Raw genomic sequence first — 114540 nt, 5'->3', positions numbered from 1 at the left:
TCTCTGCCGGGATGAGTAACAGGTTGGCCTGGCATCCCGCTTCCAGGCCGTAGTTCGGGATGCCCAGTGCACGTGCTCCGCCCGAACTCACGATGTCAAAGGCCATGGCCAGTTCCGCATCCTTGCTCCAGCCAAAACGCAAAGCCAGCAACATGGCCCGCTCCAGCATGTCGCCGTTGCCCATCGGGCTCCAGGCGTCGCGGATTCCGTCGGAGCCCGAACACACATTGACGCCGCGGCTGCGCAGCATGGCCACCGGCGGCACCGTGACGTGTGGCGGAGCGCAGCTCATGATCGATATGCCGAGTTCGGCCAGGCGATCCGCCAGCGCCAGCAAGTCGTTGGGAGGGAAGGCGCCCAGCGAATAGGCGTGGCTGATCGTGACGCGCCCGGACAGGCCGCAGGCCTGCGTCATGTCCGCGATGCGTTCAATTTCCCAGCGGCCCAGGTCACCCGGGTCGTGCAGATGGATGTCCAGGCCGCGCTCGTAACGCGTCGCCAGTTCAAACAGGGTTTCCAGGTGCCGGATCGGGTCGCGGTCTATGGCTGCGGGGTCTATGCCCCCGACGATGTCCACGCCCAGGTCCAGTGCCGCGCGCATCAGTTCCGTGGTGCCGGGCTGGATCAGCATGCCGCCTTGCGGGAAGGCCACGAGCTGCAGGTCGATCAGCTGCCTGTACTTTTCGCGCAGGGCCAGCATGGCCTCGATGTGCCGCAAGCCCCACACGGTTTGCACATCCACATGGCTGCGGAAGTGCAGCGAGCCGCGTGCGATGCAGTGCTCGATCAGCGGGCCGGCGCGCTCGGCAATGGGCACATCAAAGGTCTTGAGCAGGCCCTGCTCGTTGCTGATTCTGTCATTGCGGGTCGGGCCGGCGGTATTCGGGCGCCAGGGCGTGGCCCACAGGGTCTTGTCGAAATGCACATGGCTCTCCACCAGAGCAGGCAGCAGCAACTGGCCTTTGCCGTCGATCAGGCAGTCCATGTCCAACGCTGCCGTGCCTGCAGGTAGCACGGCCTGGATAACGGACTGTTCGAGCACAAGATCCACGGCGGCCTCACCGAGTGGTCGTACGTTGCGGATGACCTGGGAGTTCATGGCGGCACACCTTCAATTCAAGCGGTGACGAAAAATGCGATGCGCAGCCCCTATGGGGTTGAACGGCAGGAAGGAGATGAAGCAAACGCCTATCGTCACCAACACGCCGCAACATGGGGCGCCATGCGCAATCGACGCGCGGTAGACCGCGCGTCGGAATTTCTGGACCTAGCCCTGTCAGTTCAGGGTGTTGTCACCAGCCACAGGCGCAGCTGGTTGTCGGGTGACTGCCTGAGCTCGACACCCTTTTTCGACGCCCAGGTGATGGGCTGCTGGTGCAGCGGGATGTAGGCCACGTCATTGCGTTCGATGGACAGCGCCTCGCCCATGAGTACTTTCCGTTTGGCGGGGTCGAGTTCCGTCGCGATCTTGGGCAGCATGGCGTCGAACGCCGGGTTCGAGTAACCACCGGAATTGAGTCCGCCCCGACTTGGCGACCGTGTTGCGGCCACGTCGGACAGGATCGCGTAAGCGTCTGCCATCGGCAGCCCGGCGTGACTCATCATGTACAGCGAGAGGTCCTGGGTATTGAGACGGATGTTCCACTTGGCAGTCGGCTCAAACTGCGGCGTGATCTTGATGCCCACGCGTCCGAGCATGGAAGAGATGGCCAGGCAGATCTGTTCGTCATACACGTAACGGTCGTTCGGACACTGCAGGCCGACCGTGAATCCGTCCGGATAACCGGCTTCGGCCAGCAGCTTTTTGGAAGCATCGGGGTTGAACGGCAGCAGGCGCGTGTTCAGCCCTTGCGGAGCGCCGTTGAGTGCGGGCGAAACAATCATGCCGGCGGGCCAGGAGAGGCCGCGCATCACCGAGCGCTTGATGGCCTCCACGTCTATGGCCTGGTACAGCGCCTTGCGCACGCGGATGTCCTTGAACGGGTTCTTGCCCTTGACGTCGGAGTACAGCAACTCGTCGCGGAACTGGTCCATGCCGAGGAAGATCGTGCGCAGGTCAGGGCCCTGGACCACGGTAAATGTGCCCGAGCTGTTGATGCGTTGTACATCCTGCAGCGGCACGCTGACGGACGCGTCAAGGACGCCGGACAACAGGGAGGCAGTGCGCGTTGCGTCCGCTTTGATCGGCGTGAAGTTGATTTCGGTCAGGTTGTGCCTGGGCTTGTCCCACCAGCTCGGGTTGGCCAGCAGCACGGTCTTGACGTCCACTTCACGCGACTTGAGCATGAACGGACCGGTGCCGTTGGTATTGCGGTTGGCGAAGTTTTCCTTCTTCTGCTGCAGGTCGCTGGTTTCCTTGGCGTTGTTGGCCTCGCACCATGACTTGCTCATGATGGGGAGGTTCAGCATTTCATTGAGCAACAGCGGGAACGGGGCCTTGGTCTCGACATCGACCGTGAAGGCATCGACCTTGCGCACGTCCTTGACATCGCCCAGATTCAACTTGGCAATCGAGCCAGGGGACTGCACGCGTTGCCAGCTAAATACCACGTCGTCGGCCGTCATGGCTTCGCCGTTGTGGAACTTGACATTGCGGCGCAGCTTGAAACGCCATACGGTGGGGCTCACGGTCTGCCATGACTCGGCCAGCGCGGGCTCGATTTCGACCTTCTCGTTGAAGCGCACCAGTCCCTCGTAGACATTGTTCATGAACGAGTTGGTGAAAGAGTTGTTCGTCGAATACGGGTCCATGGACATGACGTCGAGTGACGCGGCCCAGGTGAAGGTCTTCGCCTCAACCACGGCGGATCCGAGCGTCATGGATAGCGCCAGCCCGAGTGCCAGCAATTGCTTTTTCATTGAGCTAACTCCTTTGATGAAAATGAACGGGGAAACCTCTACGTGCTGTGGGTCTTGTGCTTGCGCGCACTGCGGGTTGCCGCTGCGCTTCGGGCGGGTGCATTTTCTTGTGAAGGGCTCAGGGCCTGAGCCAGATCCAGCGCGGGCGAGTCTTCTTCGTCCAGGCGCAATTGACGTTCGCAACCGAGCAGGTGCTCGTCCATCAGGCGCTCGGCGTTGGCATAGTCGCCCGCTTCGATGGCATCCAGGATTTCCAGATGCTCATGGGCCGAGCAGGTATTTGCTCCGGAAAAGCCGTACAGAGCCACCATGAGCGAGGTTTGTGACACGACGCGATTCAAATGCTGTTCGAGCGCCGTGTTGCCTGTTGCTGCGGCCAGATCGAGATGGAATTTGCCGGCAAGCCGAATGTAGCGGCCAGTGTCGCCCACACGGTTTGCCTCGCGTTCATCTGCCACCTGCAGCCGCACGTCGTTCAGCCAGGCGTGCTGCCCGCATTTGGCGAGACCACGTACCACTCCGGCCTCCAGGATGCGGCGCAGTTCGTAGACGTTACGGGTCAGCTCGACCGATGGCTGCGCAACAAACGCCCCGCGGTTGGGGAACAGATCCACCAGTTGTTCCATTGCCAACCGGTCCAAAACCTTTCGGATAACCCCGCGCGTGACACCGTAGATGCGACACAGATCGGCTTCGGGCAACTTGGTCCCCGGCCGCACGCGATGCTCGTAAATGGCGTCAGCGAGCTGCTTCTGAATACGTGTTTCGTCGCTTTCGTCGGATGCGGATGCTTGCGTTGACGGCGCTGGAGCGTCGTCTTCGGTTGACTTGGAATGAGAGAGCGTCATGATGCTGTCCAGCGATTTAAATCGCGATTGTGCACACATGAAAACTGGTGTCAACACAAAAACATCAGAGTTTTTACTTAATTGTTGGCAATATGATGGTCTATTGTGCTCAAAATAAATCACGGCTCCGGACCCATTGGCCATAGGGCAAATGTCACGCCGTCCTATGCGTCCTATGACTTGTGCGAGGCTATGCCTGTCTGGGTACTCAGGGCAACGCGTGGAAAGCACGCCAATTTTGAGATCGTCCTGCCGCCAGCGGACAGGATTTGCTGCCGGGGTCGGGGCCCAGCGCGGTCACGCCAGGCGACGGCGCCAATACCGTCGTTGCGGCCGATGGGGCCGGCAGCGCGAGCACGATTCGGTTGGGCAACGGCAATGACACCGTGACGCTGGGTAATGGCGTGGACCGACCGGACCCGCCATGCCTCGCAGGCGCAAAAGGCCCCAGGGAGCGATTCCTGGAGGCCTTTTCCTTTTCATTGGCAAGCCAAGTGTCTGGCAGGGGCAACCGCGTACAACGCGAGGCATTGACTGCTACGGCCGGGCGCGGTGAGCTGACGCGTCCGCGGTTCAAGGTGTTGCGAGGCCATGACACATTGGCGGATCGCTCCGGCATCCATTGACAGCGCACAAGACTTCAGCGGATCATGTCTTACGGGCGAAGCCAAAGCGGTCTCGAACAATTTCAGGTTTTTGCAATTCTTTGGCCGCCGCGTATCGCATCGCATGTACAAGGAGGGTTGTCATGAGATTCCATCTGTTTGAACAACACGCCGACGCTCACGTTCGCAAGTCTCGTGAGTACCTGGAGGAGGCGAATCTGGCACGGGTCGAGCATCAGGCGGCCGCTGAGCATCATGCCGCGCTGGCCAAGATGTACGTGGAGAGAATCGCCAGGATTGAAGCGGAAATCAATAATGCGCTCCAGCTGCGCGCCATGCTGGCCACTCAGCCGGTCGAGGAGCGCCCCAAGCCCGAGTCTGTTGTGGTGTACCCGTCGCGGGCCACGCGCTCCTGACGGCGCTGGGCAGCCTTAGTCAGTTAGCCGGTTCGCCGGGAGGCGTGAGCCGCCTGGCTTCCTCTCCTCGATGCGCCTGTCTTTTGCGGGCGCATGGCCTGGATCAGGTGCTTGGCGGATGCGCGCAGCTTGAGGGGCTGATTTAAAAAACGGACCCGCTTTATGCGTGTCCGTTTTTTTTTTTTGTCGGTATCAAGCGTCCGCGAGTTCGGGCGCCGGCTTGGCGGTTGTTGTCGCTTCGGGTGGGGGCAGGGACGCATCGGCGGGCTGTTCACCGCCCAAGGCTTCGAGCAGATCGGGGATCAAGGCAGACAACTCGCCCGTCACGATGGCGGCGTCGGTGTCGAAGCCGTCGTCGTCCTTGCCTTTTTCCTGCACGCCGTCCAGCACCACGTCCAGCAGCTTGATTTTTCTCACCTGGCTCAGGTCGGTGAGCACAAAGGACACGCGGTCGTTCCATGTCATGGCCAGCTGCGTGGGTACTTTGCCGGAGGCGATGTGCTGGGCGACCTCATCGATTTCCAGCGTATGGCGTGAATAGCGGACGGCCGATTTCTGGTCGTCGGGCATCTTCAGTTCGCAATCGCGATCGACCGTGAAGCCGACGGGCGCTTCGCGGCTTGCCAGCCAGTGCGCCATGGACGCTGCGGCGGACATCATCGTCTGCACGGGCTTGACCATGATGCCGGGGCCGGCGTTCGGGATTTCGCCGAGGGCCTCCACCAGGTAGCTGACCACCTTGTCGGCGCCGGTGAGGCTGCCCGAATCCACCACCAGGAATTTGTTGACGGGGTCTATCCATAGCGTCGTCGACGAGCGTTTGGTGAAGGCGCGGGGCAAAAGATCGAGGATGGCCTCCTCCTTGAATTCCTTCTTGATTTTTGAGCCGACGCGTTCATTGCCGGTTTCCTGCTTGTAGCGCTCAATGCGTTCTTCGACGGCGGCCTTGATGGCCGACGAGGGCAGGGGGCGGCGTTCGGTGCAAAGCCGCAGGATGAGCTGGCGGCCCACGGCTTCAGCCAGGACGGTGCTCTTGTTGCCGCGCGGCGGAACCCAGCCATTGGACTCCGGCTGCGTCGCGCCACAGGGCATGAAGGGGGCCGCCTGGAGTGCTTCCTCGAGCGCTTCCAGTGGGGGCAGGACGAAGTCGTTGGCAATGCGGAAAAAGGTGGCGGATTTGAACATGGGGTATCGAGGAGGATTGGCTGGCGGGGGAGCGGGCGCAAGAGACAAAACCGGCGGGAGACAAGGTCTTGTGAGGCACGCGCCCAACAGAGGGGTACGGGAGAAATTTTAAGTGACGCTTGGCGGGTGAACAGCACTGGCTGGCAGGGAGGCGGTGCTGCCGCTCAGTCTATATCGAGGGTGTGAATGTCATAGCGGCCCTTGCGGCGGTCGGCGAAATAGCAGGCCAGCGTTTCCTTGACCGTCTTGAACGCAATTTCTTCCCACGGGATTTCCGACTCCGTGAACAGCCTGGCTTCTATGGTTTCGTGGCCGGGATGGAACTCGGTGCTGAGCAGCCGGGACCGGTAATACAGGTGGACCTGCCCGACGCGCACCACGTTCATGACGGTAAAGAGTCCCAGCATTTCAAACTGCGCACCGGCTTCCTCGTGGGTTTCGCGGGCGGCGCCTTCCGCGGTGGTCTCGCCCAGTTCCATGAAGCCCGCCGGCAGCGTCCATTTGCCCCAGCGCGGCTCGATATTGCGCTTGCACAGCAGAACCTGCTCGCCCTCGGCACCCCACACCGGAACGGTACCGACCACATTGAGGGGGTTGTCGTAATGCACGGTGCCGCAGGCGGGGCAGACGGCGCGCTCCTTGGTGTCGCCGTCATCGGGCAGGCGATAGGCCACAGCGGTACCGCAAACGCGGCAGTGTTTCAGGGGGGGACGATGCATCAAATGAGTGTAGCGGCTTTGGCTGGCGCGCTCGTTCGGCGGTTGGGGGCGGGTCGCTGAATGCTATTTAAACCATAGCTGCAGGCGCCCGTACTTAAAGGGCTGGAGGCCTGAAAGGCATAAAAAACCGGGTCTGAGCCCGGTTTTTCGCCAGCCACCCATCAACTTCGCCCGCAGGGCCGGCGTTAACGTTAAGAGTGGGCTTGTTGATACGCAACAACCGCTTCAGGCCACCTTGATGCTCAGCGTGCCCAGGCCCGCCACGCCACCCACCAGGGTGTCGCCCGACACCACGGCCGCCACGCCTTCGGGCGTGCCGGTGTAAATCAGGTCGCCGGGTTGCAACTCCCATGCGGTCGACAGGTGCTCGATGGTTTCGGCGATGTTCCAGATCAGCCTGGAGACGTTGCTGCGCTGGCGGTCCTTGCCATCGACCTGCACATAGATTTCGGCATTGTTCACGTCGCCGGCTTGCGCCACCGGCGTGATCGGGCCTATGGGGGCGGAATGCTCAAAAGCCTTGCCTATGCACCAGGGCCGGCCCTGCTTTTTCATCTCGTTCTGCAAATCGCGCCGCGTCATGTCCAGGCCCACGGCGTAGCCGTAGATGTGCTTGTGCGCATCCGCGGCCTTGATGTTTTTGCCGCCCGTGCCAATCGCCACCACCAGCTCGATTTCGTGGTGCAGGTTTTTCGTCAGGCTGGGGTAGGGGATGGTTCCGGTCTGGCCGGCTTCCACGGCGACGATGGCGTCGGCCGGTTTCAGGAAGAAAAACGGTGGCTCGCGGCCGGTAAAGCCCATTTCCTTGGCATGCTCTTCGTAGTTGCGGCCCACGCAGTAGATGCGGTGCACCGGAAAGCGCTCCGGCGTGCCCACGACAGGCACGGAGACCGTGGCGGGCGGTGTAAAGACAAAACTCATGACAACCTTTCCTCTCTGTGTATGCCCAGGGCCTGATGCACCGGGCGGTCTGAAAAACTGAACAGCACGCAACCCTGCGCCGAACGCAGCTGCGCAGTGTGCCACGACGGAATCACAAAATGGTCGCGCGGGCCAAATTCGAAAGTTTGCACCTGCTCGTTGCGTGTGATGGTGACGCTGCCGCTGCCTTCGACCACGCTGAACACCGCGCCATCGGTCTGGCGATACGGCTTGCCTTCAAAACCGGCGGGCAGGCGCTGCATGAAGGTGGCCATGGTCGGCATGGGCGAGCCGCCGGTGGCCGGGTTCACGTAGCGCAGCTTGGCACCGTCCCAGGCATCGATGTCGGCCCGGGTTTCCAGCGCGTGCAGGGCTTCGCGCGTGCGCTCGTAGGGGTAGCTGAAGATGGGCGAGGTCTGGCCGAAAGGCGCGTCGTAGCGCACCGGCAGCATGTTGGCGCCGTAGCGCTGGTAGCTGAGGCCTTCGGCCCTGGTCACGGTTTGCGAGGCGGCGCCGCCGCTTTCGGCAAAGCCGGCGTCGAAAAAGCGCAGCATGGGAATGTCCAGGCCGTCCAGCCAGACCACCGGGGCGTCGGCCTCGACGCGGCCGGCATGGCCATGGTCATGCCAGGTCCAGCTGGGGGTGATGATGAAGTCACCGGGCTTCATCGGCGTGCGCTCGCCGTCCACCGCGGTGTAGGCGCCATGGCCTTCGACCACAAAGCGCAGCGCGCTCTGGGTGTGGCGGTGGCTGGGCGCCACTTCGCCCGGCAGGATGACCTGCAAACCGGCGTACAGCGACTGCGTGATGGCCGACTGGCCGCGCAGGCCCGGGTTTTCCAGGATCAGCACGCGCCGCACGGCTTCTTCGGCGGTGATCAGCTGGCCCGACTGCATCAGGTAAGGATGAACGTCGGCGTATTTCCACAGCGCCGGCTGGCAGGGCGTATTCGGGGCGGGCGGCACCAGCGAATGCAGCATTTCCCACAGGGCGTCATGTTCTGCGCGGAAATGGCGTCGTAAAACGCCTTGCGCGCCACGTTCCCGGCCGGGGCGGCTTGCGCCGCTGGGGGTGGGGCTGTCATCTCCATGGGCTCTCCTGTCCTGGCGTTTGTGGGACTTACTGGCCGCCGGCACCGGCGGGGTCGAAATACACGCCGTCCCGCGCGAGCCGGGCTTGCAGGCGGCGCACGTCGATCCTGGCAAAGCCCTGGCCGGCGGGCGCCAGGGCTGCGGCGGTTCCCGCGGCCTGGCCCATGACAAAGCAGGCGCCGCTGGCACGCGCGGCCGACTGGCCTTCGTGCGTCATGGAAGCGCAGCGCCCGGCGACCAGCAGGTTGTCCAGCGTGGCCGGCACCAGCATGCGCCAGGGCAGGTCGTTGTAGGCGCGGCCCTGCGGCGCATCGATATTGCGCGGAAATTGCCAGTCGATCCGGCCCTCGGCGTGCAGCTCCATAGGCCAGGCGTTGACGCCGATCGCATCGTCGAAGCGGGCCGAGGACAGGATGTCTTCGCCGCTGAGCGCGTACAGGCCCTGAATGCGCCGGGTTTCGCGTATGCCCACCTGCGGCGCAATGTCGACAATGGCCGACTGCTCGAAGCCCGGTACCTCGTTACGCAGAAAGCGGAAGTATTCGCTGATCTGGCGCCGGCCTTCCAGCTCGCCGTCGCTGAGCTGGCGCGCATCGGTGGCGTCCATGGCCGTGCCGCCGGCATTGCGGATTTGCGTGACGTTGGCACGCCACTCTGTCGGGTTTTTTTGCGGGCGCAGAATCGCGCCTTCGCGCGGAAACCGGTAGCGGCCCGGCGCGCGCGCCTGGGCTTGCGCCATCAGGGTGTTGACGGCCTTGAACTCGCCGACGGCCGCCAGCGCGCGCGGTGCATCCACATGGCCGACGCGGAACATGGTCGAAGGAAACAGCGCGCTGCCGTGGCCGTCGCCCAGCTCAAACGGCACGCCCGCGAAGTGGGCCAGGTCGGCGTCGCCCGAGCAGTCGATAAAGCGCTTGGCGCGAATCGCCTGGCGGCCGGATTTGGTTTCGACCACCAGGGCATGGATTTGCCGGCCTTCCATCAGTACCGCGGCAGCCCAGGCATGGAACAGCAGCTGCACGCCAGCGGCCAGCAGCCACTGGTCGGCCGCGCATTTGTAGGCCGACACATCGTAGGAGCGCACGCGGATGCGGCCCAGCATGCCGTCCTGCGGCGCATTCAGGCCGCCCAGTGCATCAATGCGCAGCAAGAGCTCATCGACCACGCCATGCACCACCTGCCGCATCTCGCCATTTTTTCGGCCATAAAGGCCGGCAAAATTGGTGACGCCGCCCGCCGTGCCCATGCCGCCGAGAAAGCCGTAGCGCTCGACCAGCAGGGTGCGTGCGCCGTGCCGGGCGGCGCTCACGCTGGCGGCCAGGCCGGCCGGCCCGCCGCCTATCACGACGACATCAAATTCGCCATAGACGGGCAGGCTGCGGGCGGGTTCGGTGATGAAGTTCAATTTGGCTCCCCCCCGTCCAGGCTCACTGCGTGTAGCCTGTTCCCCCCTCGAGGGGGCGGCGCCTGCGGTCTGGCAAAGCCAGTCCCGCGGCCCTCACTGGTATGCCTGCTGGAACTCTCTAACCCAGCATGAGCCGCGGAACCGGCTTTGCCGGGCCGCAGGCGGGCGGCCCCCTCGGGGGGCAAGGAGTTACACGCAGTGAACGACTGTGGGGGCATCATTTATTCGAGCTTGATGCCGCGCGCCTGGATGATGTTGCCCAGAATCGCGGTCTCGTCCTTGAGGCGGCTCTTCAGTCCGTCGGGCGAGGTGCCGACGGCCTGCCAGCCCTGGTTGAAGAGTTTTTGCCGGGTGTCGGCATCGTGGATGATGCGCGGCACTTCCTGGGCCAGCCGGGCCTGCGCGGCCCTGGACAGGTTGGCCGGGCCTATCAGCGCCGTCCACACCTCGAGGTTGACGTTCTTCACACCGGCATCGGCCAGCGGCGCGATCTCCGGCGCCAGCGAGCTGCGGCCGCCCGTCACGCCAATGGCCTGGAGCTTGCCGGAGCGGATGTGCGGCATGGCGACGCCGGGCGGAATCAGCGCCATCTGGATCTGGCCGCCGATCATGGCGGTGATCACTTGCGGGTTGCCCGCGTAGGGCACATGCACCGGCTGGAGGCCGGGGACGCGGCTTTTGATCAGCTCCATGCCCAGATGCGCCACGGAGCCGTTGCCGACCGAGCCGTAGTTCCAGTGCCCGCCCGCCTGCCGCGCGGCGCTGAAGAACTCGGCGCCGCCGGGCAGGCTGGCGGGCGCGACCAGCATCAGCGGCGCGGTGGCCAGCAGCGACAGGGGCGTGAAGTCCTTGGCCGGATCGTAGGGCAGCCTGGGGTAAAGCTGCTTGGCCGAGGTCAGGTTGCCATTGATGACGACGCCCAGCGTGTGGTCGTCATTGGCCTTGGCCACCTGGTCGGCGGCAATGTTGCCGGAGGCGCCCACTTTGTTTTCAATGATGACGGGTTGGCCCAGCGCCTTGGCCAGGGGTTCGGCCAGCGTGCGCGCCGCCATGTCGGGCGTCGAGCCACCGGGAAAGCCCACCAGGATGCGCACCGGGCGGTTTGGCCAGGCGTCTGCTTTTTTTAAGCCATTTTGGGCTTCAGCCCCTGTGGCAAGGGCGCAGGCAGCTATCAAAAGCGTAGCGAATGCCAAAAGTTTGGAGGGCGTGGCAGGCGTTTTCATGGGCTTATACAAAGGTTTTATGGCCTTTATTGGAACAGTTTTGAGGGAGCGGTCCCGCCCTGTATCCATTTCCAATGCTGCCGCCCGAAATCATGAAGGGGGAGACTTGCGCCATGCTTTTTATCGGCCGGATCAGGGTAAGGGCGTTGATGGTAAGTGTACGTATTATTTGAGGGCCTGGTGTTTACCCTGAACGCTAAACTCCGGGCATGGCAAAAGGTTTCAATTTCGCTGAAGCGCCCGGGCACCTGATCCGCCGGGCGCAACAGCTGGCGGTCGCCATCTTCATGGAAGAGACCGCCGGCTTTGATGTCACGCCGGTGCAGTTTGCCATTCTGAACGCCCTGATGGATGAGCCGGGCGAGGACCAGGTCACGCTGTCAGGCCGGGTGGCCTTTGACCCGGCCACCTTTGGCTCGGTGATTGGCCGGCTCGAAGCCAAGGGCTGGGTCAGGCGCGAGGCGGATCCGCAAGACAGGCGCCGCAAGCTGCTCTGGACCACGCCCGAGGGCGAAAAGGTGGCACGGCAGATGGCACGCTCGGTGCGCCGGGCCCAGCAACGCATCGTGAGCCCGCTGGACGCCACCGAGCGGGCGCAGCTGGGGGCCCTGCTCGGCAAGCTGGTCGCCAGTCACGACAATTTTCCCAGGGACAAGTAGCCTGGGCATTTCATGGCGCAGGCGGTGGCCGCCTAAAAAACGGGACCTTCAAGTCCCGTTTTTTAGGCCCTGCGGCCTCAAGCCGCAGACGCGCGTCAGGCTGATTTGGCCAGCAGATCGAAATGCTCCACCGTGGGCGGCCCGGCAAAAAACGGCCCGACAATCGCGCGCCATTCGGCAAAGGCCGGCGATTCGCGGAAATCGACGGTGTGGTTTTCCAGGGTTTCCCAGAAGATTTGCAGGATGTAGCGCTCGGGGCTTTCAATGCCCTTGTTGACCTTGTAACCGTGGAAGCCCCTGGCTTTGGCAATCACGGTGTTGACGCCGCGCTGGATGGCTTCGTCAAAAGCGGCCTGCTGGCCGGGCTGAATGCGGATATCGGCGAGTTCGAGAATCATGGGCAGGCTCCGATGTGGGTGAATATTCAATATTGTCAATATTGCGCAGGCGGTAACTCTACCGTCAAACCATCGAGCGCCGGCGTCAGCCCGATCTGGCAACTGAGCCGGCTGTTGCCCAGGCGGGGCGGGGCGGTGAAGGCCAGCATGGCCAGCTCTTCAGCGCCGCCTGTATCAGGTTTTTGCCAATCTGGCCTTGAGCGCTCGTGGAGTGGCCGTCAGCTGCTATGAAATTAATAGTTATCGCATGGCCAAAGGCGGGGGAGCTGGCCGGGGTGTTTACGCTGGCGCCACCTGCAGCACCAGCTTGCCAAAGTTTTCGCCGCTAAACAGCTTGAGCAGGGTCTCGGGGAAGGTGTCCAGGCCCTGCACCACGTCTTCCCGGCTTTTCAGGGTGCCGGCCTTCAGGTAACCCGCCAATTCGGCGATGGCCTGCGGGTAGCGGTCGGCGTAGTCGAACACCACAATGCCTTCCATGCGCGCGCGGTTGACCAGCAGCGACAGGTAGTTGGCCGGCCCTTTCACGGGCGTGGTGTTGTTGTACTGGCTGATGGCGCCGCAAATGATGATGCGGGCGCCGCGCGTGATGCGGGTCAGCACCAGGTCAAGAATCTCGCCGCCTACATTGTCGAAGTAAATGTCGACGCCCTTGGGGCAATGCTCCTTCAGGCCGGCCTTGACCTCACCGGCCTTGTAGTCGATGCAGGCGTCAAAACCGAGCTCGTTGACGACCCAGTCGCATTTGGCCCGGCCGCCGGCTATGCCGACCACGCGGCAGCCCTTGAGTTTGGCGAGCTGGCCCACCGTCTGGCCCACGGCGCCGGCCGCGCCGGAAACGACCACGGTTTCGCCGGTCTTGGGCAGGCCGACGTCGAGCAGGCCAAAGTAGCCCGTCATGCCGGGCAGGCCCAGCACGTTGAGCCAGGGCGTCAGTCCCAGGCCGGGGTCTATCTTGAAGATGCCGCTGCGCTTGATCTGCTCCTCTGGAATCCGGCAGTATTCCTGCACGTCCAGGCCGGCATTGACATAGTCGCCCACGGCAAAGGCCGGGTTTTGCGAGGCAATGACCTGGCCCACGCCGCCGGCGCGCATGACGGCGCCAAGCTCCACCGGCGGGATATAGCTTTTGCCTTCGTTCATCCAGCCGCGCATGGCCGGGTCCAGCGAGAGGTAGAGGGTCTTCACCAGCACGCCGCCCGGGCCGGGCTCGGCCACGGGTTCGGTGGTGAAGTTCCAGTTGGCGCGGGTGGGCAGGCCGACAGGGCGGCTGGCCAGGCGAATCTGGTGATTGCTTGATCCGGAAAGGGCGGTGGGGGTGCTCATGAGGTGTCTCCAGGCAGGGCGGTTGGGGGATGCAGCTTCACACCATAGCGGGGAGCGGCTTCCTGGTCAGTCTCCGAGGCGATTCGTCGGTCTGGCGGGTGGGGGCGCAAAACCTGGGCAAGGCCGGCGGGCGCTGTTTCAGTTTATGCTTTCAGGCATGAGACTCCACAACTATTTCCGCTCTTCCGCCTCCTTCCGCGTGCGCATTGCGCTTGAGCTCAAGGGGCTGGGCTACGAGTACATTCCCGTTCACATTGCCAGGGGCGATCACAAGAAGGAGCCCTATGCGGCCCTGTCAGCCGACACCCTGGTGCCGCTGCTGGAGGTGGACGGTGAAAAGCTGTCGCAGTCCATGGCCATCATTGAATACCTGGATGAAAAGCACCCTGAACCGGCCCTGCTGCCTCCTGACGCTGTGGGCCGTGCCAAGGTGCGCGCATTGGCGCAGTCGATCGCCTGCGAAATTCATCCCCTCAACAACCTGCGCGTGCTCAAGTACCTGGTGAGGGAGCTCAAGGTGGATGAGGAAGCGAAAAACACCTGGTACCGCCACTGGTGCCGCGAGGGGCTGGAGGCCTTCGAGCGCCAGCTTGAACAGTTGCCGGCATCGACCTATTGCTACGGCAGCACGCCGACGCTGGCGGACTGCTGCCTGGTGCCGCAAATCTTCAACGCCAGGCGTTTCAATGTGAATCTTGAGGGGCTGCCGCGCACCATGGCGGCGTTTGACGCCTGCATGGCGCTGCCCGCCTTCCATAAGGCACAGCCATCGGCCTGTCCCGATAACGAAGCCTGAACGGGGCCTGCGTTTTGCATGCCGATTGGCTGATTCCCGACTGGCCCGCGCCCGCTGGCGTTCGGGCGGTGTTCACCACCCGCGCCGGCGGCGTGTCGGCGCAGCCCTATGACAGCCTGAACCTCGGCGACCATGTGGGCGACCGGCCCGAGCATGTGGCGGCCAACCGCGCCTTGCTGCAGCAGGCCACGGGCACGCGTGCCGTCTTTCTCCAGCAGGTGCATGGCTGTGAGGTGTTGGCGCTTGAGGCCGCCAGCCCCGACGGCCAGCCCGCCGATGCCTGCGTCACCGCGCAGCGCCGTCTGGCCTGCACCATCATGGTGGCCGATTGCCTGCCGGTGCTGCTGACGACGGAAGATGGTGCGGTGGTCGCTGCCGCCCATGCCGGCTGGCGCGGTCTGGCGGGCGCCGGGGTCACCGGGTTGATGGGCGGGCCGGGCGTTCTGGCCTCGGTTTATGCGTCTTTCAGGGCTCTGGCCCAGGCAGAACGGGCGCATTCAGCTCCTGAAACGATAGCGTGGCTGGGGCCGTGCATCGGGCCTTCGGCTTTCGAGGTGGGCGCTGAAGTGAAGGCGGCGTTTGAAGCGGTGCAAGCCGGGGCCGGCCTGCTGTTCGTTGACATAGGCGGGGGCAAGTACCTGGCCAATCTTCCGGCACTGGCCCGCCTGCGCCTGCAGGCCATGGGCGTTACCCGGATTTATGGCAACGACGGCAGCGCGCCCTGGTGCACGGTCAGCAACCCGTCAAGGTTTTTCTCCCACCGGCGCGACGCCGGTGTCAGGGGCAACGGCTTCGGCACCACCGGCCGCATGGCTGCCTGCATCTGGCGGGACTGAGCGCGTGGCCGGGCCTGGCTCCTGGGAGTTTGTCGCGCTGGCGCTGTGCCGGGCCAGTTCTTCCGCGTTGCGTTTTTTGATCGCCTTGTTGCGCGCCGGCGCCCCCATCAGGTAAACCACCAATGCCACAGGCCCCACACCATAGAGTACAAAGGTCATGAATGCGCCCAGCAGTGTTCCGTTGCTGTTGGTGGCCTCGGCCACGCTCATCATGAATACGACATAAATCCAGGCTATAACAATCAAATACATAAATACGTTGCGTTTAGTCAGAAAGCCGGGCGCAAATCCTACGATACTGGTGTGGACTCAACAGGGTCAGCAAGACTCGAGATGATAGAGGGAGACAAGATGAATTCTGAGGCAAACTGGGCCCACGCGGCCCAACAGATGCAAGAGACCTTTGGCACAGGCCTGCAGCAGGCCATGGGCGCACTGGCGGCGGGCACACCCCCGGCCGGTCTCCCGCCTCCCATCAGCTTTGACCCGGTCAAGCTACAGGCGCTCCAGCAGCACTATATTGAGGAGGCTTCGGCCCTGTGGAACCAGAGTCTGCAGCCCGGCGATTCGGCACCGGCCGTCTCTGACCGGCGTTTTGCCGCAGAGGCCTGGAAGAGCAATCCCGTCTCGAATTTCTCTGCTTCCGCCTACCTGCTGAACGCCAATGCCCTGAAGGGCCTGGCCGATGCCGTGGAAGGCGATGCCAAAACCAGGGCGCGTGTGCGTTTCGCGGTCGAGCAGTGGATGGCGGCCACGGCGCCCAGCAATTTTCTGGCCCTGAACGCCGAGGCCCAGCAAAAAGCCATCGCCAGCCAGGGCGAAAGCATTGCCAAGGGACTCGCCAACATGCTGCACGACATGCGGCAGGGCCATGTGTCCATGACCGACGAGAGCGTGTTTGAGGTCGGCAAGAACGTCGCCACGACCGAAGGCGCGGTGGTGTTTGAAAACGAGTTCTTCCAGCTGCTGGAGTACAAGCCGCTGACCGCCAAGGTCTATGAAAAGCCTTTTCTGCTGATTCCGCCCTGCATCAACAAGTTTTACATTCTTGACCTGCAGCCCGACAACTCCCTGATCCGCTATGCCGTGGCCCAGGGTCACCGCACCTTTGTGGTGAGCTGGCGCAACCCGGATGAATCCATGGCGGACAAGACCTGGGACGACTACATCGAGCAAGCCGCCATCAAGGCCATCGCGGTCGTGCAGGAGATCACAGGCGCCGAAACCATCAATGCCCTGGGGTTCTGCGTGGGTGGCACGATTTTGGGCACGGCCCTGGCGGTGCTGGCGGCGCGTGGCGAAAAACCGGTCGCGAGCGCCACGCTGCTGACCTCGTTCCTGGACTTTACCGATACCGGCATCCTGGATATCTTTATCGACGAAGCCTCCGTCCGGTTCCGCGAGGCCGAGATGGGGCGGGGCGGCCTGCTCAAGGGCCAGGAGCTGGCCTCCACCTTCAGCTTTTTGCGCCCCAACGACCTGGTCTGGAACTACGTGGTGGGCAATTACCTCAAGGGCGAGACGCCGCCGCCCTTTGACCTGCTGTACTGGAACAGCGACGCCACCAATCTGCCCGGGCCGTTTTACGCCTGGTATCTGCGCAACACCTATTTCGAGAACAATCTGGTCAAGCCGGGCAAGGCAGTGGTTTGCGGCGAGAAGGTCGATTTGCGCAAGGTGGACATTCCGGTCTATCTCTACGGCTCGCGTGAGGACCATATCGTGCCGATTGGCGGGGCCTACGCGTCCACGCAGGTGCTTCCGGGCAAAAAGCGTTTTGTGATGGGGGCTTCGGGCCACATCGCCGGCGTGATCAACCCGCCCGTCAAAAACAAGCGCAGCTACTGGACCCATGACAAGCTGCCGGCCGGTAAATTCCCCGTGTCGCAGGCCGATTGGCTCAAGGGCGCGACCGAACACCCCGGCAGCTGGTGGACGGACTGGTCGGCCTGGCTCAAAACTCAGGCTGGCAAGCAAATTGCTGCGCCCAAGGGCTATGGCAGCCGCCAGTACCAGGCCATCGAAGCCGCGCCGGGGCGCTACGTCAAGGTCAAGGCCTGAATCGACCCAATACTGCAACATAATTTATAGCAAGGAGATATTTCATGGAAGACATCGTTATCGTTTCAGCCGGCCGCACGGCGGTCGGAAAATTTGGCGGTTCACTGGCCAAGACACCAGCCACCGAACTGGGTGCGGCTGTCATCAAGGCCGTGCTGGAGCGCTCGGGGCTGAGCGCCGAACAGGTCGGTGAAGTCATCATGGGCCAGGTCCTGGCGGCCGGCGTGGGCCAGAACCCGGCGCGCCAGGCGGTGGTCAAGGCCGGCTTTCCGCATGCCATCCCGGGCCTGACCATCAATGCGGTGTGCGGCTCGGGCCTGAAGTCCGTCATGCTGGCGGCGCAGGCAGTGGCCACCGGCGACAGCGAGATCGTGATTGCCGGCGGTCAGGAAAACATGAGCGCCGCGCCTCATGTGCTGAATGGCTCGCGCGACGGCCAGCGCATGGGCGACTGGAAGATGCTCGATTCCATGATCGTGGATGGCCTCTGGGACGTCTACAACCAGTACCACATGGGCATCACGGCGGAAAACGTGGCCAAGAAGTACGGTATAGCCCGCGAGGCGCAGGACGCACTGGCGCTGGCCAGCCAGACCAAGGCGGCGGCCGCGCAGGATGCCGGCAAGTTCAAGGATGAGATCGTACCCATCTCCATTCCGCAGAAAAAGGGCGAGCCGGTGGTGTTTGCGGCCGACGAGTTCATCAACCGCAAAACCAGCGCCGAGGGCCTGGCGGGCCTGCGTCCGGCCTTTGACAAGGCCGGCGGCGTGACCGCGGGCAACGCCTCGGGCCTCAACGATGGCGCCGCGGCCGTGCTGGTCATGACCGCCAAAAAGGCGGCCGCGCTCGGCCTCAAACCTCTGGCGCGCATCGCCAGCTACGCCACCACCGGCCTGGACCCGGCCTACATGGGCATGGGCCCGGTGCCGGCCTCGACCAAGGCGCTTGCCCGCGCCGGCTGGAAAGCCCAGGATCTGGATCTGCTGGAGATCAACGAAGCCTTTGCCGCGCAGGCCTGCGCGGTGAACAAAGAGATGGGCTGGGACACCAGCAAGGTCAACGTCAATGGCGGCGCGATTGCGATTGGTCACCCGATTGGTGCGTCCGGCTGTCGCATTCTGGTCACGCTGCTGCATGAAATGGTGCGCCGCGACGCCAAGAAAGGCATCGCCAGCCTGTGCATTGGCGGCGGCATGGGGGTTGCCCTCACACTGGAGCGCTGAATATCAGGTAAAACAGGTTTCAGCGGGTGCCATTCGGGTGCAAGCTGCTATCGAACTTATAGCAAAACGATTTCGTGGAAATGACAGAATCAAGGAGAAACGCAATGACCAAACGAATAGCCTACGTTACCGGCGGCATGGGCGGTATCGGAACCGCAATTTGCCAGCGACTGGCCAAGGATGGCTTCAACGTGGTCGCGGGCTGCGGCCCCACGCGTGATTTCGACAAATGGCTCGATGAGCAGAAGGCGCTGGGCTATACCTTCCACGCCTCGGTGGGCAATGTGGGGGACTGGGACTCCACGGTGGCAGCCTTTGACAAGGTCAAGGCCGAGCACGGTCCGGTGAGCGTGCTGGTGAACAACGCCGGCATCACGCGCGACGGCCAGTTCCGCAAGATGAGCAAGGTCGACTGGGATGCCGTGATTTCAACCAACCTCAACAGCATGTTCAATGTGACCAAGCAGGTCATCGAAGGCATGATAGAAGCGGGCTTTGGCCGCATCATCAACATCTCGTCGGTCAACGGCCAGAAGGGCCAGTTTGGCCAGGTGAACTATTCCACCGCCAAGGCCGGCCTGCACGGCTTTACCATGGCGCTGGCCCAGGAAGTGGCCAGCAAGGGCGTGACGGTGAACACCGTGAGCCCAGGCTACATCGGCACCGACATGGTCAAGGCCATACGCCCCGACGTATTGGAAAAAATCGTGGCCGGTGTGCCTGCCAAGCGGCTGGGCCAGCCGGAAGAGATTGCCTCCATCATTTCCTGGATTGCCTCCGACGAGGGCGGTTATGCCACCGGTGCGGACTTTTCGCTCAATGGCGGTTTGCACATGGGCTGATGAGTGCTCACGGCGCCGAGCCTTTTGCATGTCAAAAAAAACCCGCTTAGGCGGGTTTTTTTTGTGGCGGTTTTGAGGCCGGGTTGACACGCGAGGCTTTCTGGGCCGGCGTGCTATTTGCTTGTTCAGGCGACCTTTTTTCGGTGACATGGGGGGGATGCCGTTGCACTGCTTCAACTGTAGTAAATTTATTCCTCGCGAGTTCTACGGGGACAGCCTGCCATATCAGGCTGCGTCGCAGGGCCTCTTCAATCCGCTTTCCTGAAGGAGCTCCCGCCGCATGCCCCACAGCGTTTCACTGATCAGCACCATCGCCGCCGGCCTGGGCCTGGCCCTGATTCTTGGCTTTGCGGCAGCGCGCCTGCGCCTGCCGGCGCTGGTCGGTTACCTGCTGGCCGGGGTGATCATCGGGCCTTTCACGCCCGGCTTTGTGGCCGATGCCGGGATCGCCAGCCAGCTTGCTGAAATCGGCGTGATGCTGCTGATGTTTGGCGTGGGGCTTCATTTCTCGCTTCGTGATCTGCTGGCGGTACGCAAGATTGCCGTGCCCGGCGCCGTGGTGCAAATGACGGTGGCGACCGCCTTGGGCATGGGCGTGGCGCATTGGTGGGGCTGGAACCTGGGCGGGGCATTGGTATTTGGCCTCTCGCTGTCATGCGCCAGTACGGTGGTCTTGCTTCGCGCCCTGGAGAGTCGCGGCATTCTCGACTCCTTCAATGGGCGCATCGCGGTGGGCTGGCTGATCGTCGAAGACCTGGCCATGGTGCTGGTACTGGTGCTGCTCCCCCCGCTGGGCAGCTGGCTGTCTGGCCAGGGTGCTGCCGATCTGGATGCGCTGTGGACCTCACTGGGTATCACCCTGCTGCAGGTTGGCGTTTTTGTGGCCTTGATGCTGCTCGTGGGGCGCCGATTTTTCCCCTGGGTGCTTTGGCAGGTTCAGCGCACGGGTTCACGCGAGCTGTTTACCCTGTGTGTGGTGGCTGCTGCGGTGAGCATTGCCTTTGGCGCCACCGCGCTGTTTGGCGTGTCATTTGCGCTGGGGGCTTTTTTTGCCGGCATGGTGATGCGGGAGTCCGAGTTCAGCCACCGTGCCGCCGAAGAATCGCTGCCGCTGCGCGACGCGTTTGCCGTGCTGTTTTTCGTCTCGGTGGGCATGCTGTTCGATCCCTGGGTGCTGATAGAGCGCCCGCTGCAGGTGCTGTCTGTGGTCGGCATCATCATTGTGGGCAAGACGGTGGCTGCGGGTTTGCTGGTCACGGCGTTCCGCTATCCCCTGAATACGGCCCTCACGGTGTCGGCCAGCCTGGCGCAGATAGGCGAGTTCTCTTTCATTCTGGTGGGGCTGGGCGCTTCTTTGGGCCTGCTGCCACCGGAAGGGCAAAGCCTGGTGCTGGCCGGGGCCTTGATTTCGATTGCGCTGAACCAGCTGGTCTTCAAGGCCGTTGAACCCTTTCAGCGATGGATATTGGCCAGGTCAGCGCTGGCGCGCAAGCTGGAGGCGCGCGATGACCCGATGGCCGAGTTGCCCGCCACCACAGAGGCCAAATACCTTTCGCGCCATGTGGTGCTGGTGGGCTACGGGCGGGTAGGCCGGCGCATTGCGACGGCGCTGGCAGCCCACCATATTCCTTTTGTGGTGGCCGAACAAAACCGGGAGCTGGTTGAGCGGCTGCGGGCTGAGGGCCTGGCCGCTGTGTCAGGCGATGCCGTCGAGCCCGTTGTGCTGATTCAGGCCCACATTGCTCAGGCACGCATGCTGGTGATTGCTACGCCCGATACGCTGGACGTGCGGCAGATGATTGCGACGGCGCGTGCGCTCAATCCGGGCATTGAAACCGTGGTGCGTACCCATAACGAGGCCGAGGCCAGATTGCTGGACAGTGAACACGCCGGCCGGATTTTTCTGGGCGAGCAGGAGTTGGCGCAGTCCATGGCGCGCCATGTGCTGGAGCGCTCGGGCGTCAGCCTGTCGCACCAGCAGGGTGTTCAAGCCTGAGCCCTGCTAGGCGCGCGCACGAAGTACCGCCGATCGCAGCAGCGGCAGGCGGTCGTTGCCGAAGTACATGTCCTCGCCCACGAAGAACGTGGGTGAGCCAAAAGCACCGCGCCGGATCGCCTCGTCGGTATTGGCCTTGAGCTGTTCCTTGATATCGGGTCTGGCGATGCCCGCTGAAAATGCCCGGGCGTCAATGCCCACCTGCCGGCAGATGGCTGCCAGTACATCATCCTGCGAGATATCCTCTTCCCGGCCGAAATAAGCCGCAAACGTGGCCTCCACAAAGGCCAGGTAGTGCGTCTTGGCTTGCGCATCCTGGGCGATCCAGAGGCAGCCGCGCATGGCCTTGACGCTGTTGACCGGAAAGACTTTGGGCGGAAACCGGATGTGCAGGCCCGCTTCGCGCGCATGGTCCTGGACGTCCTTGAGCATGTAACGGTTTCTGGGCGAGCTCATGTCTTCCCGCGCGGCATAAATGCCCTTGTTGACGCTGTTGAAAATGCCGCCCACCAGCACAGGTCGCCAACTGATGGTTTCCTTCAGGTCGGCTGCCAGCGGCTGGAGGTTGCGAAAAGCCAGGTAAGTCCAGGGGCTGGAGCAGTCAAAGAAAAACTCGATCATCCGTGTCTCGCTTCTGTTGAAAATCTAAACGTTTGGGCTGGGTTGGTGCTGCCCTGCGCGCACGCTTTGCGCGGTCTGGCCAAACAGCGCCTTGCGCGCTTCCTCGGTCAGTGCGGGCGCGCGCAGTTCCTTGCCGAGGTCCAGTCCGCGCTTGACGGCTGGCCGTTCAAACAACGCGTTGTACCAGCGCTCTACATGGGGGAATTTCTGCAGATCAATTTGCTGCGCCTTGTGGGTGCGTACCCAGGGGAAAACGGCCATGTCGGCAATGGAATAGCTGGCGCCTGCCACATACCCACCTTTTCGCGCCAGTTGCGTATCCAGTACGCCGTAGAGGCGGTCCACCTCCTTGCCATAGCGTTCGATGGCATAGGGTATTTTTTCCGGCGCATACAAAAGAAAATGCCCGTTTTGCCCGGCCATGGGCCCCAGTCCGCCCATCTGCCACATCAGCCATTGCAGGGTCTGATAGCGTTCCCGCCCATCGAGCGGCAGGAAGCGGCCTGTTTTTTCGGCCAGGTATATCAAGATGGCGCCGCTCTCGAATACCGCCAGGGACGTAGCGCCGCCAGAGGGTGCGTGGTCGACGATGGCCGGCATGCGGTTGTTGGGGCTGAGGGCCAGAAACTCCGGCGAGAACTGCTCACCTTTGCCGATGTTGACCGGAACCAGCCGGTAGGGCAGGCCGCACTCTTCCAGCATGATGGAGATTTTCCACCCGTTGGGCGTCGGCCAGTAATGGAGGTCAATCATCTTGCGTCCTTGCTTGCGAATGGGGCTGTTATTTGCAGCCAGTTGTGATCGGGCGCTTTACTGCCGTCCAACTGCATCAACAACTGAAAATCCAATGCAACTAGCTGTCGCGGCAGGAGAGCTGATTCCGCCGGGACACCAGGCGAAACCCGTGAAAGGAGTTGCCCGTGAGGGCGGGATCAGGGGCATGAGGCGCAGTGTGCCTCAAATTTGAGAAAAGCGAACAAGGGCGCGCATGCAGGCGCCCCTGGCCTGGGCAACTGGCTACTCCAGGTCTTCCATGGCCAGAGAGTGGTACTTTTGCGCATAAGAAAAAGGTACTTTGCGCACTACGGCCATGATGCGTTCGGTGGCCTCCCGGGATGGCACGGGAATCATCAGCGCATGGTGGCCTTCGCGCGCCAGGTCTGCGTATTTGTGCACGGTCGCCCCCTCGGTGCCCACGCGCGGCAGGGTGAGGTCCGAATGCCCATCCGCCTTGCTGATTTCTCTCAGAATGGTCTCGGGTGTCAGCAGCATGATGCCGGCGCTGTCGGTTTCGAGTTCGCCGGCCACCTGCCTGGCGTCTTCGACATCGGGAAACATGATGACGGCATAGCCTGTTGGGTAAAAAACACCCCCGAAGCTCAGCATTTTTCTGGTCAGTTCAAAGTCCTTCATGGCGAATCCTTTCTTGCGTAACAGCCCATTAATCCGCAGAAATTCAACACACCCGGTCAGCCTTGGCATCCTCTTCCTGTAGGACGCCGGCGTCAAGCCCACCCGTTCACGATGAGCGGGTATCGTCAGGAGTCAGGGCAATTCTTCGAGCTTGATGCTGGGATCGGCCATCACCCGCACCGTGCTTTGCAGGCTCTCCAGAAGCTGGTTGGCAAAGTAGCTGCTCTGGGTGTCGGGCTCCAGTGCGGCAAGCACCAGGTTGCCCAAAGGCTGGTTCAAGGGCACGTAATAGCTGCCGCGCGGCACATCCACGACACCGCGTGTGAGGCTGACTTGCACCTTGATGATGGGGCTGCTGCCGGCAATCGTGCCGCGCACATCCTGGCGCTCGCCCGAGGTGCGCGCGGTTTCGCGGTAGCTGTCGCCCAGGAGCGACCCCGGCTCAGCCACGCGCATCACCTGAACGCCCTGCAGGCGGAGCCTGTCGACGGCCGTGGTTGATGCGGCCGAGAGCAGGTAGCCGCAGGGGCGTGCCCGCGACTTGACGCTGCGCAGCGCAAGAGCGGAGTTCCAGTCCACCGTGATGGTCTTGTCGGCACCGCTGACCGGGTCCAGCATGACCAGGTCGTGCTGGGCGGCGGTAGGCGCCGCCTCCACGATGGCTTCGCCCTTGCAGGCCTGGGCGCTGACTTCCTTGTCGATGTAGGGGCGCAACTGGCTGAGTTCGCCGGCGCGCTGGGCCGTGCTGGCCAGCACGCTGGTGATGGCCGTGACATGGGTATGCACGCGGCGCTGGATGTGCAGGCGGCCAATGCCCACGCCGCGGGTTTCGATCAGCAGGCTGACGGTGTTTTTGAGCCCGTTCACGTTGCGGCCGGTGTCCGGTTGCGCGCCGCCCATGGAGACTTTTTTATCGGCGAGATCCGTCGAGGTGGTGTAGTACCACTCGGTGGTGAGGCCCTGGTCCTTGAGCGCGCTCAGCATCGGGCGGCGATACCACTCTTCAGCTGCCTTGGTTAGAAATTCCGGCAGATTGGCCGTGGTGGCGTACTGCACCATCGCGTCGAACTTCTGTATCGTGCCAAATTTTTCCAGGTAACGGCCCACCACGGTGTACTCGTGGGCGTCCACGACCACGGTGGGATGGTAGTCGCGCGCGAGTTTGGCCAGGGCCTGGGCTTCTGGCGTGTTGAGCAGCAGATGGTCGCGGTTCATGTCCAGCCCGCCCTGGGTGACACGCTGGTCGCTGGCTGCGCCGTCAGGGTTGGCGCGCGGAACAATCACCACATTGATGTGTTCCAGCATGGGCTGGAGCTGTCCCTGCGCCAGTTCCCGGGCAATGACCAGGAGCGCTTCGCTGCCGGCGGGCTCGTTTCCATGCTGCTGGCCTGTCAGTAAAACGGTGGGACGCCCTGCCGCCTGCAGGGCGGCCGGGTCGGTACCGCCGGCACGGGTCAGGACCAGCGCTTCCAGTGTTTCGCCGCGCTGAGAGTTGCCGATGGGCAGTACGGCGGCTTTGATGCCCGCCGAGCGGGATGCGGAGGCGGCCTGCTCGCGCAGCCAGGCCCGTATTTCGGCCTGGGATGTAAAGCTGGTGCGGCCGGCTCCCAGGCCTGGCGTGTTGTAGACCACCGTGGGTGCTGGAAATCGGGCGGCGACGGCCGGACTGTAGGGCGGCGGCTCATCGGTGGGCGCTGCCGACGCAGATGGCAAGAGCGGCGCAGGCGGCGGCGCCGGCGATATCTGGACGATGACAGGCGGCGCGGCTGGCGCCGGCGCCTCGGATCCGGCCGGTGCATCGACAACGGAGTGGGAAGGCGTCCAGGGCGGCAGCGGAACCGAGGTGCAGGCTGCGAGCAGCAGTATCGGCAGCAGCGTGCCCGGTGCTCGGGAACGCGTGAAAAAAGGCGGGTGGCGAGATGGTTCGGTCGATACGGGGAGGGGGATTGCTGTCATCTTTCTTTTCCTGCGCCTGAAGTGTCGCTCTGGCCTTGCTCGCGGCTGCCGCGTGTTCGCGTCATATTACCTGCCTTGCGGGCCTGCCGACAGGGTGGGCGCTTTGGCGGGGCGCGCAGTATTGATACGATACGCGGCTCCCGCAGGGGTGGCCATGGCCGATGAGCTCAGCCAGGGCAAGATGAACTGGGGGAAGGCGGCAAAGCCATGGGGGACTTCAGAGCCGGAGCTGCGGGGCCTGGTCTTCGCCATCCTGTTTGCACAAACCCCTGAGCCAGGCTGGGGGCGGCCTTTCTGGGAAAATAAGGCTATGTCAGCCCCCGTTTTTTATGCACCGGTTCCCGGTGCGGTTTCAATGCCTTCCAGCCATTCCTGGCGTCTGAGTGTGGCGCCCATGATGGACTGGACGGACCGGCATTGCCGTTATTTCCACCGCTTGCTGTCGCGCCATGCCTTGCTGTACACCGAAATGGTGACTACCGGCGCGCTGATCCATGGCGACGTGGAGCGGCATTTGCGCTTCAACGCCGAAGAGCATCCCGTCGCCCTGCAGCTGGGCGGCAGTGAACCGGCCGATTTGGCCCATTGCGCCAGGCTGGGTGAGCAATGGGGCTACGGCGAGATCAACCTCAATTGCGGCTGCCCGAGCGAGCGGGTGCAGCGCGGGGCTTTCGGGGCCTGCCTGATGAACGAGCCCCAACTGGTGGCCGATTGCGTGAAGGCGATGGTGGATGTCGTGAGCATCCCCGTGACGGTGAAACACCGCATCGGCATTGACAAGGGCGAAAGCTATGACTTTGTGCGTGACTTTGTGGGCACCGTCAGCGAAGCCGGCTGTGAGGTCTTCATCGTGCATGCGCGCAATGCCTGGCTCAAGGGGCTTTCTCCCAAGGAAAACCGCGAGGTGCCGCCCCTGCGCTATGAGCTCGTGCATCGCCTCAAGAAAGAGTTCCCGCACCTGATAATTTGTGTCAACGGGGGCATCAAGACCCATGAAGAGGTGGCGCTTCAATTGCATGAGCTGGACGGCGTGATGATCGGGCGCGAGGCCTATCACAACCCTTGGTCCCTGGCTTCGTGGGATGCCCGCTTCTTTGGCGATGACGGTGCTGGCCCGGCTGCCCGGCAAACCTTGTATCCGGCCACCCGTGAGCAGATTGAGGCCAGCATGTGCGACTACATGGCGCGCCAGCAGCGCGAGCATGGCACCCCGTGGAGCGCCGCGGCCCGCCACATGCTGGGCTTGCGCAATGGTTTGCCCGGCGCCCGCCGCTGGCGGCAGGTGTGGAGTGACCACCGGATGCGTGACTGGGCGCCCCATGCCGTAATGGAAAAGGCGCACGAGGCTGCCGCCTATTCCCCGCAGGTCACCGCAGCGGCAGATATCTGACGCTGCGAGACGCGCCGGGTGCCAGGTGTTGCTGCCTGTGCGTGCGTTGCTGGTGACTCGCCCGGTTCGCCTGGTTACATCGACGTCTGTGGCCCGCTTCTGGGGGCTCGCGCATGCCTCGAACCGTGAACAATGTCACGTAGAACTTTTTGCCGGCGTTTCAATCTATCCATCAGTTGATTTTTGCTATGCATTGAGGGCGGGTATGCTGTAAAGTGAGGCTGACCACCATCTTCTGGTGGAGTCGTTCACAAGCGCAGCTTGCGAAGGAGGTTTTATGGATGTCGTCCGTAATTTTTTGACGCGTTACGAACAAACGCGGGAAGAAGAAATGTCCCTTGAGGACTACCTCGAGGTGTGCAAAAAGAATCCTCTGGTTTACGCCACCGCGGCCGAGCGAATTCTTGCCGCCATCGGCGAGCCTGAGGTGTTTGACACCCACCATGACCAGCGCCTGTCACGCATTTTCGGCAACAAGGTCATCAAGATCTACCCGGCGTTTCGGGATTTCTACGGGCTGGAAGACCCTATCGAGCAGGTAGTGGCCTACTTCCGCCACGCCGCACAAGGCCTGGAAGAGAAGAAACAGATTCTTTACCTGCTGGGTCCGGTCGGTGGCGGCAAGTCCTCGATTGCCGAGCGGCTCAAACAGTTGATGGAGCAGGTGCCTTTTTATGCCCTGAAAGGCTCGCCCGTCAACGAGTCACCGCTGGGCCTGTTTAACAACGCGGAGGACAGTCCGGTACTCGAATCCCAGTATGGCATTGCCTCGCGCTACCTGCAGCGCATCATGTCACCCTGGGCGGTCAAGCGCCTCGAAGAGTACGGCGGCGACATCCGCAAGTTCCGCGTCGTCAAACGCTTTCCCTCCATCCTGAAGCAGTGCGCCATTACCAAGACGGAGCCCGGCGACGAAAACAACCAGGACATCTCCTCGCTGGTCGGCAAGATCGATATCCGCAAACTCGAAACCTTCGCCCAGGACGACCCTGACGCGTATAGCTACTCCGGCGGCCTGTGCCTGGCCAACCAGGGGCTCATGGAGTTTGTCGAAATGTTCAAGGCCCCGATCAAGGTGCTGCACCCGCTGCTGACGGCGACCCAGGAGGGCAACTTCAAGGGCACCGAGGGGTTTGGTGCGATTCCCTTCGACGGCATTGTGATGGCGCACTCGAACGAAAGCGAGTGGAAAGCCTTCAAGAACAACAAGAACAACGAGGCCTTCCTGGACCGGATTTACATCGTCAAGGTGCCGTATTGCCTGCGCGCGTCGGAAGAGGTCAAGATCTATGAGAAGCTGATTCGCAACTCCTCGCTGGCCGGCGCCATCTGTGCGCCCGGCACGCTGAAGATGATGGCGCAGTTTGCCGTGCTGACGCGCCTGAAGGAGCCCGAAAATTCCAGCATCTTCAGCAAGATGCTGGTGTACGACGGCGAGAACCTGAAAGACACCGACCCGAAAGCCAAGAGCTACCAGGAGTACCGCGACTATGCGGGTGTGGATGAGGGCATGAGCGGTATCTCGACGCGCTTTGCCTTCAAGATCGTGTCCAAGGTGTTCAACTTTGACGCCACCGAAATCGCCGCCAACCCGGTGCACTTGATGTACGTGCTGGAGCAGCAGATCGAGCGTGAGCAATTCGCGCCTGAGATTGAGCAGCGTTACCTCGCCTTCATCAAGGAGAACCTGGCGGTGCGCTACGCCGAATTCATCGGCAAGGAAATCCAGACCGCCTATCTGGAGTCCTATTCCGAGTACGGTCAAAATATCTTTGACCGCTATGTGACCTACGCAGACTTCTGGATCCAGGACCAGGAATACCGGGATACCGATACCGGCGAAATTTTCGACCGCTCGGCCCTCAATGCCGAGCTCGAGAAAATCGAAAAACCGGCCGGCATCAGCAATCCCAAGGACTTCCGCAACGAGATCGTCAACTTCGTGCTGCGGGCGCGGGCCAACAACGCCGGCAAGAATCCGACCTGGACCAGCTACGAGAAACTGCGCGCCGTGATCGAGAAAAAAATGTTCTCGAACACTGAAGACCTGTTGCCGGTCATTTCCTTCAATGCCAAGGCGAGCGCTGACGAGAAGAAAAAGCACGAGGACTTCCTCAATCGCATGGTGTCCAAGGGTTACAGCGCCCGGCAGGTGCGCCTGCTGTGCGACTGGTACCTCAGAGTCCGGAAGAGTTCCTGAGGCCCGCCGCAAGGCGCTGCGGGCTCACTGACAGACCAGCCGGAGATCAGCATGCTCCAACAAGTCATTGATCGGCGTTTGTCGGGCAAGAACAAGTCGATAGGCAACAGGGAGCGCTTTCTGCGCCGCTACCGGACGCAGATCCGGGAAGCGGTCCGCCGGGCCGTGGCAGGCCGCAGCATCCACGATATCGAGCAGGGCGAGGACATCACCTTGCCGCGGCGCGATGTGTCGGAGCCCGTGTTTGGGCACGGGCCAGGCGGCGCGCAGGAGCGGGTGCACCCCGGCAACCGTGAGTATGTGCGTGGCGACCGCATTGAGCGGCCACAAAAGGGCGGTGCCGGCGGCCAGGGCCCGGGGGCAAGTCCGGACGGCATCGGTGAAGACGATTTTGTGTTTCGCATCACGCGCGAAGAGTTCATGCAGTATTTCTTCGACGACCTGGCCTTGCCGCATCTGGTGCGCACGCAACTGCTGCCTGATGCGCCGGAATGGAAGTCGCAGCGCGCCGGCTTTATTTCCGAAGGAACCCCGACCAACCTGCATGTGGTGCGCTCCATGCGCATGGCGCTCAGCCGGCGTATCGCCATGGGCGGCGATGCCCGGCGCCAGCTGCGGGAACTGCAAGCCCAGCTGGCCTTGATGCTGCGTGATGCGCACACGCCGCGCAGCGAGATCCTTGCGCTGAAAGCCCGGATGGAAGCGTTGCGGCGCCGGCTCCTGCAAATCCCGTTCCTGGACCCTTTCGACCTGCGTTACCGCAACCGGGTCAGGGTACCCTTGCCGGCCAGCCGGGCCGTGATGTTCTGCCTGATGGATGTGTCGGGGTCCATGGACGAGGCGCGCAAGGACATGGCCAAGCGCTTTTTCATCCTGCTGTACCTGTTCCTGATGCGGCACTACGAGAAGACGGATGTTGTTTTCATTCGTCATCACACCCAGGCCACCGAAGTCTCCGAGGAAGACTTCTTCCAGTCGACGGAGAGCGGTGGGACCGTGGTGTCCAGCGCTCTGGCCCTGATGCACGAGATCATCCAGGAGCGTTACCCTTCGAACGTGTGGAACATCTACGGCGCCCAGGCTTCCGATGGCGACAACTGGCATCAGGACTCGGCCAAGTGCCGGGAACTGCTGGTGGAAAAGCTGTTGCCGGTCTCGCGCTACTTTGCCTATATCCAGGTGGCTGAAGAGAGCCAGAATCTCTGGGAAGAGTACGCCCTGGCGCGCGAGGGCCACCCGAACTTTGCCATGCAGAAGATTGCCAGCGCATCGGAGATTTATCCGGTGTTCCGAGAGCTGTTCAAGAAAGGACAGCCTGCATGAGCAAGACCTCGCGCCCCGCAGACGCCGACAGCACCAGGGCTGCGCCGGCCGCCGAGGGCACGCGGCGGCGCCAACCCTTGCCCTGCCCGTCCGACTGGTCGTTCGAGCTGATAGAGACTTACCACGCTGAGATCGAGCGCATGGCCAAGCGCTTTGGGCTGGATACCTACCCGGTGCAGCTCGAAGTAATCACCGCAGGCCAGATGATTGACGCCTATGCCTCGGTGGGCATGCCGGTGAATTACCGCCACTGGTCCTTCGGCAAGCAGTTCATCACCACCGAAAAAAGCTACCGTCGCGGCCACATGGGGCTGGCCTACGAGATCGTCATCAACTCCAACCCCTGCATCGCCTACCTGATGGAGGAGAACACCATGCCCATGCAGGCGCTGGTGATGGCGCACGCCTGCTATGGCCACAACTCCTTTTTCAAGGGCAACTACCTGTTCCGGATGTGGACCGATGCGAGCTCCATCGTCGACTATCTGGTGTATGCCCGGGCCTATATTGCCGAGTGCGAGGAGCTTCACGGTCTGGATGCCGTGGAGGACCTGCTGGACAGCTGCCACGCCCTGATGAGCCAGGGGGTCGATCGCTACCAGCGTTCGCAGAAGCTCTCGCTGGCCGAGGAAGAGGCACGTCGCAAGGACCGCGAAGCCTATTTGCAGCAGCAGATCAATGACCTGTGGCGCACGCTGCCCAAGATGGCCGACAAGCCGGTCGAAAAAGTCAGCCGCCGTTTCCCGGCGGAGCCGGAAGAAAATATCCTCTACTTCATCGAGAAGAACGCGCCCCTTCTTGAACCCTGGCAGCGCGAGGTGATACGCATCGTGCGCAAGATCGCCCAGTATTTCTACCCGCAGCGCCAGACCCAGATCATGAACGAAGGCTGGGCCACGTTCTGGCACTACACCCTGCTCAATGCCCTGTACGACGAGGGCTTGGTGACCGACGGCTTCATGATCGAATGCCTGCGTTCACACACCAATGTGATCTACCAGCCGCCGGTGACCCACCCGGGCTACAGCGGCATCAACCCCTATGCGCTGGGTTTTGCCATGTTCAGCGACTTGAGGCGCATCAGCGAAAACCCCACGGATGAAGATCGTCAATGGTTTCCCGACATCGCCGGAGGCGACTGGCATCAGACACTGGACCATGCCATGCGGCATTTTCGGGATGAGAGCTTTATCGGGCAGTACCTGTCACCCCGGCTGATGCGCGAGCTCCGTCTGTTCTCCGTCATCGACGATGCGGCCGAGCTGGAGCTGGAGGTGTCTGCGATTCACGACGATGCCGGCTACCGCCATGTGCGCGAGGCGCTGTCGCGGCAGAACGACCTGAGCTATCGCGAGCCCAACATTCAGGTCTGGAACGTTGACATTCGCGGGGACCGTTCGCTGACCTTGCGCCATACGCAGCACAACAACCGGCCGCTCAACGACGACGTTCAGGAAGTCCTCAAGCATATCGGGCGCCTGTGGGGGTTTATGGTCAAGCTTGAAAGCGTGGACCGGCACGGCAAGGTGACCCGGCACTGGGATGTAGCGCCGTCACATACGAGCCTGGGGCTTGATGTTTGATGGGTGCATCAAGGAGCCGGGAGATGGTGCAGGGCCCTTGCGGCCCTGTTTTCCTGCGGGATGATGCAAAATATGGCCGTAGCCCCCAGCAGTCGGGCGCAATGTGCTATTAAAAGAGAAGCAACTGGGACGTCGAGGTAATGGCGCCTCAAGGTCGCTCTGGCGTTACGCCGCCGCCTCCAGCCCATTGCGGAAGTGCTCGCGCATGCGCTGCACGGTGGCCTCGCCGTCGCGTGCCAGCAATGCGTCCATGATGGCGCGATGCTCGGCCAGTGACTCTTCAATGCGGCCGCTCTTGAGCAGCGAGTTGTGGCGGTTCAGCTTCATGACCTTGCGCAGGTCGGTCACCATCTGGTCACGCCAGCGGTTGTTGGCAATTTCCAGCAGGCGCATGTGAAACGTTTCATTGATTTCGAAAAAGCGTTCCCGGTTGTTTACCGCTTGTTCCAGTTCGTTGTGCAGGCCCTGCAGCTCCTTGAGCTGGGCATCGCTCGCCTGGGTGGCCACCACCCCGGCGGCATCGCTTTCGAGCAGCGCCAGCAGGTGGTAGACGTCGGCCAGGTCGCGCTCGGATACCTCGGTCACGTAGGCGCCGCGCCGCACTTTCATGGTGACCAGGCCCTCGGTCGCCAATACCTTGAGGGCCTCGCGCAGCGGCGTGCGGCTGATACCGTATTCCTCGGCCAGCTTGAGTTCGTCAATCCAGCTGCCGGGCGTCAACTCGCGATTGAAAATGCGCTGGCGCAAAAGCTCGGCAACTTCTTCATAAAGCGCTCTGGGGGTGAGGGAAACGGCGGTCATGGAGGGGCGATTATTCCTTGTAACTGGCTTGGCGCCTGTTGCTCACTGGTGATGTTCATCAGCGGGCGGCTCCAGCGTGAGCTTACTTTAAACTGAATTTTGCATCAATAATTATAAATGATGTAAACTTGCCGGCGATTCATGAATTCCTTGCGTGCCGAGCGGGTGAAGCATTCAATGTTGCCTGTCGCATGCCGATCTTGTTCAATGTAGAAACAGCCCATGTCCACGCGCCATACAGAACCTGAATTTCCCGCAGCCGACCTTGATGCCTGGGCCAAAGCAGCAGCCAAATCAGCCCCCGGCGGCGATGTGAGCGCCCTGAACTGGCACACGCCGGACGGCATCAGCGTCAAGCCGCTGTACACCGCCGAGGACACTAAAGACCTGCCTTACACCAATACCCTGCCAGGTTTCGAGCCCTTCATTCGCGGCCCGCAGGCGACGATGTACGCCGTGCGACCCTGGACCATCCGGCAGTACGCCGGGTTTTCCACCGCGGAAGAGTCCAACGCGTTTTACCGCAAGGCGCTGGCTGCCGGCGGGCAGGGCGTGTCGGTGGCGTTTGATCTGGCCACGCACCGCGGCTACGACAGCGACCATCCCCGCGTGACCGGCGATGTGGGCAAGGCCGGCGTGGCGATTGACAGCGTCGAGGACATGAAAATCCTGTTTGACCAGATCCCGCTGGACAAGGTGTCGGTTTCCATGACCATGAACGGCGCGGTGCTGCCGGTGCTGGCCGGCTATGTGGTGGCGGCCGAAGAGCAGGGCGTGCGCCAGGACCAGCTGAGCGGAACCATACAGAACGACATCCTCAAGGAGTTCATGGTCCGCAACACCTATATCTACCCGCCCGCGCCCAGCATTCGCATCATTGGCGACATCATTGAGTACACGGCGCAGAACATGCCCAAGTTCAACTCGATCAGCATCAGCGGCTACCACATGCAGGAAGCCGGCGCCAACCAGGCGCTGGAGCTGGCCTTCACCCTGGCCGACGGCAAGGAGTATGTGAAAACCGCGCTGGGCAAGGGCCTGGACGTGGACGAGTTTGCCGGTCGCCTGAGTTTTTTCTGGGCCATCGGCATGAACTTCTACCTGGAAGTCGCCAAGATGCGCGCCGCCCGCCTGCTGTGGTGCCGCATCATGAAGGGCTTCGATGCCAAGAGTCCCAAGAGCCTGATGCTGCGCACCCATTGCCAGACCAGCGGCTGGAGCCTGACCGAGCAGGACCCCTACAACAACGTGGTGCGCACCACCATCGAAGCCATGGCGGCCGTGTTCGGCGGCACGCAAAGCCTGCATACCAACAGCTTCGACGAAGCGATTGCGCTGCCTACCGAGTTTTCGTCCCGCATTGCCCGCAACACCCAACTGATCATCCAGGAAGAAACGCACATCACCAACGTGGTCGACCCCTGGGCCGGCAGCTACATGATGGAAAAACTGACCCAGGACATGGCCGACGCGGCCTGGGCCATCATCGAGGAAGTCGAGGCCATGGGTGGCATGACCAAGGCCGTGGACAGCGGTTGGGCCAAGCTCAAGATCGAGGCCGCCGCGGCGGAGAAGCAGGCCCGCATCGACAGCGGCAAAGACGTGATCGTGGGCGTCAACAAATACAAGCTGGAGACCGAAGATGCGATCGAGTCGCGCGACATTGACAATGTGGCCGTGCGCGACGGCCAGATTGCCCGCCTCAAGGCCATCAAGGCCCGACGCGATCCGGTCGCGGTGCTGGCCGCCTTGGATGCGTTGACGGCGGCGGCTGAAAATAACAACGGCAATTTGCTGGACCTGAGCATCAAGGCGATACGCCTGCGCGCCACGGTGGGCGAAGTGAGCGATGCCCTGGAAAAAGTTTACGGGCGCCACCGCGCCGATACGCAAAAGGTGACCGGTGTGTATGCAGCCGCTTATGACTCGGCCGAAGGCTGGGAAACGCTCAAGAGCGAAATCAACGCCTTTGCCGAAAGCGAAGGCCGCCGCCCGCGCGTGATGATTTCAAAACTCGGCCAGGACGGCCATGACCGCGGCGCCAAAGTGGTGGCCACGGCCTTTGCCGACCTGGGCTTTGACGTGGACATGGGCCCGCTGTTCCAGACGCCCGAGGAATGCGCAAGGCAGGCGATTGAAAACGATGTGCACGCCGTGGGTGTAAGCACGCTTGCCGCAGGCCACAAGACACTGGTGCCCGCCATCATCGCCGAGCTGAGAAAGCAGGGCGCGGACGACATCATCGTGTTTGTCGGCGGCGTGATTCCGCGGCAGGATTACGAGATGCTGTATGAAGCGGGCGTCAAGGGCATTTACGGCCCGGGCACGCCGATTCCGGCCAGTGCCAAGGATGTGCTGGAGCAGATCAAGGCCGCAGTGAAGGCGTGACCCAGGCCATGCTCTCGCTTGCCCCCGTTGCCGCCGGTGATTTTGACGAGATGGCAGCCATTCGCATTGAGGCCCTGCGCGAAAGTCTTGAACGTCTGGGACGCTTTGACCCGGTTCGTGCGCGCGAGCGCCTGGCCGCGGGATTCGCGCCGGAACACATGCGGCACATTGTGGCGAACGGCCAGCGCGTGGGCTACATCACGCTGCGTCCGGCATCCGGGCGGGCACCGGGCGCCTTGCAGCTGGATCACCTCTACGTTCGGCCCGTTTTCCAAAGCGCCGGTATAGGCGCATGGGCGCTGGACTGGGCCAAGACGCAGGCCGCGCTTCAAGAGGCTGACATCACCTTGTCGGCACTGAAACAAAGCGCCGTCAACCGCTTTTACCTGCGCCATGGATTCGTTCAGGTCGGTGAAAGCGGGTTTGATCTGGATTACCGCTGGCACCGACCGCGCGGAGTGCCGGCGTGAGCACGCTCGAATCGATTGTCCACGGTGCGGCCCAAGTCCAGCGCCGCGCCATCGCCAAGGCCATCACCCTGCTCGAATCCACCCGCGCCGACCATCGCGCGCAGGGCGACGAACTGCTCACCGCCTTGCTGCCGTACACCGGCAAGGCGTTTCGCCTGGGCATCAGCGGCGTGCCCGGTGTGGGCAAATCGACCTTCATCGAAGTGCTGGGCCTTTACCTGATTGAGCAGGGTCATCGTGTGGCGGTGCTCACCATAGACCCTTCCTCCACCGTGTCGGGCGGCTCCATCCTGGGCGACAAGACGCGCATGGAAAAGCTCTCGGTGCACGAGCGTGCCTACATCCGCCCCAGCCCCAGCAGCGGCACGCTGGGCGGCGTGGCCGAGAAAACCCGCGAAGCCATGCTGGTGTGCGAGGCGGCGGGCTACGACGTGGTGATTGTCGAGACCGTCGGCGTGGGCCAGAGCGAAACCGCGGTCGCCAACATGACCGACATGTTTGTGCTGATGCAGCTCCCCAATGCCGGTGATGACTTGCAGGCCATCAAGAAGGGCGTGATGGAGCTGGCCGACCTGGTGATCATCAACAAGGCCGACATTGATGCCGATGCCGCCATGCGGGCCGAGGCACAGATTACTTCGGCGATGCGGCTGTTTGGCCTGCACGGCCACCCCGACCATGCGCACCACGACAAGAAACTCTGGCATCCGCAAGTGATTCAGCTCAGCGCGCTGCACAACAAGGGCGTCGATGCGTTTTGGGCGGCGGTGACGCAGTTCAGAAACCTGCAAACCGCCAATGGCAAGCTGTCAGAGCGCCGACGGCATCAGTCACTGTCCTGGATGTGGGAGCGCATTGACGCGGGCCTGAAGCAAGCCTTCCGGCACGACCCGGCGGTCAGTGCCTTGCTGCCGACACTCGTGGAGCAGGTGGAAAGCGGCCGGCTTCCCGCCTCCACAGCAGCAAGAAATCTGCTTGCAGCCCAATCGGAGCGGGCGCAGGCAGCTATCAAATAAAGAGCGTCAGTAGAGAAAATACAGAAAGCGAACCATGCAGGAAATTCTTGAACAACTTGAAAAAAAGCGCGCAGCAGCGCGCCTGGGCGGTGGCCAGAAGCGCATTGAAGCGCAGCACGGCAAGGGCAAGCTGACGGCGCGCGAACGGCTGGAGCTCTTGCTGGACGAGGGCACCTTCGAGGAATGGGACATGTTTGTCGAGCACCGTTGCAGCGACTTCGGCATGGCCGATAACAAGATCCCGGGCGACGGCGTGGTTACCGGCTACGGCATGATCAATGGCCGCCTGGTGTTTGTGTTCAGCCAGGATTTCACGGTGTTTGGCGGCGCATTGAGCGAAGCCCATGCCGAGAAAATCTGCAAGGTCATGGACCAGGCCATGAAGGTGGGCGCGCCGGTGATCGGCCTCAATGACTCGGGCGGTGCGCGTATCCAGGAAGGCGTGGCCTCGCTGGGCGGTTATGCCGACGTGTTCCAGCGCAACGTCATGGCCAGCGGTGTGATCCCGCAGATCAGCATGATCATGGGCCCCAGCGCCGGCGGCGCGGTGTATTCGCCGGCCATGACCGACTTTATTTTCATGGTGAAAGACAGCGCCTACATGTTTGTGACCGGCCCCGAAGTGGTCAAGACCGTGACGCACGAGGAAGTCACCGCCGAGGAATTGGGCGGCGCCATCAGTCACACCACCAAGAGCGGCGTGGCCGACCTGGCCTTCGAGAACGATGTCGAAGCGCTGCTGATGCTGCGCCGGCTCTACAACTACCTGCCGCTGAACAACCGCGAAAAAGCGCCGGTGCGCCCCAGCGCCGACCCGGCCGGCCGCATGGACCTGAGCCTGGACACCCTGGTGCCCGACAACCCGAACAAGCCCTATGACATGAAGGAGCTCATTGTCAAAACGGTGGACGACGGCGACTTCTTCGAGATCCAGCCCGAGTACGCGAAGAACATCATCATTGGCTTTGCGCGCATGGAAGGCCAGACCGTGGGCATCGTCGCCAACCAGCCGCTGGTGCTGGCCGGCTGCCTGGACATCAAGAGCAGCATCAAGGCGGCGCGCTTTGTGCGCTTTTGCGATGCGTTCAACATCCCTGTGGTCACCTTCGTCGACGTGCCGGGCTTCATGCCCGGCACCTCGCAGGAATACGGCGGCATCATCAAGCACGGCGCCAAGCTGCTCTATGCCTATGCCGAATGCACCGTGCCCAAGATCACCGTGATCACGCGCAAGGCCTATGGCGGCGCCTATGACGTGATGAGCTCCAAGCATTTGCGCGGCGACGTCAACTTTGCCTGGCCGAACGCAGAGATTGCCGTGATGGGCCCCAAGGGCGCGGTGGAAATCATCTTCCGCGAAGACAAGGGCGACCCGGCCAAGCTGGCCGCCAAAGAGGCCGAGTACAAGGCCCGCTTTGCCAACCCCTTTGTGGCCGGCGCACGCGGCTTTATCGACGACGTGATCCTGCCGCACGAAACCCGCAAGCGCATTTGCCGCTCGCTGGCGATGCTGGCAGGCAAGAAGCTGGAAAACCCGTGGCGCAAGCACGGCAACATCCCATTATGAGTTCCCCCCTTCTCGGCTCACTGCGTGTAGCCGGATCCCCCCTCCGGGGCGACGCCTGCAGCCCGGCGAAGCCGGTTCTGCGGCGCCCGCTTGCCAACACAGTTATGGAACAACGCTCATGTTCAAAAAAATTCTCATAGCCAACCGCGGCGAGATTGCCTGCCGCGTCATCAAGACCGCCCGCAAGATGGGTGTCAAGACGGTGGCGGTCTATTCCGACGCCGACAAGGATGCGCACCATGTCGAACTGGCCGACGAAGCGGTTCACATCGGTCCGGCGCCCAGCCGCGACAGCTATCTGCAGGCCGACAAAATCATCGCGGCCTGCAAGCAGACTGGCGCGCAGGCGGTGCACCCTGGCTATGGCTTCCTGAGCGAGAACGAAGCCTTTGCCAAGCGCGTGGAGGAGGAGGGCATTGTCTTCATCGGCCCCAGGCACTACTCGATCGCGGCCATGGGCGACAAGATCGCTTCCAAAAAACTGGCGAACGAAGCCAAGGTCAACACGATTCCGGGCTGGAACGACGCGATCGAATCCGCCGAGCGCGCGGTGGAGATCGCCAAAGATATCGGCTACCCGGTGATGATCAAGGCCTCGGCCGGTGGCGGCGGCAAGGGCTTGCGCGTAGCCTTCAACGACAAGGAGGCCTTCGAAGGTTTCACCAGCTGCCGCAACGAGGCGCGCAACAGCTTTGGCGACGACCGCGTCTTCATCGAGAAGTTCGTCGAGGAGCCGCGCCACATCGAGATCCAGGTGCTCGGCGATTCGCACGGCAACGTGATCTACCTGAACGAGCGCGAGTGCTCGATCCAGCGCCGCCACCAGAAGGTGATCGAGGAGGCGCCGTCGCCCTTCATCAGCGAGGCCACGCGCCGCGCCATGGGCGAGCAGGCCGTGGCGCTGGCCAAGGCGGTGAAGTACCAGAGCGCCGGCACGGTGGAGTTTGTGGTCGGCAAGGACCAGAGCTTTTACTTCCTCGAAATGAACACGCGGCTGCAGGTCGAGCATCCGGTGACCGAGTGCATCACCGGCCTGGACCTGGTGGAGCTGATGATCCGTGTCGCTGCCGGCGAGAAGCTGCCGCTGACGCAAAAAGACGTGCAGCGCAATGGCTGGGCCATCGAGTGCCGCATCAACGCCGAAGACCCGTTCCGCAGCTTTTTGCCCAGCACGGGCCGGCTGGTGCGTTTTCAGCCGCCCAAGGAAACCATGTTTGCATCGGACACGGCCAACCTGCTGGGCGTGCGCGTGGACACCGGCGTGGAAGACGGCGGCGAGATTCCGATGTTTTACGACTCGATGATCGCCAAGCTCATCGTGCACGGCAAGGACCGCAAGGAGGCGATCGCCAAAATGCGCGAGGCGCTCAACGCCTTTGTGATCCGCGGCATCTCAAGCAATATCCCGTTTCAGGCGGCCTTGCTGGCCCATCCCAAATTCGTCGCGGGTGACTTCAATACCGGCTTCATTGCCGAGAATTACGCCAAGGGTTTTCATGCCGAAGATGTGCCGCACGATGACCCGGACTTCCTGGTGGCGCTGGCAGCCTATGTGAACCGCCGCATGCTGGGCCGTGCGGCCGGCATCAGCGGCCAGTTGCCGGGCCACGGCGTGACGGTGGGAGAAGAGTTTGTGGTGGTCGGCATGGGCGCTGCCGGGCAGAATACGCCGCACCCCGTACTGGTGCGGGACTATCAAGCCCAATCCGGCTCCAGCGCCGTAGAGATGGGCGATAGGCGCTATGAAATATGTAGCAACTGGCACCTGGGCGGCGCCCGCATCCGTGGTACCGTCAATGGCCAGCCCTTTGCCGCCCAGGTCGAACGCGGCGTCGGCCGGAACCCGCTGGCCATCCGCATCGCTCACAACGGCACGCGGCTCGACGCGCTGGTGCTGTCGCCGCGCGCCGCCGAGTTGCATGCGCTGATGCCTTACAAGGCGCCGCCGGACATGAGCCGCTATGTGCTGTCGCCCATGCCCGGCCTGCTGGTGGAAGTGGCGGTGCAGCCTGGGCAAAAAGTGCAGGCCGGTGAACGGGTGGCGGTGATCGAGGCCATGAAGATGGAAAACGTGCTGTTTGCCACGGCCGATGGCGTGGTGGGCAAGGTGCTGGCCGCCAAGGGCGAGTCGCTCATCGTGGACCAGCCGATTGTTGAGTTTGCATAAACGCAAAGGTGGAAGTCACATGATCGAGTCGGCGATGACCACGCGTCCCTTTAAAGTCCTGGGCATCCAGCAAATTGCCATCGGAGGCGCCAGCAAGGACCGTCTGCGCACCTTATGGGTGGACATGCTGGGTCTGGAAGTCACCGGCAACTTCGTGAGCGAGCGTGAGAACGTTGACGAAGACATTTGCGCCATGGGCAGCGGGCCGTTCAAGGTCGAGGTCGATCTGATGCAGCCGCTGGATGAAACGAAAAAGCCGGCCGTGCACACCACCCCGCTCAACCATGTGGGGCTATGGATTGACGACTTGTCCAAGGCGGTGGAATGGTTGACGGCCCAGGGCGTGCGCTTTGCGCCGGGCGGCATCCGCAAGGGCGCTGCCGGTTTTGACATCTGTTTTTTACACCCCAAGTCCAGCGACGAGTTTCCGGTGTCGGGCGAGGGCGTGCTGATCGAAATGGTGCAGGCGCCGCCCGAGGTGATCAAGGCTTTTGCGGCCTTGGCCGGGGCCTGATTCAGCCCAGGGGCTTGGGCCTGTTCTGCTGCAAATAGTCGGTGAAGGCGCGCAAGCCGTGCGTGAGGTATTTGTCCTTGTGAAGGACCAGATGCAAGGGGCGCACCAGCGGCGGCAAACCTTCACGCAGCGCCACCAGCGTGCCCCGCGCAATTTCATCGCCCACCACATGCCATGACAGGCAACTCACGCCAAAGCCACTCATCACCGCGCGCTTGATGGCCTCGGCGTTGCCGAGTTCCAGCGCAAAGCGCAGCGGGCCGAACTGCGGCGCCAAGCGCTCTTCGATGATCTCGCGCGTGCCCGAGCCGGGCTCGCGCACCACCCAGTCCGCATCGCGCAGCGCGGCTGCACCGGGGCTGCCTGGGCTAGTGCGGGCCAGCGCATGCGAGGGGCTGACCACCACCAGCATTTCGTCATCACCCCAGTGTGTGCTGACCAGCTCATTGCCTTGGCAATGGCCTTCCACCAGGCCGATGTCGGCCTCGAATTTCAGCAAGGCCTGCAGCGTCTCGCGGGTGTTGCCAATGCGCATGTCCAGCGCACAAGGCCCGCTTTGCACATTGCGAAAACCGGCCAGCAGGGCGGGCAGGATGTAACTGCCAATGGTGTTGCTGGCCGCCACGCGCAGCTGCACGCCCGAGGTTAGCGGCAGGCGTTCCAGCTCATGGGCCTGCTCCAGCAGCGACAGCACCCGTGGAAACAGCATGCGCCCGGTCTCATTGATGACCAGCCGCCGCCCGAAACGGTCAAACAGGGCGCCGCCCAGCGCTTGCTCCAGATCGGCCAGTGCGCCGCTGACTGCGGATTGCGACAGCGCCAGTTCATCGGCGGCTCCGACGGTCGTGCCATGCTGGGCCACGGCCGCAAATACCGAGAGCTGGCGCAGCGTGAGGCGAAGAGGGCGGGCTTTCATATCGTTAATACAGATAAGTAATACTGTTATTACCGATTTTACTTATTTGAGTGCGGCACTTAGGCTTGGGGCTGTCTTTACTTTACTCAAGTCTTTGCATGTCTTCCCTCTCTACGACTCCCCGCGCCGCCCCAGTTGTCACCGCTCCAGCAGGCCACAACGCGCTGTGGCTGAGCTTTTTACCGCTGGGCCTGGTGGCCGCACTGATGCTGTGGCTGGCGCGCTGGCCGCTCTTGGCCGGCACGGGCTTGTCGCCGCTGACATTGGCCATCGGGGCAGGCATGCTGGCCGGCAACTTGCTGCCCAAGCGCTGGTTGCTGCCGCTGAGCCCCGGTGCCGGCCTGGCGCGCCAGTACCTGCTGCGGCTGGGCGTGGCCTTGTATGGCTTGCGGCTGACCTTTGCGGCTGTCGTGGCGCTGGGCGCGGCTGGCGTGGTGGTGCCGCTGCTGATGCTGGCGGCCACCTTGCTGGCAGGCATCTGGCTGGGCACCCGGCTGCTGGGCCTGGGCTGGCGTGAGGCCCTGGTGATCAGTGCGGGCAGCGCCGTTTGCGGCGCGGCCGCGGCCATTGCGGTGGCCTCGGTGCTGCGCAGTGATGAGCGCCAGACCGCCGTGGCGGTGGCCACGGTGGTGCTGTTTGGCACCTTGGGCATGTTCTTGTACCCGTCTTTGTACGAACTGGCCGTGCAGCAGTGGCAGTGGCCCGTCAGCGCGCGTCTGTTTGGTATCTTCACCGGCGCTACCTTGCACGAGGTGGCGCAGGTGATTGCTGCCGGCCAGATGATCAACCCGGCCGTGGCTGATGCCGCCGTGGTGGCCAAGATGGTGCGGGTGCTGGCCCTGGCGCCCTTGCTGCTGCTGATTGCCTTGTGGCCGCAGGGCAGCCGCCAGCCGGCAAGGCCCGCCAAGGGGCCGGCAGGGCGCGCACACGCGGTGCTGAAGTCCGTGCCCTGGTTTGCGCTGGGCTTTATCGCCGTCATGGCGCTGCACTCTGCGGGCTGGGTGCCGGCCGATTGGAAACCGGCCTTGATCACCTTCGACGATTGGCTGCTGGCCTCGGCCATGCTGGCGATTGGGCTGCACACACGTGTGGGCGACTTGCTGCGCGCGGGCCGCCGCCCCATGGTGCTGGCCGGTATGTTGTTTGTTTTTCTCGTCAGCGCAGGAGCGCTTCTGTGCTGGGTAGTCGACTGAAGACTGCCGATCTTTCGGTTATGGTTTGTCAGTTTTTACCAATGGAGGATTGAGACATGGATTTATCCCGCTTTCCCCGCCGCCGTTACTCCCACGGCGCCACCCCGCTGGAGTTTTTGCCGCATTTCACGAAAGCCCTGCGTGCCAGCTGCGATGTCGGCGGCGGCCCCAATGTGTGGATCAAGCGCGACGATATGCTGGGCCTGACGCCCGGTGGCAACAAGACGCGCAAGCTGGAGTTTCTGGTGGCCGACGCGCTGGCGCAGGGCGCTGACACATTGATCACCTGCGGCGCACCGCAGTCCAACCATTGCCGCGCCACGCTCAGCGCGGCCATCAAGGAAGGCCTCAAATGCCGCTTTGTGATTGAAGAGCGCGTGCCGGGCAGCTACAAGCCGGACGCCAGCGGCAACAATTTCCTGTTCCGTCTGCTGGGCGTGGAGGCGCTCAGCGTGGTGCCGGCCGGCAGCAACATGCTCGAAGCCATGCAGCAAGTGGCGGCCGAGCTGGCCAAAGAGGGCCGCAAGGGCTACATCGTGCCGGGCGGTGGCTCCAACGCGATTGGCGGGCTCGGTTATGTGGCCTGCGCACAGGAGCTGCAGCAGCAGTTCTTCGAGCAGGGCGTGCAAATCGACAAGATCGTCGTCGGCTCGGGCAGCTCCGGCACGCACGGCGGCCTGCTGGCAGGCTTTCTGGGCAACCGCATCAACATCCCGCTCATCGGCATTGGCGTGAGCCGCGATCCGGCCGACCAGGATCCGCTGGTGCACAAGGAAGCGCAGGCCGTGGCCGACTTGCTGGGCCTGGACATGACGATTCCGCGCGAGGCGGTGCTGAGTTTTGGCGACTGGTGGCGGCCCAAATACTCGGTGCCGAACCAGGCCATGGTGGAGGCCGTGCAGCTGCTGGCGCGCACCGAGGCGATTTTGCTGGACCCGGTCTACACCGGAAAAATCATGGCCGGCCTGATAGGCCTGGCGCGCCGGGGCTTTTTCAAGCGCGATGAGAACGTGCTGTTCATACACACCGGTGGAGCGCCGTCGCTGCACGCCTATGAGTCCGAGGTGCTGGGCCTGACCCGGCTGCCGGCCTGAGGGCGCTTGCCGGCCCTCAATCCCCGGGTGGCGGTCGGTTCAGGTTTTTTGCTCGCGCTGCGCCCGCGCCCGGGCCAGTGCAGCCTCAATCACCGCACGCTTGCGCTCGGCCACGGCCGCATCGGCCTCTGAACGCGCCGGGTTTCCTGGCGCCTGGCTGTCGGCGGGCTGCGGCGCTTTCTCCATTTTTTCAAGCTTTTTAGGGCTCTGGCCCTTATCCAGGCTGCGCTGGTAGCTATGAAACTCATAGCGGCTACGGGCCGTGTCGGCCTCGGCCTGCGACCAGGCGCTCCAGCCGGTGCGCGTACCCGTGACATTTTCCAGGCTGATGCAGTCCACCGGGCACACCGGCACGCACAGCTCGCAGCCGGTGCAGTAAGGCTCGATCACGGTATGCATCATCTTGTTGCTGCCCACAATCGCGTCGGTCGGGCAGGCCTTGATGCACAGGGTGCAGCCTATGCACCAGTTTTCGTCAATGATGGCCACGGCACGCGGGCCTTCGACGCCGTTGGCCGGGTTCAGCGGCTGTACGGGCAGGCCGGTGATGGCGGCAAGGCGGGCGATGCCCTCGGCACCGCCCGGGGGGCACTGGTTGATGGCGGCTTCGCCAGCGGCGATGGCTTGCGCGTAGGCCGCGCAGTCGGGGTAGCCGCAGCGCGTGCACTGGGTTTGCGGCAGCGCGGCATTAATGCGGTCAAAAAGGAGGCTTTCGGCGGGTGGGCTCACCCGCCTATTGTCCTACTTGTAACTGGCCTGCCGCGCCGCGCTGTGAAATCAGGCGCTGCGCGCGCGCCTTGGGGCGGCTGACTTGCCGGCTGGTTTTACCGTGGCTTTGGCTATCGCTTTGGCGGCGGCGGAAGCGGAAGCGGAAGCGGCGGATTTTGCTACTGTTTTGGTAGCTGAGGGCGCCCGATCAGCCTGGGCCAGGGGTTGATTGTTTTCAAGAATAAAGGCCTTGACCTGCGGATAGACGAATTCGCGCCAGCGGCGGCCGCTGAAAATCCCGTAGTGGCCCGCACCCTTGACTTCCAGATGCTGCTGGCGCGCCTTCGGGACGTTGTAGCAAAGGCTGTGGGCGGCTTCGGTCTGGCCGGCCCCGGAAATGTCATCCAGCTCGCCTTCGATGGTGAAGTGGGCCGTGGTCTTGATGTCCTCGGGGCGTACGCGTTCAAGTTTGCCGTCTACGCCCATCACATCCCAGGTGCCATTCACCAGCTTGAACTCCTGGAACACGGTCTTGATGGTGTCCAGGTAGTAATCAGCGTCCATGTCCAGCACTGCGTTGTACTCGTCGTAAAACCTGCGGTGGGCCTCTGCGCTGGCGTCGTCGCCCTTGATCAGGTCCTGGAAGTAGTCGTAGTGGCTGCTGGCGTGGCGGTCGGGGTTCATGGCTACAAAGCCGCTGTGCTGCAAAAAGCCGGGATACACGCGTCGCCCTGCACCGGGGAAGCTGCTGGGCACGCGGTAAATCACGTTGTTTTCAAACCACTCGTAGCTTTTGTTCATGGCCAGGTTGTTGACGGCCGTCGGCGATTTGCGGGCGTCAATCGGGCCGCCCATCATGGTCATGCTCAGCGGCGTGGATTCGCCGCGCGACGCCATCAGCGAGATGCCCGCCAGCACCGGCACGGTGGGCTGGCACACGCTGATGACGTGGCAGTTGCCGTAAATGCCCTGCACATGGCGTATGAATTCCTGCACGTAGTTGACGTAGTCGTCGAGGCTGAAGCAGCCCTCGGACAGGGGCACGGTGCGGGCGTTTTTCCAGTCGGTGATGTAGACCTTGTGGTCTTTCAGCATGGTTTTGACGGTGTCGCGCAACAGGGTGGCGTAGTGGCCCGACAGCGGCGCCACGATCAGCACGGCCGGCTGGCCCTTGAGCTTGGTCAGCGTCGCCGGGTCGTCGGTAAAGCGCTTGAAGCGGCGCAGTTCGCAAAAAGGCTTGTCAATTTCGACCCGTTCGTGAATGGCGACGCTGGTGCCATCCACGTCCACCTTCTGGATGTCAAAAGCCGGTTTTTCGTAGTCCTTGCCCAGGCGGTAAATCAGGCTGTAGCTGGCCGCCACGCGCTGGGCGAACGGGTTTTGCCCTAGCGGCGACAAGGGGTTGCTGTAGAGCTTTGCCGCGGCCTGCGCAAAGTCAACAAAGGGTTCCATCAAGGTGCGCTGGGTTTCATAGACTTGATACAGCATGGAAGGAACTTTCGGTTTGACGGTCTGGGTGAAATCTTAGTGGAAATCGAAGTGGGTTGCGATTTGCAATATAACAGGCTAACAGGCGCCGGCGGTTTCCGGCAGGCGCATGGCTACCCATTCAGGCCGGGTGAGAAGCCTGCTTCCAGGCGTTCACAGGGCGCCGCTAACGATTACCATCTGATTGTGACGAGGATCCTGCGGCCTTGGGTGCTGCCAGGGGCCATTGCGCTTTACAGGAAAATATATGCTGCCCACCCCAGACGCCGCCGCGCTTGACCGCCTGCCATCCCTGAAAAAATCAGACCGGATGCCGGTGCTTTTTATCGGCCACGGCAGTCCCATGAACGCCATTGGCGACAACGAATACCGGCGCAGCTGGCAGGCGCTGGGCGCGGAGTTCGGCGCCAAATGGCCGCGCCCGCAACTGATTTTGTGCATTTCGGCTCATTGGCTGACCGAGGGCTGGTGGCTGACCGCGATGGCCCAGCCCAAAACCATTCACGACTTTGGTGGTTTTCCGCAGGAGCTGTTTGACCAGCAATACCCCGCGCCAGGTGAGCCGGCGGCGGCCCAGGCCATCAGCCTGCTGGTGCGCCAGCGGGCCTCGGCGCCGTTGGGGCTGGATGGGGGGGAGTGGGGGCTGGACCACGGCGCGTGGTCGGTGCTCAAGCCCATGTTCCCGGAGGCGGATATCCCTGTGATCCAGCTCAGCATGGATTACGCGCGCGGCCCCGAAGACCATTACGCACTGGCCAAGCAGCTCAAGGCCTTGCGCGACCGGGGCGTGCTGGTGGTGGCCAGCGGCAACATCGTGCATAACCTACGCCAGATGCAGCGCGGTGCCACGGCCAGCCAGGCTTATGACTGGGCGCTGGAGTTTGATCAGACCATCGGTGGCTACATCCAGCAGGGCAATCTGGACGCTCTGCAGAATTTCCAGAAGCTGGGGCAGGTGGCCAAGATGGCTCACCCGACACATGAGCACTACCTGCCGCTGCTGTACGCTGCGGGCGCGGTGGAGGCGAGGGAGGCCATGCGCTTTTTCAACACCAGTTACCAGGGCGGCTCGATTTCCATGCGCTCGGTGGTCTGGGGTTGATGGCCAAACCGTCGCGAAAGCGCTATTGAAAGAGTAGCTGCTTGCGCAGCAGGCATAGGGGCTGGAGCCAGTTTTTATGCCTGAAAAAGGAAAGCCGCCCTGAGGGCGGCTTTTTTACGGTGGTCAGCAGTCAGTGGCTGGGGGGAACTTACATCACCTTGGCAATCGATGCGCAGACGTAGTCGATGTTCTTGCTGTTGAGCGCCGCCACGCACATGCGGCCGGTGTCGGTGCCGTACACGCCAAACTCGTTGCGCAGGCGCACCATCTGGTCTTTGGAGAGGCCCGAGTAGCTGAACATGCCGATCTGGGTGGTGATGAAGCTCATGTCCTGCTGCACGCCGGCAGCCTTGAGGCCATCGACCAGTTTCTGGCGCATGGCCTTGATGCGCACGCGCATCTCGCCCAGTTCCTGCTCCCACAGGGCGCGCAGTTCGGGGTTGCCGAGCACGGCGGCGACCACCGCACCGCCATGGATGGGCGGGTTGGAGTAGTTGGTGCGGATCACGATCTTGAGCTGGCTCAGCACGCGGGCGGCTTCTTCCTTGCTTTCGCACAGCACGCTGAGCGCGCCCACGCGTTCGCCGTACAGGCTGAAGCTCTTGGAAAACGAGGTGGAGACAAAGAAATCCAGGCCGGCCGCCACAAATTTGCCGATGACGACGCCATCTTCGGCAATGCCGTAGCCAAAGCCCTGGTAGGCCATGTCGAGGAAGGCGACGAGGTCTTTGGCCTTGACGGCTGCAACCACCTGGTCCCACTGGGCGGCAGTGATGTCGTAGCCGGTCGGGTTGTGGCAGCAGGCGTGCAGCACGACAATGGTGCCGGGCGCGGCGGCGTTCAGGCTGGCCAGCATGCCGTCAAAATTGACGCCGCGCTTGGCTGCATCGTAGTAGGCGTAGGTGTCGACCGTGAAACCGGCTTCGGTGAACAGGGCGCGGTGGTTTTCCCAGCTCGGGTCGCTGATCAGCACCTTGGCATTGGGCTTCAGGTGCTTCAAGAAGTCGGCGCCTATCTTCAGGCCGCCGGTGCCGCCAATGCCCTGGACGGTGGCCACGCGGCCGGAGGTGACGGGTTCGCTGTCAGCGCCAAACACCAGTCCCTTGACGGCCGCATCGTAAGCGGCAATGCCGTCAATCGGCAGGTAGCCACGCGGCGAAGGCGTGGCCATCATGGCTTTTTCGGCTGCCTGCACGCATTGCAAGAGGGGCAGCTTGCCGTTGTCGTCGAAATAGACACCGACGCCGAGGTTGACCTTGGCCGGGTTGGTGTCGGCATTGAACTGCTCGTTCAGACCCAGGATGGGGTCACGAGGGGCCATTTCGACAGCGGTAAACAAAGACATGGAATATCCTCAGAAAGTAAAAAAATAGCGCGAAATTGATGCTTTTTCCGGCTTTTCGCCAGGTGGGCTGGGCTCGCGGGTCATCACGGGTTGCAATTCCCATTTTCGCCCGAATGTCGTATTCTGTTTGATTGCCCTCAATTTTAGCGGGGCTGGATCGAGTTTTTATGCCAGAAGCCATTGAAGCCATTGCCGAGTCCGCCGAGCAGCCCAGCGCCACCGGCCAGTTCATCCGCTTTCCGGATTCCCCGTTTGAGTTGTTTCAGCCCTACCCGCCGGCGGGTGACCAGCCCCAGGCCATTGAAGAGCTGGTCGAGGGCGTCAATGACGGCGAGGTGTTCCAGACCCTGCTGGGCGTGACCGGTTCCGGCAAAACCTACACCATGGCCAATGTGATCGCCCGCCTGGGCCGGCCGGCCATCGTGTTTGCGCCCAACAAGACCCTGGCAGCCCAGCTTTATAGCGAATTCCGGGAGTTTTTCCCCAAGAACGCGGTGGAATATTTCGTCAGCTATTACGACTACTACCAGCCCGAGGCCTATGTGCCGCAGCGCGATCTTTTCATTGAAAAGGACTCCGCCATCAACGAGCACATCGAGCAGATGCGGCTTTCGGCCACCAAGAGCGTGCTGGAGCGCCGGGATACCATCATCGTCGGCACGGTGAGCGCGATTTACGGCATTGGCGCGCCCGAGGATTACACCCAGATGCGCTTCATCGCCCGCACCGGCGACAAGATGGGGCAGCGCGATGTGATTGCGCGCCTGATCCGCATGCAGTACACGCGCAACGACCAGGACTTTTCGCGCGGCACCTTCCGGGTGCGTGGCGACGTCATCGACATCTTTCCGGCCGAGCATTCCGAGCTGGCGATCCGCATAGAGCTGTTTGACGATGAAATCGAGTCCCTGCAGCTGTTTGACCCGCTCACGGGCCGCATCCGGCAGAAAATCCCGCGTTTTGTGGTCTACCCGAAAAGCCATTACGTGACGCCACGCGACAAGGTCATGATGGCGGTGGAGACCATCAAGCTGGAGCTGTCCGAGTGCGTGGGCCGGTTTGTGGCCGATGGCAAGCTGGTCGAGGCCCAGCGCATCGAGCAGCGCACCCGCTTCGACCTGGAAATGCTCAGCGAGATAGGGCACTGCAAGGGCATCGAGAACTACACCCGCCACCTCAGCGGCTCGGCGCCGGGCTCGGCGCCTTCGACGCTGTGCGATTACCTGCCCAAAGACGCGCTGATGTTTCTGGACGAGAGCCACGTGATGATTGGCCAGCTCAACGCCATGTACAACGGCGACCGGGCGCGCAAGACCACCCTGGTGGAATACGGTTTTCGCCTGCCCAGCGCGCTGGACAACCGGCCGCTCAAGTTCGAGGAGTTCGAATCCAAGATGCGGCAGGCGGTGTTTGTTTCGGCCACGCCGGCGGCGTACGAGAAAGAGCATTCCGGGAAAGTGGTGGAGCAACTGGTCCGTCCCACGGGCCTGGTGGACCCGCAGGTGGAGGTCAGGCCGGCCACGCACCAGGTCGACGACGTGCTGCAGGAAATCCGCATCCGCGTCGAGAAGAATGAGCGGGTGCTGATCACCACGCTGACCAAGCGCATGGCCGAGCAGCTGACGGACTACCTCAGTGACAACGGCGTCAAGGTGCGCTATTTGCACAGCGACGTGGACACGGTCGAACGGGTGGAAATCCTGCGCGACCTGCGGCTGGGCGCTTTCGACGTGCTGGTGGGGATCAACCTGCTGCGCGAGGGCCTGGATATTCCCGAGGTCAGCCTGGTGGCGATTCTGGATGCCGACAAGGAGGGCTTTTTGCGCGCCGAGCGCAGCCTGATCCAGACCATAGGCCGTGCCGCCCGCAACCTGAACGGTCGGGCCATTCTGTATGCCGACCGCATCACGGACTCCATGAAAAAGGCCATGGATGAAACCGAGCGCCGGCGCAACAAGCAAATCGCCTTCAATCTGGAACACGACATCACGCCGCGCAGCGTGGTCAAGCGTATCCGGGACCTGATTGACGGCGTTTACAGCGAAAAATCGGGCAAGGAAGCCGAAAAACTCGAGCTGCAAAAAGCGCTGGTCGAGGACATGAGCGAAAAAGACATCGCCCGCGAAATCAAGCGGCTGGAAAAGCAGATGGTCGAGCATGCGAAAAACCTCGAATTCGAGAAAGCCGCCAGGGTGCGGGACCAACTGCATGTGCTGAAGCAGCAGGCCTTTGGTGCGCCAGGCACCGACAATGTGCCGCCGGTTTCGACAGCCGACCCCGACCGGCTTTAGGCTTTAGTCAGGGCTTGCCGAGCTCTTTCTGGCCTGGGCAGGCTGGGTCAGGACCGGTTGTACCGCTTTGGTACTAAATGGTGTTTGCGGGCGTTTGGAGGCTGTGGTGTTATGGGTTAAGCCACGGTTTGGGGCGCACTCCCGGGTAAACACGGGGCTGTGCTATACTTGACGAAAACAGTCAAGAACAATCCAACAACAAGAAAAGCCCCCCGCAACACCGGCTGACTACCTGGGCGGCAGGAGGAAGAGTTCCCTGGCGGCCACAAGCTTTCGGGGCTGAAAACGACCATCAAGCCATAAAGGAGCTTGCCATGCGCCTCACGACCAAAGGCCGCTTTGCGGTCACTGCAATGATTGATTTGGGTCTGCGCCAGAACAGTGGCCCAGTCACGCTGGCTGCGATCAGCCAACGCCAACAAATTTCCCTGTCTTACCTCGAACAGCTGTTCGGCAAGCTGCGCCGCCATGAACTGGTGGAGTCCACCCGTGGTCCGGGCGGCGGCTATACGCTGGGCCGCAAGGCGTCCGAGATCACCGTGGCCGACATCATTGTGTCGGTGGACGAGCCGATCGATGCGACCCAGTGCGGTGGCAAGGAAAACTGCCTGGGTGAAGGCGGCCGCTGCATGACGCATGAGTTGTGGGCCTCGCTGAACAGCCGCATGGTGGAGTTCCTGGATTCCGTGACCCTGCAAAAACTGGTGGATGACCAGCTGGCCAAGGGCGTGGTGATCGAAAATACCCCGCAGGTGAAAAAAGCCATTTACACCGCGCCCGTCGTCAAACCCATTCGTGTGAATGCACCCAATTCGGTGTTCGCCCTGGGCAATGCATTTTCCAAATCCTGATGGGTTGAAGGCGGTTTTTCGTCCGGTTTTGACCTGAATGCGTTGACGTCATTGTTTTGAGCTGCCAGCCAGCCTGTGAATTAAAGAGCTAGCCACATGGATACTCCACATTTCCCGATTTACATGGACTACAGCGCCACCAACCCGTGCGACCCACGGGTGGTGGATGCCATGATCCCCTGGTTGCGCGAGCATTTCGGCAACCCCGCGTCGCGCAGCCATGCGTGGGGCTGGGAGGCAGAAGCTGCGGTTGAAAAAGCGCGTGAGCAGGTTGCCGCACTGATTGGCGCCGATCCGCGCGAGATCGTCTGGACCAGCGGTGCAACCGAGTCCAACAATCTGGCGATCAAGGGTGCCGCCCATTTCTACCAAAGCAAGGGCAAACACATCATCACGGTCAAGACCGAGCACAAGGCGGTGCTCGATACCTGCCGTGAACTGGAGCGCCAGGGCTTTGAAGTCACCTATATGGATGTGCAGGCCGACGGCCTGCTCAATCTGGATGCGCTCAAGGCGGCCATCCGGCCCGATACCATCCTGGTCAGCGTGATGTTCGTCAACAACGAAATTGGCGTGATTCAGGACATTCCGGCCATTGGCGCCCTGTGCCGCGAAAAGGGCATCATTTTCCATGTGGACGCCGCGCAGGCGACGGGCCGTGTCGACATCGACCTGCAGACGCTGCCGGTTGACCTGATGAGCTTGACCTCGCACAAGACCTACGGCCCCAAGGGCATTGGCGCCTTGTATGTGCGCCGTAAGCCGCGTGTGCGCCTGGAAGCGCAAATGCACGGTGGCGGCCACGAGCGCGGCATGCGTTCCGGCACCTTGCCGACCCACCAATGCGTGGGCATGGGCGAGGCCTACCGCATTGCCAAGGCCGAGATGCACGAAGAAAACAAACGCATCCAGGCTTTGCATGAGCGCATGCTCAATGGCCTCAAGGACATCGAGGAGGTCTTCCTCAACGGCCACGCCGACAAGCGCGTGCCGCACAACCTGAACATGAGCTTCAACTTCGTTGAAGGCGAGTCGCTGATCATGGGCATCAAGGGCCTGGCCGTGTCCAGCGGTTCTGCCTGCACCTCGGCCAGTCTGGAGCCCAGCTATGTGCTGCGCGCCCTGGGCCGCAGCGACGAGCTGGCGCACAGCAGCCTGCGCATGACGATAGGCCGCTGGAGCACCGAAGAAGAGATCGATTACGCCGTTGCCACCATCAAGGAAAACGTGGTCAAGCTGCGCGAACTGTCTCCACTGTGGGAAATGTTCAAGGATGGCGTCGACCTGTCCACCATCCAGTGGGCGGCGCATTAAGCAAACGGGCGTTCAGGTGGCCTGAGATCAGATCGCAGCCATCTGCCAGCAAACAGAACTTAGGAGTTATTCATGTCATACAGCGCAAAAGTGGTAGATCACTATGAACATCCCCGCAACGTCGGCTCTTTTGAAAAGGGCGACGAAACGGTAGGCACCGGCATGGTCGGCGCCCCGGCCTGCGGCGACGTGATGAAGCTGCAGATCAAGGTCAACCCGACCACGGGCGTGATTGAAGACGCGCGCTTCAAGACCTACGGCTGCGGCTCGGCAATTGCCTCCAGCTCGCTGGTGACCGAGTGGGTCAAGGGTAAGACGCTGGACGAAGCGGCCAGCATCAAGAACAGTGCCATCGCCGAAGAACTGGCGCTGCCGCCTGTGAAAATTCACTGCTCCATCCTGGCGGAAGACGCCATCAAGGCCGCCGTGAACGATTACAAGCAAAAACGCATCGAAGCCGCGCACTGATCAACTGGTTTATTTTTCGAGTGATTTGAATGTCCGTTACCCTTACCGACGCAGCTGCCCGCCACGTGACCCGCTACATAACCAAGCGCGGCAAGGGGGTGGGTGTGCGCCTGGGCGTCAAGACCACGGGATGCTCGGGTCTGGCCTACAAGCTTGAATATGCCGACGAGATTGCACCCGAGGACGTGGTGTTCGAAGACAACGGCGTCAAGGTGCTGGTGGACCCGAAAAGCATGGCCTACATTGACGGCACGAAACTCGATTTTGTGCGCGAGGGTTTGAACGAGGGCTTCAAGTTCATCAATCCCAATGAGCGTGATCGCTGTGGTTGTGGCGAGAGCTTCCGCGTTTGACCAGCGAATTCCCAGCAGCGCTCCGCCCTCACAGAGCCGCCCACACTGACCGTGCTGGCGGCTTTTTCTTGACATGAATATTCATTCCACCGACTTTGAACTTTTTGGCGTGCCCATGCAGTTTGCGCAGGATAGCGCCGTGCTGGATGCGCGCTGGAAAGAGTTGCAGCGTGAGGCCCATCCCGACAAGTTTGCGGCCCAGGGCGCGGCCGCCCAGCGCCTGGCCATGCAATGGTCGGTGCGCATCAACGAGGCCTATCAGCGGCTCAAAAACCCCTTGAAGCGGGCCAGCTACCTGTGCGAATTGCACGGCGCGCCCATCCATGCCGAACACAACACGGCCATGCCGCCTGATTTCCTGGTGCAGCAAATGCAGTGGCGCGAAGCACTGGACGAGGCTGAAACCCTGCAGGATATGGATGAAATAGCCTCCCAGTCCTTGGCCAGCATGCGCAAGCAGCTATCAAAAATAGAGCAGACGCTGGATGCCCGAAAGGACTATGCGGCAGCGGCCCATCAGGTCAGAAGCCTTATGTTTATTGAGCGCTTTGCCAGCGAGGTGGATGCCCGCATCGACCAGCTGGGACAATGAAGCATTACAAAAGTTACAACAGACAAGCGTCATGGCACTCCTGCAAATATCCGAACCCGGCCAAACGCCAGACCCCCACCAGCGACGCATTGCCGTCGGCATCGACCTGGGCACCACGCACTCGCTGGTCGCCAGTGTGCGCAACGGCGTGTCCGAATGCCTGCCTGATGATCAGGGGCGCGTGATTTTGCCCAGCGTCGTGCGCTACCTGGACGCCGAGCGGCGCCAGGTCGGTTTCGACGCGCTGGCGGCCCAGGTCGAAGACCCACGCAACACCATCTCCTCCGTCAAGCGCCTGATGGGGCGGGGCATTCATGACATTGCCAGCCGCGCCCAGTTGCCCTACCAACTCAACGACAAGCCCGGCATGGTCACCCTGCAAACCGCCGCCGGTGAAAAAAGCCCGGTCGAGATCAGCGCCGAAATTCTGGCCACGCTGCGCTATCGGGCCGAAGATACCTTCAATGACGATGTGTATGGCGCCGTGATCACGGTGCCCGCCTATTTCGATGAATCCCAGCGCCAGGCCACGAAAGATGCCGCGCAACTGGCGGGCCTGAATGTGCTGCGCCTTATCAGCGAACCCACCGCGGCGGCGATTGCCTATGGCCTGGACAACGCCAGCGAAGGCGTTTATGCGGTTTACGACCTGGGCGGCGGGACCTTTGACATTTCCATCCTGCGCCTGACGCAGGGCGTGTTCGAAGTGGTTTCCACGGGAGGCGATTCCGCCCTCGGCGGTGACGACTATGACCGCGCCATGGCGGAATGGGCGCTGGCCAAGGCGGGCCTGGCTGCCGATACCCTGACGCCCTCGGACAAGGCGGCCCTGCAACAGACGGCGCGCGCCTGCAAGGAGGCCTTGTCCGCGGCGGATCCCGTTCCGTTTTCTGTGCAGCTGGCCAAGGCCTCCATCAATTTCGAGATGCAGGCGGCGGATTTTGAAACCGCCACCGCGCACCTCACCCAGCGCACCCTGACGGCGGTGCGCAAGGCCTTGCGTGACGCCAAATTAACCAAGGACGAGATTCAGGGCGTTGTGCTGGTGGGCGGCTCCACGCGCATGCCGCAAGTGCGCAAGGCCGTGGCCAGCTTTTTCGGCCGCGAGCCATTGACCAACCTGAATCCCGACGAGGTGGTGGCACTTGGGGCCGCCATTTCCGCCAACCAGCTGGCGGGCAACCACACAGGAACCGACCTGCTGCTGCTCGACGTGATTCCGCTGTCGCTGGGCATAGAGACCATGGGCGGCCTGGTCGAGCGCATTGTGCCGCGCAACCAGACCATACCGACGGCCATGGCGCAGGACTTCACCACCTACCAGGACGGCCAGACGGCGCTGGCCCTGCATGTGGTGCAGGGCGAGCGGGACCTGGTGGCCGACTGCCGCAGCCTGGCCCGCTTCGAGTTGCGCGGCATCCCGCCCATGGCCGCGGGTGCGGCGCGCATCCGCGTGACCTTCACCGTGGATGCCGATGGCTTGCTCAGCGTCAATGCCAGGGAGCAGGGCAGCGGGGTCGAGGCGCGCATTGATGTGAAGCCTTCCTACGGTTTGTCGGACGAGGAGATCGCCCGCATGCTGCAAGACAGCTTTGCCACGGCCCAGCAGGACATGCAGGCGCGCGCGCTGGCCGAGGCCAGGGTGGACGCGGACCGCATGGTGCTGGCCACGCAAAGCGCCCTGGCGGCAGACGCGGACCTGCTCAGCCCCAACGAACGGGCGCAGATTGACAGCCTGATGGTCGCGCTCACCGATGCGCGTGCGCACGGTGATGCGGCCACCATTGAAGCGGCTACCCAGGCATTGGCCAGGGGCACCGAAGCGTTTGCCGCGCAGCGCATGAACCGGGGCATACAGACCGCCCTGGCCGGGAAAAACATCGAGGCGCTCTGAGCGAAGTCTTCAGCAGCCCCATACCGTCAAGTTGACACCATGCCCATCATCAAAATACTGCCCCACCCCGAATACTGCCCTCAAGGTGCTGAGATCACGGCGCCCGCGGGCACGTCCATCTGCGAGGCCCTGCTCGACAACAAGATCAATATCGAGCATGCGTGCGACATGAGCTGCGCCTGCACGACCTGCCATGTGATCGTGCGGGAAGGCTTCAACTCGCTGAATGAACTCGACGAAAGCGAAGAAGACCTGCTGGACCGCGCCTGGGGGCTGGAGCCCAACTCACGCCTGAGCTGCCAGGCCTTGCTGGCGCAAAAAGACCTGACGGTGGAGATTCCCAAGTACTCCATCAACCATGCCAAGGAAATTCACTGATCCTGCAGTGGTGCAGTAACCCGGCCAAGAGCCCAAGGCCCGCGAAATTGCGGGCTTTTTTTTGCCGGACGGCCCGAAAAGGTTGTCTCGCCTTCCGTAGGCCCGCGACAGGGGCCGGAGCGATAATCCGTGTCATGCGCCAAATCGTTTTAGACACTGAAACCACGGGTCTGTCCGCTGACAGCGGCGACCGCATCATTGAAATCGGCTGCGTGGAGCTGGTGGGTCGCAAGCTCACGGGCAATAACAAGCATTTCTACCTGAATCCTGAGCGCGACAGCCATGAGGATGCGCTCAAGGTTCACGGCATCAGCAATGAGTTCCTGAAGGACAAGCCCAAGTTCGCGGCCGTGGCCGACGAACTGCTGGACTACCTGCAGGGCGCCGAGATCATCATCCACAACGCGCCGTTTGACGTGAGCTTTCTGAACAAGGAACTCGAACTCATAGGCCGGGAGCCGATCAGGCATTGCGTGGCCAAGATCACCGACAGCCTGATGATGGCCAAGGAGATGTTTCCGGGCAAACGAAATTCGCTCGACGCCCTGTGCGACCGGCTCGAAGTCGACAATTCGGGCCGGACCTTGCACGGCGCCTTGCTGGATGCCGAGTTGCTCGCGGACGTGTATATCAACCTCACACGCGGGCAAAACAGCCTGATGATCGATGTGGGGAGCTCCTCCCAGGAGGGCAGCGACAGCGTCCCGCAGATTGATCTCAGCGGGTTTGAGCTTCCCCTGCTGGCGGCCAATGAGCAGGAGCTCGCGGACCACGAAAAACTGCTGGTCGACATCGACAAATCCAGCAAGGGAAAAACTGTTTGGCGAGTTTTAAACGCTTGAAGTGAAAAAGTAGCCTGAAACCCCTTATAATCATAGGCTGACCGACAGGGCGGTTAGCTCAGGGGTAGAGCACTGCATTCACACTGCAGGGGTCGCAAGTTCGAAACTTGCACCGCCCACCAGAATACGAAGAACAATAAAGAATAAGAATAAAAAAAGCCAAGTCATCCGACTTGGCTTTTTTGTTTTCGTGGCTTGAATCACCCGCCTGCCTGCGCCATCCTGGCCGCAGGCAAGTGTGTTCCAAATTCCATCCCGCTATGGAGTCAAAGCACCTCGCTGGCGAAATCGGCCAGCCGTGAACGCTCGCCGCGGGCCAGCGTGATGTGCCCGCCATGCGGCCAGCCCTTGAAGCGGTCCACAGCGAAGGTCATGCCTGAAGAGCCTTCGGTGAGGTAGGGGGTATCAATCTGCGCCAGATTGCCCATGCAGATGATCTTGGTGCCCGGCCCGGCGCGGGTGATGAGGGTCTTCATCTGCTTGGGCGTCAGGTTTTGCGCCTCGTCGATGATCACGTATTTGTTGAGGAAGGTGCGGCCGCGCATGAAGTTCATGCTTTTGACCTTGATGCGTGAGCGGATCAGTTCATTGGTGGCCGCGCGCCCCCATTCGCCGGAGCCGGTGTCGGTCTTGCCCAGCACTTCCAGGTTGTCGTCGAGCGCGCCCATCCAGGGGCCCATTTTTTCCTCTTCGGTGCCCGGCAGGAAGCCAATGTCTTCGCCGACGGATACCGTGGCGCGCGTCATGATGATTTCGGTATAGCGGCGATCATCCAGCACCTGCGTGAGGCCGCTGGCCAGCGCCATCAGCGTTTTGCCGGTGCCTGCCGTGCCCGCCAGCGTGACAAAGTCAACATCCGGGTCCATCAGCAGGTTCATGGCGAAGTTTTGTTCGCGATTGCGCATGGTCACGCCCCACACGGCATTCTTGAGGTGGCTGTAGTCCTTCAGCGTCTTCAGGACGGCGGTTTTGTCGCGAATTTCCGTGACCCGCGCATAGAGCGGCGGCTCGCCGGGCGCTTCAAAAAATACAAACAGGTTGATCAGCAGGCTGGGCACGATGGGGCCGGTGATGCGGTAGAAGGTGTGGCTGCCTTGCTGCCAGCTTTCCACAGTCTTGCTCTGGCGCGTCCAGAAATCTGCCGGCAGGGCCAGCGCGCCGGAATACAGCAGGTCGCTGTCTTCCAGGGCCTTGTCGTTCTGGTAGTCGTCGGTGACCAGCCCGAGTGCGCGGGCCTTGACGCGCATATTGATGTCTTTGGACACCAGCACGACTTCGCGCGGCGCGTATTCCTTGCGCAGGGCCTCGACCACGCCGAGGATCTGGTTGTCGGCCTTGCCCTGCGGCAGGCTCACGGGCAGCGTGTAGTCCAGCGGCTTGGTCTGGAAAAACACGCAGCCGCCCGCTTCGGTGTGGCCGGTGGTGTCCAGCTTCAGGCCCTTGTCAATGTCGGCGCCCTGGGCGCCGGCCAGCGCGTCCAGCGTGCGGCTGGTCTGGCGCGCATTGCGGGCCACCTCGGTCATGCCTTTTTTGTGGCCGTCGAGCTCTTCGAGCACGATCATGGGCAAGAAGATGTCGTGTTCTTCAAAGCGGAACAGGCACATCGGGTCGTGCATCAGCACGTTGGTGTCCAGCACAAACAGTTTGGCGGGCCCCGTGCGCTTGGCTTTTTTCGGTTTTGCTACGCCTTGGGGGAGCGAAATGCTCTCTTTTTTATAGCTTCCTTCGCCCGTCTTTGTGGGGCTGGAAGGCTCTTTTCCCTTGAAGGCAACTGGGTGGTCGCCGCCGCTTGCCAGGCGGCTGTCAAACAGGTCCAGCACGGGAGGGCTCTGGACGGATTCCGTGTTTTTCGTCTTTCGCGTCGCCTTGGCGGGCGAGCGCGCAGGCGCATCGAGCGCGTCGGGTGAGAGCAGGGCGGCACGTTTGGTCGGGGCGGGAGGCAGTGGCATGGTGCTTAAAACTCTCTAATTGAAGTTCCGGAAACAAAAAAGCCGCCTCAAGGCCGGGGCGGCTTTTTCTTTGGGCGCAGTCGCGAAGGTCAACGGCATGAGTTCATTATGCACAACTCATATGACCCGGCAATCGACTGTTGTTACCGGGCGACCCGGCCCCCTTCAGCATGGCTTCTCAGGCGGGCTTCTTGAGGGCCTTGACGGCCTTGAGGACGTCGTCGACATGGCCGGGGACTTTCAGTCCGCGCCATTCTTCCTTCAGCAGGCCGTCGGCGCCGATCAGAAAGGTGCTGCGCTCAATGCCTTTCACTTTTTTGCCGTACATGATCTTGTTTTTGACCACGCCAAACATGTGGCACATTTTTTCTTCGGTGTCGGCAATCAGCTCAAACGGGAGTTCCAGCTTGGTCTTGAACTCGTCGTGCGACTTCATGTTGTCGCGCGAAACACCGAACACGGTGGCGCCAGCCTTGACGAAATCCTTGTAGCGGTCGCGAAACTGCATGGCTTCTGTGGTGCAGCCGGGCGTGTTGTCCTTGGGGTAAAAGTACAGCACAATGACTTGTCCCAGGTGGGACTGGTTGGAAACCTTGAGGCCACCTGTGGCGTTCGCTTCAAATTCGGGGAGAGGTTTATTGACGACGACTGCCATACTGAGTAGACCCTGACGAAAGTAGTTGTAATTGGCCGCGGCCTTTGGTAGCGCATGCGGGTGGTAAGCCCATGTAGCACCAAGTGCAACCCTAGATTTTACCCCGAAAGAGAAGGCGCTTCAGCCTTCTCTTTCTCAGGATTCAATCAGTAGGGCTGCTACCACCTGCCGGCCCTCGCCGGCCAGGATGTTGTAGGTGCGGCAGGCCGCCAGGGTGTCCATGGTTTCAAGGCCTATGCGCTGCTCCATCAGGACGCGCAGGAAGGCCGGGGGCGGAAAACGCAGGCGCGTTCCGCTGCCGAAAATCACCAATTCCGGCCTGGTTTGGGCCAGCTGGGCGAAGTGCTCGGCGGTGAGTTGCTCGAAACGCGTGCAGTTCCAGTCAAACTTCTCGCCCCGCGAGCCAATCACGATGCTGTGCTCGATTTTTTCGGCCACACCGTTGTTGCCCAGCCCCACCCATCCCGGGCCGTAGGCAAGGATGGACTGAACATCAAGACGGTCTGGCTGAAGTTTCATGCGGGATTCATGGCGTTGGGAGGGCTGGCGAGCGGCGGCGGCCAAGGGCTTATTGATGGCGCTTTGCCAGCGAAAGCCGCTATTTATGTGGTCAAATTATAGATTCCGCCCGAATTTCCCGTTGCGGTGCTGGCTTCTTACCGTTTGCCCTGCGCCTGGCGGTGTGGTCTTTGCCCAAATATCCAGAGAATTCATGAAACCGATCACCAAATCTGCCAAATTGGCCAATGTGCTTTACGACATCCGCGGCCCCATCATGGACGCCGCCAAGCAGATGGAGGAAGAGGGGCAAAAGCTCATCAAGCTCAATATTGGCAATCTCGCGGTGTTCGGCTTCGATGCGCCCGAGGAAGTCCAGCAGGACATGATCCGCAACCTGCCGGCCTCGGCCGGTTATTCGGACAGCAAGGGCATTTTTGCGGCGCGCAAGGCGGTGATGCACGAAACGCAAAGACAGGGCATCAAGGGCGTGACGCTGGACGATATTTACCTGGGCAACGGCGCCAGCGAACTGATCTCGATGGCCACCAACGCGCTGCTTGACGACGGCGACGAACTGCTGCTGCCTTCGCCCGACTACCCCTTGTGGACGGCCACCACCAGCCTGTCGGGCGGCACGCCGGTGCACTATGTGTGCGATGAGGCCAACGGCTGGATGCCCAACCTGGCCGACATCCGTGCCAAGATCACGCCCAAGACCAAGGGCATCGTGGTCATCAATCCGAACAACCCGACCGGCGCCTTGTATTCCGACGAATTGCTCAAAAGCATTGTCCAGCTCGCCCACGAGCATGGCCTGGTGATCCTGGCGGACGAGGTGTACGACAAGGTGCTGTACGACGGCGCCCGCCACACCGCCATGGCCAGCCTGTCGACGGACGTGCTGACCCTGACCTTCAATTCGCTCTCCAAGAGCTACCGCTCCTGCGGTTACCGCGCCGGCTGGCTGGTGGTGTCGGGTCCCAAGAAGCAGGCGCAGGACTACATCGAGGGCCTGAACATGCTGGCCAACATGAAGCTGTGCTCCAACGTGCCGGGCCAGTGGGGCATCCAGACGGCCCTGGGCGGCTACCAGAGCATCAACGACCTGGTGGGCGAGGGCGGACGCCTGCGGCGCCAGCGCGACCTGGCCTACGAGCTGATCACGGCGATTCCGGGTGTCAGCTGTGTCAAGCCCAGCGCGGCGCTCTACATGTTCCCCCGGCTCGATCCCAAGGTGTATCCGATCACGGACGACCGGCAATTCTTCCTCGAGTTGCTGAAGGAAACCAAGGTGATGCTGGTGCAGGGCACGGGCTTCAACTGGGCGGCGCCGGACCATTTCCGCATCGTCTTTCTGCCGCATGAGGAAGACCTTCGCGAGGCCATAGGGCGCATTGCCAAATTTCTTGAGAACTATCGAAATAATAGCAACTAATGCAATTCCAGCAGGGGCTGCAGGCACTTTTGACCATTGAATCATATGAAACCGACATCGACGAATCTGAAATCCATCCAAGTGGGCCTGCTGGGCATAGGCACGGTAGGCGGCGGCGTGTTCAACGTCTTGCAGCGCAACCAGGAGGAAATCCTGCGCCGTGCCGGCCGCGGCATTGAAATCACCATGGTGGCCGACCTGGACACCGCACGCGCCCAGGCGGTTGTGGGCAGCAGCGTCCAGGTGGTGGCCGATGCCCGCGCGGTGATTGCCAACCCGGAGATCGACATCGTGGTCGAGCTGATAGGCGGCTACGGCATTGCCCGCCAGCTGGTCATGGAAGCCATCGAGGCGGGCAAGCATGTGGTGACCGCCAACAAGGCCTTGCTGGCGGTGCACGGCACCGAGATTTTTGCCGCGGCGCACCGCAAGGGCGTGATGGTGGCTTTTGAAGCCGCCGTCGCCGGCGGCATTCCCATCATCAAGTCGCTGCGCGAAGGCCTCACGGCCAACCGCATCGAATGGATTGCCGGCATCATCAACGGCACCACCAATTTCATCCTCAGCGAGATGCGCGACAAGGGCCTGGACTTTGAGGTGGTGCTCAAGGAAGCGCAGCGCCTGGGCTACGCCGAGGCCGACCCGACCTTTGACATTGAAGGCGTGGATGCCGCGCACAAGGCCGCCCTGATGTCGGCGATTGCCTTCGGCATCCCGGTGCAGTTTGACAAGGCCTATGTCGAGGGCATCACCCAGCTGGCGGCGCAGGACATCAAGTACGCCGAAAAGCTCGGCTACCGCATCAAGCTGCTGGGCATCACCAAGAAGACGGCCAAGGGCATAGAGCTGCGCGTGCATCCCTGCCTGGTGCCGGTGAAGCGCCTGATCGCCAATGTGGAAGGCGCCATGAACGCGGTGATGGTGCATGGCGATGCCGTTGGCACCACGATGTACTACGGCAAGGGCGCGGGCAGCGAGCCCACGGCCAGCGCGGTGATTGCCGACCTGGTGGACATCACGCGGCTGCACACCAGCGATCCGCTGCACCGCGTGCCGCACCTGGCGTTCCAGCCCGATGCCATGAGCGACACCCCGGTGCTGGCCATGGGGGATGTGGTCACGAGTTACTACCTGCGCCTGAAGGTTGCCGACCAGGCCGGCGTGCTGGCCAAGGTGACCGGCATTCTGGCCGAGGCCGGCATCAGCATAGACGCCATGCTGCAGCGCGAAGCCGACGAGGTGGGCGGCGAAGGCTCCACGCAAACCGACCTCATCATCCTCACGCATGACTGCGTGGAGGCGAAGATGAATGCGGCACTCGCGCAAATGCAGGCGCTGCCCACCGTGCTGGCGCCCATCACGCGCATCCGCAAGGAGGAACTGGCCTGATGCTTTACATTTCCACGCGCGGCCATGCCGACCGCAAGCGCTTTTGCGAAATCCTGCTCGAGGGCCTGGCGCCCGACGGCGGTTTGTACCTGCCCGAACGGTATCCGCAGGTGGATGAGGCCACGCTCACGGCGTGGCGCGGTCTTTCCTATGCCGAGCTGGCGTTTGAAGTCCTGTCGCTGTATGTCGACGACATTCCCGCGGCTGACCTGAAGGCCATCTGCGCCAGGACCTATACCGAGGAGGTCTTCGGCAGCTGGGAAATCGTGCCGCTTCGCGCGCTGGAAAACGGCCTCTACCTGGAGGCCCTGTCCAACGGCCCGACCTTGGCCTTCAAGGACATGGCCATGCAGCTGCTGGGCAATCTGTTCGAGTACGAACTGGCGCGCCGCGGCGAAGAACTCAACATCCTGGGTGCCACCAGCGGCGACACCGGCAGCGCGGCCGAATACGCCATGCGCGGCAAAAAGGGCGTGCGCGTCTTCATGACCTCGCCGAACGGCCGCATGAGCCCCTTCCAGCAGGCGCAGATGTTCAGCCTGCAGGATGACAACATCCACAACATTGCGGTGGAAGGCGTGTTTGACGACTGCCAGGACATCGTCAAGGCGGTGTCCAACGACCTGGCCTTCAAGCGCCAGTACAAGATAGGCACCGTCAACTCCATCAACTGGGCGCGCCTGATGGCCCAGGTGGTTTACTACTTTGCCGGCTACTTCCAGGCCACGAGTTCGAATTCCGAGAAGGTCAGCTTCACCGTGCCCTCCGGCAATTTCGGCAATGTCTGTGCCGGCCATGTGGCGCGCAGCATGGGCCTGCCCATAGACAAGCTGGTGGTCGCCACCAACGAAAACGATGTGCTCGACGAGTTCTTCCGCACCGGGGTTTACCGCGTGCGCGGCAGCGCCGACACGCATGAAACCTCCAGCCCGTCCATGGACATTTCCAAGGCCTCGAATTTCGAGCGCTTTGTGTTTGACCTGCTGGGCCGCGATGGCGACAAGACCCGGGCGCTGTTTCACGACCAGCTGGCCAGCCAGGGCCGCTTTGACCTGAGCGCCGACCCGGCTTTTCAGATGGCCGCCCAGCGCTATGGTTTTGTCAGCGGCAAAAGCATTCACGCCGACCGCCTGGCTACCATCAAAGACACCTTCCAGCGTTTTGGCAGCATGATAGACACGCACACCGCCGACGGCCTGAAGGTGGCGCGCGAGCAGCTTCAGGCCGGTGTGCCCATGATCGTGCTGGAAACGGCCCTGCCCATCAAGTTTGCCGAAACCATCGTCGAAGCGCTGGGCCAGGCGCCGACGCGTCCGGCGAAATTCGAGGGCATAGAGGCCTTGCCCAAGCGCGTCAAGGTGCTGCCGGCCGATGTCGCGCTGATCAAGCGCTACATTGCCGAAAATGTGCATTGAATCGGACTGAAGCCCTTGTTGTACGGGTGCGGTCAGCTATTTAATTGATAGCATTTTGCTTTTGCTGAAAGCGGACTCATGAACGTGGCTGGATTTGCCGGGTACTCTGGCTCGGGCAAGACAACGCTGGTGGAAAAGCTGATTCCGGCCCTCAAGCTGCGCGGCCTGCGGGTGTCGGTCGTCAAGCATGCCCATCACAGCTTTGACATTGACCACCCCGGCAAAGACACGTGGCGCCACCGCGAAGCCGGCGCCTTTGAGGTGGTGGTGGCCTCGCCGCACCGGCTGGCGCTGATACGCGAGTTTGAGCAAGCCGCCGAATTGACCGTGCACCAGCTGATTGCCGAGTTGAGCGCCGATGTGGACTGGGTGCTGGTCGAGGGTTTCAAGAAAAGCGATTTGCCGAAAATTGAAATCTGGCGCGCTTCTTCGGCCAAGCCGGCCCACTACATGGAAGACGATTTCATCGTCGCCATCGCCACGGACTCACCCGACCAGCTGCCCGCAGCAACCTTGCGCCCGGTGCTGGATTTGAACGATGTCAACGCCGTGGCCGATTACCTGGTCAACAATCAACAGCGCTTTCTTTATTCGCTTGAAAAGCGTTTCGACTGACCTCGTCAAGCCCATTCCGGACAAGCTCACCATGCGCCCTGACGCCGAAAATTCAGCCATACCCGCCACGCCAGCTGCTCCCGTGCCTGCACGGGCGCCTCTGCAGTCGCTCGACCTGGCGCTGACGGCGCTGCTGGCCCGGGCTGTGCCACTGCCGGCTGTCGAAAGCGTTTCCACGTTTGAGGCCGATGGCCGGGTGCTGGCCCAGGACCTGCTGTCCAGCCTGGATGTGCCGGCACACGACAACAGTTCCATGGACGGCTACGCCGTGCGCTGTGCCGACTGGGCCGGTGCCGCAACGGTGTTGCAGGTCACGCAGCGGATTCCGGCGGGCAGCAGCGGCCATGCTTTGGCCGCCATGTCGGCCGCGCGGATTTTCACCGGCGCGCCGATTCCCCCCGGCGCCGATGCCGTGGTGATGCAGGAAGACTGCGAAACCGTTGAGGCGGACGGCGCCCCCGGCGTGCGCCTTCAGGTCCCGCCGCAACCGGGCCAGTGGATTCGCCGCCGTGGCGAAGACGTGGCGGCGGGCGCCGTGGTTTTGCAGCGCGGCGAACGCCTGACGCCGGCGTCGCTGGGGCTGGCGGCCAGCATAGGCTTTGACCAGCTGCGGGTGGCCCCGCGCGTACGCGTGGCGCTGTTTTCCACCGGCGACGAACTCGTGATGCCGGGCGAGGTGGCGCCTGCCGACATGAAGCCCGGTGCCATCTACAACTCCAACCGTTTCTTCTTGCGGGCCCTGCTGCAGCGCCTGGGTTGCATGGTGACCGATCTGGGCATCGTGCCCGACCGGCTCGATGCGACGATGGCGGCGCTGAAGGGCGCCAGCCAGCAGCACGACCTCATCCTGACCAGTGGCGGCGTTTCGGTCGGCGAGGAAGACCATATCAAGCCCGCCGTCCAGGCGCTGGGCGAGCTCAATCTCTGGCAGATCGCCATCAAGCCGGGCAAGCCGTTTGCCTATGGCCAGGTCGGTGCCGCGCACTTCATCGGCCTGCCGGGCAACCCGGTGTCCAGCTTCGTGACTTTCCTGCTGCTGGTGAGGCCCTTTTTGCTCAAGCTGCAGGGGGCGACCGAACTTGCTCCCAAATCTATAGCGATTCCCGCCCATTTCACCTGGCCCAGAGCCGATAAGCGCCGTGAATTTCTGCGCGTGAAGCAAAATGCGGCCGGTGGCCTGGATCTGTTCGGCAACCAGAGTTCGGGCGTGCTCACCTCTGCCGTCTGGGGCGACGGCCTGGTGGACAACCCCGCCGGCCAGACCATTGCGCACGGCGACACCGTGCGCTTCATCCCGTTTTCGGCGCTCCTGTCGTGAAAACCTTGGCTTGAAGCTACGCGCATGAAAATCACCGTCAAATACTTTGCCTCCATACGCGAAGCCATAGGGCAGGGCAGCGAGCTGCGCGACACCTCCGCCGCGACACTGGCCGCCCTGCGCGATGAACTGCTGGCCGCCAGCCCCGCGCATGCCGCCGGCCTGGCCCGTGGCAAGTCGGTTCGCATGGCGCTCAACCAGGTCATGAGCGACGAGTCGGCGCTTTTGAGCGATGGCTGCGAGGTGGCGTTTTTTCCACCGGTCACCGGCGGTTGATTCAAACGATCAATTCATCAAGCCGCAGCAGGCGTTCAACCAGCGCGCTGGAGGCCCGCGTCATCGGGCTGCGCAATTCGTCGCGGATCAGTCCCTGGCGCGCCAGCAGCGCTTTCAGCGGGCCCGGGTTGGGCTCTGAAAACAGTCCTTCGATCAGCGGCAGCATCGGCGTCCACAGCGCTTCGGCCTGCGACAACCCGCCTGCCTGGATGAGCCGCAGAATTTGAACGAAACGCCGGGTCTGCAAATGGGCCGCCGCCGCGATCGCGCCCCGGCCGCCCTGTGCCATGGTTGAAAAGATTTGCGCGTCTTCGCCGCTGAGGACTTGCAGCCGGCCGCCGGCAATCAGCGCCCGGGTTTTGGCGGCGTCGCCCCCGCAGTCCTTGATGGCGCAGATGCGTGGGTGGCCGGCCAGCGTCATCAGCGTGTCCAGCGTTATCGTGCTGCCGGTGCGGTACGGAATGTCGTAAAGAATGATCGGTACGGCGCTCGCATCGGCCAAGGCCGTAAACCATTCGATCAGGCCTGCCTGGGCGGGCCGGATGTAGCTGGGCGCCGGCAACAGGAAGCCGGCAATGCCCAACGCGCCCAGCGCCTTGATGCGCGCCGCGGTTTTGCCCAGATGGTAGCCCGACAAACCCATGACGACGGGCAACCCGGGCGCTTCCGACATCACCGTTTGCAGCACAGCCTGCTGCTCTTCATCGCTCAGGGCCGCGGCTTCGCCGGTGGAGCCGCAGACCACCAGGCCGGCAATCCCGCTGGCGCGGTAGTGTGCGACCAGGCGTTTTACAGCCGCATGATCGACCTCACCGTGGTCAAAGGGGGTGATGAGCGGAATCCAGAGTCCCGAAAAATCCTGGTTCGCCTGGTTCAAATTGCGCGCTGTTTGCATGAAGACACATCCTGAAAAACTGACCGGCTTGAAAGGCCGTCATCGGAACAAGAGATGGTGTCCGCGCAAAAGGCTTGAAAGTGGCTGGCGGTTCCATCGCTCATTCGACGACGGAACCGCAGCCCCGGTCAAATGAGCAACGGTTTTTTCGATTTGCTGGCGCATACCCCGGCCGCGCTGGCGCCGCCGGGCGTCCAGAGGGTCGGGAAATGAGAGTGGCCAGTCATGCGCCAAATCTTAACCCATGAGGTCGCTTTGGAAAGGGGCTGGTGGCAAAATCGCCTCTATGGCTTCTCCCCGCGTGTTGATCTCAACCGAAGACTTCAATCTTGCCCATGAGATTGCGGCCTTGCGCGCGCATGACAAGCGCGTGGGCGCCGTCTGCAGTTTTATCGGCACCGTCCGTGACCGCAATGACGGCCTGAGCATCGGCAGCATGGAGCTGGAGCACTACCCCGGCATGACCGAAAAGGCCATCGAGGCCATGATCGACGAGGCGATGCGGCGCTTTGATATTTTTGGCGTCCGGGTGATTCACCGTGTCGGGCTGTTGCAGCCGCTGGACCAGGTGGTGATGGTGGCCGTGACTTCCGCGCACCGCGGTGAAAGTTTCAAGGCCTGCGAGTTCCTGATGGACTACCTCAAGACCCAGGCGCCATTCTGGAAAAAAGAGCAGACGCCGGAAGGTGCGCGCTGGGTCGATGCGCGGGTCAGCGATGATGCCGCACTTGCAAAATGGGGCATCAGCGTGCCCAACGCCTGATTCCATTTCTACTTCAAGGCGATAGGTCGTTGCCGCGCCTTGGCCGTTACAGCACTGTCTGCGGCGCTACGCCTGCTCTCTCATTGAATGAGCAATGGAATGAGTCTTCGCCAGGGCCTGGCCGGGCTTGACCTGCATCAAGCCGCTCCCCCCTGGAAAACGGCCGGTCCGCATCCATGACTTGAAAAGCCGCGGGAAAGGCCCAAAATCCCCTGCAATCAAATCTTTTGGAGCTCCTTTTGGAGTGACTACATGCGCCAAGACAAACTCACGACCAAATTCCAGGAGGCCCTGAGCGACGCCCAGTCGCTGGCCCTGGGCCATGACAACGGCTATATCGAACCCGTCCACCTGCTGGCCGCCATGCTGCGCCAGGACGATGGGCCGCGCGCGCTGCTGGAGCGCGCGGGTGTCAACGTCAGCGGACTGACCCAGGCGGCCGATGCGGCTGTCAAAAAGCTGCCCCAGGTGCAGGGCCAGGACCAGATCCAGGTTGGCCCGGATCTCGCCCGGCTGCTGCAGGCCACCGAAAAGGAATCCATCAAGCGCAATGACCAGTTCATCGCCGGCGAGCTGTTTTTGCTGGCGCTGACCGACAGCAAGAGTGATGCGGGCCGCATCGCCAAGGAAAACGGCCTGACGCGCAAGGCGCTGGAAGCGGCGATTGACGCCGTGCGCGGTGGGCAGGGCGTGGACAGCGCCGACGCCGAAGGCCAGCGCGAAGCCCTCAAGAAATACTGCCTGGACCTGACCGAGCGCGCCCGCCTGGGCAAGCTCGATCCGGTGATTGGCCGCGACGATGAGATCCGCCGCGCCATCCAGGTGCTGCAGCGCCGCACCAAGAACAACCCGGTGCTGATAGGCGAGCCAGGCGTCGGCAAGACCGCCATCGTTGAAGGCCTCGCCCAGCGCATCGTGGCGGGCGAAGTGCCCGACTCGCTCAAGGGCAAGCGCGTGCTGTCGCTCGACATGGCAGCCTTGCTGGCCGGCGCCAAGTTCCGCGGCGAGTTTGAAGAGCGCCTGAAAACCGTGCTCAAGGAGCTGGCCCAGGACGAAGGCCAGACCATCGTCTTCATCGACGAGCTGCACACCATGGTCGGCGCCGGCAAGGCCGAGGGCGCCATGGACGCCGGCAACATGCTGAAACCCGCGCTGGCGCGCGGCGAGCTGCACTGCGTGGGCGCCACCACGCTGGACGAGTACCGCAAATACATCGAGAAGGACGCCGCGCTGGAGCGCCGCTTCCAGAAGATTTTGGTGGACGAGCCGAGCGTGGAGGCGACCATCGCCATCCTGCGCGGCCTGCAGGAGAAATACGAAGCGCACCACGGCGTGGACATCACCGACCCGGCCATCGTGGCTGCGGCCGAGCTCAGCCATCGCTACATCACCGACCGGTTTTTGCCCGACAAGGCGATCGACCTGATCGACGAGGCCGCCGCCAAGATCAAGATCGAGATGGACTCCAAGCCCGAGGTGATGGACCGCCTCGACCGTCGGCTGATCCAGCTGCAGATCGAGCGCGAAGCCGTGCGCCGTGAAAAAGACGAGGCCTCGCAAAAACGCTTTGGCCTGATTGAAGAAGAGATCGCCAAGCTGCAAAAGGAAATTTCCGACCTCGACGAAATCTGGCAGGCCGAAAAAGCCCAGGCGCTCGGGTCCAAAGACCTCATGAAAGAGCGGGACAGCATTCGCTTCCAGATCGAAGAATTCACCCGCAAGGGCGACTTCAACAAGGTCGCCGAGCTGCAATACGGCAAGCTGCCCGAACTGGAAAAGCGCCTGAAGCAGGCGCAGGACAGCGAAGCCCACAAGCAAGCGGACAACGCCCCCAAGCTGCTGCGCACCCAGGTCGGCGCCGAGGAGATCGCCGAAGTCGTGGCGCGCGCCACCGGCATTCCGGTCAGTAAGCTCATGCAGGGCGAACGCGACAAGCTGCTGCAGATGGAAGGCAAGCTGCATGAGCGCGTGGTGGGGCAGGACGAAGCCATTGGGGCGGTTGCCAATGCGATTCGCCGCTCGCGCTCGGGCCTCAGTGACCCGAACCGGCCGACCGGCTCCTTCCTGTTCCTCGGCCCCACGGGCGTGGGCAAGACCGAGCTGTGCAAGGCGCTGGCCGGTTTCCTGTTCGACAGCGAAGACCACTTGGTCCGCGTCGACATGAGCGAGTTCATGGAAAAGCATTCGGTGGCCCGCCTGATAGGTGCGCCGCCCGGCTATGTGGGTTACGAGGAGGGCGGCCACCTGACCGAAGCCGTGCGCCGCAAGCCCTACAGCGTGCTGCTGCTCGACGAGATCGAAAAAGCCCACCCCGACGTCTTCAACGTGCTGCTGCAGGTGCTGGACGATGGCCGCCTGACCGATGGCCAGGGCCGCACCGTGGACTTCAAGAACACCGTGATCGTGATGACCAGCAACATCGGTTCGCCCATCATCCAGTCCATGGTCGGCCAGCCGGCCGACGAGATCAAGGACGCGGTGACGGACGAGCTGAAGAACTACTTCCGTCCCGAGTTCTTGAACCGCATCGACGAGACCGTGGTCTTCCATGCGCTGGACGCGAAGAACATCGCCTCCATCGCCCGCATCCAGCTCAAGGTGCTGCTGGCGCGCCTGGCCAAGATGGACCTGACGCTGGAAGTCTCGGAAGCGGCGATTGCCGAGCTGGCCAAGGTCGGCTTCGATCCGGTGTTCGGCGCGCGGCCGCTCAAGCGAGCGATCCAGCAGCGCATTGAAAACCCATTGTCCAAGCTGCTGCTGGAAGGGCTCTTTCCACCCAAGAGCGTGATTCCGGTCGATGTGGACCCGGTGCGTGAGCCCGGCGTGTTCAAGTTCGACCGCGTCGTCCACTGAGTGCCCCAGGCGGCGCAGGCGCTATCGGTTTGATAGCTGCTTGCGCCCGTCCTTCTGGGGCTACAGGCCCTTTTGATGCGGTAGTGGCAAGTAATTATTGTCGTTAGCGAGAAAATGATCGCTTTCGACCTGACACTGGGCGGTCAGGCGCGTGGCGCTGAGTACCCGCTGAAGACTGACTGCTGTCATAGGGCTATTCAAGCTGCTGGCTTCATACCCGACGTTGGCATCGACGGGTTGAATCCGTCGCCAATAGCGGACCTTCGAGCTTCCCGAGCCATCAAAACTCGAAGCCGCCAATGGTCATCCCGCCGTCGACGACCAGCATCTGTCCAAGGACGTAGCTGGCCTCCGGCGAGCACAACCACACGGCTGCGGCTGCGGCCTCTTCGGCGCGCGCACCGCGTTTGGCCGGGATCGCCGATAGCGCCAGCTTGGCGAAGGCCGGGTTCTGCGCACTGTTCGCGGCGACCATGGGCGTATCGGTCCAGCCCGGGGCGAGTGCGTTGACCCGCACGTGATGGGCCGCGTTTTCCATCGCCGCCACGCGTGTGAGGCCTAGCACCCCATGCTTCGATGCGGCATAGGCACACATCCCGCCGGGCCCCGTGATCGCGGCGACCGATGCGGTGTTGCAGATCGCACCGCCACCGGTCTTCCTCATGAGCGGCAGCTCGTACTTCATTCCGAGAAAGACGCTCGTGAGGTTCACGCGCATCACCTCTTCGAAATCCTGCATTGGGTAGTCCTCGATGCGATGCGCGCCGCCAGTGATGCCGGCATTGTTGAGGGCGACGTCGAGCCTTGCCTCTTCGCGGTCGATGCGCGAAAGCAATGCTGCGACATCCTCTTCGCGGGAGACATCGGCGGCCGCAACGCGTGCCAATCCGCCTGTCGCTTCGATCATCGCTTGCGTCTGCGCCAGCTTCGCTTCCTGTCGCCCGGCGCAATAGACGAGCGCGCCGCGGGCGGCGAAAAGCTGCGCCGCCGCGCGCCCGATTCCTGATCCCGCACCAGTGACCAGGACCACCTTGCCTTCGAATAGAGTGGGCATCCGCTTGCTCCGCCCTCAGCCCAGCTTGACCAGATTCAAGGTGGGAAGCACGCCACCCGGAAACTGCTGAAGCGGGCTGCCGCTCGCCAGGGTTCCGAGGTCGATGGTGGCGAAGCCGCAGCGGCCGAGGATTTCGCCGACGGCCTGCTTTGCCGCGCCGTCGTCGCCACAGAGGAAGAGCACGCGGCGCCCGCCTGCCACATGCGGGTCGGCGGCAAGCATGGCGCGCACCAGCGTATTACCCGCTTTCACGACGCGAGCGCCTGGCGCGTGCGACGCAACGACCTCGCTCGAACTCTTGCCGTTCAGGTCGAGGGCGCTGAAGCCCGGCCCGACGGCGTTCGTCGCATCGATCAGAACACGGCCGTTCCATGCGGGCAGGCCGGCCAGTGCTTCTGGCACCTGCGGCCATTGCACCGCCAGAAAGACCACGTCGGCAGCGGCGGCTTCTTCGCGCGTTCCAGCCTTGGCGTTCGGCCCCATCTCGCGCGCGGCAGCGGTCAGCGATTCGGGACCGTGGCTGTTGCTGAGGACCACCTCGTAGCCGGCCTTCACTGCATGACCCGCAAAGGCCTGTCCGATGCCGCCCGCACCAATGACGCCGATCTTCATGATTGGCCCGCCCGAGGTGCATTGAGCAGCTGCTGTTCCCATAGCAAGCTCGTGCCGACGTTGCCCATGTGCTCAACAAGCATCTGTCCGAGCGCGGGCACGGTCGCCGTACGCGCCCAATCGCGCTGCAGTTCCGATGCGAACACCGTCCAGGTGAGAGGCACGCCGCCTGCCTGGATCATGCGTTGCACCGCCATCTCGTGCGCCTCCAGGCTGACACCGCCGGAAGCATCGGTGACGAAGTACACCTCGTACCCGTCGCCCAGCGCGTGAATGACAGGGAACGCCAGGCAGATTTCGGTCCAAAGCGCTGCCATCACGATCTTCTTGCGTCCGGTCTTCTTCACCCAGGCCACGACGCGCTCGTCCTCCCAGGTGTTGATGAAGGTGCGGTCGATCGGTTTTTGTTCGGGAAAGACGTCCTGCAGCTGCTTGAGGAGCAGCCCGCCCTTGTCCTCGACGACCGTCGTGAGCAGGGTCGGCACCTTGAATGCCTTGGCGGACTTGGCAAGACCCACGACGTTGTTGATGATTGTCTGCGTGTCATGGCTTCGCAGGCCCGCGAACTGGAACGGCTGGTGATCGATGAGAACAAGGACGCAGTTGTCGGGCGTGAGCATGGCCTGCAGGCCGGCTTTCGGGTTATTTTGGTTTGGCATAGGATTCCTTAGGTAGATTCATTGCTGGAACGTCACGTGCCGTCAAAACCTTTTGAATGCCTGCAAATGCAATGTTTTCTCAACGCCGCCAACATGCTCATGGAACATCGCCGTCTGCAATTCGTCTTCGCAGGAATCTTCGGCCCCGCGACAAAAATGTAGGGGCTTTCCATGATTGGAAATTGCCTGTGCGTGCCACGTCGTTGGCTGTGAGTGCCAGCCATCAGGCTATGACGATGAAATCTCAGGCCGGCAAGTAGGCCGAAAGGCAAGCCTGCCGCTGAGGTCCTACGATGCGCGGTTTTGGCGAAGGCTGTTGGGCGTATGCCCAAAACGCAGTCGGCACACTCGGGAGAAGTGAGAAGGATCCAGGAAGCCGGCGCGTTTCCCAATTTCGGCCACCGTGATGCGATCAAATGTCCTTGAGAGGAGCATACGAAAAGCCACATCCAGGCGTGCGTCGATGAGTGTTTTACCGAATGTTTCCCCGTGAGCCGCGAGCGTTCGATGCAGCGTCCGGGGGGATAAATTCAGCGAAGCGGCTACGTCGGCGGCGGTCAGCTGCAACTCTGAGCAGCGTTGTTCAATACACGCGTGAATTCGGTCGCACTGTTGAACATCAGGCGCCTGACTCTCCGGCACATACCCCAGCACTTCCTGCGCAGCGAGTGCGAGCAGCGCACCCATCTGATCTGCCATGACCTGGGCCGGTAACGGGGGGGCCATCGCCAACTCGGGGGTGACTTGAGACATGTAGTTCGACAAGACTTTGCCCCAACCGGCATCTCCGGAGATGCGTCGACCTACCAATTGTCTCGGATCCGCAATCCAGGCTTGGAGCCATTCGATAGGCAGTCGCACATTGAGTGCCAAACAATCGGGCGGCCAATGTACGGACAGTTCTTCGCGGGTGTCGGCCAATAGAACGTCGCCTGGCAGAAGCAGTGCTTCACGGTCCTTTTTCCAATGCCTCCAACTGCATCCAACGCCGACGGTCAGGAGATAGGTGAATTCTTGGGCGCGCGCAATGTCTTTTCGCGTCCGGTACGCGTCATGGGTCGACCCCCCCAATCGCGACACAATGAGAGGACCTAATTGCGCAGCCGTGAGCTCCGCTTTGAAATTGAATCTCACCGGACTGGACGTCGTGATACTCAAAATACGGTTGTCGAGCATGCCCGCGTAGGCATCGAGCCGCTCAGAGGGGGGGAAATCGCTGGTGGACCACTTAAATGGCGCCGTTGCTCGATTGTCGGATCTTTCCAAAGTGCCCTCCGGGGTAGCCTAGTGGCTATGCGTCAATTGAGGATCTTAGTTAATGAACACGAGCCTTCGTGAGAATTGCGCCAACGAGCTACCGTGCGAAAGAAACTCCTCGGGACGACGGCCCGTCGCGTATCGGGTTGGTCAAATCCGGGTATCACGGTCGCCCGCAACCGAGACAAGTTGTTCAAGCGGGTTTAAGTGTCCCTCACTTGAACGTCCGAGTAAATGGTATCCGCGTGCGTCAAGCTGACATTCACGCCTGTCAGCTTCCGCTTGCGATGCAGACGACAGCAGCAGACTGACTGCTGACCTACATCCATTCGAAATTCTCGCTCCTTACCGGACATTGACATCAGCAGCTCGAGCGTCAGCAATGTCGCGGCGATTTCGATGTTTGCTGCATCCGGACCCGGCCAAAAGCGGGCCATCATCAGCCCACCATGCTGATGGTCATCAGGGATCTCACCTGCGCCGATCCTGCCAGCTGTCCACCAACCGGGTCCATGCCGCCATGCGATCGCCGGCCGACGTGCCGGCCGCCCCGGAGTTGCTGGTCACCAGCCGATCGATCGCTGCCTCCTGCTCCCGGCTGAACTCCTCCGGAAACATCGGCACGACGGTGACGATGCAGTCCGCAGCCTCTGCCTCGTTCGTCCACGGCAGGCCCGCGTTTTTGATGCGATAGCTCAGGTAGCCCCGCCGCAGCTTCATCTGTTGCAGTCCGCGGGGGGTCGGAACCTCGATCCAGCGATTGGCCATCCATGCAAAGCCGTCGACGGGCAGCTCGCACTTCAAGGTCCCGTCGGCTTCGGCCGTGAAGAACTCATGCGGCTGCAGCTCCACGCGCAGGCGCAGCGCCAGCCTGTGCTGGCGCTGCCTGCCTTGCACGCGGGCTGTGACATCGAGCAGGTCGCCAGCGCGCGCGCCGGGCGCGACCTGCACCCGGCAGCGGTACTTGCTCGCCGGTGCCTTCCCGCTAGCCGCGCAGGCAGTACAGCCTTGGCGCGTCTTCCCGTGCCCCTGACAGGCTGTGCATTCGACCATGGACGAGACCCAGGCGAACCAGAGATGCTGCCGGATGTGGCCGGCGCCACTACATTCGCTGCACTCGGTAGCCTGCAGTTGCAGGCCACTGCCTTCGCAGTCGGCGCAGTCTTCGACCACCTCGCCCCGCACTTCCCTGACGCAGCCGGCCACCACCTCCTCGAGCGTGAGGCTCACGGGGTGCTCGACGGTGGGTTCCGCACCGGGGGCGGGATCCTCGGCTTCAGCTTCCGGCTCGCCCCGGGCACTGCGGATCACTTCCATTGCCCGATTGATGCGCTGAATCTTTCGCAGGGCCTGCGGGCTGTCGTTGCGATCCGGGTGCCAGCGCGCGGACAGGCGGCGCCACGCCGCCTTCACCTCGGCATCGCTGGAGCCCGGTGCCAGGCCGAGTTCGTGGTAAGGGTCGTCGAGGTGCATGATCTCAATGGTGCAAGCTCTGTTGCAGTGCACCATGGTAGCAGACGCAGCTTGCTGCCGCGACCCTCACACTGGGCGCGCCGGCCTGGCAGCCTCTGTGCACCACCGGCCTTGCCCGATCCCAGCGATGTCTCCTTTGGGTCGTCAAGAGCCGGTCATGAACGACCGTTTACTGAAAATCAATTGGGTGGCCGGTAAGCCGACACCGACGATCGGTAGCAAACGCTGCAGTCCCGTCGTTCGAATCCCAATCATCAATGCCCGCAAAGGACGCGAAGCGGCCATCGGTGCCAATGGCACTGGCTATTGATAATCAAACATTGTCGATAGCGGTGATTGACACACAAAAAACTCTGACCCGGCAGCGCCGCATATGTGCAGGTTTTTTTTCCGCTCCTGATTTTCAAGAGGCAAGTTCCAGCAGGAAAAAGGCGCTTTCTGCTGAAGCGCATGAGTCCGGCCCATACCGGTCCGCTGCACGAGCCGCAGGTGTCCAAAGTTCAAGAGGGCTGTGCGCTGAGCGCCTCAGGCTGTGAAATTTGCTATCGACTTGATAGCCGTTTACGCCCGCACTTCATGGGTAACAGGCCTTTTTACTCAAAATTCTTCTGCCTAGCGGCAAGTCGTCACTTATTTGTAAAACGCTTCGACTTTGCCCTTCAACTTGATCAGCAGCGGCTGGCCCTTGCGATCCAGCGTCTTGCCTGCGGGCACCTTCACCCAGCCCTCGCTGATGCAGTACTCCTCGACATCCGAACGCTCCTTGTCATTCAAGCGAATGCCAATGTCGTGTTCGAACACGGCGGCGACGTGATGCGGACTGCGCGGGTCAACGGACAGATGGTCGGGCAGGGCAGGGCGTTGAGTGGTTTCGTTCATGGCTATCTTTTTTCAATTAACGCGAGTCGGTATCAAACAGGCTGCAATTTTCCCTGATCTGGCCCTGGCCTGGACTGGATCACCTGCGCAAACAGCTCATCTGGGCTGAATGTGAATGGAAGGATGCCGCCGTTTTAACCCGCCAGGCCCGCAAACACATTCTGCACATCGTCATTCGCATCGATGGCGGCGAGGAAGGCTTCGACTTCTTCCAGTTCCCCGGCGCTCAAGCTGGCAGGGTCGACGGGGTTCTTGGCCTTGTAGCCCAGTTTGGCGGACAAGACGCTGAAGCCCTGGGCCGGCAGCGCGCGGCTGACCAGGTCGAGATCGGCATGATCGGTCAGAAACAGCGTGGTGCCTTCTTCCTCGCCGGGCTCGAAGTCTTGCGCGCCGGCTTCAATGGCGGCCAGTTCGGGGTCGGCGCCGGCGGCCGTGGGCTCGGCTTCTATCATGCCGACATGGTCAAAGTCCCAGGACACCGAGCCCGAAGTGCCCAGATGCCCCTTGCGGAACAGCACGCGTATTTCAGAGGCGGTGCGGTTCAGGTTGTCGGTCAGGCATTCGACCATGACGGGCACGCGGTGCGGCGCGAAGCCTTCGTAAATCACGTGCTCAAAATGAACCGCCTCACCCGTGAGGCCGGCGCCTTTCTTGATGGCGCGCTCCAGGGTGTCCTTGGGCATGGAGACTTTGCGGGCCTGCTCCACGACCAGCCGCAGGCGCGCGTTGGAAGCGGGATCGGCGCCGTTGCGCGCCGCGACCATGATTTCCTTGGCCAGTTTGCCAAATAAGCGGCCCCTGGCATTGGCGGCCAGTTCCTTGCCTTTTGCTTTCCATTGCGCGCCCATGTCGGAGATTCCTTGGTGTTGTGGCGCTCAAAGGCGCCTGGCTGGTTCGGGGTGATGGGGGCTGCGCACGCTTTAAAAGCCACGGCGCAGGACCGAGGGGCTTTGTTTATACACCCAGACGATGGGCCTGAGCCCGGTGCAGGGAGCAGCGGGGGGTGACTGGCATAGACTATGCGCGGGTCGTGCGCGCTGCGCAAGGCCTGCCGCCACCCTCCGCCTCTGCCTCACGACTTCTTCATGCTCGACATTCTGGCCATCACCGGCCCCATCTACATCACCATTGCGCTCGGATTTCTGACCACCCGTCTTGGCCTGTTTGCCCGGACCGACATGCGCGTGTTCGGCAAGTTTGTCATCAACCTCGCACTGCCGGCACTGCTGTTCAACGCCCTGGCCCAGCGCCAGATTGGCGAAATCCTCAATGGCCGCTATCTGCTGGCCTATCTGGCCGGCTCGCTGGCGGCGCTTGGCCTGGGTTTCTTCTGGTGTCGCCGGCAGACGGGGCGCAGCCAGATCACCAGCACCTTTTATGCGATGGGCATGAGCTGCTCCAACAGCGGCTTTGTCGGCTACCCGATACTGCTGCTGACGATGGCTCCCGTGGCGGGGGTGGCGCTGGCGCTCAACATGATGGTGGAAAACCTTTTGATGATTCCGCTGCTGCTCGCCATGGCGGAGCGGGGGCGCGGTGACGCCGGGCGCTGGTACCGGGTGGTGGGGCAGTCGCTGGCGCGCTTGGCATCCAATCCCATGATCATCGGACTGCTTGCCGGGCTGGTGATCTCCCTGCTTGAATGGAAGCTGCCCGCGCCGGTGCTGCGAACCGTGAATCTGTTTGCCATGTCCAGCGGCGCGCTCTCGCTGTTTGTGATTGGCGGAACCCTGGTCGGACTTCCGATGCGAGGCATGGGCAAGGAGACTGCGCCCATTGCCATTGGCAAGCTGATGCTGCATCCGCTGGCCGTGCAGCTGGCATTGCTCGCGCTCCCCTGGCTGGGCTTGCCGGCCATGGAGCCTTCACTGCGCACGGCGGCGGTGCTGATGGCCGCCATGCCCATGATGGGCATTTACCCCATTCTGGCGCAGGCTTACGGGCAGGAGGACTTCAGTGCGGCGGCCTTGCTGGTCACGACCGTCGCCTCGTTTTTCACCCTCAGCGGCTTGCTGTGGCTCCTGAGGCATGGTTTGGCGTGGGCCTGACGCAGATTTCAATGAAAGCGCTTGATAGTCTCGACGCTGATTGGGTCATAAGCTATCAATAAGATAGCAAATGAATGCTTTGAAAGCATCGGGCCAGGCGCCATGGGTCCCGGCCTGCCGTGCCGCTTTACCGCGCTTTACCCCCCTTTATCCGCCCGTCAGCCTATGCAGTTGTGCGCGCAGCGTGTCCAGCTCGTCGAGCAACTCCAGTGCCAGGGCGGCGCCCGCCAGGTTCACGCCGAGGTCGTGTTGCAGGCGCAGCGCGACGCGTGCTCGCTGCATGTGGACGCCGGTGAAGTGCCATTGCTCGGGCTGGCTGCCTTCAGGCGTTAGCACGCCCTCGTTGACCAGTTCCACAATCATGTCGGTCTGCGCCGCGCAGGCGCGGCAGAGGTCGGCCAGGCTTAGCTCGGTCTGCTCTTCAAGAATGAGGCCGGTGATTTCCGTCAGCGTGAAGTTCGGTGTCATGGCTGGGCTCCCCGTCTGGCGCGTGGCTTGAAGGATTTGAACTGCCGGGCCATGCCTTCATAAAACGACCTGGCACTGTCGGTGTCGCCCGGGGGCAGCACAATCTGCAGCACAAAGTAGAAGTCGCCCGGCGTGCTGCCCGGCAGCCCGCGCCCCTTGAGTCGCAGCTTGCGCCCGGTGGCCGAGCCCGCCGGGATCTTGACTTCAACCGCGCCTTTAGGCGTGGGCGCCTCCACCTCGGCGCCCAGCGCGGCCTCCCAGGGCGCCACGGGCAGGTCCAGGTACACATCGTGTCGGTCTATGCGGTACAGCGGGTGCGGGTTGAAAGCCACCTCCAGGTACAGGTCGCCCGCGCCGCCTTTGCCGTGGCCGGGTCCCCCCTGGCCGGCCAGGCGAATGTGCTGGCCGGCGCGTATGCCCTTGGGGATGGTGAATGTGATCTGATGTTCGCGCGGCACCACATGCCCCTGGTCGTCCATCTCGGGCACGCGCAGGCTGAGGGTGCGTGTGGCGCCGTTGTAGGCGTCTTCCAGGTCGATCTGGATTTTGGCGTGCCGGTCTTCCCCCGGCGCGCTGAAGCTGGCCCGACGGCCGCCGCCTCGTCTTTCAGCGCCGGCAAAGCCCTGGCGGAACAGTGTTTCAAAGAAATCGCTGTAATCGCCGGCATCGTCGGTCCTGCCTGTGAACTGCCACTCGGCGCCTCGCCCGGCGTGCTCCGCGCCCGCGTTCCATCCCGGGGGCGGCCGGAAGTCCTGACCGGCCTGCCAGTTGGCGCCCAGCTGGTCGTAAGCGGCCCGCTTCTCTGGGTCTTTCAGGACTTCGTAGGCTTCGCCGATTTCCTTGAAGCGTGCCTCCGCGTTCTTTTCCTTGCTGACGTCGGGGTGGAATTTGCGCGACAGCTTGCGGTAGGCACGCTTGATGTCGTCCGCCGTCGCCTCGCGCGCCAGGCCCATGATCTTGTAGTAATCCTTGAACTCCATGGATGACCTTCAGAAGGAAGTGCAATTCAGGAGGAACGATAGCCGAAAACCCGCGCGCCGGGCGTAGGCCATTGGCTACTTCGCCCCCGGACATGGGGGGCAGGAATTTCGCGGGGGCGCTGCGGTTTTCTCTCCATGCCGGCATTTTTAATGCAACTCAGGCCGCTGGCCCGCATGTGAGTTGCGCAAGTAGCTACCTATTTAATAGCAAAAACTACTTCACCGGAATCACCGTGCCTGCGGGCACGGGAACGGCCGTCACGCTGTTTTGCGGGAAGCCTTCAATCACGCGGTCGGAGTAGGTCAGGTAGACCAGCGTGTTGCGTTTGGTGTCCACCATGCGCACGACGCGCAGCTTTTTGAAGACCAGGGAAATGCGTTCGCTGAACATCTCGTCCTGCTTGTCCAGCGGCTTGTCGAAGCTGATGATGCCGGTCTGGCGGCAGGCAATCGATGCCTCCGCCTTGTCCTCGGCCAGGCCCAGCGCGCCCTTGATGCCGCCGGTCTTGGCGCGCGATACATAGCAGGTCACGCCCTTGACCATGGGGTCGTCGTAGGCGTCAACCACGATCTTGTGGTCCGGGCCTATCCACTTGAACACGGTATCTACCGCGCCAATCTGTTCGCTGTTGGCCACGCCGCAGGCGCTCAGGAGCAGGGCTAGGGCCAGGCCGTATTGCCGGGGGCTGAATCGTTTAAGGGCATCTGTGGTCATTGGAAATCCTTGGGTTTGGCGGGTTATTACGAATGTAAAACTACGCCAGAGGCGAGGCTGCATCAAACACGGTATCGGGTGCAGTTGTGGCAGGCGTTTTTGCGGGTGCTGCCACTGGCTTGGCTTCTTGCTTGGCGAAGTACTGGCTCAGTTTGCCTTCTCTGTGCGCCTGCATGGCGGCAAAGCCTTCAATAAGTTCAGAAAACATGTCGCGTTGGCTCATGGTTTTTATCGTCGTCAATCTTCAATCGACGCTGATTATCGTTTGCGGCTCTGGTCTCACGTCTGGCCGCGCCAGCCATGCTCCTCACGCCGGACGCGGCCCTTGAAACGGGCTTCTATGGCGGCAGGGCAGGACGCGGGGCGGCAGCGAGTATTTCGGCCAGGGCGCGAACTTGCTCAGGCAACGCGCTCGGCCAGGGATGGTGTGTATCTGCTGTTGCCTTGGGCTGGCCCCGGGAGGGTGGATCAAGAGTCAGATCGGCCTGCAGCTCAATAGATACGAGAGCAAGCAGCTCCTGATTTTGTAGCGAATTGCGGTGTTTGCACCGGCTCAGTCTGCCGACAGCCTGCGCAGCTGCGCCCTCAGAGTTTGCATGCCGTCGAGCAATTCAAGCGCCGGGGCGCCTCAAAGTTCAACGAAGGTCTTGAAGCCGCCCCAGAACATGCGTTTGCCGTCAAAGGACAACTTCTTCGGGGCCATCATGCCGGTGATGCGCGGATCTTTCATCACCTTGGCGTTCACTTTGTCGCGGTGCTTGCGCGACGGCCTGGCAAAACTCTTCCCCTGACGCGCTGGCGGCGGGGCGGCATCGTTTTGAATTCAAGTTGGGCTAGAGGCCGATTTAATGCCTGAAACGTCAAATTGGCAGCCAGACTTCGTCCGCTTCGGCTCTACCAGCTAGCGCGCAGGGCTCCGCGTGGCTGTGGCAACCGTTACCGGCGCCGCCCAACCGCCGCCGAGCGCACGGTAGACGCTGACCAGCGCCGTCGCGGTGTCGGTCTGCGCCTGCACCAGCTGGTCACGGTTGGTCAGCACTTCGCGTTCGGCATCCAGCACCACCAGAAAATCAGTCACGCCCGCGTCGAAACGCAGCCGCGCCAGCTGCGCCGCTTCTTCGGCACTGGTGGCCGCTATCAGCAGGCGTTCGGCCCGCTGGGCATTGCGGGTGTAGCCGCTGAAAGCGCCCTCGGTTTCTTCCAGCGCCGTAGCCACGGTTTGCTCATAGCTGGCCAGACTGTTCTGCGCCCGTGCCTCACTGGCAGCGATGCGTGAACGGATCGCGCCAAAGTCGAAAGGCGTCCACGCCAGGCCGACGCCGAGGGAGTAGATGCGTGACTCGCTCTTGCCCAGGTTGCTGAACGTGGCGGCATTCAAGCCCAGCAGGCCCGACAGCGAAATGCGCGGGAACATTTCCGACTTGGCAACGCCGATGGTGGCGGTTGCCGCAGCCAGCTGGCGCTCGGCAGCGGCAATGTCGGGGCGGCGCTGCAGCCATTGCTCGGTGGTGCCGACGGGCAGGGCGGCCATATCCGTGATGGGCAGCGAAGGCAATGCGGCGGGCACCGAGAGTTCGCCCAGCAATGCGCGCGGCGATTGCGCGGTCAGGGTGGCAAGGCGAAACACCGTGCGCTCGACAGCGCTTTGAAGCGCCGGCAGCGACGCTTCGGTGCTTGCGACCAGCGCCCGGGCGCGTGACATGTCGAGTTGCGTGCCGCGTCCCGCGTCCAGCCGTGCACTGACGATGCGCAGCGCCTCGCGCTGGTTGACCAGCGCCGCCTCTGCGACCGTCTGGCGCTGCTGCAGCCCGCGCAGCGCCAGGTAGTTGCGCGCGACCTCGGCAGCCACCGCCGTGTGCGCCCCTTGCAGGCCTGCCGCGCTGGCGTCCACAGATGCCGCCGCCGCCTCGCTGCCACGCCGGTAGCGGCCGAAGAAGTCGAGCTCCCAGTTGGCAATGAAGCTGGCGTTGTAGCTGGTACCGGTCCGCTCGCTGCGCGACGCGCCGGGCTGCTGCGTGATGGGCCGAACCGACCGGGTTACGCCGCTCTCGATGCCCATGCCGGGCAGACCACCTGCGTCAGCCTCGCCCTGGTTGGCGCGCGCTTCCTGCAAACGCGCCTGGGCAATGCGGATGTCACCGTTGGCCGCCAGCGCGCGTTCAATCAAGGCGTTCAGGTGCGCGTCGTTGAAGCCGCGCCAGAAGGTGGCAATGTCGGCAGCAGGGGGCTGCGTGTTGCTCACGCTGGCGCCGGCATTGACAAAAGTGGCGTCGAGGGTGCTGGCAGGGCGCTGGTAGTTGGGGCCGACCGTGCAACCGGCAAGCGCTGCGACCAGTAGCGTGAAAACCGATGCGCAAGGTGCGCGACTTTTAAACATCGCCGTCTCCCTTGATCTGCCGGCTCGGTGCCTGGGCCGGCGGGGCGCCTCCGCCCGCCAGGCTCGATGGGCCGGCCCTTGACCGGAGTTTGTCCCGGAGGCTGCGCAGCAGCACGTAGAACACCGGCGTCAGAAAGATACCGAACAGCGTGACGCCGAGCATGCCCGAGAACACCGCGATGCCCATGGCGCGGCGCATTTCGCTGCCGGCACCGCTGCCCGCAATCAGCGGAATCACACCGGCGCAAAAAGCGATCGATGTCATCAAAATCGGCCGCAGCCGCAAGCGGCAGGCGTGAATCACTGCGTCCTTCAGTTTCTCGCCGTGCGCTTCAAGCTCTTTGGCGAACTCGACGATCAAAATCGCGTTCTTGCACGCCAGCCCCACCAGCACCACCAGCGCGACCTGCGTAAAAATATTCAGGTCTCCGGGTTGCGAAAACGGCGGAAAGCTCGACAGCCACACGCCGAACAGCGCCGACAAAATACCCATCGGCACAATCATCACGATCACCATCGGCAGGCTCCAGCTTTCGTACTGCGCGGCCAAAACGAGGATCACCAGCAGGACCGAAATAGCCAGCACCGCCGCCAGGATGGGAATCTTGATCTGTGTGCCGGGCAGTGTGAAGTCACGCGTCAGCCGGTCCTGGTACGAAAGCTCCGTCCACTCATAGGCAATGCCGCGCGGTATGGTTTTCCTGAGCAGGGTTTCGATCTCGGTCTCGGCCTGGCCCGACGAAAACCCGGGGCTGGGCGCGCCGTTGATATCGGCCGACGGAAAGCCGTTGTAGCGCGTCACCCGCGTCGGGCCAAAGGTTGGCTCGACCGTCATCAGGGCGCCGAGCGGCACCATCTCGCCGGCCGCATTGCGCGTTTTTAGCGACGTGATGGCCTGCGCATCGGCGCGGAACGGTGCATCGGCCTGCACGATCACCTGGTAGGTCTTGCCGAACTTGCTGAAGTCGTTGACGTAGAGCGAACCGAGGTTGACCTGCATCGTGTCGTAGATGTCGGCGAGATTCACACCCATCTGCTTGGCGCGCGTGCGGTCCACGTTGGCATACAGCTGCGGCACGTTGATGTCGTAGGTCGAATACGGCGTGCCGATCGACGACTTCGGGTTGCCGTAGATCTGGCCCAACGTGCCCCACACCGCACCATACAGCGCCTGCTCGCCCGCGCCGCTGCGGTCCTGCACCTGCAGCTTGAAGCCGCCCGCGTTGCCGAGGCCGTCCACGCCAGGCGGCGGCACCACGAACATGCGTGCGCCCTGGATTTGCTGGATCGCGCCGTTGACCTGGCCGAGAATGCCGTTTTTGCTGAGCTCGGGCGTTGTGCGCTCCTCAAAAGGCTTGAGGCCGAAAAACACGATGCCTTCGTTCGGTGCCGCCGAAAACCCCGCGATCGACAGCCCCGGAAAGGCCACCGAATCAACAATGCCCGGCACCTTGAGCGCGACGGCGCTCATCTGGCGGATCACGGCTTCGGTGCGGTCGAGCGTGGCGCCTGCCGGCAGCTGGGCAATACCGATCAGGTACTGCTTGTCGGGCGCCGGCACAAAGCCGGAGGGCACGCGCGTGAAAATGAGCCCCGTCAGCCCAAGCAGCACGACATAGACCACCATCGCAATTGATTTGCGCCCGACGATGCCCGTCACACCGCGGCTATAGCGGTCGCTGGAGCGGTGAAAGAAGCCGTCGAACCAGTGGAAGAAGCCGCCAAAAACCCGTTCGATACCCCGCGTGAGTGCGTCTTTGGGTGCGTCATGGCCGTGTAGCAAGAGGGCGCTGAGTGCCGGGCTCAGCGTCAGCGAGTTGAAGGCCGAGATCACCGTGCTGATGGCAATCGTCACCGCAAACTGTTTGTAGAACTGGCCCGACAGGCCCGGCACAAAGGCCAGCGGTACAAAAACGGCGCACAGGGTCAGCGCAATTGCGATGATGGGCTCGGAAACCTCGCGCATGGCCTTGACGGTCGCGTCATACGGATTCAGGCCGCTTTCGATGTTGCGCTCGACGTTTTCGACCACCACGATGGCGTCGTCGACCACAATGCCGATCGCCAGCACCAGGCCGAACAGCGTGAGTGTGTTGATCGAATAGCCCAGCAGCAGCAGGAACGCGAAGGTGCCGACAATCGACACCGGCACCGCCAGCAGCGGAATGATGGACGCGCGCCAGGTCTGCAAAAAAACAATCACGACCAGCGCCACCAGCAGCACCGCCTCAAACAGCGTGACCACGACCTTTTCAATGGAGGTTTGCACAAAGCGCGTCGGGTCATACACGATGCTGTAACTCATACCGGCAGGAAAGCTGGGCTGAAGTCTTTTCATCGTCTCACGCACGGTATTCGACAGCGCCAGCGCATTGGAGCCCGGTGCCTGGAACACCGCAATGGCGGCAGCCTCCTTGTTGTTGAGCAGGCTGCGCAGCGAATAGGTGCTGGCCGCCAGCTCGACGCGGCCCAGGTCACGCACACGAATCATGCTCCCGGTGGCTGGCTCTGTGCGCACGATGATGTCGGCGAACTGCTCTTCGCTGGTCAGCCGGCCCTGCGTGTTGACCGACAACTGGAAAGCGGTGGCTTTGGGCGCTGGCGACGCCCCAACGGTGCCTGCAGCCACCTGGGCGTTCTGCTCGCGAATCGCCGCAATCACTTCACTGCTGGTGATGCTGCGCGCGGCCAGTTTGGAAGGATCGAGCCAGATGCGCATCGCGTAGTCGCCCGCGCCGAACATGATGACCGAACCGGCGCCGGGTATGCGCAGCAATTCGTCGCGCACATTGAGCTGTCCGTAGTTGCGCAGATACAGCGCATCGCGGCTGTTGTCGGGGCTCACCAGGTGCACCACCATGGTCAGGTTGGGGCTCGATTTTTCGGTGGTTATGCCGATCTGCCGCACGATGTCGGGCAAGCGTGGCAGCGCGCGGTTGATGCGGTTTTGCACCGCCGTCTCGGCCACCTCGGGGTTGGTGCCGATCTTGAAAGTGACGGTGACCGTCAGGCTGCCATCGGCGGTGGCCTGCGAGTCGAAATACAGCAGGTTTTCAACGCCGTTGATCTGCTCTTCGAGCGGCGTGGCTACAGTTTCGGAGATCACGCGCGGGTTGGCGCCCGGGAACTGCGCCCGCACCACGATCTGCGGCGGCGCGACCTCGGGGTACTCGGAAATCGGCAACCTGAAGATTGCCAGCAGGCCGACCAGAAAAATGAAAATCGACAGCACACCGGCAAAGCGCGGCCGGTCGATAAAGAAGCGGGCGATATCCATAACGTGCTCCGGCGATCAGGTGGCTGCGTGCGGTGACGAAAGCACATCGGCAGCGGCTTTCTTCTCGCCGGGCTTCTTGTCACCCGCAGCCGGAGGTGCACCAGGCGCGCCCTGCTGCGGTGGCGGGAAAATCGGCAAACCCTGATCAGTGACCTTGAGCACCTGGGGCGCCACCGGCATGCCGGGAATCACGCGCTGCAGGCCGTCGACGATCACGTTGTCGCCGGGCTTGACGCTGCCGCCGGTCACCACGCGCATGCCATCGAACAGCGCGCCGAGCTTGATCTCCCTGAACTGCGGCAGGCCGTCCGCGCCCACCACATAGACAAACTTTTTGGTCTGGTCGGTGCCGATGGCGCTTTCCGGCACCATGACGGTGGTGTAGGGCATGCTGGTGCTCATCATCAGTTTGGCCGCCAGGCCCGGTGTGAATTGGCCCTTGCTGTTGTCGAACGCGGCCCGCATGCGCACAGCGCCGGTTTGCGGATTGAGCCGGTTGTCGACGAAATCAACCTTACCCTCGTGCGGAAAGCCGGTCTCGTTGGCCAGCCCCATGCGCACGGCGGGCGCGCGTTCGTTGCTGCCTTTCACGCGCAGAAAGGTTTGCTCGCTGCCGTCGAAGTAGGCATATACCTTGGTCACACCGGCAATCGAGGTCAGCACCACCTGCTCATTGACGAGGTTGCCGGCGGTCACGTTCGCACGCGATGCACGGCCCGCAATCGGCGCACGCACCGAGGCGAACTCGAGGTTCAGCCGCGCTACCCGAAGTGCCGCCTCGGCCGATTTGATGTCGGCGTCCGACGTGCGCGAGCCGGCGCTCAACTGGTCGAATTCCTGCCGTGACACGGCTTTGGAATCGAGCAGTTTTTGCGCGCGTGTGACCTCGGTGTTGGCGAGGTCAGCGCGTGCGCGGGCCGCCACGAGTTGCGACTGCGCGCGCGCCACTTCGGCTGCAAACGGCCGCGGGTCTATGGTGAACAGCAGTTGATCCTTGCTGACCATGGCGCCGTCGGTGAAGTGAACCTTGTCGACCGTGCCGGCCACGCGCGGGCGCAGTTCCACGAACTCGGTGGCTTCCAGTCGGCCGCTGAATTCCTCGCTGTCTGACACGGTGCGCTGCACGGCCGGTGCCACGCTCACCGGTGCGGCCGGCGGTGGGCCCCCCTGCGCATCGGCCCCTTTACCGCAGGCGGTCAGCCAGGCCGTTGACAACAGCAGGACCACCGGCAGGATCGCCAAGCGGAGCGCCCGGGGCGTGCGTGACCTTGCAGCCCATAGAGAAAGTCTTTCAGTCATGTTTGGTTCCAGTGCGATGAAAAAAATGCAGTGAAAAAATACGGTGAAGGAAGCCAACAACTTCTCACAGGCCGCTTCGCGGGCGGTGGTTTTCGGGTGAACCGATTCGGGCGGTACGACCGACAGGTTTGCGCAGGGGAATCCGCGGGCCATCGCAGCCGGAAATTGAGCGCCGTCTGCGCGGGACGGCGTTATCCAGGCGGGCGAGTCTTCTTTAAAGGTTACCCATCGGGGAAACCCATTTTTCTACTCCCTATCTGTGACCTTGTCACGAACAGTTTTATTTTTTTGTCTGTCTTGCGTACGGCATTCGACCTGCCGGCGCCAGGTGAAGTGGGCGAAAAGGTCCATCCGGTGGTCTCTTCTTGCTATTTATTTAGTAGCTACCTGCGCAATTAGTAGCTGGGCTACAGGTCTAGTCGATGCATGAATATCAAAAAACTCACGAACTTTCGACCTACAGCTCAACCATGGTTTTGAAGCCGCCCCAGATCATGCGCATCGCTTCAAAGGGTATATTCTTCCGGTCCATCGAGGCGGGGCGAAGTCGGGGCAGTGGAGCGGTTTCCCTAGGGAACGGCGGCACGCGCCCCTATCATCCCCGCATGACCCTCACCACCCATTCGACCACGCTTCGTTCCCTGTTCGATGCCCAGTACTGGGCCAGCCGGGCGCAGATCGAGGTCCCGCTGGCGGTGCGCCGCGACCGGCTGCTGCGCATCAAGGCCTTGCTGGACGGAAACGGCAGCGCGCTGGCGCAGGCGGTCAATGCCGATTTCGGCGTGCGTTCTGCGCAGCTGACCGAGATTGCCGACCTGTTTGTGCTGCGCACGCTGCTGGCCAGCACGTTGAAAAACCTGCCCAAATGGATGAAGCCGAAAAAGGTCGGAACGCCGCTGTATTTGCAGCCTTCCCATGCCTATTTGCTGCGTCAGCCGCTGGGTGTGGTGGGCGTGATTTCGCCCTGGAACTACCCGGTGCAGCTGTCGCTGGGCCCCGTCATCACGGCCCTGGCCGCCGGCAACCGCGTGATGCTCAAGCCCAGCGAGCTGACGCCGCACACCTCGGCCCTGCTGGCTGACTTGATTGGCCAGGTGTTTGCGCCCGATGAGTTGTGCGTGGTGCAGGGCGACGGAGGGTTCGCTGCCGAATTTGCCGGCCTGCCGTTTGACCACCTGTTTTTTACCGGCTCCACCGCCGTGGGGCGCAAAGTCGCCGAAGCCGCCGCCGCCAACCTGACGCCGACCACGCTGGAGCTGGGCGGCAAGTCGCCGTGCATCATCGACGCGTCGTGTGACCTGGACAGCGCAGCCCTGAAGATCGCCCACGGCAAGCTGCTCAACGCCGGGCAGACCTGCATTGCACCTGACTATGTGCTGCTGCCCAAGGGCCAGGAGGCCGCGTTCGGCGAGGCTTTTGCGCGGGCGGTGGCCCAACTGTTCCCCACCCTTGAAGGTAACCCCGACTACGCCGCCATCATCAGCCCGCGCCATCATGAGCGGTTGCAGGCGCTGCTGGCGCAAGCGGAGGGTGAGGGCGCCCGTTTGCAGGCGGTGGGCACGGGCGCAAGGGCGGCTGTGGGCATGTCAAGGCAAATGGCCCCGGTGCTGGTGTTCGGCGCGCCCGCCAGCTCCAAACTGCTCAGCGAAGAAATCTTTGGCCCCATCCTGCCGGTCATCCCCTACGACACGCCGGACCAGGCGATTGGCTACATCAACGCCAGGCCACGGCCGCTGGCGCTGTACTGGTTTGGCACCGACACCGTCGCGCGCGACCAGGTGCTGGCGCGTACCGTGAGCGGCGGCGTGACCGTGAACGACACGCTGATGCACATTGCCCACGAAAACCTGCCCTTTGGCGGCGTGGGTGAGAGCGGCTGGGGCTCCTACCATGGCGAAGCGGGCTTTTTACGCCTGACGCAGCAAAAGCCGGTGCTGGTGCAGTCCAGGTGGGCGCGCGGGGATTTGTTTTATCCGCCTTATGGCAAACGCTTTGATCAGATCATGGGGTTGCTGAAACGGCTGATCTAGTGCGATGTTGCGTGCCTGGACTTTCAGTCTCCATGGATACGGCCACAGGAAGTCTCAGCCCGCTGCCTATTTGACGACAGTCATCGCTTTCCCTTCATGGTGACGGCAGACAGATAAGCGCCCCAAAGAACGCCGCCCAGGGCAAACACCTGGTCCAGGTCGAAAGTGCTTTGATCGACCAGCACCCTTGAGCTTTCGGAATAAAGGAACAGGGCGCCCACGACCAGCGCAAGCTGATAGGTGATCCGGGTTCTGGTCCGGCGCAGTAGCAACACCTTTTTCAGACCCTCTGCTTTCCATTCTTGACGTGGTATGCGCTGGACCTCTTCCAGCAGCACCAGACTCCACAGCAACGCGCACAGCCAATAGCCCATCATTTGTTCTCCAGTTTGAACATTGATTCAACATGAATGCAGCGCTTACTCCGCGCCCAACTTACAAGCATCGATTTCCAGTGTCTTCCTTGACGCATGCAATTTTTTTATGCGTGATGATCGGGGTCAGTATGAAAAACTTGCGGACGATCCGAACCCAGCCAGGCGCTCCAACATGCCGCGCATGGCGGCAAGCTCATGACTCTTGTCGTAGAAAGCATGGGCTCCGGCTTCGGTGAAGTACTTCCTGTGTGTCGCATCGGCACAATTGCTGACCACGACCACTTTTGTCATCGGGCATTCAGCCGTGACCACGCGCAATACCTCCATGCCGTTACCGTCGTTGAGGTTGATGTCCAGCAAGACGACATGGGGTGGCTTGCGCCGGATGGCGGCGATGGCGGTCGATGCGCGGTTGAATTCCCCGCTCAGTGACAGGCCGGCGATCCTGGCAACCACCGTGCGCCAGAGCGCCCGCACGACGTCCGAATCTTCAACGATAAACAAGCGCTTGGGGTGCGCATTCCTGGCGGGCATCGGTGCCGGCAATGACTCTGTGTTGGTGACCTGCATGGGTTGACCTCTCCATTTTGAAATTACCGTGCAAGACGCCGATGAAAACAACTCCATTCAGCGGACGAAGTCTTGCAGTGAGGTCAGTATGCTTGGGTTGAGCGGGCACGGCTATCGTTGTTAGACGGACTCCTGTGTGGAGTTACCCGCCAAGAGCTTGTAGGGGTTCAACTACAAGCAAGCTGGATCGCCCGCGTCAAATGATTGGGCGCGCCAAGAACTTGTTCTAGGTCACCAGACCATTTTCGAACGCATAGCGGGCCAGTTTCGCGTTACTGTCCATCCCGGTTTTTTCCAGGATGCGCGCCCGGTAAGTCGTGACGGTACTCGGGCTCAGATGCAGTTTCTCGGCGATGCGGACCAATCGCTCGCCTGCAGCGAGGAGCTTCAAGACTTCAAGTTCCCGGTCCGATAGCGCTTCATGGGGCGCAGCGTCGCCCCTGCCGATAGCGTTGACAAGTTTTTCTGCCAGCTCGGGACTGATGTGCTTGCCGCCTACGGCTGCCCTGCGAACGGCCACAACCAGGGTGCTTGCCGGGATATCCTTGGTGAGGTATCCCGCGGCGCCGAGCTTGATGGCGCGCAATGCATAGGCCTCTACCGAATGCATGCTTAACATCAGAACGGCGAGCTTGGGCTTTTCCGTATGCACCAGCTTGAGAAGCTGCAGACCCGTTTTATCGGGCAAGCCGATATCTATCAGCGCCACGTCGAAATCTTTTTCCCGGACAAGGCACATGGCGTCCTGTGCCGTCTCTGCTTCGCCCGTCACGTCGATGTCGTTCACAGTTTCCAGCATGCGTCGCACGCCGTTACGCACGATGCTGTGGTCATCCACCAGCAAGACTCTGATTTTGTTGTCAATCATCTGTAGTTTCCATTCGCATCCGTCAGGCCCTGGCGGTACCGTGTCTCGATGCACCGATGATCTTGAATTCGCCCGCGCACGTGCATTTTTTACGATACCCCAGCGGCCAATGGCCGGCAAGCCATGAAGTCCGGCGCAGACTTCATGGCTTGCAGGCACTTACAAAACTTGCACTTTGCCTCAGGCAGTCATGCTCGTTCTCCTGGAGCATGAGGCATACCGACAGTCTTGCTTGTATTTTGCAGATCAACGCGATATTTTTTGCAAAACAAAATACTGGAGGGCCGGCTCCGGCAGCAACGGCAATCCTGGCGCCTATGCCGTGTGCGCATTCAATCCGGGGCACTCCATCTTCCGACGTTTAACCTTCCTGGTGGCGTTGTGCGACCAGGGGTATCGACTGGTGCGTGGCATCAAATTTGACGGGGCAGAACATGATCACAGCGACCACACCGATCGAAGTTTTGGACATGAAGACCTTGCTGGCAACGTTGAAGGCGTTTCGCAAGGGTGACTTCAGCACGCGCATGCCGGAAGACTGGACCGGCATGCCGGGCAAGATCGCCGAAACGCTCAATGAGATCATCGACATGGCGGCCGACACCACCACCGAATTCGAACGCGTGGCGCGGCTGGTCGGCCAGCAGGGCAAGGTCAATGAGCGCATCGAATTGCCGATGATGAAAGGTTCATGGCAAAAGATCGTCAACTCGAGCAATGGGCTCGCCAACGACCTCATCAGCCCGATGAACGAGATGATTCGCGTCATCGGCTCGGTGGCCGAGGGTGATCTGGGCCAGCAGGTTCCGATGGAACTCGACGGCCTCAAACTCAGGGGCCAGTTCCTCAAGTCGGCCGAGATCGTGAACACCATGGTGGCGCGGCTGGGCTCCTTCGCTTCCGAGGTGACCCGGGTGGCGCGCGAAGTCGGCACGGAAGGGATTCTCGGCGGTCAGGCCAATGTCAAAGGCGTGTCCGGCACCTGGAAAGACCTGACCGACTCCGTCAACGGCATGGCCGCCAACCTGACCACCCAGATGCGCAACATCGCCTACGTGACGACCGCGGTGGCCAAGGGCGACCTGGGCAAGACGATTACCGTCGAAGCCAAAGGCGAGATTCTCGAGTTGAAAAACACGATCAACACCATGGTCGGCCAGCTGTCGAGCTTCGCCGCAGAGGTGACACGCGTGGCGTTGGAAGTGGGTACCGCAGGCAAGCTGGGCGGCCAGGCGGAAGTGCGCGGCGTATCGGGTACCTGGCGCGACCTGACCGAATCCGTCAACGGCATGGCCGCCAACCTGACCACCCAGGTGCGCAACATCGCGCAGGTCACGACGGCGGTGGCGCGCGGCGACCTCGGCAAGAAAATCACGGTGGAAGCCAAAGGCGAGATTCTCGAGTTGAAAAACACGATCAACACCATGGTCGACCAGCTCTCCAGCTTCGCCGCAGAGGTGACACGCGTGGCGCTGGAAGTGGGTACCGAAGGCAAGCTGGGCGGGCAGGCCGAAGTGACCGGCGTGTCCGGCACCTGGAAGGACCTGACCCATTCCGTCAACGGCATGGCGGCCAACCTGACCACCCAGGTGCGCAACATCGCCGACGTGACGACGGCGGTGGCCAACGGCGATTTGTCGCGCAAGATCACGGCCGAGGCGAAAGGCGAAATTCTGCAACTCAAGGAGACCATCAACACCATGGTGGACCAGCTCTCGACCTTCGCCGACGAAGTGACGCGGGTGGCCCGCGAGGTGGGGACTGACGGCAAGCTCGGCGGCCAGGCCAAGGTGACGGGCGTCGGCGGCACCTGGAAAGATTTGACCGACTCGGTCAACAGCATGGCCGCCAACCTGACCAATCAGGTTCGCAACATCGCCGACGTGACGACGGCGGTGGCCAAAGGCGACCTGGGGCGAAAAATCACCGTGGAAGCCAAGGGCGAAATCGTGGAACTGAAGAACACCATCAACATCATGGTGGACCAGCTCAACAGCTTCGCCGCCGAGGTGACGCGGGTGGCGCGCGAAGTCGGCACCGAAGGCAAGCTCGGGGGGCAGGCACAGGTACAGGGCGTGTCCGGCACCTGGAAGGATTTGACCCAAAGCGTGAACTTCATGGCGGCCAACCTGACCAGCCAGGTGCGCGGCATCGCGAAAGTGGTGACCGCGGTGGCGAACGGCGACATGAAGAAAAAACTGACACTGGAAGCCAAGGGCGAGATCGCCGAGCTGGCCGACACCATCAACAGCATGACCGATACCCTGGCGCTGTTCTCCGACCAGGTGACCTCGGTGGCGCGTGAAGTGGGGGTCGAAGGCAAGCTGGGCGGCCAGGCCCACGTGCCGGGTGCTGCCGGAACCTGGCGCGATCTGACCGATAACGTGAACGGGCTGGCGGCCAACCTGACCAACCAGGTGCGCGCGATTGCCGACGTGGCGACTGCCGTGACCAAGGGTGACCTGACGCGTCACGTGCAGGTGGAGGCCAAGGGTGAAGTGGCGGAGCTGAAGGACAACGTCAACGAAATGATCCGCAACCTGCGCGAAACAACATGGCAAAACGCGGAACAGGATTGGCTCAAGACCAACCTCGCGAAATTCACCCGCCTGCTGCAGGGGCAGCGCGATCTGGCCGCTGTCTCCAAGATGGTGCTGTCCGAACTGGCGCCGCTGATCAACGCCCAGCACGGTGTGTTCTACATGATGAACGAGAGCCCGCCCGAGCCGCCTAAGCTCAAACTGCTGTCGGCTTATGCGTACAAGGAAAACATCAATGTGAACGATGAATGGCGGATAGGTGAGGGCCTGGTCGGGCAGTGCGCTTACGAGAAGCGGCGCATCCTGCTGACCGATGTACCCAGCCATTACGTCGCGATTTCGTCGGGACTGGGTGCGGCCGCGCCGCGCAATATCATCGTGCTGCCCATCCTGTTCGAGAACCAGGTCAAGGCCGTCGTCGAAATGGCTTCGTTCACGCTGTACAGCGCCATTCATCAAACCTTTCTTGACCAGTTGGCCGAATCGATTGGCATCGTGCTCAACACGATCGAAGCCAATATGCGTACCGAAGAACTGCTCAAGCAGTCGCAATCGCTGGCGCAGGAGCTGCAAAGCCAGCAGGAAGAACTGAGGCAGACCAACGAGGAACTGGAAGACAAGGCCAGGCTGCTGGAGGAGCAAAAGGCCGAAGTCGAGCGCAAGAACCGCGAAGTCGAAATCACCAAGCTGTCGCTGGAGGAAAAGGCGGAGCAGCTGACGCTGACCTCAAAGTACAAGTCCGAGTTCCTCTCCAGCATGTCGCATGAGCTCAGAACACCCTTGAACAGCCTGCTGATCCTGGCCCAGCAGCTCAGCGACAACAAGGAAAGCAATCTCACGCCCAAGCAGGTCGAATATGCGAAGACCATCCGGGGCGCCGGCAAGGACCTGCTGGAGCTGATCGACGAGATTCTCTACCTGTCCAAGATCGAATCGGGTACGGTCACGCTGGACTTGAACGAAGCGTCGTTTGCCGACCTGCACGACCAGATCGAACGCACCTTCCGGCCTGTCGCCGAAAGCCGGGCCCTCGGCTTCACGGTTGAACTTGAACCGACCTTGCCACCCGCCCTCTGGACCGACGAGAAGCGCCTGCTGCAGGTGGTCAAGAACCTGCTGTCCAACGCCTTCAAATTCACCGAGAAAGGTGGCGTCAAGATCAGCATCACGCCCGTTGTGTCCGGCTGGGGCGTGAATCACCGCAGCCTGAATCACGCCGATGCGGTGGTGGCCTTTGTGGTCACCGATACCGGCATTGGCGTGTCTGCCGGCAAGCAAAAACTCATCTTCGAGGCGTTCCAGCAGGCAGACACCGGAACCTCGCGCAAATATGGCGGCACCGGCCTTGGCCTGTCGATCAGCCGCGAGCTGGCACACCGGCTGGGCGGTGAGCTGCGGCTGATCTCCAGCGAGATCGGCAAGGGCAGTACCTTTGCATTGTTCATGCCCTTGCGCACAGACGATGCCAACCCTCAGGCGGCAGACGAAATGCCGATAGAGGCCGAACCTGGTCAAGCCGGGGGCGAGCTCCTGCCGGCCCCGCCGGCACAGATACTGGACGACCGCGAGTCCATCCAGCCCGGCGACCAGGTGCTGCTGATGCTGGAGGGCGACGCCGGATTCGCCAGCATTCTGCTCACGGCTGCGCGCCAGAAGGGCTTCAGGGGCATCGTCACAACCCGTGGGGCGGATGCACTGGAGCTGGTCGAGCGCTTCAAACCCGCCGCGATCACCCTGGACCTGGGCCTGGCGGACATCGATGGATGGTCGGTACTCGAGCAGTTCAAGTGCAATTTCGCCACACGTCACATCCCGGTCCAGATCATCTCGGCCGATGACGACCGCACGCGCGGGCTGCGCCATGGCGCCTTCGACTATCTGGCCAAGCCGGCAACGGCCGACGAGATTCAGGATGCGCTGGCTGGCATCGTGGAATTCGCGCAGCGCAAGACCAGGAACCTGCTGGTCATCGAGGGCGACGAAGGCTACCGCGCCCGCATCCTCGATCTGGTCGGCAACGGCGACGTGCAGATCGGAAAAGCCGGTAGCGGCGCTGAAGCCCTGAAGATGCTCGGCAAGAAACACTACGACTGCGTGGTGCTCAACCTCAAACTGCCCGACACATCCGGTATCCATTTTCTTGAGGCGCTGCAGAAAAACGACTCGACACGTGAGCTGCCCGTCGTTGTCTATGGCGCAGAGACGCTGACGAGACCAGAACAGCAACGCTTCAGGGAACTGGTCGGCAAGAGCGTCATCAAGGAAGTGCAGTCCCCCGAACGCATATTCGACGAAACGGCGCTGTTTTTGCACCGCGCTGTCTTCGAGCTGCCGCAGACCCAGCGCCGGATGCTCGAACAACTCTACGAGGATCCGGACAGCCTTGAGGGCAAGAAGGCGCTGGTGGTTGACGATGACGTGCGCAACATTTTTGCGCTGGCCAGCGTGCTTGAGGGCAACAAAATGCGCGTGACCTCTGCCGAGAACGGCCGAACCGCGATCGAACTGCTGCAGCAGCAGCCGGATATCAACATCGTGTTGATGGACATCATGATGCCCAAGATGGATGGCTTTGAAACCATGCGCCAGATACGCAAAATCAAAACGTTTGAGACCCTGCCCATGATTGCGCTGACGGCCAAGGCGATGAAAGGTGACCGTGAGAAGTGCATCGAGGCAGGCGCATCGGACTATGTCAGCAAGCCGGTGGATACCGACCAGCTGCTGTCGCTGATGCGCAAATGGCTGTACCGTTGAATGTATGACCATGCAGCAGCAGGAAACCCCGCTCTTCAAAAAAGGAACCCAGCCACGGCGCCTGGTCGCACCCGATGGCGTGCCGGCATCCGTGCTGCTGGTGGATGACAACCCGGCCAAGCTTGCGGCGCTCGCCGCTGTGATCGCCGACATGGGCCTAGAGGTCACCACGGCAACTTCCGGGCGCGAGGCGCTGCGCCTGCTGTTGCAGCGCGACTTCGCCGTGATTCTGCTCGATGTGAAAATGCCGGTGATGGACGGCTTTGAAACCGCGACGCTGATCCACGGCCGTCCCAAGTCGGCGCACACGCCCATCATCTTCGTCACCGCTGAGGCGGGCAAGGACTCCGAGCGTTTCCGCGGTTACACGTCCGGCGCGGTGGACTACATCCTCTCCCCGATCGTGACCGAGGTTCTTTGCGCCAAGATACGGGTGTTTGTCGACCTGTTCTACCTGCAGCGCCAACTGGCGATGCAGACCGAGGAATTGCAGCAATCGAAACTGCTGCTGCGCCAGCTGGCCTCATACCAGGAGCACATCAAGGAAGAAGAACGCAAGCGGATCGCGCGCGACATCCATGATGAGCTGGGACAGAGTCTGCTGGCCTTGCGAATCGATGTCTCCATGCTGCATGCACGCACCCGCGCCATGCACCCCAGGCTCAACGAAAAGGCGGGCGAGGCGCTGAATCACATTGATACGGCCATCAGAAGTGTGCGCGCCATCATCAACGATCTTCGGCCGCCCGTGCTCGATCTGGGCCTGCAGGCCGCGATCGAGTGGCAGCTTGAAGAATTCCGCCAGCGCAGCGGGATCGATTGCACGATGCAGGCGAAAGACGCGGATGCCCATTGTGATCTGGATGAAAAACGCGCCACCACGCTGTTTCGCATCGCGCAGGAATCGCTGTCAAATATCACCCGGCATGCGCAAGCGACGCAGGTGCATGTCGAACTCTACAGGGAGGGGCGCCGGCTGTACCTGCGAATCAAGGACAACGGCGTGGGCATGGCGGATCAGAAGAAACTGAACTCGTTCGGGCTGGTGGGAATGAAGGAGCGCGTCAGCATGCTGGGAGGCGAACTCAAGATCGACAGCGCACCGGGCAAGGGCACGGTATTGACGATAGCGATGCCACTCGATTGATCTGGATGGCACTGAATTCGATATGGTCTGCCGCCCACGTCAAACCTTATTCCAATTCGCATTAAAAGCGAGAACAAGGCGCGACGCCGCAGACAGTGCTACAGCACGGCAAGGCTAAGCAACGCAGTTATCGTTTTTAATGCGAATTGGAATTAGGCCTCTTGAATGCGTGACGAGCTTTTATACCCACTGCTGGCAGATCTTTTGCTCACGCTGCACGTCGCAATTGTTGCGTTCGTCGTGGGCGGCCTGGTCCTCGTTGTCGTCGGCAACCTGCGGAACTGGCGCTGGGTCAATGCCCTCTGGTTCAGGCTTGCCCACCTGGGCGCAATCCTGTTTGTGGTCGCCGAGACCTGGCTGGGCCTCACCTGTCCCCTGACCACGCTCGAAATGTGGTTTCGTGCCAAAGCCAATGGCACAACCTACAGCAGTGGTTTTATCGAGCACTGGCTGCAGCGCGTCCTGTATTACGAGGCGCCATGGTGGGTATTCGCCATCGGCTACTCGCTGTTTGGCTTGCTGGTTGTCGCGACCTGGGTTTACTTCCCACCCGCCTCCCGAACGCGCAGAAAAGACCAGAACAATTAAGAGCGTGCAGGCAAGTCGCTACTCTTTTCATAGCTTCTTGCGCTCGCTGGATAAGGGCTGGAGCCAGTTTTTGTTCTGAAAATGCCACGATGGAACGACTTTGGTGCGGGGCGCAGGCCTAACGCGCAGCCCCAAACACCTGCACCCAATAAATCCCCGCGCTGGTTTTGTTGTTCACCGCAAAGGCGGCACCCATCTCGGTGTAAGCCGGCGACATGATGTTGGCGCAGTGGCCGGGGCTGTTGAGCCAGCCCTGCACGACCGCGTCGGCCTGCATCTGGCCTGCGGCGATGTTCTCGCCGATGGCGCGCCAGGGGTAGCCGGCGCGGCTGGCGCGCTCGGCCACGCGGCTGCCGTCGCGGCCGCTGTGGCTGAAGTAGTTGTGGCGCGCCATGTCGGCGGCATGGGCGTCGGCCACGCCGTGCAGTGTGGCGTTGAGCCGCAGCGGGCGGGCCGCCGCGAAAGAATCGTTGCCGCAGCGGCGGGGCCTGGTGCGCGCCTCGTTCACCAGGGCCAGCACCCGCGCCTGCACATCGCCGGCCTGCGCCGCACCGGGCGGCGAGAACGGCGCGGCCAGCACTATCCAGGTTTGCGTGCCGCGCTGGTGAAAGCCGGCCTCGGCCAGCTCGCCCTCGGTGACCGTGCTGCAGGAACTGTCCACTGCGGCCTGCGCCAGCTCGGCGGGCCCGCTATAACCCCGCAGCGTGATCTGCGCCGCCCGCACGGCGCGGTAGCCGCTGGCCTGCAGCGCGTCGCCGAGCTTGCGGCCGCCCGCGATGAGCGCGGCGGCGCTCGACAGGCGGGTGTTTTCACGCAGTGGGGTGGCCGGGCCGGGGCGGTCGTCGCAGCCTTGCTGCCGCGCCGCGTTCAGTGCGCGCAGCAGCGGCTGGTGGTCGGGCGCGTTAGGTTGTGCGTGCGCCTGTACGGTGGCGGCCAGTACGGCCAGTGCCAGATAGCCCGCGGCGCGCCGCCATGCGCCGTGCGCTTTCATCATCGTGCCGACAAATTTCATCGGTCCATGATAGCGACGCACCGCTATCGGGTTTTTTCGCTCCTGTTTTTATAGCTAACTGCATTCACAGCCATTGGGCTATGGCCTGTTTTTGGCCGGCCCTGCGTGACGCCCGGAGTTTCCACTGATGGCGCGGTTCAGATTTGCGGGGCCACTTATGTCTTTAAAACAGCCAGGGTAAAAACCGTTTGCTTCTAAGGGTGTAGGCGGCATACCCGGGATGTTGCTTGCGCATCCCCTGCTCCTCCAGTGTTGACTTCATGAACAGGACAATGGCCAGCATGGACCATGTCCCCCAGCCTATGAAGGTGTTGCACGTCCACGCCAGCGCTGCCGCGCCCAGCAGCAGCGACGTGTACATGGGATGGCGAATCCATCGGTAAGGACCGGTGGTCACCAAAACGCCGCGAAACTTGGGCTCAGGGTAGATGTTGAAGTTCCCCGGCCTGTTGTGTATAAGCGCCCACGCGATGAGCGCGACAGAGATCCCCGCCATCATCAACGCGCCTGCGGGAATGTCGCCGTGCAAGACATTCGGTGCCGCTAACGCCGCCAGCATGATAAGCAGGCCAAATTGCAGAGCCACCAGCAAAGTACCCATCAGATGTCGATTCAAAGCGGATAACAGCCTTATGTTCGCACTTTTCGAGCGAAAGACGCAACGAGGCATGCCGGGTAGCCCAGGCAAACCCCAGCGCCATCCTGAACACCCGCATCTCCCTAAAATCCTTCCATGACATCGGCATCCCTTCCCAGGCGTTTGCGCTGCGCGATCTGCCTGCGCGCGCAGAGCGCCTGTATTTGCCAGTGGGTGACACCGGTTGCGCATCGGGTGGAGGTGCTGATCCTGCAGCACCCGCTGGAGGTGGCTAACGCCAAAGGCAGCGCGCGGCTGTTGCATCTGAGCCTGCCCCACAGCCGGATGCTGACGGGTGAAGTGTTTAGCGAGCAGGTCTTGCTGGGCGCGCCGTTAGAGCCTCAAGGCGCGACGCAAACCGTGGTGCTAGGCGCCAAGCACAACATTCTTCTGTACCCGGACAGTCCCGAAGACCGGGCGCTGAACCTGCCGGCCCCACCAGCCCTCGCGCCCGAATTGCTGAGCGATCCATCGCGCTTGCGGCTGATCGTGCTGGATGGCACCTGGCGCAAGAGCCGCAAGATGCTTTACCTCAACCCGCCGCTGCAGCAACTGCCGCGGCTGTCGCTGCAGGACATGCCGGCTTCAAATTACCGTATCCGCAAAGCCCATAGAGCCGATCAGCTTTCCACGCTGGAGGCGACTTGCGCGGCGCTGATGCAGCTGGAGCGTTGCGTCGAGCCATTTCAGCCCTTGCTGAGGGCCTTTGACGGCTTTGTGGAGCAGCAACTGGGGTATAGGGGCGGCTCGTCCTGATCTCCAGGTTGGTCAGGCAATGATCAGCCTGACGGCGGCCTGATGATGCTGGATGCTATTTTTTTGGTAGCTTTATCCTCCCGTATACAAAGGGCTAGAGGCTGTTTTTATTCTGGAAATGGCTAGGCGGCTGCCCCATCGCGGCCTTGAACATCGCTGAAAATGCGCTGTCACTCGCATAGCCACTGGCGGCTGCCACGGCACTTACCGATTGCCCGCGCGCCAGCAAGGGCAGGGCGTGCGCCAGGATGGCTTGCTGGCGCCATTGCTTGTAGCTCAGGTTCAACTCGCCCTTAAACAGCCTGGCCACCGTGCGTTCGCTGGCGCCAATGTCTTCTGCCCATTCGGCCAGCGTGGCGCGCTCCGACGGGGCGCGCATGACGGCTTCGCACAGCGCGCGCAGCCGCTTGTCGCCGGTTTGCGGATGCGGCAGCGGCACGCCCAGTGCCTGGGTGTCGGCGTGGGTGAGCTCGTCGAGCACCAGGCTGCTCAGCAAGTCTTCGCGCGCGGCGTTCAGCGGCCGTTCTGCCGGCGTATCCAGCGCATGGATGGCCTCGCGCAGCAGCGGCGACACCACCATGACGCGGCAGCCTTGCCAGCCTGCGGGCGTGGCGCCGGCATCGATATAGAGCGTGCGGAATTCGGCGGCCTCCAGCACCGTGATGTGGTGCCGCGCGCCGGGGGCGACCCACACCGCGCGCGAGGGCGGCACGATGTAGGTGATGTCGCCTTCGGCCTGCCCGCCTTGCGCGGCCGTGACCTGTATCACGCCGCTGGCGCAATAGGCCAGTTGCGCCCAGGCGTGCGAGTGCGGCTCAAAGTGCGTGTCGGCCGCCATGGTGCGGGCGCGCACGCGCACCGGGCGCTCGCGGCTGGGCATGAAACCGTCGGTGTCGGCCACCGGCATGAAACGTAGTCGGGGGTTGCGGGCCATGGTGCTGGAAAAGCGGGGAAAGTGTGGTTTGTCTGAAATTCGCCGAATTATGGCTTTTTGTCGCATTTCGGCAGGCGAGGCCAATACTACGATAGCGGCATGTTTACCTCAAGCTCCATGCGTCTGCCCGTGCCAGACACGGTTTCCCTGCGCCGCGACGCCGGCGTCATTGGCCTGGTGGGCGTGGCCCATCTGATCAGTCACTTCAGCCAGCTGCTGCTGGCGCCGCTGTTTCCCTGGCTCAAGGATGCGTTCAACGTCAGCTATGCCGAGCTGGGTTTTTTGATGACGATTTTCTTTGTTGTCTCGTGCGCGGTGCAGGCGCTCTCGGGCTTTGTGGTGGACCGCTTCGGTCCGCGGCCGATTCTGTTTGCCGGCCTGAGCCTGCTCGGCGTGGCGGCCTTCGGCTACGCCATCAGCACCAGCTACTGGATGCTGGCGGGCTTTGCCGTGGTGGGCGGTGTGGGCAACGGCGTGTTTCACCCGGTGGACTACACGCTGCTCAACCGCAAGGTCAGTGCGCCGCGCCTGGGCCACGCCTACAGCGTGCATGGCATCACCGGCAGCCTGGGCTGGGCGCTGGCACCGGCGCTGGTGGTGACGCTGACCTTTGCCTATTCGTGGCGCGTGGCGCTGGCCGCCGCGGGCGTGCTGGCGTTTGCGGTGCTGGCCTTGTTGCTGCTCAACCGTGACAAACTGGCCTTGACCGTGGCGGCCCCGGCCAAGGGCGCAGCGGCGGCGGAAAGCACGCTGGGTTTTCTCAAAATCCCGGCGGTCTGGATGTGCTTTACCTTTTTCTTCTGGTACGCCATGGTGTTGAGCGTGGTGCAGGCCTTTGCGCCCGAAGCGGCGCGCCAGCTGCATCAGGTGCCGCTGCCCTGGGTGGCGATGTGCCTGACGATTTACATGGTGTGCAGCGCCGGCGGCATGGTGGCGGGCGGTTTTTTGGCCGCAGACCCCAAGCGCTGCGAGCGCATTGTGGGCGCCGGCATGGGCGTGGCCGCGGCGGTTGCGCTGACGCTGGCCCTGGGCCATCTGGCGGCCTGGATGGTGCCGGTGCTGTTTGGCGGGATGGGTTTTGCGGCCGGCATTGCCGGGCCGTCGCGCGACCTGCTGGTCAAGCGCTCGACCCCTGAAAACGCTTCGGGCCGTGTGTATGGCGTGGTGTATGCGGGCCTGGACATTGGCCAGGCCGTGTCGCCGCTGATCTTTGGCGCGCTGATGGACCACGGCCAGTACCGCGGCGTGCTGCTGGGCCTGGCGCTGGTGCAGGGTGTGTTGATTGCCAGCGCGTTCAATGTCCGCAAGGTGCGGCGGACGGCGCTGGTAAGCGCCTGAAAAAGGCCGGCGTCACTGAACTTATACTGACTCGCATGATTCTCCCAAGACATGCGATGAACGCCACACTCCCCCCCAAAAATTCTGCTTTCCCCGCCGCCAGCGTCCTGGCCAGCCTGGGGGCCGCGCTGTGTTTGAGCCCGTGCATGGTGCGCGCGCAGCCCACACCCCTGACCGACAAGCTGGTCGGCGATGTGGGCGGGGCCGCCTATATCACGCAAAGCGTGATCCGCAGCAAGAGCAACGACACGTCGGTGCTGCCCTACGGATTTTTCGACTACGGCCGGTTTTTTGCCCGCGTGGATACGCTGGGGCTGAAGACCGTCAAGCTGGGTGATGGCTACCTGGAACTGGCGGGCCGAATCAGCCAGGAAGGCTGGCGGGCCGACACGGCGGCGCTGGCGGGCCTTACCGACCGCAAGACGCCGATTCCGCTGGGCATAGGGACTTTTCAGGAAACGCCCTACGGCGGGATTTTTCTGAACGCCTTTGTGGATGCCAACCAGTCGCACGGCACCTTGCTGGAAGCGAACTATGCGGCCAGGTTCACGCTGGGGCGCTGGGCCTTTTTTCCGCAGCTGGGGCTGGAATACCGCAACGCCAAATACACCAACTACTTCTACGGCGTGTCGCCCGCCGAGTCGGCCGCCAGCGGCTACGCGGCGTACAAGGCCGGGGCGTCGACCACGCCGGTGCTGGGCCTGGCGGTGGACGTGCCGCTGGGCGAGCCCTGGGTGCTCAGCATGCAGCTGCGCCGCAAATGGCTGGACTCGGCGGTGTACAACAGCCCGTTGGTCAGCCGGAAGACGCAGGACAGCGGGTTTGTCGCGCTGTCGTACCGCTTCAAGTAATTCCATTTCTACGTCAACGCGGTAGGTCGTTACCCCGCCCTGGCCCTCCAGCACTGTCTGGTGGGTGGGCGATGAGGGCGCGCCAGGCCGGGCTCGGGGTGTTGCACTTGCCACGCCAGAGGTATAAATTGGTTATGGAGACCGCAGGGTTGTTACATCCCGCAGGACAAGGAGATCCACATGCCACCATCCCAAGCATCTACCGCCGGCGAGTTTGCCCGATGGATTGAAGAGAAGTCCGAAGCCGTGAAGGTGGAGCTGGCCGAAAAGTTTCCACCCGTCACCAGCGGGCCGGCAGCCGTCCATAACGAAACCTGTACCCAGCGTATTGAGGAGGTGTTGCTAGGGCATGAAGCTGCGGGCGACGCGCTGCTGGAAGAGCTGGCCACCGAGGACACGGTGCCCCCCTTGAGCGACGAGGAACTGGCCAGGCAGGCCTTGGCCAACGGCGGGGCCGACGAAGATACGGACACGCCGGAACAAGCCGCTTAAGGTCTGCATGGCCGGTTTGGCCGTGTCGCGGCAAAATGGCGGGCATGACCCAACAACTTGCCGGCCACCTTCTCGTTGACTGCCTTCTGGCCCAGGGCGTTACCCATGCGTTTGGCGTGCCGGGCGAAAGCTACCTGGCCGTGCTGGACGGCTTGCATGCGCGGCGCGATCAGATCAAATTCATCACCTGCCGCCAGGAAGGCGGCGCGGCCTTCATGGCCGAAGCGCACGGCAAGCTCACCGGCCGGCCGGGTGTCTGCATGGTGACGCGTGGGCCGGGCGCCACCAATGCCTCCATCGGCGTGCACACGGCCTTCCAGGACTCGACACCCATGGTGCTGCTGGTCGGCGATGTGGCCAGCGACTGCCGCGACCGCGAGGCCTTCCAGGAGGTGGACTATTCGAGTTTTTTCGGCCCCAGCACCAAGGGCTTTGCCAAACGCGTGGAGCGCATTGACGATGCCGGCCGCATTCCCGAGTACGTGGCGCGTGCCTTCGCCACGGCCATGAACGGCCGGCCCGGGCCGGTGGTACTGGTGTTGCCGGAAGACATGCTGACCCGCATGACCGATGTTCAGCCCTTGTCGCGCGTGGAGGCGGTGCAGGCCTGGAGCGACCCCGGCTCCTTGCGCACCTTGCGCGAGATGCTATTGGCGTCAAGGCAACCGCTCATCATCGCCGGCGGCGGCGGCTGGACGCCGCAGTCGGCGCAGGCCCTGCAGCGCTTTGCCGAAAACTGGAAGCTGCCGGTGGGCAATGCCTTCCGTTTTCAGGACACCTTTGACAACCACCATCCGCTCTATGCCGGTGATGTGGGCATTGGCCTGAACCCCAAGCTGGCCGCGCGCATCAAGGCCAGCGACCTGATCATCGCCATCGGCCCGCGCCTGGGCGAAATGACGACCGGCAACTACACGCTGCTGGAAGCGCCGCGGCCCAAACAAAAGCTGGTGCATATCCACGCCAGCGCCGAGGAACTCAACCGCATCTACCAGGCGGACCTGGCCATCAACGCCACCATGAATGCGGCGGCGCGTTCGCTGGAGGTGCTGACCGCACCGGTGTCCGTTCCCTGGGAGGCCTGGACGGCCTCGGCGAACGAGGATTATCTGGCCAACCTGGAGCCACAAGCGCTGCCCGGCGATATCGACATGCCGGCCATCATCGGCCTGCTGCAAAAGCATTTGCCGGCCGACGCTGTGCTGACCAATGGCGCGGGCAACTTCGCCAGCTGGGTGCACCGCTTCTTCAAGCACCATGGGCTGGTCAAAGGCCACAAGACGCAGCTGGCGCCCACGGTGGGGGCCATGGGCTACGGCGTGCCGGCGGGTATTGCGGCGGCCATCACCACCGGGCGCACGGCCTTCACCATCGCCGGCGACGGCGACTTCCTGATGAACGGCCAGGAGCTGGCCACGGCGGTGCAGCACGGCGCCAAAAGCATCATCGTGCTGCTCAACAACGGCATGTACGGCACCATACGCATGCACCAGGAAAGGGAGTACCCGCAGCACGAAAGCGGCTCGCGTTTGAACAACCCGGACTTTGCCGCGTTGGCGCGCGCCTATGGCTATGCCGGCGTGCGCATCACGCGCACTGCCGAATTTGAAGCCGAGCTGCTGGCCGCGCTGGCGCGCAAGGAGGGCACGGTGATTGAGGTGACGCTGGACCCGGAAGTCATCACCACGCGCGGCACGCTGTCGGCCATCACGCAGAACGCGCTGAAGCAGTCGCTATCAAAATAGTAGCTGCTTGCGCCCGTTACATAAGGGCGACAGCCTGATTTTGTTCAGGAAAATAAAAAAGGCCGGGCAATACGTTAATTGTCCGGCCTTTTTGCTGCAAGCCTGTGAAGGCTTGTTTTCCGGCTTATTCCTTGATGTCCACGGCGTAGAAGTTGTGGCGGCCGAACGGGCTGTTTTTGTAGCCAATCACGTTCTTGCGGATGGGCTTGAGCTGCACCGCATGAGCGATGGTGAACCAGGGCGCCTGTTCCTTGAAGATGACCTGGGCCTGCTGGTAGAGCTTGTTGCGTTCGGCAGGATTGGTCACGGTCTTGGCTTTCAGGACCAGGTCTTCATAAGGCTGGTAGCAGAACTTGGCGATGTTGGAGCCGCTGGCTGACTGGGCCGAAGCGCAGCCGAGCAGGGTGTACATGAAGTTGTCCGGATCGCCGTTGTCGCCGGTCCAGCCCAGCATGCCCATTTGGTGCTCGCCGGCCTGCAGGCGCTTGCGGTATTCGCCCCACTCGAAGCTCTTGATCTCGGCGGTCACACCGACCTTGACCAGGTCAGCCTGCATCAACTCGGCAATGCGCTTGGCATTCGGGTTGTACGGGCGCTGCAGCGGCATGGCCCACAGGTCGGTGGTGAAGCCATTCGGGTAACCGGCCTGGGCCAGCAATTTCTTGGCGGCTTCGGGGTTGTACTCGTCGTCCTTGATGGCGTTGTTGTACGCGGCCATGGTCGGCGGGATCGGGTTCTTGGCGGCGATGCCGGTGCCCAGGTACACACCGTCAACAATGGCTTTCTTGTTGATGGCCATGTTGATGGCCTTGCGCACGCGCACGTCGTCAAACGGCTTTTTGGTCGTGTTGTAGGCCATGTAGCCGACGTTCAGGCCCGGCTGCTCGACGATCTGGATGTTGGGATCCTTGCGGATGGCGTCCAGGTCAGCCGGGTTGGGGTAAGGCATGACATGGCACTCACCCTTTTGCAGCTTGGCCCAGCGCACCGAGGCATCCGGCGTGATCGAGTACACGAGGTCATCGATCTTGGCCCTGCCGCCAAAGTATTGCGGGAAGGCCTTGTAGCGGATGATCGCGTCTTTCTGGTACTGCACCAGGTAGAAGGGGCCGGTACCGATAGGGTCCTGGTCGATTTTTTCCGGCGTGCCGGCTTTGAGCATGGCGTCCGCGTATTCTTTGGACTGGACGGCCGCATACGGCATGGCCAGGTTGGACAGGAACGGCGCTTCAGGCTTGTCGAGGGTGATCTTGACCGTGTAGTCGTTGACCTTTTCCACCGACTTCAGCAGCTTGGGCATGCCCATGTCGCCGAAGTAGGAATGGTTGGGGCTGGTGACCTTGAAGTAGGGGTTGTCTTCTTTCCACTGGCGCTCAAACATGAACAGCACGTCGTCGGCATTGAAGTCGCGCGTCGGCTTGAAGCTCTTGCTGGTGCCGTGCCACTTCACGCCCTTGCGCAGGTGGAAGGTGTATTCCTTGCCGTCGGCGGAAATGTCCCATTTCTCGGCCAGCCCGGGGACCACCTTGGTGCCGCCGTATTCGAACTCCACGAGGCGGTTGTAAACGGGTTCGTTGGCGTCAAACGAGGTGCCCGTGGTGTTCACGCCAGGGTAGAAGTTTTCCGGGCTGCCTTCAGAACAAAATACCAGCGTCTTGGCAGAGACTGGCGAGAGGGCCAGCAGCGCTGGCAGGGCAACAGCGCACAGCAAGGCGCGCTGGACCGGACGCAGCCGGCTTGCACGTGGTTGGGTCTGAATCATTTGACGGACTCCTTTTGGGGGTTAATGCTGCGGGGCAGCGGGCTTGTGGCCGGTTGGCGCGACATTTGTGATGCGCGTTCGCCGGACATTGAAAACGTGGCCTGGGACGGAGGCAGGGTTTGCATGGACCCAGTTCACGCAGTAAGGAAATTTTCAGCATAGTGGCACGCCACCAGCCGGTCTGCAACCTCCCGCAGCACGGGCCTCTCGGCGCGGCAGCGCTCTGTCACATGCGGGCAGCGGGTGGAAAACACGCAGCCAGTGGGCGGGTTGAGCGGGGAGGGCAGCTCGCCCTTGAGCACAATGCGGTGCTTGATGGTGGTGCTTCCGGCCAGGCCCGGCGTGGACGCCAGCAAGGCCTGGGTGTAAGGGTGCAAGGGGCGCGTAAAGAGGGCGTTTTTTTCGCCTTGCTCGACCGCATGCCCCAGGTACATCACCAGCACATCGTGGGCAATGTGGCGCACCACGCCCAGGTCGTGCGAGATGAACAGATAGGCCAGGCCCAGGGTCTGCTGCAGGTCGGCCAGCAGGTTGAGTACCTGGGCCTGAATCGACACGTCCAGCGCCGACACGGGTTCGTCTGCCACCACCAGCGCCGGGTTCAGCATCAAGGCCCGGGCAATGGCGATGCGCTGGCGTTGCCCGCCTGAAAACATGTGGGGGTAACGGTCGTAGTGTTCGGGTCGCAGGCCGACCATTGCCAGCATGGCGCGCGCCTTTTCAGCCCGCTCTGCAGCCGACAGGGTGGTGTTGATTTCGAGCGGCGCTTCCAGAATGGCACCGATTTTCTTGCGCGGATTCAGCGAGCCATAGGGATTCTGGAACACCAGCTGCACGGCCTTGCGCAGGCCAGCTCGCTCGTGATGCGAGGCGCTCACGGCATCAACGCCCTTGATGCGCAGCTGTCCCGCACTGGGCATTTCGATCAACGAGACCATGCGGGCCAGCGTGGATTTTCCGCAGCCCGATTCGCCCACCACGGCCAGCGTCTTGCCGGCATGAACCGAGAAGGACACCCCGCCCACCGCCTGCAGATGGTCGGGTGCGCGCATGAAGCCGCGGCGTATTTCGTAAACGCGCTGGAGGTCTTTGGCCTCTACCACCGCCTGGCCGGACGGTACGGGCCTGTTGGTGGCGGCGCTCATGCTGCGGTCTCCATCGCCACCACGGGGGTGTCGCGCAGGATGGCCGCCTCGCGGCCGGGGTCTCCCAGCGGATAGTGGCAGCGCACCATGCCGTCTTGCCAGGCACGCAACAGGGGGCGCTCGTTACGCGAATGTTCCGTGGCATAGGCGCAGCGCGGGGCAAACAGGCAGCCGGCCGGCCGGTCGTAAAGGCCGGGCACCATGCCGGGAATGGTGGCCAGGCGGGCGCTGCCGTCGCTGCGTTCCGGCAGGGCCGACAGCAGGGCTTCGGTGTAGGGGTGCTGGGGGGTGTTGAAGAGGGCGTGGGCGCTTTGCTCTTCCATGATCTGGCCGGCATACATCACGGCCACGCGCTGGGCCATGTCGGACACCACGCCCATGTTGTGGGTGATCAGCACCAGCGCCATGCCGCGCTCCTTTTGCAGGCTGCGCAGCAAGTCCAGGATTTGCGCCTGGATGGTGACGTCGAGCGCCGTGGTCGGCTCGTCGGCAATCAGCAACCGTGGGTTGCAGGCAATCGCCATGGCAATCATCACGCGCTGGTTCATGCCGCCCGACAGCTGATGCGGGTAGGCCTTCAGTCGGCTTTCCGGCGCGGGGATGCCGACCTGCTCCAGCAGTTCAATGGCCTTGCGCTTGGCGGCCTTGTGGTCCAGCTTCAAATGCAGGCGCAGGGTTTCGGTGAGCTGAAAGCCGATGGTGAAGCAGGGGTTCAGGCTGGTCGTGGGCTCCTGAAAAATCATAGCCACGTCTTTGCCGGTGAGCTTGCTGCGCTCGCGGTCTGATAGTGCCAGCAGGTCATGGCCGGCAAAGCGCAGCTTGTCCGCCTTGACGCGGCCCGGGTAGGCCACCAGGCCCATCAGGGCCATCATGGTGACGCTTTTGCCGGAGCCGGATTCGCCGACGATGCCAAGCACCTCGCCTTCTTCAAGCGACAGGCTGATGCCGTCAACGGCATGCATGATGCCGTTTTGCGAGGGAAACTCGACAGACAGGTTTTCTATTTCCAGCAGGGCCATATTCAGTAACTCCCCCTTCTCGGCTCACTTCGTGTAGCCGGATCCCCCCTCCGGGGGCAACAGCTGCGGCCCGGCGCAGCCGGTTCCGCGCTGTTACTTGCGAAGAGGCTCATGAGGTGCGGGTGGATCTTGTTCATCGTTTGAGTTTTGGGTCGAACGCATCGCGCAGTCCGTCGCCGAGCAAATTGAAGGCCAGCACAGTGATCAAAATTGCGAGGCCGGGGAAGGTGACGACCCACCAGGCGCGCAGCACAAATTCGCGGGCATCCGCCAGCATGGTGCCCCACTCCGGTGAGGGCGGCTGGGCGCCCAGTCCCAGAAAGCCCAAGGCGGCGGCGTCCAGGATGGCCGTTGACACCCCCAGCGAGGCCTGCACAATCAGCGGCGCCGTGCAGTTGGGCAGGATTTCGCTGAACATCAAACGGATGCGACTCGCGCCACTCATGCGTGCGGCGGTCACGTAATCGCGCGAGGTTTCGGCGATCACGGCGGCGCGGGTGATCCGCACGTAGTGCGGCAGCACGACGATGGCCACGGCCAGCATGGCGTTCATCAGGCCGGGGCCCAGAATGGCCACAATCACAATCGCCAGCAGCAGGCTGGGCAGGGTGAGGATGATGTCCATCATGCGCATGACGGCAATTTCAAAGATGCCGCGGAAAAAACCTGCCAGCAGGCCCAGCACCGTCCCGACCACGACCGACAGCGTCACCACCGCCAGGCCAATGACCAGCGAGAGGCGGGCGCCGTACATCAGGCGCGACAGGATGTCCCGGCCAATGGCGTCCGTGCCCAGGGGGTAGGTCCATGAACCGCCCGTCTGCCAGGCCGGCGGTTTGAGGAACACGGCGTTGTCCGTGATGTTGGGGGCGTGAGGCGCCAGCATGGGCGCAAACAGCGCAACCAGCAGAACACCCAACACAATGATCAGGCCGGTCAGGGCCCCCCGGTTGGCACTGAAGTAGTGCCAGAACTCGCGCAGTGGATGGGCCGGCGCCGGCGGCGTAGTGGTTTTCAAGGTGGCCGTGCTCATCGCTGATGCCTGATGCGTGGATTGATGATGCCGTAGGTGATGTCAACCAGCAGGTTGACCGCCATCACGATGCTGCCGAGCAGCAGGATGCCGCCCTGCAGGACCGGGTAGTCGCGGCGGCTGATGGCTTCGATCAGCCATTTGCCGACACCGGGCCAGGAAAAGATGGTTTCGGTCAGGATGGCACCGGTGAACAGAACGCCGACCTGCAGGCCAATCACGGTGACCACCGGAATCAGCGCGTTGCGCAAGGCATGAACGGCCACCACGCGCAGGTTGGAAAGGCCTTTGGCGCGCGCGGTGCGGATGTAGTCTTCGCCCAGCACCTCGAGCATGGCCGAACGCGTCATGCGCGCAATCACGGCCAGCGGGTTGGTGCCCAGCACGATCATCGGCAATATCAGGTGCGAGGCTGCCGACCAGAAGGCGCCTTTGTCGTCCGACAGCAGGGAGTCGACCAGCAAGAATCCGGTGGTCGGTTCGATGAAGTACTGCACCGACAGGCGGCCCGAAACAGGGGTCCAGCCCAGCTCGACGGAAAACAGCAGGATCAGCAGCAGGCCCCACCAGAAAATCGGCATGGAATAGCCGGTCAGGGAAATGCCCATGACGCCGTGGTCCAGTATCGAGTTGCGCTTGACGGCCGCCAGAATGCCGGCAGGAATGCCGATCAGCAGTGCAAAGAGAATGGCGCAGAGCGCCAGTTCGATCGTGGCGGGAAACAGCGTCAGGAATTCACGCAGCACGGATTCCTGCGTGATGAGGGACTTGCCCAGATCGCCCTTGAGCACCCGGCCGATATAGATGCCGTACTGCACCAGAACCGGCCGGTCCAGGCCATATTCCTTGAGCAGCTGTGCATGACGAGCGGGATCGATGCCGCGTTCACCGGCCATGGTTTCAATGGGATCACCCGGCACCATGCGGATCAGGAAGAAGGCCAGCAGCGTCATTCCCAGAAAAGTGGGAATGATCAGACTCAGTCGGGTAAATATAAAGCGCAGCATTATTGCGGGATGCTAAAGCGGGGATGAGCGTGAACCGCGGGAACTACGTCGCAGAGGCGACAGGCTTGGCTTGCGAAGAGCATCGCGGCCTCGGTCTTTGAATGCATGGGCATGGACATATCGCTTCGGTCATTCTGGCCCGGTACCTACCATGGGCCTTACTAATTGGTATCAACAAACCTCTCGATTATTGGTCTGCCCGGTGGGCAATCGGCTACCCAGTAACCCGTAGTGCTTCGGGGGCGTCCATGAGGGGCGCGAGGGCCTGCAAACCACGGAACAGAGTACGCAGGAAGCATGCCAGAGGTCGGCGCGTTGTGGTGGTGGTGGGCCGGGTGGTGCGAAATGCCCCGGCCTTGGGGCATAAAAAAAGGCCGGTGAAAACCGGCCTTTTTGAGGTATCGGAAAAATCCGATTATTTGACGTGCTTGCCGATCAGGCCAGCCATCTCGAACATCGACACTTGCGCCTTGCCGAATACGGCTTTGAGCTTTTCGTCGGCGTTGATCATGCGCTTGTTGACCTTGTCTTGCAGGCCCTTGGACTTGATGTACGTCCACAACTTGCTGACGATCTCGGTACGTGGCAAGGGCTTGTCGCCCACCACGGCCGACAGCGCGGGGCTCAGGGTCAGCGCTTTCATGAACGCTGCATTGGGGGTGCGCTTTTTGGCGGGCGCCGCTTTTTTTGCTGCTGGTTTTTTGACCGCAACTTTTTTGGCGGGAGCTACCTTCTTTGCCGCTACCTTTTTCGCAGGTGCTGCTTTTTTAGCGGCTACCTTCTTTGCAGGCGCTGCTTTTTTCGCAGCGACTTTCTTTGCCGGAGCTGCCTTTTTTGCTGGCGCTTTTTTTGCCGGTGCTTTTTTCGCAGTTGCCATGATTGATTTTCCTTCTAGAAGTTGATAAATCACCACCGGGATAACTACTTCCTTGTGGCAATCCGGATGCTACTGGAGAAAAACGCGGTTTCATAGGGAGAAAGCACTTTATTTGCGGGCATCTGTTGCGGATTTACCTCTGAAAATCAGAAAAACACCAGTGAGAATCACGCCGCAGGCTGTCCACTCGCCTCCAGTGACATGTTCTCCCGCAAAAAACGCCCCCAGGAAAATCGCAATCAGGGGGTT

Annotated in this window: 98 protein-coding genes, 1 tRNA gene and 2 pseudogenes (1 of these 101 only partly in view); 51 read left to right on the top strand and 50 right to left on the bottom strand. The window is 62.3% G+C overall.

Annotated features, from left to right (window positions below; translation table 11 throughout):
• The 3 genes from PJE01S_RS17115 to PJE01S_RS17105 all read right to left on the bottom strand — a co-directional run.
• A protein-coding gene (locus PJE01S_RS17115) for an amidohydrolase family protein (RefSeq protein ID WP_068834848.1) crosses the window boundary here: on the bottom strand, positions 1–1099 show its 5' portion. It extends 95 nt beyond the left edge of the window; 1099 of the gene's 1194 nt are visible here — the first part of the coding sequence; it begins with the start codon at positions 1097–1099; its stop codon lies off the left edge, out of view.
• Positions 1100–1281: 182 nt separating this feature from the next.
• Positions 1282–2859 carry an ABC transporter substrate-binding protein gene (locus tag PJE01S_RS17110; protein ID WP_068834847.1) on the bottom strand — a complete coding sequence of 526 codons (1578 nt, stop codon included), beginning with the start codon at positions 2857–2859 and terminating at the stop codon, positions 1282–1284.
• Positions 2860–2897: 38 nt separating this feature from the next.
• Entirely contained in the window at positions 2898–3707 is an 810-nt protein-coding gene (locus tag PJE01S_RS17105; RefSeq protein ID WP_068834846.1) for a GntR family transcriptional regulator, read from the bottom strand.
• A gap of 748 nt (positions 3708–4455) precedes the next feature.
• Here PJE01S_RS17105 and PJE01S_RS17100 point away from each other — a divergent pair.
• The gene (locus PJE01S_RS17100; protein WP_068834845.1) at positions 4456–4728 is read left to right on the top strand and encodes a hypothetical protein; all 273 of its coding nucleotides are present in this window, start codon (positions 4456–4458) and stop codon (positions 4726–4728) included.
• A gap of 192 nt (positions 4729–4920) precedes the next feature.
• Here the strand turns inward: PJE01S_RS17100 and PJE01S_RS17095 are convergent, their stop codons facing one another.
• From PJE01S_RS17095 to PJE01S_RS17070, 6 genes and pseudogenes are all read right to left on the bottom strand, one after another.
• Positions 4921–5913 (bottom strand): recombination-associated protein RdgC, encoded by a 993-nt coding sequence (locus tag PJE01S_RS17095; RefSeq protein WP_068834844.1) that lies wholly within the window; start codon positions 5911–5913, stop codon positions 4921–4923.
• A 164-nt stretch (positions 5914–6077) separates the two neighbouring features.
• Positions 6078–6632: an NUDIX hydrolase gene (locus PJE01S_RS17090; RefSeq protein ID WP_174548555.1), complete on the bottom strand. Its 555-nt coding sequence runs from the start codon at positions 6630–6632 to the stop codon at positions 6078–6080.
• Positions 6633–6857: 225 nt separating this feature from the next.
• Positions 6858–7553, bottom strand: a complete 696-nt coding sequence (locus tag PJE01S_RS17085) for a fumarylacetoacetate hydrolase family protein (protein ID WP_068834842.1) — start codon at positions 7551–7553, stop codon at positions 6858–6860.
• Positions 7550–8643, bottom strand: a pseudogene (gene gtdA, locus PJE01S_RS17080) (gentisate 1,2-dioxygenase). The gene PJE01S_RS17085 and the pseudogene gtdA overlap by 4 nt, the downstream one beginning before the upstream one ends.
• A 29-nt stretch (positions 8644–8672) precedes the next feature.
• A complete protein-coding gene (locus PJE01S_RS17075; protein ID WP_068834841.1) occupies positions 8673–10049 on the bottom strand; it encodes an FAD-dependent oxidoreductase in 1377 nt (458 codons plus the stop codon).
• Positions 10050–10270: 221 nt separating this feature from the next.
• Positions 10271–11272, bottom strand: a complete 1002-nt coding sequence (locus PJE01S_RS17070; RefSeq protein WP_068834840.1) for a Bug family tripartite tricarboxylate transporter substrate binding protein — start codon at positions 11270–11272, stop codon at positions 10271–10273.
• Between the two features lie 209 nt (positions 11273–11481).
• On the opposite strand from PJE01S_RS17070, the gene PJE01S_RS17065 reads away from it, so the two are divergent.
• A complete protein-coding gene (locus tag PJE01S_RS17065) occupies positions 11482–11931 on the top strand; it encodes a MarR family winged helix-turn-helix transcriptional regulator (protein WP_068834839.1) in 450 nt (149 codons plus the stop codon).
• A 95-nt stretch (positions 11932–12026) separates the two neighbouring features.
• Here PJE01S_RS17065 and PJE01S_RS17060 read toward each other — a convergent pair whose 3' ends face one another.
• Both PJE01S_RS17060 and PJE01S_RS17055 read right to left on the bottom strand, forming a co-directional pair.
• Positions 12027–12329: an antibiotic biosynthesis monooxygenase family protein gene (locus PJE01S_RS17060; protein ID WP_068834838.1), complete on the bottom strand. Its 303-nt coding sequence runs from the start codon at positions 12327–12329 to the stop codon at positions 12027–12029.
• A 279-nt stretch (positions 12330–12608) separates the two neighbouring features.
• Positions 12609–13652 carry an NADP-dependent oxidoreductase gene (locus tag PJE01S_RS17055; protein ID WP_068834837.1) on the bottom strand — a complete coding sequence of 348 codons (1044 nt, stop codon included), beginning with the start codon at positions 13650–13652 and terminating at the stop codon, positions 12609–12611.
• Positions 13653–13809: 157 nt separating this feature from the next.
• Here PJE01S_RS17055 and maiA point away from each other — a divergent pair, with 157 nt between their 5' ends.
• From maiA to PJE01S_RS17020, 6 genes are all read left to right on the top strand, one after another.
• On the top strand, positions 13810–14448 hold the full coding sequence (maiA, locus tag PJE01S_RS17050; protein WP_068834836.1) for a maleylacetoacetate isomerase: 639 nt from the start codon (positions 13810–13812) through the stop codon (positions 14446–14448).
• Positions 14449–14462: 14 nt separating this feature from the next.
• On the top strand, positions 14463–15284 hold the full coding sequence (pgeF, locus tag PJE01S_RS17045) for a peptidoglycan editing factor PgeF (RefSeq protein ID WP_068834835.1): 822 nt from the start codon (positions 14463–14465) through the stop codon (positions 15282–15284).
• 351 nt (positions 15285–15635) lie between these two features.
• Positions 15636–17345: a PHA/PHB synthase family protein gene (locus PJE01S_RS17035; protein WP_068834862.1), complete on the top strand. Its 1710-nt coding sequence runs from the start codon at positions 15636–15638 to the stop codon at positions 17343–17345.
• Positions 17346–17389: 44 nt separating this feature from the next.
• A complete protein-coding gene (locus PJE01S_RS17030) occupies positions 17390–18568 on the top strand; it encodes an acetyl-CoA C-acetyltransferase (protein ID WP_068834833.1) in 1179 nt (392 codons plus the stop codon).
• A 104-nt stretch (positions 18569–18672) separates the two neighbouring features.
• The gene (phbB, locus tag PJE01S_RS17025) at positions 18673–19410 is read left to right on the top strand and encodes an acetoacetyl-CoA reductase (RefSeq protein WP_068834832.1); all 738 of its coding nucleotides are present in this window, start codon (positions 18673–18675) and stop codon (positions 19408–19410) included.
• A gap of 280 nt (positions 19411–19690) precedes the next feature.
• Positions 19691–21406, top strand: coding sequence for a cation:proton antiporter domain-containing protein (locus PJE01S_RS17020; RefSeq protein WP_068834831.1), 1716 nt, complete (start codon positions 19691–19693; stop codon positions 21404–21406).
• A 6-nt stretch (positions 21407–21412) separates the two neighbouring features.
• Here PJE01S_RS17020 and PJE01S_RS17015 read toward each other — a convergent pair whose 3' ends face one another.
• The 4 genes from PJE01S_RS17015 to PJE01S_RS17000 all read right to left on the bottom strand — a co-directional run bounded on the left by PJE01S_RS17015 (position 21413) and on the right by PJE01S_RS17000 (position 25396).
• Positions 21413–22027 (bottom strand): 2-hydroxychromene-2-carboxylate isomerase, encoded by a 615-nt coding sequence (locus PJE01S_RS17015; RefSeq protein ID WP_068834830.1) that lies wholly within the window; start codon positions 22025–22027, stop codon positions 21413–21415.
• A gap of 24 nt (positions 22028–22051) precedes the next feature.
• Entirely contained in the window at positions 22052–22780 is a 729-nt protein-coding gene (locus PJE01S_RS17010; protein WP_068834829.1) for a glutathione binding-like protein, read from the bottom strand.
• A gap of 264 nt (positions 22781–23044) precedes the next feature.
• Positions 23045–23440, bottom strand: a complete 396-nt coding sequence (locus PJE01S_RS17005; protein ID WP_068834828.1) for a hypothetical protein — start codon at positions 23438–23440, stop codon at positions 23045–23047.
• Positions 23441–23572: 132 nt separating this feature from the next.
• Entirely contained in the window at positions 23573–25396 is a 1824-nt protein-coding gene (locus PJE01S_RS17000; protein ID WP_068834827.1) for a M14 family metallopeptidase, read from the bottom strand.
• 355 nt (positions 25397–25751) lie between these two features.
• On the opposite strand from PJE01S_RS17000, the gene dusA reads away from it, so the two are divergent.
• The 4 genes from dusA (at position 25752) to PJE01S_RS16980 (ending at position 31892) form a co-directional block, all read left to right on the top strand.
• Positions 25752–26786, top strand: a complete 1035-nt coding sequence (gene dusA / locus PJE01S_RS16995) for a tRNA dihydrouridine(20/20a) synthase DusA (RefSeq protein ID WP_068834861.1) — start codon at positions 25752–25754, stop codon at positions 26784–26786.
• A 277-nt stretch (positions 26787–27063) separates the two neighbouring features.
• Positions 27064–28986 carry a PrkA family serine protein kinase gene (locus PJE01S_RS16990; protein WP_068834826.1) on the top strand — a complete coding sequence of 641 codons (1923 nt, stop codon included), beginning with the start codon at positions 27064–27066 and terminating at the stop codon, positions 28984–28986.
• Between the two features lie 51 nt (positions 28987–29037).
• A complete protein-coding gene (locus PJE01S_RS16985) occupies positions 29038–30309 on the top strand; it encodes a YeaH/YhbH family protein (protein ID WP_174548554.1) in 1272 nt (423 codons plus the stop codon).
• Positions 30306–31892: a SpoVR family protein gene (locus PJE01S_RS16980; protein ID WP_068834824.1), complete on the top strand. Its 1587-nt coding sequence runs from the start codon at positions 30306–30308 to the stop codon at positions 31890–31892. The genes PJE01S_RS16985 and PJE01S_RS16980 overlap by 4 nt, the downstream gene beginning before the upstream one ends.
• A gap of 165 nt (positions 31893–32057) precedes the next feature.
• On the opposite strand, the gene PJE01S_RS16975 is transcribed toward PJE01S_RS16980, so the two are convergent.
• Entirely contained in the window at positions 32058–32693 is a 636-nt protein-coding gene (locus tag PJE01S_RS16975; protein WP_068834823.1) for a GntR family transcriptional regulator, read from the bottom strand.
• A 222-nt stretch (positions 32694–32915) separates the two neighbouring features.
• Here PJE01S_RS16975 and scpA point away from each other — a divergent pair, with 222 nt between their 5' ends.
• The 6 genes from scpA (at position 32916) to PJE01S_RS16945 (ending at position 40815) form a co-directional block, all read left to right on the top strand.
• Positions 32916–35081 carry a methylmalonyl-CoA mutase gene (scpA, locus tag PJE01S_RS16970; RefSeq protein WP_068834822.1) on the top strand — a complete coding sequence of 722 codons (2166 nt, stop codon included), beginning with the start codon at positions 32916–32918 and terminating at the stop codon, positions 35079–35081.
• Positions 35082–35089: 8 nt separating this feature from the next.
• Positions 35090–35551 (top strand): GNAT family N-acetyltransferase, encoded by a 462-nt coding sequence (locus PJE01S_RS16965; RefSeq protein ID WP_068834860.1) that lies wholly within the window; start codon positions 35090–35092, stop codon positions 35549–35551.
• Positions 35548–36567, top strand: coding sequence for a methylmalonyl Co-A mutase-associated GTPase MeaB (gene meaB / locus PJE01S_RS16960; RefSeq protein WP_068834821.1), 1020 nt, complete (start codon positions 35548–35550; stop codon positions 36565–36567). The genes PJE01S_RS16965 and meaB overlap by 4 nt, the downstream gene beginning before the upstream one ends.
• 34 nt (positions 36568–36601) lie before the next feature.
• Positions 36602–38134 (top strand): acyl-CoA carboxylase subunit beta, encoded by a 1533-nt coding sequence (locus PJE01S_RS16955; protein WP_068834820.1) that lies wholly within the window; start codon positions 36602–36604, stop codon positions 38132–38134.
• Between the two features lie 118 nt (positions 38135–38252).
• A complete protein-coding gene (locus PJE01S_RS16950; RefSeq protein ID WP_068834819.1) occupies positions 38253–40301 on the top strand; it encodes an acetyl-CoA carboxylase biotin carboxylase subunit in 2049 nt (682 codons plus the stop codon).
• Between the two features lie 19 nt (positions 40302–40320).
• Positions 40321–40815, top strand: coding sequence for a VOC family protein (locus PJE01S_RS16945; RefSeq protein ID WP_245660822.1), 495 nt, complete (start codon positions 40321–40323; stop codon positions 40813–40815).
• A 1-nt stretch (position 40816) separates the two neighbouring features.
• Here the strand turns inward: PJE01S_RS16945 and PJE01S_RS16940 are convergent, their stop codons facing one another.
• Positions 40817–41731 carry a LysR family transcriptional regulator gene (locus PJE01S_RS16940; protein ID WP_068834818.1) on the bottom strand — a complete coding sequence of 305 codons (915 nt, stop codon included), beginning with the start codon at positions 41729–41731 and terminating at the stop codon, positions 40817–40819.
• Between the two features lie 98 nt (positions 41732–41829).
• On the opposite strand from PJE01S_RS16940, the gene PJE01S_RS16935 reads away from it, so the two are divergent.
• The gene (locus PJE01S_RS16935; RefSeq protein ID WP_068834817.1) at positions 41830–42924 is read left to right on the top strand and encodes a YeiH family protein; all 1095 of its coding nucleotides are present in this window, start codon (positions 41830–41832) and stop codon (positions 42922–42924) included.
• Positions 42925–42980: 56 nt separating this feature from the next.
• Complete coding sequence (gene cuyA, locus PJE01S_RS16930; RefSeq protein WP_068834816.1) at positions 42981–44018, top strand: D-cysteate sulfo-lyase; 1038 nt, start codon at positions 42981–42983, stop codon at positions 44016–44018.
• Between the two features lie 39 nt (positions 44019–44057).
• Here the strand turns inward: cuyA and rsxB are convergent, their stop codons facing one another.
• The gene (rsxB, locus tag PJE01S_RS16925; RefSeq protein WP_068834815.1) at positions 44058–44747 is read right to left on the bottom strand and encodes an electron transport complex subunit RsxB; all 690 of its coding nucleotides are present in this window, start codon (positions 44745–44747) and stop codon (positions 44058–44060) included.
• 48 nt (positions 44748–44795) lie between these two features.
• On the bottom strand, positions 44796–46214 hold the full coding sequence (locus PJE01S_RS16920) for a polyhydroxyalkanoate depolymerase (RefSeq protein ID WP_068834814.1): 1419 nt from the start codon (positions 46212–46214) through the stop codon (positions 44796–44798).
• A 247-nt stretch (positions 46215–46461) separates the two neighbouring features.
• Here PJE01S_RS16920 and ygiD point away from each other — a divergent pair, with 247 nt between their 5' ends.
• Positions 46462–47316, top strand: coding sequence for a 4,5-DOPA-extradiol-dioxygenase (ygiD, locus tag PJE01S_RS16915; RefSeq protein WP_068834813.1), 855 nt, complete (start codon positions 46462–46464; stop codon positions 47314–47316).
• A gap of 148 nt (positions 47317–47464) precedes the next feature.
• Here ygiD and PJE01S_RS16910 read toward each other — a convergent pair whose 3' ends face one another.
• Positions 47465–48661, bottom strand: coding sequence for an amino acid aminotransferase (locus tag PJE01S_RS16910; RefSeq protein ID WP_068834812.1), 1197 nt, complete (start codon positions 48659–48661; stop codon positions 47465–47467).
• 167 nt (positions 48662–48828) lie between these two features.
• Between PJE01S_RS16910 and uvrB the strand changes: the two genes are divergently transcribed.
• From uvrB to PJE01S_RS16860, 10 genes are all read left to right on the top strand, one after another.
• Complete coding sequence (gene uvrB, locus PJE01S_RS16905) at positions 48829–50952, top strand: excinuclease ABC subunit UvrB (RefSeq protein ID WP_068834811.1); 2124 nt, start codon at positions 48829–48831, stop codon at positions 50950–50952.
• Positions 50953–51266: 314 nt separating this feature from the next.
• The gene (iscR, locus tag PJE01S_RS16900) at positions 51267–51803 is read left to right on the top strand and encodes a Fe-S cluster assembly transcriptional regulator IscR (RefSeq protein ID WP_068834810.1); all 537 of its coding nucleotides are present in this window, start codon (positions 51267–51269) and stop codon (positions 51801–51803) included.
• 96 nt (positions 51804–51899) lie between these two features.
• A complete protein-coding gene (locus PJE01S_RS16895; protein WP_068834809.1) occupies positions 51900–53117 on the top strand; it encodes an IscS subfamily cysteine desulfurase in 1218 nt (405 codons plus the stop codon).
• Between the two features lie 72 nt (positions 53118–53189).
• A complete protein-coding gene (iscU, locus tag PJE01S_RS16890) occupies positions 53190–53585 on the top strand; it encodes a Fe-S cluster assembly scaffold IscU (RefSeq protein WP_068834808.1) in 396 nt (131 codons plus the stop codon).
• Positions 53586–53614: 29 nt separating this feature from the next.
• On the top strand, positions 53615–53938 hold the full coding sequence (gene iscA, locus PJE01S_RS16885) for an iron-sulfur cluster assembly protein IscA (protein WP_068834807.1): 324 nt from the start codon (positions 53615–53617) through the stop codon (positions 53936–53938).
• Between the two features lie 73 nt (positions 53939–54011).
• Positions 54012–54530 carry a Fe-S protein assembly co-chaperone HscB gene (gene hscB, locus PJE01S_RS16880; RefSeq protein ID WP_068834806.1) on the top strand — a complete coding sequence of 173 codons (519 nt, stop codon included), beginning with the start codon at positions 54012–54014 and terminating at the stop codon, positions 54528–54530.
• A gap of 31 nt (positions 54531–54561) precedes the next feature.
• Positions 54562–56424, top strand: coding sequence for a Fe-S protein assembly chaperone HscA (gene hscA / locus PJE01S_RS16875; protein WP_068834805.1), 1863 nt, complete (start codon positions 54562–54564; stop codon positions 56422–56424).
• Between the two features lie 39 nt (positions 56425–56463).
• Positions 56464–56802 (top strand): ISC system 2Fe-2S type ferredoxin, encoded by a 339-nt coding sequence (gene fdx / locus PJE01S_RS16870; RefSeq protein WP_068834804.1) that lies wholly within the window; start codon positions 56464–56466, stop codon positions 56800–56802.
• 134 nt (positions 56803–56936) lie between these two features.
• Entirely contained in the window at positions 56937–57644 is a 708-nt protein-coding gene (gene dnaQ, locus PJE01S_RS16865; protein ID WP_068834803.1) for a DNA polymerase III subunit epsilon, read from the top strand.
• A gap of 47 nt (positions 57645–57691) precedes the next feature.
• Positions 57692–57766: transfer RNA gene (locus PJE01S_RS16860), tRNA-Val, on the top strand.
• 144 nt (positions 57767–57910) lie between these two features.
• Here PJE01S_RS16860 and PJE01S_RS16855 read toward each other — a convergent pair.
• From PJE01S_RS16855 to PJE01S_RS16845, 3 genes are all read right to left on the bottom strand, one after another.
• A complete protein-coding gene (locus PJE01S_RS16855; protein ID WP_068834802.1) occupies positions 57911–59593 on the bottom strand; it encodes a PhoH family protein in 1683 nt (560 codons plus the stop codon).
• A 178-nt stretch (positions 59594–59771) separates the two neighbouring features.
• Positions 59772–60248, bottom strand: coding sequence for a peroxiredoxin (locus PJE01S_RS16850; RefSeq protein ID WP_068834801.1), 477 nt, complete (start codon positions 60246–60248; stop codon positions 59772–59774).
• A 135-nt stretch (positions 60249–60383) separates the two neighbouring features.
• Positions 60384–60767 (bottom strand): Mth938-like domain-containing protein, encoded by a 384-nt coding sequence (locus PJE01S_RS16845; RefSeq protein WP_068834800.1) that lies wholly within the window; start codon positions 60765–60767, stop codon positions 60384–60386.
• 193 nt (positions 60768–60960) lie between these two features.
• Here PJE01S_RS16845 and PJE01S_RS16840 point away from each other — a divergent pair, with 193 nt between their 5' ends.
• The 6 genes and pseudogenes from PJE01S_RS16840 (at position 60961) to moaD (ending at position 67197) form a co-directional block, all read left to right on the top strand.
• Positions 60961–62184: a pyridoxal phosphate-dependent aminotransferase gene (locus tag PJE01S_RS16840; RefSeq protein WP_068834799.1), complete on the top strand. Its 1224-nt coding sequence runs from the start codon at positions 60961–60963 to the stop codon at positions 62182–62184.
• Between the two features lie 66 nt (positions 62185–62250).
• Positions 62251–63573, top strand: a complete 1323-nt coding sequence (locus PJE01S_RS16835; RefSeq protein WP_068834858.1) for a homoserine dehydrogenase — start codon at positions 62251–62253, stop codon at positions 63571–63573.
• Positions 63573–64988: a threonine synthase gene (gene thrC, locus PJE01S_RS16830; protein WP_068834798.1), complete on the top strand. Its 1416-nt coding sequence runs from the start codon at positions 63573–63575 to the stop codon at positions 64986–64988. Before PJE01S_RS16835 ends, thrC begins: the two co-directional genes overlap by 1 nt.
• Positions 64989–65060: 72 nt before the next feature.
• Positions 65061–65603: pseudogene (mobB, locus tag PJE01S_RS16825) on the top strand (molybdopterin-guanine dinucleotide biosynthesis protein B); the annotation flags it as partial.
• A gap of 31 nt (positions 65604–65634) precedes the next feature.
• On the top strand, positions 65635–66921 hold the full coding sequence (locus tag PJE01S_RS16820) for a molybdopterin molybdotransferase MoeA (protein ID WP_068834857.1): 1287 nt from the start codon (positions 65635–65637) through the stop codon (positions 66919–66921).
• A 24-nt stretch (positions 66922–66945) separates the two neighbouring features.
• Positions 66946–67197, top strand: coding sequence for a molybdopterin converting factor subunit 1 (gene moaD / locus PJE01S_RS16815; RefSeq protein WP_068834796.1), 252 nt, complete (start codon positions 66946–66948; stop codon positions 67195–67197).
• A 1-nt stretch (position 67198) separates the two neighbouring features.
• Here moaD and dapA read toward each other — a convergent pair whose 3' ends face one another.
• Complete coding sequence (gene dapA, locus PJE01S_RS16810; protein WP_068834795.1) at positions 67199–68092, bottom strand: 4-hydroxy-tetrahydrodipicolinate synthase; 894 nt, start codon at positions 68090–68092, stop codon at positions 67199–67201.
• Between the two features lie 286 nt (positions 68093–68378).
• Here dapA and PJE01S_RS16805 point away from each other — a divergent pair, with 286 nt between their 5' ends.
• Positions 68379–68855, top strand: a complete 477-nt coding sequence (locus tag PJE01S_RS16805; protein ID WP_068834794.1) for a molybdenum cofactor biosynthesis protein MoaE — start codon at positions 68379–68381, stop codon at positions 68853–68855.
• A 252-nt stretch (positions 68856–69107) separates the two neighbouring features.
• Positions 69108–71708 carry an ATP-dependent chaperone ClpB gene (clpB, locus tag PJE01S_RS16800; protein ID WP_068834793.1) on the top strand — a complete coding sequence of 867 codons (2601 nt, stop codon included), beginning with the start codon at positions 69108–69110 and terminating at the stop codon, positions 71706–71708.
• Between the two features lie 280 nt (positions 71709–71988).
• Here clpB and PJE01S_RS16795 read toward each other — a convergent pair whose 3' ends face one another.
• From PJE01S_RS16795 to PJE01S_RS16770, 5 genes are all read right to left on the bottom strand, one after another.
• Positions 71989–72762, bottom strand: coding sequence for an SDR family NAD(P)-dependent oxidoreductase (locus PJE01S_RS16795; protein ID WP_068834792.1), 774 nt, complete (start codon positions 72760–72762; stop codon positions 71989–71991).
• Positions 72763–72777: 15 nt separating this feature from the next.
• Positions 72778–73374, bottom strand: coding sequence for an NADPH-dependent F420 reductase (locus PJE01S_RS16790; protein WP_068834791.1), 597 nt, complete (start codon positions 73372–73374; stop codon positions 72778–72780).
• Positions 73371–74033: a hydrolase gene (locus PJE01S_RS16785; RefSeq protein WP_068834790.1), complete on the bottom strand. Its 663-nt coding sequence runs from the start codon at positions 74031–74033 to the stop codon at positions 73371–73373. Before PJE01S_RS16785 ends, PJE01S_RS16790 begins: the two co-directional genes overlap by 4 nt.
• A gap of 288 nt (positions 74034–74321) precedes the next feature.
• Positions 74322–75299: an AraC family transcriptional regulator gene (locus tag PJE01S_RS16780; RefSeq protein ID WP_068834789.1), complete on the bottom strand. Its 978-nt coding sequence runs from the start codon at positions 75297–75299 to the stop codon at positions 74322–74324.
• A 462-nt stretch (positions 75300–75761) separates the two neighbouring features.
• Complete coding sequence (locus tag PJE01S_RS16770) at positions 75762–76763, bottom strand: DnaJ domain-containing protein (RefSeq protein ID WP_169804393.1); 1002 nt, start codon at positions 76761–76763, stop codon at positions 75762–75764.
• Positions 76764–76920: 157 nt separating this feature from the next.
• On the opposite strand from PJE01S_RS16770, the gene PJE01S_RS25250 reads away from it, so the two are divergent.
• Positions 76921–77073, top strand: coding sequence for a hypothetical protein (locus PJE01S_RS25250; protein ID WP_157090372.1), 153 nt, complete (start codon positions 76921–76923; stop codon positions 77071–77073).
• 320 nt (positions 77074–77393) lie between these two features.
• On the opposite strand, the gene PJE01S_RS16765 is transcribed toward PJE01S_RS25250, so the two are convergent.
• Both PJE01S_RS16765 and PJE01S_RS16760 read right to left on the bottom strand, forming a co-directional pair.
• The gene (locus PJE01S_RS16765; RefSeq protein ID WP_068834786.1) at positions 77394–77642 is read right to left on the bottom strand and encodes a DUF3297 family protein; all 249 of its coding nucleotides are present in this window, start codon (positions 77640–77642) and stop codon (positions 77394–77396) included.
• 134 nt (positions 77643–77776) lie between these two features.
• Positions 77777–78490, bottom strand: coding sequence for a YebC/PmpR family DNA-binding transcriptional regulator (locus tag PJE01S_RS16760; protein WP_068834785.1), 714 nt, complete (start codon positions 78488–78490; stop codon positions 77777–77779).
• Between the two features lie 237 nt (positions 78491–78727).
• On the opposite strand from PJE01S_RS16760, the gene PJE01S_RS16755 reads away from it, so the two are divergent.
• Positions 78728–79690 carry an AEC family transporter gene (locus PJE01S_RS16755; protein WP_068834856.1) on the top strand — a complete coding sequence of 321 codons (963 nt, stop codon included), beginning with the start codon at positions 78728–78730 and terminating at the stop codon, positions 79688–79690.
• A gap of 147 nt (positions 79691–79837) precedes the next feature.
• Here PJE01S_RS16755 and PJE01S_RS16750 read toward each other — a convergent pair whose 3' ends face one another.
• The 7 genes from PJE01S_RS16750 to PJE01S_RS16715 form a co-directional block, all read right to left on the bottom strand.
• A complete protein-coding gene (locus PJE01S_RS16750; RefSeq protein ID WP_068834784.1) occupies positions 79838–80158 on the bottom strand; it encodes a chaperone modulator CbpM in 321 nt (106 codons plus the stop codon).
• Positions 80155–81138 carry a DnaJ C-terminal domain-containing protein gene (locus PJE01S_RS16745; RefSeq protein ID WP_068834783.1) on the bottom strand — a complete coding sequence of 328 codons (984 nt, stop codon included), beginning with the start codon at positions 81136–81138 and terminating at the stop codon, positions 80155–80157. The genes PJE01S_RS16750 and PJE01S_RS16745 overlap by 4 nt, the downstream gene beginning before the upstream one ends.
• 214 nt (positions 81139–81352) lie before the next feature.
• Positions 81353–81853, bottom strand: a complete 501-nt coding sequence (locus PJE01S_RS16740; protein ID WP_068834782.1) for a CreA family protein — start codon at positions 81851–81853, stop codon at positions 81353–81355.
• Between the two features lie 40 nt (positions 81854–81893).
• On the bottom strand, positions 81894–82076 hold the full coding sequence (locus tag PJE01S_RS16735) for a hypothetical protein (RefSeq protein ID WP_068834781.1): 183 nt from the start codon (positions 82074–82076) through the stop codon (positions 81894–81896).
• 678 nt (positions 82077–82754) lie between these two features.
• Positions 82755–84230: an efflux transporter outer membrane subunit gene (locus PJE01S_RS16725; protein ID WP_068834780.1), complete on the bottom strand. Its 1476-nt coding sequence runs from the start codon at positions 84228–84230 to the stop codon at positions 82755–82757.
• On the bottom strand, positions 84223–87507 hold the full coding sequence (locus tag PJE01S_RS16720; protein ID WP_068834779.1) for an efflux RND transporter permease subunit: 3285 nt from the start codon (positions 87505–87507) through the stop codon (positions 84223–84225). The genes PJE01S_RS16725 and PJE01S_RS16720 overlap by 8 nt, the downstream gene beginning before the upstream one ends.
• A 15-nt stretch (positions 87508–87522) precedes the next feature.
• The gene (locus tag PJE01S_RS16715) at positions 87523–88806 is read right to left on the bottom strand and encodes an efflux RND transporter periplasmic adaptor subunit (protein ID WP_068834855.1); all 1284 of its coding nucleotides are present in this window, start codon (positions 88804–88806) and stop codon (positions 87523–87525) included.
• A gap of 605 nt (positions 88807–89411) precedes the next feature.
• Between PJE01S_RS16715 and PJE01S_RS16710 the strand changes: the two genes are divergently transcribed.
• Entirely contained in the window at positions 89412–90836 is a 1425-nt protein-coding gene (locus tag PJE01S_RS16710) for a coniferyl aldehyde dehydrogenase (RefSeq protein ID WP_068834778.1), read from the top strand.
• A gap of 80 nt (positions 90837–90916) precedes the next feature.
• Here PJE01S_RS16710 and PJE01S_RS16705 read toward each other — a convergent pair whose 3' ends face one another.
• The 3 genes from PJE01S_RS16705 to PJE01S_RS16695 form a co-directional block, all read right to left on the bottom strand.
• Positions 90917–91210 (bottom strand): hypothetical protein, encoded by a 294-nt coding sequence (locus tag PJE01S_RS16705; protein ID WP_218017528.1) that lies wholly within the window; start codon positions 91208–91210, stop codon positions 90917–90919.
• A gap of 126 nt (positions 91211–91336) precedes the next feature.
• Complete coding sequence (locus PJE01S_RS16700; protein WP_084389607.1) at positions 91337–91783, bottom strand: response regulator; 447 nt, start codon at positions 91781–91783, stop codon at positions 91337–91339.
• Positions 91784–92009: 226 nt separating this feature from the next.
• Positions 92010–92651, bottom strand: coding sequence for a response regulator (locus tag PJE01S_RS16695; protein WP_068834776.1), 642 nt, complete (start codon positions 92649–92651; stop codon positions 92010–92012).
• 190 nt (positions 92652–92841) lie between these two features.
• Between PJE01S_RS16695 and PJE01S_RS25575 the strand changes: the two genes are divergently transcribed.
• The 4 genes from PJE01S_RS25575 to PJE01S_RS16680 all read left to right on the top strand — a co-directional run bounded on the left by PJE01S_RS25575 (position 92842) and on the right by PJE01S_RS16680 (position 99683).
• Positions 92842–93165: a hypothetical protein gene (locus tag PJE01S_RS25575; protein ID WP_169804392.1), complete on the top strand. Its 324-nt coding sequence runs from the start codon at positions 92842–92844 to the stop codon at positions 93163–93165.
• On the top strand, positions 93122–97948 hold the full coding sequence (locus PJE01S_RS16690; protein WP_245660820.1) for a HAMP domain-containing protein: 4827 nt from the start codon (positions 93122–93124) through the stop codon (positions 97946–97948). Before PJE01S_RS25575 ends, PJE01S_RS16690 begins: the two co-directional genes overlap by 44 nt.
• A 10-nt stretch (positions 97949–97958) precedes the next feature.
• On the top strand, positions 97959–99095 hold the full coding sequence (locus PJE01S_RS16685; protein WP_068834854.1) for an ATP-binding response regulator: 1137 nt from the start codon (positions 97959–97961) through the stop codon (positions 99093–99095).
• Positions 99096–99260: 165 nt separating this feature from the next.
• Positions 99261–99683: a DUF2784 domain-containing protein gene (locus PJE01S_RS16680; RefSeq protein ID WP_068834774.1), complete on the top strand. Its 423-nt coding sequence runs from the start codon at positions 99261–99263 to the stop codon at positions 99681–99683.
• Positions 99684–99801: 118 nt separating this feature from the next.
• Here the strand turns inward: PJE01S_RS16680 and PJE01S_RS16675 are convergent, their stop codons facing one another.
• Both PJE01S_RS16675 and PJE01S_RS16670 read right to left on the bottom strand, forming a co-directional pair.
• Complete coding sequence (locus tag PJE01S_RS16675) at positions 99802–100695, bottom strand: CAP domain-containing protein (protein WP_068834773.1); 894 nt, start codon at positions 100693–100695, stop codon at positions 99802–99804.
• A gap of 163 nt (positions 100696–100858) precedes the next feature.
• Positions 100859–101296, bottom strand: coding sequence for a methyltransferase family protein (locus PJE01S_RS16670; RefSeq protein WP_068834772.1), 438 nt, complete (start codon positions 101294–101296; stop codon positions 100859–100861).
• Between the two features lie 132 nt (positions 101297–101428).
• On the opposite strand from PJE01S_RS16670, the gene PJE01S_RS16665 reads away from it, so the two are divergent.
• Positions 101429–102088, top strand: coding sequence for a tRNA-uridine aminocarboxypropyltransferase (locus PJE01S_RS16665; protein ID WP_068834771.1), 660 nt, complete (start codon positions 101429–101431; stop codon positions 102086–102088).
• Positions 102089–102182: 94 nt separating this feature from the next.
• Here PJE01S_RS16665 and PJE01S_RS16660 read toward each other — a convergent pair whose 3' ends face one another.
• The gene (locus tag PJE01S_RS16660) at positions 102183–103022 is read right to left on the bottom strand and encodes an AraC family transcriptional regulator (RefSeq protein ID WP_068834853.1); all 840 of its coding nucleotides are present in this window, start codon (positions 103020–103022) and stop codon (positions 102183–102185) included.
• 99 nt (positions 103023–103121) lie between these two features.
• Here PJE01S_RS16660 and PJE01S_RS16655 point away from each other — a divergent pair, with 99 nt between their 5' ends.
• The 4 genes from PJE01S_RS16655 (at position 103122) to PJE01S_RS16640 (ending at position 107448) form a co-directional block, all read left to right on the top strand.
• Positions 103122–104360, top strand: a complete 1239-nt coding sequence (locus PJE01S_RS16655; RefSeq protein WP_068834770.1) for an MFS transporter — start codon at positions 103122–103124, stop codon at positions 104358–104360.
• 56 nt (positions 104361–104416) lie between these two features.
• Positions 104417–105211 carry a MipA/OmpV family protein gene (locus tag PJE01S_RS16650; RefSeq protein ID WP_068834769.1) on the top strand — a complete coding sequence of 265 codons (795 nt, stop codon included), beginning with the start codon at positions 104417–104419 and terminating at the stop codon, positions 105209–105211.
• Between the two features lie 180 nt (positions 105212–105391).
• Entirely contained in the window at positions 105392–105703 is a 312-nt protein-coding gene (locus PJE01S_RS16645) for a hypothetical protein (protein WP_068834768.1), read from the top strand.
• Positions 105704–105747: 44 nt separating this feature from the next.
• A complete protein-coding gene (locus PJE01S_RS16640; protein WP_068834852.1) occupies positions 105748–107448 on the top strand; it encodes a thiamine pyrophosphate-binding protein in 1701 nt (566 codons plus the stop codon).
• 124 nt (positions 107449–107572) lie between these two features.
• On the opposite strand, the gene PJE01S_RS16635 is transcribed toward PJE01S_RS16640, so the two are convergent.
• From PJE01S_RS16635 to PJE01S_RS24615, 6 genes are all read right to left on the bottom strand, one after another.
• On the bottom strand, positions 107573–109210 hold the full coding sequence (locus PJE01S_RS16635) for an ABC transporter substrate-binding protein (protein ID WP_068834767.1): 1638 nt from the start codon (positions 109208–109210) through the stop codon (positions 107573–107575).
• A gap of 134 nt (positions 109211–109344) precedes the next feature.
• Positions 109345–110355, bottom strand: coding sequence for a peptide ABC transporter ATP-binding protein (locus tag PJE01S_RS16630; RefSeq protein WP_068834766.1), 1011 nt, complete (start codon positions 110353–110355; stop codon positions 109345–109347).
• Positions 110352–111374: an ABC transporter ATP-binding protein gene (locus PJE01S_RS16625; RefSeq protein WP_068834765.1), complete on the bottom strand. Its 1023-nt coding sequence runs from the start codon at positions 111372–111374 to the stop codon at positions 110352–110354. Before PJE01S_RS16625 ends, PJE01S_RS16630 begins: the two co-directional genes overlap by 4 nt.
• A 133-nt stretch (positions 111375–111507) precedes the next feature.
• On the bottom strand, positions 111508–112407 hold the full coding sequence (locus PJE01S_RS16620; RefSeq protein ID WP_068834764.1) for an ABC transporter permease subunit: 900 nt from the start codon (positions 112405–112407) through the stop codon (positions 111508–111510).
• Complete coding sequence (locus PJE01S_RS16615; RefSeq protein WP_068834763.1) at positions 112404–113414, bottom strand: ABC transporter permease subunit; 1011 nt, start codon at positions 113412–113414, stop codon at positions 112404–112406. The genes PJE01S_RS16620 and PJE01S_RS16615 overlap by 4 nt, the downstream gene beginning before the upstream one ends.
• A 415-nt stretch (positions 113415–113829) precedes the next feature.
• On the bottom strand, positions 113830–114291 hold the full coding sequence (locus PJE01S_RS24615; protein WP_084389606.1) for an SWIB/MDM2 domain-containing protein: 462 nt from the start codon (positions 114289–114291) through the stop codon (positions 113830–113832).
• Positions 114292–114540 lie beyond the last annotated feature (249 nt).

The organism is Polaromonas jejuensis NBRC 106434, from assembly GCF_001598235.1.
Classification (GTDB): Bacteria; Pseudomonadota; Gammaproteobacteria; order Burkholderiales; family Burkholderiaceae_C; genus Polaromonas; species Polaromonas jejuensis.
The sequence above is the reverse complement of the archived record's forward strand: the minus strand, read 5'-3'. Positions and strand labels throughout refer to the sequence as shown.

Bases quoted from the DNA above. Each gene is read 5' to 3' on its own strand.
- PJE01S_RS17110 (WP_068834847.1), bottom strand. From the start codon at position 2,859: ATGAAAAAGCAATTGCTGGCACTCGGGCTGGCGCTATCCATGACGCTC.
- PJE01S_RS17105 (WP_068834846.1), bottom strand. From the start codon at position 3,707: ATGACGCTCTCTCATTCCAAGTCAACCGAAGACGACGCTCCAGCGCCG.
- PJE01S_RS17100 (WP_068834845.1), top strand. From the start codon at position 4,456: ATGAGATTCCATCTGTTTGAACAACACGCCGACGCTCACGTTCGCAAG.
- PJE01S_RS17095 (WP_068834844.1), bottom strand. From the start codon at position 5,913: ATGTTCAAATCCGCCACCTTTTTCCGCATTGCCAACGACTTCGTCCTG.
- PJE01S_RS17090 (WP_174548555.1), bottom strand. From the start codon at position 6,632: ATGCATCGTCCCCCCCTGAAACACTGCCGCGTTTGCGGTACCGCTGTG.
- PJE01S_RS17085 (WP_068834842.1), bottom strand. From the start codon at position 7,553: ATGAGTTTTGTCTTTACACCGCCCGCCACGGTCTCCGTGCCTGTCGTG.
- PJE01S_RS17070 (WP_068834840.1), bottom strand. From the start codon at position 11,272: ATGAAAACGCCTGCCACGCCCTCCAAACTTTTGGCATTCGCTACGCTT.
- PJE01S_RS17065 (WP_068834839.1), top strand. From the start codon at position 11,482: ATGGCAAAAGGTTTCAATTTCGCTGAAGCGCCCGGGCACCTGATCCGC.
- PJE01S_RS17060 (WP_068834838.1), bottom strand. From the start codon at position 12,329: ATGATTCTCGAACTCGCCGATATCCGCATTCAGCCCGGCCAGCAGGCC.
- PJE01S_RS17055 (WP_068834837.1), bottom strand. From the start codon at position 13,652: ATGAGCACCCCCACCGCCCTTTCCGGATCAAGCAATCACCAGATTCGC.
- maiA (WP_068834836.1), top strand. From the start codon at position 13,810: ATGAGACTCCACAACTATTTCCGCTCTTCCGCCTCCTTCCGCGTGCGC.
- PJE01S_RS17035 (WP_068834862.1), top strand. From the start codon at position 15,636: ATGAATTCTGAGGCAAACTGGGCCCACGCGGCCCAACAGATGCAAGAG.
- PJE01S_RS17030 (WP_068834833.1), top strand. From the start codon at position 17,390: ATGGAAGACATCGTTATCGTTTCAGCCGGCCGCACGGCGGTCGGAAAA.
- phbB (WP_068834832.1), top strand. From the start codon at position 18,673: ATGACCAAACGAATAGCCTACGTTACCGGCGGCATGGGCGGTATCGGA.
- PJE01S_RS17020 (WP_068834831.1), top strand. From the start codon at position 19,691: ATGCCCCACAGCGTTTCACTGATCAGCACCATCGCCGCCGGCCTGGGC.
- PJE01S_RS17015 (WP_068834830.1), bottom strand. From the start codon at position 22,027: ATGATCGAGTTTTTCTTTGACTGCTCCAGCCCCTGGACTTACCTGGCT.
- PJE01S_RS17010 (WP_068834829.1), bottom strand. From the start codon at position 22,780: ATGATTGACCTCCATTACTGGCCGACGCCCAACGGGTGGAAAATCTCC.
- PJE01S_RS17005 (WP_068834828.1), bottom strand. From the start codon at position 23,440: ATGAAGGACTTTGAACTGACCAGAAAAATGCTGAGCTTCGGGGGTGTT.
- PJE01S_RS17000 (WP_068834827.1), bottom strand. From the start codon at position 25,396: ATGACAGCAATCCCCCTCCCCGTATCGACCGAACCATCTCGCCACCCG.
- dusA (WP_068834861.1), top strand. From the start codon at position 25,752: ATGCCTTCCAGCCATTCCTGGCGTCTGAGTGTGGCGCCCATGATGGAC.
- PJE01S_RS16990 (WP_068834826.1), top strand. From the start codon at position 27,064: ATGGATGTCGTCCGTAATTTTTTGACGCGTTACGAACAAACGCGGGAA.
- PJE01S_RS16985 (WP_174548554.1), top strand. From the start codon at position 29,038: ATGCTCCAACAAGTCATTGATCGGCGTTTGTCGGGCAAGAACAAGTCG.
- PJE01S_RS16980 (WP_068834824.1), top strand. From the start codon at position 30,306: ATGAGCAAGACCTCGCGCCCCGCAGACGCCGACAGCACCAGGGCTGCG.
- PJE01S_RS16975 (WP_068834823.1), bottom strand. From the start codon at position 32,693: ATGACCGCCGTTTCCCTCACCCCCAGAGCGCTTTATGAAGAAGTTGCC.
- scpA (WP_068834822.1), top strand. From the start codon at position 32,916: ATGTCCACGCGCCATACAGAACCTGAATTTCCCGCAGCCGACCTTGAT.
- PJE01S_RS16965 (WP_068834860.1), top strand. From the start codon at position 35,090: ATGCTCTCGCTTGCCCCCGTTGCCGCCGGTGATTTTGACGAGATGGCA.
- PJE01S_RS16955 (WP_068834820.1), top strand. From the start codon at position 36,602: ATGCAGGAAATTCTTGAACAACTTGAAAAAAAGCGCGCAGCAGCGCGC.
- PJE01S_RS16950 (WP_068834819.1), top strand. From the start codon at position 38,253: ATGTTCAAAAAAATTCTCATAGCCAACCGCGGCGAGATTGCCTGCCGC.
- PJE01S_RS16945 (WP_245660822.1), top strand. From the start codon at position 40,321: ATGATCGAGTCGGCGATGACCACGCGTCCCTTTAAAGTCCTGGGCATC.
- PJE01S_RS16940 (WP_068834818.1), bottom strand. From the start codon at position 41,731: ATGAAAGCCCGCCCTCTTCGCCTCACGCTGCGCCAGCTCTCGGTATTT.
- PJE01S_RS16935 (WP_068834817.1), top strand. From the start codon at position 41,830: ATGTCTTCCCTCTCTACGACTCCCCGCGCCGCCCCAGTTGTCACCGCT.
- cuyA (WP_068834816.1), top strand. From the start codon at position 42,981: ATGGATTTATCCCGCTTTCCCCGCCGCCGTTACTCCCACGGCGCCACC.
- PJE01S_RS16920 (WP_068834814.1), bottom strand. From the start codon at position 46,214: ATGCTGTATCAAGTCTATGAAACCCAGCGCACCTTGATGGAACCCTTT.
- ygiD (WP_068834813.1), top strand. From the start codon at position 46,462: ATGCTGCCCACCCCAGACGCCGCCGCGCTTGACCGCCTGCCATCCCTG.
- PJE01S_RS16910 (WP_068834812.1), bottom strand. From the start codon at position 48,661: ATGTCTTTGTTTACCGCTGTCGAAATGGCCCCTCGTGACCCCATCCTG.
- uvrB (WP_068834811.1), top strand. From the start codon at position 48,829: ATGCCAGAAGCCATTGAAGCCATTGCCGAGTCCGCCGAGCAGCCCAGC.
- iscR (WP_068834810.1), top strand. From the start codon at position 51,267: ATGCGCCTCACGACCAAAGGCCGCTTTGCGGTCACTGCAATGATTGAT.
- PJE01S_RS16895 (WP_068834809.1), top strand. From the start codon at position 51,900: ATGGATACTCCACATTTCCCGATTTACATGGACTACAGCGCCACCAAC.
- iscU (WP_068834808.1), top strand. From the start codon at position 53,190: ATGTCATACAGCGCAAAAGTGGTAGATCACTATGAACATCCCCGCAAC.
- iscA (WP_068834807.1), top strand. From the start codon at position 53,615: ATGTCCGTTACCCTTACCGACGCAGCTGCCCGCCACGTGACCCGCTAC.
- hscB (WP_068834806.1), top strand. From the start codon at position 54,012: ATGAATATTCATTCCACCGACTTTGAACTTTTTGGCGTGCCCATGCAG.
- hscA (WP_068834805.1), top strand. From the start codon at position 54,562: ATGGCACTCCTGCAAATATCCGAACCCGGCCAAACGCCAGACCCCCAC.
- fdx (WP_068834804.1), top strand. From the start codon at position 56,464: ATGCCCATCATCAAAATACTGCCCCACCCCGAATACTGCCCTCAAGGT.
- dnaQ (WP_068834803.1), top strand. From the start codon at position 56,937: ATGCGCCAAATCGTTTTAGACACTGAAACCACGGGTCTGTCCGCTGAC.
- PJE01S_RS16855 (WP_068834802.1), bottom strand. From the start codon at position 59,593: ATGCCACTGCCTCCCGCCCCGACCAAACGTGCCGCCCTGCTCTCACCC.
- PJE01S_RS16850 (WP_068834801.1), bottom strand. From the start codon at position 60,248: ATGGCAGTCGTCGTCAATAAACCTCTCCCCGAATTTGAAGCGAACGCC.
- PJE01S_RS16845 (WP_068834800.1), bottom strand. From the start codon at position 60,767: ATGAAACTTCAGCCAGACCGTCTTGATGTTCAGTCCATCCTTGCCTAC.
- PJE01S_RS16840 (WP_068834799.1), top strand. From the start codon at position 60,961: ATGAAACCGATCACCAAATCTGCCAAATTGGCCAATGTGCTTTACGAC.
- thrC (WP_068834798.1), top strand. From the start codon at position 63,573: ATGCTTTACATTTCCACGCGCGGCCATGCCGACCGCAAGCGCTTTTGC.
- PJE01S_RS16820 (WP_068834857.1), top strand. From the start codon at position 65,635: ATGCGCCCTGACGCCGAAAATTCAGCCATACCCGCCACGCCAGCTGCT.
- moaD (WP_068834796.1), top strand. From the start codon at position 66,946: ATGAAAATCACCGTCAAATACTTTGCCTCCATACGCGAAGCCATAGGG.
- dapA (WP_068834795.1), bottom strand. From the start codon at position 68,092: ATGCAAACAGCGCGCAATTTGAACCAGGCGAACCAGGATTTTTCGGGA.
- PJE01S_RS16805 (WP_068834794.1), top strand. From the start codon at position 68,379: ATGGCTTCTCCCCGCGTGTTGATCTCAACCGAAGACTTCAATCTTGCC.
- clpB (WP_068834793.1), top strand. From the start codon at position 69,108: ATGCGCCAAGACAAACTCACGACCAAATTCCAGGAGGCCCTGAGCGAC.
- PJE01S_RS16795 (WP_068834792.1), bottom strand. From the start codon at position 72,762: ATGCCCACTCTATTCGAAGGCAAGGTGGTCCTGGTCACTGGTGCGGGA.
- PJE01S_RS16790 (WP_068834791.1), bottom strand. From the start codon at position 73,374: ATGAAGATCGGCGTCATTGGTGCGGGCGGCATCGGACAGGCCTTTGCG.
- PJE01S_RS16785 (WP_068834790.1), bottom strand. From the start codon at position 74,033: ATGCCAAACCAAAATAACCCGAAAGCCGGCCTGCAGGCCATGCTCACG.
- PJE01S_RS16770 (WP_169804393.1), bottom strand. From the start codon at position 76,763: ATGCACCTCGACGACCCTTACCACGAACTCGGCCTGGCACCGGGCTCC.
- PJE01S_RS25250 (WP_157090372.1), top strand. From the start codon at position 76,921: ATGAACGACCGTTTACTGAAAATCAATTGGGTGGCCGGTAAGCCGACA.
- PJE01S_RS16765 (WP_068834786.1), bottom strand. From the start codon at position 77,642: ATGAACGAAACCACTCAACGCCCTGCCCTGCCCGACCATCTGTCCGTT.
- PJE01S_RS16760 (WP_068834785.1), bottom strand. From the start codon at position 78,490: ATGGGCGCGCAATGGAAAGCAAAAGGCAAGGAACTGGCCGCCAATGCC.
- PJE01S_RS16755 (WP_068834856.1), top strand. From the start codon at position 78,728: ATGCTCGACATTCTGGCCATCACCGGCCCCATCTACATCACCATTGCG.
- PJE01S_RS16750 (WP_068834784.1), bottom strand. From the start codon at position 80,158: ATGACACCGAACTTCACGCTGACGGAAATCACCGGCCTCATTCTTGAA.
- PJE01S_RS16745 (WP_068834783.1), bottom strand. From the start codon at position 81,138: ATGGAGTTCAAGGATTACTACAAGATCATGGGCCTGGCGCGCGAGGCG.
- PJE01S_RS16740 (WP_068834782.1), bottom strand. From the start codon at position 81,853: ATGACCACAGATGCCCTTAAACGATTCAGCCCCCGGCAATACGGCCTG.
- PJE01S_RS16735 (WP_068834781.1), bottom strand. From the start codon at position 82,076: ATGAGCCAACGCGACATGTTTTCTGAACTTATTGAAGGCTTTGCCGCC.
- PJE01S_RS16725 (WP_068834780.1), bottom strand. From the start codon at position 84,230: ATGTTTAAAAGTCGCGCACCTTGCGCATCGGTTTTCACGCTACTGGTC.
- PJE01S_RS16720 (WP_068834779.1), bottom strand. From the start codon at position 87,507: ATGGATATCGCCCGCTTCTTTATCGACCGGCCGCGCTTTGCCGGTGTG.
- PJE01S_RS16715 (WP_068834855.1), bottom strand. From the start codon at position 88,806: ATGACTGAAAGACTTTCTCTATGGGCTGCAAGGTCACGCACGCCCCGG.
- PJE01S_RS16710 (WP_068834778.1), top strand. From the start codon at position 89,412: ATGACCCTCACCACCCATTCGACCACGCTTCGTTCCCTGTTCGATGCC.
- PJE01S_RS16705 (WP_218017528.1), bottom strand. From the start codon at position 91,210: ATGGGCTATTGGCTGTGCGCGTTGCTGTGGAGTCTGGTGCTGCTGGAA.
- PJE01S_RS16700 (WP_084389607.1), bottom strand. From the start codon at position 91,783: ATGCAGGTCACCAACACAGAGTCATTGCCGGCACCGATGCCCGCCAGG.
- PJE01S_RS16695 (WP_068834776.1), bottom strand. From the start codon at position 92,651: ATGATTGACAACAAAATCAGAGTCTTGCTGGTGGATGACCACAGCATC.
- PJE01S_RS25575 (WP_169804392.1), top strand. From the start codon at position 92,842: ATGCTCGTTCTCCTGGAGCATGAGGCATACCGACAGTCTTGCTTGTAT.
- PJE01S_RS16690 (WP_245660820.1), top strand. From the start codon at position 93,122: ATGAAGACCTTGCTGGCAACGTTGAAGGCGTTTCGCAAGGGTGACTTC.
- PJE01S_RS16685 (WP_068834854.1), top strand. From the start codon at position 97,959: ATGCAGCAGCAGGAAACCCCGCTCTTCAAAAAAGGAACCCAGCCACGG.
- PJE01S_RS16680 (WP_068834774.1), top strand. From the start codon at position 99,261: ATGCGTGACGAGCTTTTATACCCACTGCTGGCAGATCTTTTGCTCACG.
- PJE01S_RS16675 (WP_068834773.1), bottom strand. From the start codon at position 100,695: ATGAAATTTGTCGGCACGATGATGAAAGCGCACGGCGCATGGCGGCGC.
- PJE01S_RS16670 (WP_068834772.1), bottom strand. From the start codon at position 101,296: ATGGGTACTTTGCTGGTGGCTCTGCAATTTGGCCTGCTTATCATGCTG.
- PJE01S_RS16665 (WP_068834771.1), top strand. From the start codon at position 101,429: ATGACATCGGCATCCCTTCCCAGGCGTTTGCGCTGCGCGATCTGCCTG.
- PJE01S_RS16660 (WP_068834853.1), bottom strand. From the start codon at position 103,022: ATGGCCCGCAACCCCCGACTACGTTTCATGCCGGTGGCCGACACCGAC.
- PJE01S_RS16655 (WP_068834770.1), top strand. From the start codon at position 103,122: ATGTTTACCTCAAGCTCCATGCGTCTGCCCGTGCCAGACACGGTTTCC.
- PJE01S_RS16650 (WP_068834769.1), top strand. From the start codon at position 104,417: ATGAACGCCACACTCCCCCCCAAAAATTCTGCTTTCCCCGCCGCCAGC.
- PJE01S_RS16645 (WP_068834768.1), top strand. From the start codon at position 105,392: ATGCCACCATCCCAAGCATCTACCGCCGGCGAGTTTGCCCGATGGATT.
- PJE01S_RS16640 (WP_068834852.1), top strand. From the start codon at position 105,748: ATGACCCAACAACTTGCCGGCCACCTTCTCGTTGACTGCCTTCTGGCC.
- PJE01S_RS16635 (WP_068834767.1), bottom strand. From the start codon at position 109,210: ATGATTCAGACCCAACCACGTGCAAGCCGGCTGCGTCCGGTCCAGCGC.
- PJE01S_RS16630 (WP_068834766.1), bottom strand. From the start codon at position 110,355: ATGAGCGCCGCCACCAACAGGCCCGTACCGTCCGGCCAGGCGGTGGTA.
- PJE01S_RS16625 (WP_068834765.1), bottom strand. From the start codon at position 111,374: ATGGCCCTGCTGGAAATAGAAAACCTGTCTGTCGAGTTTCCCTCGCAA.
- PJE01S_RS16620 (WP_068834764.1), bottom strand. From the start codon at position 112,407: ATGAGCACGGCCACCTTGAAAACCACTACGCCGCCGGCGCCGGCCCAT.
- PJE01S_RS16615 (WP_068834763.1), bottom strand. From the start codon at position 113,414: ATGCTGCGCTTTATATTTACCCGACTGAGTCTGATCATTCCCACTTTT.
- PJE01S_RS24615 (WP_084389606.1), bottom strand. From the start codon at position 114,291: ATGGCAACTGCGAAAAAAGCACCGGCAAAAAAAGCGCCAGCAAAAAAG.